The sequence below is a fragment of the Vibrio sp. A2-1 genome (genome assembly GCF_021728355.1).
Classification (GTDB): Bacteria; Pseudomonadota; Gammaproteobacteria; order Enterobacterales; family Vibrionaceae; genus Vibrio; species Vibrio splendidus_K.
In genome coordinates, this window is the sequence record NZ_JAKKCO010000002.1 from 575,955 (window position 1) to 691,297 (window position 115,343).

113 protein-coding genes (2 of these 113 cut by a window edge) are annotated in these 115,343 nt (G+C 44.5%); 44 read left to right on the top strand and 69 right to left on the bottom strand.

Going from position 1 to position 115,343, the window contains the following annotated elements; genetic code table 11:
- On the top strand, positions 1 to 25 hold the 3' end of the coding sequence (locus L3V33_RS10190; RefSeq protein ID WP_017079434.1) for a DUF2897 family protein. The gene continues 185 nt to the left of window position 1, outside the view; only the last 25 of its 210 coding nucleotides appear in the window; the start codon falls outside the window, past its left edge; its stop codon occupies positions 23 to 25.
- 166 nt (positions 26 to 191) lie between these two features.
- Here L3V33_RS10190 and bamC read toward each other — a convergent pair whose 3' ends face one another.
- Positions 192 to 1,238, bottom strand: a complete 1,047-nt coding sequence (gene bamC / locus L3V33_RS10195; protein WP_054547618.1) for an outer membrane protein assembly factor BamC — start codon at positions 1,236 to 1,238, stop codon at positions 192 to 194.
- A 49-nt stretch (positions 1,239 to 1,287) separates the two neighbouring features.
- Positions 1,288 to 2,166: a 4-hydroxy-tetrahydrodipicolinate synthase gene (gene dapA / locus L3V33_RS10200; protein WP_004734279.1), complete on the bottom strand. Its 879-nt coding sequence runs from the start codon at positions 2,164 to 2,166 to the stop codon at positions 1,288 to 1,290.
- A 375-nt stretch (positions 2,167 to 2,541) separates the two neighbouring features.
- Here dapA and L3V33_RS10205 point away from each other — a divergent pair, with 375 nt between their 5' ends.
- Both L3V33_RS10205 and bcp read left to right on the top strand, forming a co-directional pair.
- Positions 2,542 to 3,084, top strand: a complete 543-nt coding sequence (locus tag L3V33_RS10205; RefSeq protein WP_017079431.1) for a glycine cleavage system protein R — start codon at positions 2,542 to 2,544, stop codon at positions 3,082 to 3,084.
- A gap of 12 nt (positions 3,085 to 3,096) precedes the next feature.
- Positions 3,097 to 3,567 carry a thioredoxin-dependent thiol peroxidase gene (bcp, locus tag L3V33_RS10210; RefSeq protein WP_017079430.1) on the top strand — a complete coding sequence of 157 codons (471 nt, stop codon included), beginning with the start codon at positions 3,097 to 3,099 and terminating at the stop codon, positions 3,565 to 3,567.
- Between the two features lie 138 nt (positions 3,568 to 3,705).
- Here bcp and L3V33_RS10215 read toward each other — a convergent pair whose 3' ends face one another.
- Positions 3,706 to 4,782, bottom strand: coding sequence for an AI-2E family transporter (locus L3V33_RS10215; protein ID WP_054547617.1), 1,077 nt, complete (start codon positions 4,780 to 4,782; stop codon positions 3,706 to 3,708).
- Entirely contained in the window at positions 4,775 to 5,014 is a 240-nt protein-coding gene (locus tag L3V33_RS10220; RefSeq protein WP_017107216.1) for a sulfurtransferase TusA family protein, read from the bottom strand. Before L3V33_RS10220 ends, L3V33_RS10215 begins: the two co-directional genes overlap by 8 nt.
- A gap of 178 nt (positions 5,015 to 5,192) precedes the next feature.
- Here L3V33_RS10220 and L3V33_RS10225 point away from each other — a divergent pair, with 178 nt between their 5' ends.
- From L3V33_RS10225 to L3V33_RS10240, 4 genes are all read left to right on the top strand, one after another.
- Entirely contained in the window at positions 5,193 to 6,647 is a 1,455-nt protein-coding gene (locus L3V33_RS10225) for a M48 family metallopeptidase (RefSeq protein ID WP_054547616.1), read from the top strand.
- Between the two features lie 123 nt (positions 6,648 to 6,770).
- A complete protein-coding gene (gene arsC, locus L3V33_RS10230; RefSeq protein ID WP_017086244.1) occupies positions 6,771 to 7,121 on the top strand; it encodes an arsenate reductase (glutaredoxin) in 351 nt (116 codons plus the stop codon).
- A gap of 6 nt (positions 7,122 to 7,127) precedes the next feature.
- The gene (gene wrbA / locus L3V33_RS10235; RefSeq protein ID WP_237290334.1) at positions 7,128 to 7,721 is read left to right on the top strand and encodes an NAD(P)H:quinone oxidoreductase; all 594 of its coding nucleotides are present in this window, start codon (positions 7,128 to 7,130) and stop codon (positions 7,719 to 7,721) included.
- Complete coding sequence (locus L3V33_RS10240; RefSeq protein WP_004734315.1) at positions 7,718 to 8,155, top strand: DUF2069 domain-containing protein; 438 nt, start codon at positions 7,718 to 7,720, stop codon at positions 8,153 to 8,155. The genes wrbA and L3V33_RS10240 overlap by 4 nt, the downstream gene beginning before the upstream one ends.
- A 128-nt stretch (positions 8,156 to 8,283) precedes the next feature.
- Here the strand turns inward: L3V33_RS10240 and L3V33_RS10245 are convergent, their stop codons facing one another.
- Positions 8,284 to 9,585 (bottom strand): DUF2066 domain-containing protein, encoded by a 1,302-nt coding sequence (locus tag L3V33_RS10245; RefSeq protein ID WP_237290335.1) that lies wholly within the window; start codon positions 9,583 to 9,585, stop codon positions 8,284 to 8,286.
- Between the two features lie 278 nt (positions 9,586 to 9,863).
- Here L3V33_RS10245 and L3V33_RS10250 point away from each other — a divergent pair, with 278 nt between their 5' ends.
- Positions 9,864 to 11,102, top strand: coding sequence for a uracil-xanthine permease family protein (locus L3V33_RS10250; protein WP_017100802.1), 1,239 nt, complete (start codon positions 9,864 to 9,866; stop codon positions 11,100 to 11,102).
- A 149-nt stretch (positions 11,103 to 11,251) separates the two neighbouring features.
- Here the strand turns inward: L3V33_RS10250 and upp are convergent, their stop codons facing one another.
- Positions 11,252 to 11,878 carry a uracil phosphoribosyltransferase gene (upp, locus tag L3V33_RS10255; RefSeq protein ID WP_004734318.1) on the bottom strand — a complete coding sequence of 209 codons (627 nt, stop codon included), beginning with the start codon at positions 11,876 to 11,878 and terminating at the stop codon, positions 11,252 to 11,254.
- A gap of 169 nt (positions 11,879 to 12,047) precedes the next feature.
- On the opposite strand from upp, the gene purM reads away from it, so the two are divergent.
- Together purM and purN are read left to right on the top strand one after the other, a co-directional pair.
- Entirely contained in the window at positions 12,048 to 13,088 is a 1,041-nt protein-coding gene (gene purM / locus L3V33_RS10260) for a phosphoribosylformylglycinamidine cyclo-ligase (RefSeq protein ID WP_114633890.1), read from the top strand.
- Positions 13,089 to 13,208: 120 nt separating this feature from the next.
- The gene (gene purN, locus L3V33_RS10265; RefSeq protein ID WP_114633891.1) at positions 13,209 to 13,895 is read left to right on the top strand and encodes a phosphoribosylglycinamide formyltransferase; all 687 of its coding nucleotides are present in this window, start codon (positions 13,209 to 13,211) and stop codon (positions 13,893 to 13,895) included.
- A 141-nt stretch (positions 13,896 to 14,036) separates the two neighbouring features.
- Here the strand turns inward: purN and L3V33_RS10270 are convergent, their stop codons facing one another.
- Both L3V33_RS10270 and lpcA read right to left on the bottom strand, forming a co-directional pair.
- A complete protein-coding gene (locus tag L3V33_RS10270) occupies positions 14,037 to 14,882 on the bottom strand; it encodes a class II glutamine amidotransferase (protein ID WP_017079424.1) in 846 nt (281 codons plus the stop codon).
- A gap of 65 nt (positions 14,883 to 14,947) precedes the next feature.
- Entirely contained in the window at positions 14,948 to 15,523 is a 576-nt protein-coding gene (gene lpcA, locus L3V33_RS10275) for a D-sedoheptulose 7-phosphate isomerase (protein ID WP_004734322.1), read from the bottom strand.
- A 327-nt stretch (positions 15,524 to 15,850) separates the two neighbouring features.
- On the opposite strand from lpcA, the gene fadE reads away from it, so the two are divergent.
- Positions 15,851 to 18,316 carry an acyl-CoA dehydrogenase FadE gene (fadE, locus tag L3V33_RS10280; protein ID WP_237290336.1) on the top strand — a complete coding sequence of 822 codons (2,466 nt, stop codon included), beginning with the start codon at positions 15,851 to 15,853 and terminating at the stop codon, positions 18,314 to 18,316.
- Between the two features lie 162 nt (positions 18,317 to 18,478).
- Here fadE and L3V33_RS10285 read toward each other — a convergent pair whose 3' ends face one another.
- Both L3V33_RS10285 and dnaQ read right to left on the bottom strand, forming a co-directional pair.
- Positions 18,479 to 19,726, bottom strand: a complete 1,248-nt coding sequence (locus tag L3V33_RS10285) for a TIGR03503 family protein (RefSeq protein ID WP_237290337.1) — start codon at positions 19,724 to 19,726, stop codon at positions 18,479 to 18,481.
- Positions 19,727 to 19,735: 9 nt separating this feature from the next.
- Positions 19,736 to 20,503: a DNA polymerase III subunit epsilon gene (dnaQ, locus tag L3V33_RS10290; RefSeq protein ID WP_017084141.1), complete on the bottom strand. Its 768-nt coding sequence runs from the start codon at positions 20,501 to 20,503 to the stop codon at positions 19,736 to 19,738.
- Between the two features lie 56 nt (positions 20,504 to 20,559).
- Here dnaQ and rnhA point away from each other — a divergent pair, with 56 nt between their 5' ends.
- Positions 20,560 to 21,024 carry a ribonuclease HI gene (rnhA, locus tag L3V33_RS10295; protein WP_004734327.1) on the top strand — a complete coding sequence of 155 codons (465 nt, stop codon included), beginning with the start codon at positions 20,560 to 20,562 and terminating at the stop codon, positions 21,022 to 21,024.
- A 78-nt stretch (positions 21,025 to 21,102) separates the two neighbouring features.
- Here rnhA and L3V33_RS10300 read toward each other — a convergent pair whose 3' ends face one another.
- Positions 21,103 to 21,885 (bottom strand): class I SAM-dependent methyltransferase, encoded by a 783-nt coding sequence (locus L3V33_RS10300; RefSeq protein WP_237290338.1) that lies wholly within the window; start codon positions 21,883 to 21,885, stop codon positions 21,103 to 21,105.
- Positions 21,886 to 21,938: 53 nt separating this feature from the next.
- Here L3V33_RS10300 and gloB point away from each other — a divergent pair, with 53 nt between their 5' ends.
- The 3 genes from gloB to L3V33_RS10315 all read left to right on the top strand — a co-directional run bounded on the left by gloB (position 21,939) and on the right by L3V33_RS10315 (position 25,025).
- Complete coding sequence (gloB, locus tag L3V33_RS10305; RefSeq protein WP_171312532.1) at positions 21,939 to 22,697, top strand: hydroxyacylglutathione hydrolase; 759 nt, start codon at positions 21,939 to 21,941, stop codon at positions 22,695 to 22,697.
- Positions 22,698 to 22,767: 70 nt separating this feature from the next.
- Positions 22,768 to 24,342 carry a LysM peptidoglycan-binding domain-containing protein gene (locus L3V33_RS10310; RefSeq protein WP_065205026.1) on the top strand — a complete coding sequence of 525 codons (1,575 nt, stop codon included), beginning with the start codon at positions 22,768 to 22,770 and terminating at the stop codon, positions 24,340 to 24,342.
- A complete protein-coding gene (locus L3V33_RS10315) occupies positions 24,339 to 25,025 on the top strand; it encodes a YIP1 family protein (RefSeq protein WP_004734331.1) in 687 nt (228 codons plus the stop codon). Before L3V33_RS10310 ends, L3V33_RS10315 begins: the two co-directional genes overlap by 4 nt.
- A 115-nt stretch (positions 25,026 to 25,140) precedes the next feature.
- On the opposite strand, the gene L3V33_RS10320 is transcribed toward L3V33_RS10315, so the two are convergent.
- The 21 genes from L3V33_RS10320 to rpsB all read right to left on the bottom strand — a co-directional run bounded on the left by L3V33_RS10320 (position 25,141) and on the right by rpsB (position 47,936).
- Complete coding sequence (locus L3V33_RS10320) at positions 25,141 to 25,983, bottom strand: endonuclease/exonuclease/phosphatase family protein (RefSeq protein WP_237290339.1); 843 nt, start codon at positions 25,981 to 25,983, stop codon at positions 25,141 to 25,143.
- Positions 25,984 to 26,043: 60 nt separating this feature from the next.
- Entirely contained in the window at positions 26,044 to 26,382 is a 339-nt protein-coding gene (glnB, locus tag L3V33_RS10325; protein WP_004738609.1) for a nitrogen regulatory protein P-II, read from the bottom strand.
- Positions 26,383 to 26,512: 130 nt separating this feature from the next.
- Positions 26,513 to 26,824 carry a cytochrome c gene (locus L3V33_RS10330; protein ID WP_029222103.1) on the bottom strand — a complete coding sequence of 104 codons (312 nt, stop codon included), beginning with the start codon at positions 26,822 to 26,824 and terminating at the stop codon, positions 26,513 to 26,515.
- A gap of 58 nt (positions 26,825 to 26,882) precedes the next feature.
- Positions 26,883 to 28,217, bottom strand: a complete 1,335-nt coding sequence (gene tilS / locus L3V33_RS10335) for a tRNA lysidine(34) synthetase TilS (RefSeq protein WP_237290340.1) — start codon at positions 28,215 to 28,217, stop codon at positions 26,883 to 26,885.
- Between the two features lie 124 nt (positions 28,218 to 28,341).
- On the bottom strand, positions 28,342 to 29,301 hold the full coding sequence (gene accA, locus L3V33_RS10340) for an acetyl-CoA carboxylase carboxyl transferase subunit alpha (RefSeq protein ID WP_171329180.1): 960 nt from the start codon (positions 29,299 to 29,301) through the stop codon (positions 28,342 to 28,344).
- Positions 29,302 to 29,346: 45 nt separating this feature from the next.
- Positions 29,347 to 32,826: a DNA polymerase III subunit alpha gene (gene dnaE / locus L3V33_RS10345; RefSeq protein ID WP_237290341.1), complete on the bottom strand. Its 3,480-nt coding sequence runs from the start codon at positions 32,824 to 32,826 to the stop codon at positions 29,347 to 29,349.
- 193 nt (positions 32,827 to 33,019) lie between these two features.
- On the bottom strand, positions 33,020 to 33,640 hold the full coding sequence (gene rnhB, locus L3V33_RS10350) for a ribonuclease HII (RefSeq protein ID WP_017084147.1): 621 nt from the start codon (positions 33,638 to 33,640) through the stop codon (positions 33,020 to 33,022).
- Positions 33,641 to 33,673: 33 nt separating this feature from the next.
- Positions 33,674 to 34,870 carry a lipid-A-disaccharide synthase gene (gene lpxB / locus L3V33_RS10355; RefSeq protein WP_004734339.1) on the bottom strand — a complete coding sequence of 399 codons (1,197 nt, stop codon included), beginning with the start codon at positions 34,868 to 34,870 and terminating at the stop codon, positions 33,674 to 33,676.
- 129 nt (positions 34,871 to 34,999) lie between these two features.
- The gene (gene lpxA, locus L3V33_RS10360; RefSeq protein WP_171329178.1) at positions 35,000 to 35,788 is read right to left on the bottom strand and encodes an acyl-ACP--UDP-N-acetylglucosamine O-acyltransferase; all 789 of its coding nucleotides are present in this window, start codon (positions 35,786 to 35,788) and stop codon (positions 35,000 to 35,002) included.
- Position 35,789: 1 nt separating this feature from the next.
- Positions 35,790 to 36,242: a 3-hydroxyacyl-ACP dehydratase FabZ gene (fabZ, locus tag L3V33_RS10365; protein ID WP_004734341.1), complete on the bottom strand. Its 453-nt coding sequence runs from the start codon at positions 36,240 to 36,242 to the stop codon at positions 35,790 to 35,792.
- Positions 36,243 to 36,335: 93 nt separating this feature from the next.
- Positions 36,336 to 37,367: a UDP-3-O-(3-hydroxymyristoyl)glucosamine N-acyltransferase gene (gene lpxD / locus L3V33_RS10370; protein ID WP_017079409.1), complete on the bottom strand. Its 1,032-nt coding sequence runs from the start codon at positions 37,365 to 37,367 to the stop codon at positions 36,336 to 36,338.
- Between the two features lie 4 nt (positions 37,368 to 37,371).
- Complete coding sequence (locus L3V33_RS10375) at positions 37,372 to 37,872, bottom strand: OmpH family outer membrane protein (RefSeq protein WP_004734343.1); 501 nt, start codon at positions 37,870 to 37,872, stop codon at positions 37,372 to 37,374.
- A gap of 27 nt (positions 37,873 to 37,899) precedes the next feature.
- The gene (gene bamA / locus L3V33_RS10380; protein WP_004734344.1) at positions 37,900 to 40,305 is read right to left on the bottom strand and encodes an outer membrane protein assembly factor BamA; all 2,406 of its coding nucleotides are present in this window, start codon (positions 40,303 to 40,305) and stop codon (positions 37,900 to 37,902) included.
- A gap of 48 nt (positions 40,306 to 40,353) precedes the next feature.
- Positions 40,354 to 41,712, bottom strand: a complete 1,359-nt coding sequence (gene rseP, locus L3V33_RS10385) for a sigma E protease regulator RseP (RefSeq protein ID WP_171312522.1) — start codon at positions 41,710 to 41,712, stop codon at positions 40,354 to 40,356.
- Entirely contained in the window at positions 41,709 to 42,917 is a 1,209-nt protein-coding gene (gene ispC, locus L3V33_RS10390; RefSeq protein WP_065205031.1) for a 1-deoxy-D-xylulose-5-phosphate reductoisomerase, read from the bottom strand. The genes rseP and ispC overlap by 4 nt, the downstream gene beginning before the upstream one ends.
- 51 nt (positions 42,918 to 42,968) lie before the next feature.
- The gene (locus L3V33_RS10395) at positions 42,969 to 43,811 is read right to left on the bottom strand and encodes a phosphatidate cytidylyltransferase (protein WP_017084153.1); all 843 of its coding nucleotides are present in this window, start codon (positions 43,809 to 43,811) and stop codon (positions 42,969 to 42,971) included.
- 15 nt (positions 43,812 to 43,826) lie between these two features.
- Positions 43,827 to 44,579: an isoprenyl transferase gene (locus tag L3V33_RS10400; protein WP_029222668.1), complete on the bottom strand. Its 753-nt coding sequence runs from the start codon at positions 44,577 to 44,579 to the stop codon at positions 43,827 to 43,829.
- Positions 44,580 to 44,677: 98 nt separating this feature from the next.
- Positions 44,678 to 45,235 carry a ribosome recycling factor gene (frr, locus tag L3V33_RS10405; protein ID WP_004734349.1) on the bottom strand — a complete coding sequence of 186 codons (558 nt, stop codon included), beginning with the start codon at positions 45,233 to 45,235 and terminating at the stop codon, positions 44,678 to 44,680.
- A gap of 98 nt (positions 45,236 to 45,333) precedes the next feature.
- Positions 45,334 to 46,065, bottom strand: coding sequence for a UMP kinase (gene pyrH / locus L3V33_RS10410; protein WP_017072669.1), 732 nt, complete (start codon positions 46,063 to 46,065; stop codon positions 45,334 to 45,336).
- A 156-nt stretch (positions 46,066 to 46,221) separates the two neighbouring features.
- Positions 46,222 to 47,067 (bottom strand): translation elongation factor Ts, encoded by an 846-nt coding sequence (gene tsf, locus L3V33_RS10415; protein ID WP_237290342.1) that lies wholly within the window; start codon positions 47,065 to 47,067, stop codon positions 46,222 to 46,224.
- A 137-nt stretch (positions 47,068 to 47,204) separates the two neighbouring features.
- A complete protein-coding gene (gene rpsB / locus L3V33_RS10420; protein ID WP_032500394.1) occupies positions 47,205 to 47,936 on the bottom strand; it encodes a 30S ribosomal protein S2 in 732 nt (243 codons plus the stop codon).
- 458 nt (positions 47,937 to 48,394) lie between these two features.
- Between rpsB and map the strand changes: the two genes are divergently transcribed.
- The 3 genes from map to L3V33_RS10435 all read left to right on the top strand — a co-directional run bounded on the left by map (position 48,395) and on the right by L3V33_RS10435 (position 52,635).
- Positions 48,395 to 49,273 (top strand): type I methionyl aminopeptidase, encoded by an 879-nt coding sequence (gene map, locus L3V33_RS10425; RefSeq protein WP_004734352.1) that lies wholly within the window; start codon positions 48,395 to 48,397, stop codon positions 49,271 to 49,273.
- Between the two features lie 138 nt (positions 49,274 to 49,411).
- A complete protein-coding gene (glnD, locus tag L3V33_RS10430; RefSeq protein WP_065205032.1) occupies positions 49,412 to 52,033 on the top strand; it encodes a bifunctional uridylyltransferase/uridylyl-removing protein GlnD in 2,622 nt (873 codons plus the stop codon).
- Positions 52,034 to 52,251: 218 nt separating this feature from the next.
- Positions 52,252 to 52,635 (top strand): DUF3461 family protein, encoded by a 384-nt coding sequence (locus tag L3V33_RS10435; protein WP_004734354.1) that lies wholly within the window; start codon positions 52,252 to 52,254, stop codon positions 52,633 to 52,635.
- Between the two features lie 125 nt (positions 52,636 to 52,760).
- On the opposite strand, the gene truC is transcribed toward L3V33_RS10435, so the two are convergent.
- Positions 52,761 to 53,510 carry a tRNA pseudouridine(65) synthase TruC gene (gene truC / locus L3V33_RS10440; protein WP_029406022.1) on the bottom strand — a complete coding sequence of 250 codons (750 nt, stop codon included), beginning with the start codon at positions 53,508 to 53,510 and terminating at the stop codon, positions 52,761 to 52,763.
- Complete coding sequence (locus L3V33_RS10445; protein WP_054547595.1) at positions 53,510 to 53,824, bottom strand: YqcC family protein; 315 nt, start codon at positions 53,822 to 53,824, stop codon at positions 53,510 to 53,512. Before L3V33_RS10445 ends, truC begins: the two co-directional genes overlap by 1 nt.
- Before the next feature lie 87 nt (positions 53,825 to 53,911).
- Between L3V33_RS10445 and L3V33_RS10450 the strand changes: the two genes are divergently transcribed.
- Together L3V33_RS10450 and L3V33_RS10455 are read left to right on the top strand one after the other, a co-directional pair.
- Complete coding sequence (locus L3V33_RS10450) at positions 53,912 to 54,952, top strand: DUF3549 family protein (RefSeq protein WP_146457442.1); 1,041 nt, start codon at positions 53,912 to 53,914, stop codon at positions 54,950 to 54,952.
- Positions 54,953 to 55,049: 97 nt separating this feature from the next.
- Positions 55,050 to 55,358, top strand: a complete 309-nt coding sequence (locus L3V33_RS10455; protein WP_004734358.1) for a DUF3301 domain-containing protein — start codon at positions 55,050 to 55,052, stop codon at positions 55,356 to 55,358.
- On the opposite strand, the gene L3V33_RS10460 is transcribed toward L3V33_RS10455, so the two are convergent.
- Positions 55,324 to 55,842, bottom strand: coding sequence for a GNAT family N-acetyltransferase (locus tag L3V33_RS10460; RefSeq protein ID WP_054547594.1), 519 nt, complete (start codon positions 55,840 to 55,842; stop codon positions 55,324 to 55,326). The genes L3V33_RS10455 and L3V33_RS10460 overlap by 35 nt on opposite strands.
- A gap of 767 nt (positions 55,843 to 56,609) precedes the next feature.
- Between L3V33_RS10460 and L3V33_RS10465 the strand changes: the two genes are divergently transcribed.
- The 3 genes from L3V33_RS10465 to L3V33_RS10475 all read left to right on the top strand — a co-directional run bounded on the left by L3V33_RS10465 (position 56,610) and on the right by L3V33_RS10475 (position 58,301).
- Positions 56,610 to 56,894: a hypothetical protein gene (locus L3V33_RS10465; protein ID WP_016800689.1), complete on the top strand. Its 285-nt coding sequence runs from the start codon at positions 56,610 to 56,612 to the stop codon at positions 56,892 to 56,894.
- An 89-nt stretch (positions 56,895 to 56,983) separates the two neighbouring features.
- Positions 56,984 to 57,427: a YaiI/YqxD family protein gene (locus tag L3V33_RS10470; RefSeq protein ID WP_004734361.1), complete on the top strand. Its 444-nt coding sequence runs from the start codon at positions 56,984 to 56,986 to the stop codon at positions 57,425 to 57,427.
- Positions 57,428 to 57,545: 118 nt separating this feature from the next.
- The gene (locus L3V33_RS10475) at positions 57,546 to 58,301 is read left to right on the top strand and encodes a MipA/OmpV family protein (protein ID WP_237290343.1); all 756 of its coding nucleotides are present in this window, start codon (positions 57,546 to 57,548) and stop codon (positions 58,299 to 58,301) included.
- Positions 58,302 to 58,406: 105 nt separating this feature from the next.
- Here L3V33_RS10475 and L3V33_RS10480 read toward each other — a convergent pair whose 3' ends face one another.
- The 3 genes from L3V33_RS10480 to L3V33_RS10490 form a co-directional block, all read right to left on the bottom strand.
- Positions 58,407 to 59,993, bottom strand: a complete 1,587-nt coding sequence (locus L3V33_RS10480; protein ID WP_016800687.1) for an AbgT family transporter — start codon at positions 59,991 to 59,993, stop codon at positions 58,407 to 58,409.
- A 388-nt stretch (positions 59,994 to 60,381) separates the two neighbouring features.
- On the bottom strand, positions 60,382 to 60,507 hold the full coding sequence (gene ykgO, locus L3V33_RS10485; protein ID WP_010436457.1) for a type B 50S ribosomal protein L36: 126 nt from the start codon (positions 60,505 to 60,507) through the stop codon (positions 60,382 to 60,384).
- Positions 60,507 to 60,767 carry a type B 50S ribosomal protein L31 gene (locus tag L3V33_RS10490; RefSeq protein WP_016800686.1) on the bottom strand — a complete coding sequence of 87 codons (261 nt, stop codon included), beginning with the start codon at positions 60,765 to 60,767 and terminating at the stop codon, positions 60,507 to 60,509. Before L3V33_RS10490 ends, ykgO begins: the two co-directional genes overlap by 1 nt.
- 123 nt (positions 60,768 to 60,890) lie before the next feature.
- On the opposite strand from L3V33_RS10490, the gene tsaA reads away from it, so the two are divergent.
- The 6 genes from tsaA to L3V33_RS10520 all read left to right on the top strand — a co-directional run bounded on the left by tsaA (position 60,891) and on the right by L3V33_RS10520 (position 65,454).
- Positions 60,891 to 61,586 (top strand): tRNA (N6-threonylcarbamoyladenosine(37)-N6)-methyltransferase TrmO, encoded by a 696-nt coding sequence (gene tsaA / locus L3V33_RS10495; protein ID WP_171308078.1) that lies wholly within the window; start codon positions 60,891 to 60,893, stop codon positions 61,584 to 61,586.
- Between the two features lie 101 nt (positions 61,587 to 61,687).
- On the top strand, positions 61,688 to 63,406 hold the full coding sequence (locus L3V33_RS10500; RefSeq protein WP_237290344.1) for a proline--tRNA ligase: 1,719 nt from the start codon (positions 61,688 to 61,690) through the stop codon (positions 63,404 to 63,406).
- Positions 63,407 to 63,605: 199 nt separating this feature from the next.
- Positions 63,606 to 64,295, top strand: coding sequence for a tellurite resistance TerB family protein (locus L3V33_RS10505; protein ID WP_237290345.1), 690 nt, complete (start codon positions 63,606 to 63,608; stop codon positions 64,293 to 64,295).
- Between the two features lie 204 nt (positions 64,296 to 64,499).
- Entirely contained in the window at positions 64,500 to 64,703 is a 204-nt protein-coding gene (locus L3V33_RS10510; protein ID WP_009847436.1) for a YaeP family protein, read from the top strand.
- A 1-nt stretch (position 64,704) separates the two neighbouring features.
- The gene (locus tag L3V33_RS10515; protein ID WP_102467014.1) at positions 64,705 to 64,896 is read left to right on the top strand and encodes a DUF4250 domain-containing protein; all 192 of its coding nucleotides are present in this window, start codon (positions 64,705 to 64,707) and stop codon (positions 64,894 to 64,896) included.
- A gap of 231 nt (positions 64,897 to 65,127) precedes the next feature.
- Positions 65,128 to 65,454: a hypothetical protein gene (locus L3V33_RS10520; protein WP_004736794.1), complete on the top strand. Its 327-nt coding sequence runs from the start codon at positions 65,128 to 65,130 to the stop codon at positions 65,452 to 65,454.
- Positions 65,455 to 65,684: 230 nt separating this feature from the next.
- Here L3V33_RS10520 and glyA read toward each other — a convergent pair whose 3' ends face one another.
- On the bottom strand, positions 65,685 to 66,935 hold the full coding sequence (gene glyA / locus L3V33_RS10525) for a serine hydroxymethyltransferase (RefSeq protein WP_017084166.1): 1,251 nt from the start codon (positions 66,933 to 66,935) through the stop codon (positions 65,685 to 65,687).
- A gap of 347 nt (positions 66,936 to 67,282) precedes the next feature.
- Here glyA and L3V33_RS10530 point away from each other — a divergent pair, with 347 nt between their 5' ends.
- From L3V33_RS10530 to L3V33_RS10540, 3 genes are all read left to right on the top strand, one after another.
- Complete coding sequence (locus L3V33_RS10530) at positions 67,283 to 67,885, top strand: YitT family protein (protein WP_016784986.1); 603 nt, start codon at positions 67,283 to 67,285, stop codon at positions 67,883 to 67,885.
- Positions 67,886 to 67,974: 89 nt separating this feature from the next.
- Positions 67,975 to 69,483 carry a winged helix-turn-helix domain-containing protein gene (locus tag L3V33_RS10535; protein WP_237290346.1) on the top strand — a complete coding sequence of 503 codons (1,509 nt, stop codon included), beginning with the start codon at positions 67,975 to 67,977 and terminating at the stop codon, positions 69,481 to 69,483.
- 145 nt (positions 69,484 to 69,628) lie between these two features.
- Positions 69,629 to 70,558, top strand: a complete 930-nt coding sequence (locus tag L3V33_RS10540; protein ID WP_171312514.1) for a hypothetical protein — start codon at positions 69,629 to 69,631, stop codon at positions 70,556 to 70,558.
- A gap of 98 nt (positions 70,559 to 70,656) precedes the next feature.
- Here L3V33_RS10540 and treC read toward each other — a convergent pair whose 3' ends face one another.
- The 5 genes from treC to gmhB all read right to left on the bottom strand — a co-directional run bounded on the left by treC (position 70,657) and on the right by gmhB (position 76,084).
- Positions 70,657 to 72,342 (bottom strand): alpha,alpha-phosphotrehalase, encoded by a 1,686-nt coding sequence (gene treC, locus L3V33_RS10545; RefSeq protein ID WP_237290347.1) that lies wholly within the window; start codon positions 72,340 to 72,342, stop codon positions 70,657 to 70,659.
- 120 nt (positions 72,343 to 72,462) lie between these two features.
- Entirely contained in the window at positions 72,463 to 73,887 is a 1,425-nt protein-coding gene (treB, locus tag L3V33_RS10550) for a PTS trehalose transporter subunit IIBC (RefSeq protein WP_237290348.1), read from the bottom strand.
- Positions 73,888 to 74,091: 204 nt separating this feature from the next.
- Positions 74,092 to 75,036 carry a trehalose operon repressor TreR gene (gene treR / locus L3V33_RS10555; RefSeq protein WP_237290349.1) on the bottom strand — a complete coding sequence of 315 codons (945 nt, stop codon included), beginning with the start codon at positions 75,034 to 75,036 and terminating at the stop codon, positions 74,092 to 74,094.
- A gap of 89 nt (positions 75,037 to 75,125) precedes the next feature.
- The gene (locus tag L3V33_RS10560) at positions 75,126 to 75,467 is read right to left on the bottom strand and encodes an MliC family protein (RefSeq protein ID WP_145564146.1); all 342 of its coding nucleotides are present in this window, start codon (positions 75,465 to 75,467) and stop codon (positions 75,126 to 75,128) included.
- Positions 75,468 to 75,532: 65 nt separating this feature from the next.
- Entirely contained in the window at positions 75,533 to 76,084 is a 552-nt protein-coding gene (gene gmhB, locus L3V33_RS10565; RefSeq protein WP_004734374.1) for a D-glycero-beta-D-manno-heptose 1,7-bisphosphate 7-phosphatase, read from the bottom strand.
- 240 nt (positions 76,085 to 76,324) lie between these two features.
- On the opposite strand from gmhB, the gene metN reads away from it, so the two are divergent.
- The 3 genes from metN to L3V33_RS10580 all read left to right on the top strand — a co-directional run bounded on the left by metN (position 76,325) and on the right by L3V33_RS10580 (position 78,908).
- Complete coding sequence (metN, locus tag L3V33_RS10570) at positions 76,325 to 77,359, top strand: methionine ABC transporter ATP-binding protein MetN (protein WP_237290350.1); 1,035 nt, start codon at positions 76,325 to 76,327, stop codon at positions 77,357 to 77,359.
- On the top strand, positions 77,349 to 78,032 hold the full coding sequence (locus tag L3V33_RS10575) for a methionine ABC transporter permease (protein ID WP_004734372.1): 684 nt from the start codon (positions 77,349 to 77,351) through the stop codon (positions 78,030 to 78,032). Before metN ends, L3V33_RS10575 begins: the two co-directional genes overlap by 11 nt.
- A 66-nt stretch (positions 78,033 to 78,098) precedes the next feature.
- Complete coding sequence (locus tag L3V33_RS10580) at positions 78,099 to 78,908, top strand: MetQ/NlpA family lipoprotein (protein WP_017106288.1); 810 nt, start codon at positions 78,099 to 78,101, stop codon at positions 78,906 to 78,908.
- A 91-nt stretch (positions 78,909 to 78,999) separates the two neighbouring features.
- Here L3V33_RS10580 and L3V33_RS10585 read toward each other — a convergent pair whose 3' ends face one another.
- From L3V33_RS10585 to syd, 3 genes are all read right to left on the bottom strand, one after another.
- Entirely contained in the window at positions 79,000 to 80,205 is a 1,206-nt protein-coding gene (locus tag L3V33_RS10585; protein ID WP_237290351.1) for a carbohydrate porin, read from the bottom strand.
- 405 nt (positions 80,206 to 80,610) lie between these two features.
- Positions 80,611 to 81,387 (bottom strand): Zn-ribbon-containing protein, encoded by a 777-nt coding sequence (locus L3V33_RS10590; RefSeq protein ID WP_102553655.1) that lies wholly within the window; start codon positions 81,385 to 81,387, stop codon positions 80,611 to 80,613.
- A gap of 4 nt (positions 81,388 to 81,391) precedes the next feature.
- Complete coding sequence (syd, locus tag L3V33_RS10595) at positions 81,392 to 81,937, bottom strand: SecY-interacting protein (protein WP_017089736.1); 546 nt, start codon at positions 81,935 to 81,937, stop codon at positions 81,392 to 81,394.
- A gap of 131 nt (positions 81,938 to 82,068) precedes the next feature.
- On the opposite strand from syd, the gene queF reads away from it, so the two are divergent.
- The 5 genes from queF to xni all read left to right on the top strand — a co-directional run bounded on the left by queF (position 82,069) and on the right by xni (position 89,574).
- Positions 82,069 to 82,914: an NADPH-dependent 7-cyano-7-deazaguanine reductase QueF gene (gene queF, locus L3V33_RS10600; protein ID WP_017087479.1), complete on the top strand. Its 846-nt coding sequence runs from the start codon at positions 82,069 to 82,071 to the stop codon at positions 82,912 to 82,914.
- Between the two features lie 58 nt (positions 82,915 to 82,972).
- Positions 82,973 to 85,231: a tetratricopeptide repeat protein gene (locus L3V33_RS10605; protein ID WP_054547576.1), complete on the top strand. Its 2,259-nt coding sequence runs from the start codon at positions 82,973 to 82,975 to the stop codon at positions 85,229 to 85,231.
- A 118-nt stretch (positions 85,232 to 85,349) separates the two neighbouring features.
- Positions 85,350 to 86,915, top strand: a complete 1,566-nt coding sequence (locus tag L3V33_RS10610) for a GGDEF domain-containing protein (protein ID WP_237290352.1) — start codon at positions 85,350 to 85,352, stop codon at positions 86,913 to 86,915.
- Positions 86,916 to 87,291: 376 nt separating this feature from the next.
- On the top strand, positions 87,292 to 88,659 hold the full coding sequence (gene ppnN, locus L3V33_RS10615; RefSeq protein ID WP_004734386.1) for a nucleotide 5'-monophosphate nucleosidase PpnN: 1,368 nt from the start codon (positions 87,292 to 87,294) through the stop codon (positions 88,657 to 88,659).
- Between the two features lie 141 nt (positions 88,660 to 88,800).
- Positions 88,801 to 89,574, top strand: a complete 774-nt coding sequence (xni, locus tag L3V33_RS10620; protein WP_237290353.1) for a flap endonuclease Xni — start codon at positions 88,801 to 88,803, stop codon at positions 89,572 to 89,574.
- Positions 89,575 to 89,667: 93 nt separating this feature from the next.
- On the opposite strand, the gene rlmM is transcribed toward xni, so the two are convergent.
- The 7 genes from rlmM to pomA all read right to left on the bottom strand — a co-directional run bounded on the left by rlmM (position 89,668) and on the right by pomA (position 96,844).
- Entirely contained in the window at positions 89,668 to 90,759 is a 1,092-nt protein-coding gene (gene rlmM, locus L3V33_RS10625) for a 23S rRNA (cytidine(2498)-2'-O)-methyltransferase RlmM (protein WP_029225208.1), read from the bottom strand.
- Positions 90,756 to 91,154, bottom strand: a complete 399-nt coding sequence (locus tag L3V33_RS10630; protein ID WP_004734382.1) for a DUF423 domain-containing protein — start codon at positions 91,152 to 91,154, stop codon at positions 90,756 to 90,758. Before L3V33_RS10630 ends, rlmM begins: the two co-directional genes overlap by 4 nt.
- Complete coding sequence (locus L3V33_RS10635; protein ID WP_237290354.1) at positions 91,144 to 91,767, bottom strand: alpha/beta fold hydrolase; 624 nt, start codon at positions 91,765 to 91,767, stop codon at positions 91,144 to 91,146. The genes L3V33_RS10630 and L3V33_RS10635 overlap by 11 nt, the downstream gene beginning before the upstream one ends.
- Entirely contained in the window at positions 91,760 to 92,668 is a 909-nt protein-coding gene (locus tag L3V33_RS10640) for a transcriptional regulator GcvA (RefSeq protein ID WP_171308090.1), read from the bottom strand. Before L3V33_RS10640 ends, L3V33_RS10635 begins: the two co-directional genes overlap by 8 nt.
- A gap of 663 nt (positions 92,669 to 93,331) precedes the next feature.
- Entirely contained in the window at positions 93,332 to 94,780 is a 1,449-nt protein-coding gene (thiI, locus tag L3V33_RS10645) for a tRNA uracil 4-sulfurtransferase ThiI (protein WP_102447355.1), read from the bottom strand.
- 339 nt (positions 94,781 to 95,119) lie between these two features.
- Positions 95,120 to 96,067, bottom strand: coding sequence for a flagellar motor protein MotB (locus L3V33_RS10650; protein ID WP_004734407.1), 948 nt, complete (start codon positions 96,065 to 96,067; stop codon positions 95,120 to 95,122).
- Between the two features lie 12 nt (positions 96,068 to 96,079).
- On the bottom strand, positions 96,080 to 96,844 hold the full coding sequence (gene pomA / locus L3V33_RS10655) for a flagellar motor protein PomA (protein WP_004734406.1): 765 nt from the start codon (positions 96,842 to 96,844) through the stop codon (positions 96,080 to 96,082).
- Between the two features lie 298 nt (positions 96,845 to 97,142).
- On the opposite strand from pomA, the gene xseB reads away from it, so the two are divergent.
- Genes xseB through dxs form a run of 3 tightly spaced genes read left to right on the top strand, consistent with a single transcriptional unit; the run spans position 97,143 to position 100,195 of the window.
- On the top strand, positions 97,143 to 97,385 hold the full coding sequence (gene xseB, locus L3V33_RS10660) for an exodeoxyribonuclease VII small subunit (RefSeq protein WP_004734405.1): 243 nt from the start codon (positions 97,143 to 97,145) through the stop codon (positions 97,383 to 97,385).
- A gap of 20 nt (positions 97,386 to 97,405) precedes the next feature.
- On the top strand, positions 97,406 to 98,290 hold the full coding sequence (gene ispA / locus L3V33_RS10665) for a (2E,6E)-farnesyl diphosphate synthase (protein WP_004734404.1): 885 nt from the start codon (positions 97,406 to 97,408) through the stop codon (positions 98,288 to 98,290).
- A gap of 21 nt (positions 98,291 to 98,311) precedes the next feature.
- Positions 98,312 to 100,195 carry a 1-deoxy-D-xylulose-5-phosphate synthase gene (gene dxs, locus L3V33_RS10670; RefSeq protein WP_237290355.1) on the top strand — a complete coding sequence of 628 codons (1,884 nt, stop codon included), beginning with the start codon at positions 98,312 to 98,314 and terminating at the stop codon, positions 100,193 to 100,195.
- Positions 100,196 to 100,320: 125 nt separating this feature from the next.
- Here the strand turns inward: dxs and L3V33_RS10675 are convergent, their stop codons facing one another.
- The 15 genes from L3V33_RS10675 to L3V33_RS10745 all read right to left on the bottom strand — a co-directional run bounded on the left by L3V33_RS10675 (position 100,321) and on the right by L3V33_RS10745 (position 113,574).
- The gene (locus L3V33_RS10675) at positions 100,321 to 100,680 is read right to left on the bottom strand and encodes a putative quinol monooxygenase (protein WP_004734402.1); all 360 of its coding nucleotides are present in this window, start codon (positions 100,678 to 100,680) and stop codon (positions 100,321 to 100,323) included.
- 50 nt (positions 100,681 to 100,730) lie between these two features.
- Entirely contained in the window at positions 100,731 to 101,237 is a 507-nt protein-coding gene (pgpA, locus tag L3V33_RS10680; protein WP_029222303.1) for a phosphatidylglycerophosphatase A, read from the bottom strand.
- Positions 101,237 to 102,211 (bottom strand): thiamine-phosphate kinase, encoded by a 975-nt coding sequence (gene thiL, locus L3V33_RS10685; RefSeq protein ID WP_076645934.1) that lies wholly within the window; start codon positions 102,209 to 102,211, stop codon positions 101,237 to 101,239. The genes pgpA and thiL overlap by 1 nt, the downstream gene beginning before the upstream one ends.
- Positions 102,212 to 102,326: 115 nt before the next feature.
- Positions 102,327 to 102,794: a transcription antitermination factor NusB gene (gene nusB, locus L3V33_RS10690; RefSeq protein WP_004734399.1), complete on the bottom strand. Its 468-nt coding sequence runs from the start codon at positions 102,792 to 102,794 to the stop codon at positions 102,327 to 102,329.
- On the bottom strand, positions 102,794 to 103,264 hold the full coding sequence (ribE, locus tag L3V33_RS10695) for a 6,7-dimethyl-8-ribityllumazine synthase (protein WP_004734398.1): 471 nt from the start codon (positions 103,262 to 103,264) through the stop codon (positions 102,794 to 102,796). Before ribE ends, nusB begins: the two co-directional genes overlap by 1 nt.
- A 280-nt stretch (positions 103,265 to 103,544) precedes the next feature.
- On the bottom strand, positions 103,545 to 104,654 hold the full coding sequence (gene ribBA / locus L3V33_RS10700; protein ID WP_004734397.1) for a bifunctional 3,4-dihydroxy-2-butanone-4-phosphate synthase/GTP cyclohydrolase II: 1,110 nt from the start codon (positions 104,652 to 104,654) through the stop codon (positions 103,545 to 103,547).
- A 108-nt stretch (positions 104,655 to 104,762) separates the two neighbouring features.
- The gene (locus tag L3V33_RS10705; RefSeq protein ID WP_102291179.1) at positions 104,763 to 105,419 is read right to left on the bottom strand and encodes a riboflavin synthase; all 657 of its coding nucleotides are present in this window, start codon (positions 105,417 to 105,419) and stop codon (positions 104,763 to 104,765) included.
- An 83-nt stretch (positions 105,420 to 105,502) separates the two neighbouring features.
- Positions 105,503 to 106,627, bottom strand: a complete 1,125-nt coding sequence (gene ribD, locus L3V33_RS10710) for a bifunctional diaminohydroxyphosphoribosylaminopyrimidine deaminase/5-amino-6-(5-phosphoribosylamino)uracil reductase RibD (protein WP_237290356.1) — start codon at positions 106,625 to 106,627, stop codon at positions 105,503 to 105,505.
- Positions 106,628 to 106,667: 40 nt separating this feature from the next.
- Positions 106,668 to 107,117, bottom strand: a complete 450-nt coding sequence (gene nrdR / locus L3V33_RS10715) for a transcriptional regulator NrdR (protein WP_004734394.1) — start codon at positions 107,115 to 107,117, stop codon at positions 106,668 to 106,670.
- A 156-nt stretch (positions 107,118 to 107,273) separates the two neighbouring features.
- Positions 107,274 to 108,524 (bottom strand): glutamate-5-semialdehyde dehydrogenase, encoded by a 1,251-nt coding sequence (locus tag L3V33_RS10720; protein ID WP_237290357.1) that lies wholly within the window; start codon positions 108,522 to 108,524, stop codon positions 107,274 to 107,276.
- A 74-nt stretch (positions 108,525 to 108,598) separates the two neighbouring features.
- The gene (gene proB, locus L3V33_RS10725) at positions 108,599 to 109,738 is read right to left on the bottom strand and encodes a glutamate 5-kinase (RefSeq protein ID WP_032498927.1); all 1,140 of its coding nucleotides are present in this window, start codon (positions 109,736 to 109,738) and stop codon (positions 108,599 to 108,601) included.
- Between the two features lie 121 nt (positions 109,739 to 109,859).
- Complete coding sequence (gene crl, locus L3V33_RS10730; protein ID WP_004734391.1) at positions 109,860 to 110,249, bottom strand: sigma factor-binding protein Crl; 390 nt, start codon at positions 110,247 to 110,249, stop codon at positions 109,860 to 109,862.
- Between the two features lie 143 nt (positions 110,250 to 110,392).
- Entirely contained in the window at positions 110,393 to 111,646 is a 1,254-nt protein-coding gene (gene frsA / locus L3V33_RS10735) for an esterase FrsA (protein ID WP_026012376.1), read from the bottom strand.
- An 89-nt stretch (positions 111,647 to 111,735) separates the two neighbouring features.
- On the bottom strand, positions 111,736 to 112,200 hold the full coding sequence (gene tet(34) / locus L3V33_RS10740; protein ID WP_017076234.1) for an oxytetracycline resistance phosphoribosyltransferase domain-containing protein Tet(34): 465 nt from the start codon (positions 112,198 to 112,200) through the stop codon (positions 111,736 to 111,738).
- A gap of 84 nt (positions 112,201 to 112,284) precedes the next feature.
- A complete protein-coding gene (locus L3V33_RS10745; RefSeq protein WP_004734411.1) occupies positions 112,285 to 113,574 on the bottom strand; it encodes an NCS2 family permease in 1,290 nt (429 codons plus the stop codon).
- A gap of 1,063 nt (positions 113,575 to 114,637) precedes the next feature.
- Here L3V33_RS10745 and L3V33_RS10750 point away from each other — a divergent pair.
- Positions 114,638 to 115,343, top strand: the beginning of a protein-coding gene (locus L3V33_RS10750) for an aminoacyl-histidine dipeptidase (RefSeq protein ID WP_237290358.1). 767 nt of this gene lie beyond the right edge of the window; only the first 706 of its 1,473 coding nucleotides appear in the window; the start codon lies at positions 114,638 to 114,640; its stop codon lies beyond the right edge, outside the window.

Below are 115,343 nucleotides of genomic sequence, written 5' to 3' on the forward strand. Positions count from 1 at the left end.
GTCTACGGACAACAAAGACGCTTAATTTTGTAGCTCTAAGGAGCCAATCTAATTTGCTAATAATCCGCTGACGACTAATCAACGAATACAAAAAAGAGGACACAATGTGTCCTCTTTTTTATTGGCTTTAGCTAACCACAGGGCTGATATGACTAACTCTGTGGTTTTCCAGCTATGCTCACTCAGTTTACTTACTCTGCATCAGCTTCTTTGTCATCTTTGGTTTGGTCAGCAACATGTGCTAATACCGGTACCATAGACTTAAGTAACGCTTCTTCTACTGGTTTACCTGATGCATCCGTTACGTTAATTGACGTACGGTTACCAAGATCACCAAACAAGAAGGTGTAAGTGCCTGGAGCCAAATCAATGGGTTGTAGGCCAATTGTTTCCCAGAATTCATCATCTGGTGCAGCATACTTAGCTTTTACAGTACCTTGAGACTGGTTACGCTCTTCAAGCTCAAAGCCCATCGTCGGTAGCAAAGTAGGCAAGCGCTGCCACAATACATTGTATGGAGTACGAGCAATGATCACAGGGAAGCCACTGCGGTCAGCACCCATTGAGATTGGAATGCGTTTAACCAACTCTTGTGCTTTCAACGCCGCTTCAGCACGAAGGTTCTCATCGTACTTAGCCATCACGAGGTTCGTTAAGAACGCGTTGTAACGCTCCTTATTGGTTGCCGATACAGGCTTCTCTTCAGAGCCTTCACGCCAATCGATAAGGTTGATCTTGAAGCCATGGCGGTTGTTCGCTTGGAAACGAGAGATAGAGTAGCGACTGCCGATCTCTACTTCTTCATCTTCAGAAACCCAAGTAACCCAATCGGTCTCAATATCGTTTTCTGACTGTTCACGAATACCAATGCCACGTTGTGCCAGCATATCTACAGCCGTTTGCCACACGCGGTCAGCCTCTTCAGCACGAAGAAGCCATAGTGTCACTTCACCATTCTGACGTTCAGCTCGAGCACCAGGGATCAGCTCAAGAACCTGTTGCGGCGGACGAATATCCACTTCACGGCCTGTACCACCACTGAACTCACCGCTTGGGATGTCAAAATTTGGATAGAACTGAGGTTGAGCATCTTCAGGCAGCTGCCATTGTGAAAACTCAGGTGTTTCTAAGTATTCGAAATCATCTTTGGCTTGGCGACGTTGAGTCGGGCTGCCAGAACATGCTGTAAGAACGAAAACAGCCAGTGATCCAATCACTAGCTGGTGAGAATACTTCATTTATACTCCTAAATGCCGAAGGTTCGCTTCGGCATCACTTCATACGTTTTTAGTAAATGCACGCTTCAGTCATTGCTTGAGCAACAACGGGTTGAGCTGGCTTTGACAATTCAGTCAACGGTAGACGTAAGCCACCTTCAGCAATCAGACCCATTTTATGAACCGCCCATTTTACGGGAATAGGGTTGGACTCAACGAACAAATTCTTATGTAGAGGCATCAAACGCTCATTGATCGCTTCTGCTTCTTCAAACTTGCCTTCTTTCGCTAACTTGAACATGGTTGCCATATCAGCGGCTGCAACATTGTTTGTTACAGAGATCACGCCATCGCCACCACGCTTAACAAATTCTAGACCTGTTAAGTCATCACCACTTAGTAAGATAAAATCTTCGCCACAAAGTTCACGGTGAATTGCAATTCTGTCGAGATCACCCGTCGCATCTTTAAGTGCAACGATGTTTTCGATCTCAGCAAGGCGAGCAACCGTTTCAGGTAACAAGTCTACAGCAGTACGACCCGGTACATTGTATAGGATTTGTGGAACGTCACTGACTTCAGCAATCGCTTTGTAGTGTTGGTACAAACCTTCTTGAGTCGGTTTGTTGTAGTAAGGCGTTACGCTCAGGCAACCAGCAATACCAGAACCATTCAGCAAACGGCTGAATAGAACAGATTCGTGAGTTGCATTTGCACCTGTACCAGCGATAACGGGAATACGACCATCAGCAAATTCAACGATCTTATTGACGACTTTGACATGCTCTTCAATAGTGAGTGTTGAAGACTCACCTGTTGTGCCAACCGCAACCAGACCATCACTACCTGCAGCAACATGGTGCTCAACTAACTTTTTAAGGCTGTCGAAATCCACTTCACCATCTGTATTAAATGGCGTAACTAGCGCAACGATACTTCCTGAAAACATGTCTATCTCCCTTAATTTATTCTTTTTGCATGTTACTGTAAGCCAATCAATAAACACAAGACATTAAAGTGGCTTACCGGCAACATCTGCATTAAATATTGTCGTATGTTTGAGGTAAAACGACTTCTAACGGCGTTCTACCGAGAATTTGGGTAACCTGCGCTCAATCTAGCGGATAGCACAGCACTGGATGTCAGTAACAAGTAAGCTGTGCTCTCACCGCTCAATCTCATTTTTTAACGCTCTCAATATTCTTATCATTGGTTGCATGTTAGAAGCAAGGTGCCTCATAAAAAGCCCCGTACGCACGCTTATTCCACAAGCTAACTGTGCTAACATGCATGAATCAATGGAATATAAAGAGACGTGATTTTTATGACTCAACATCTAGTAATCACAGCTGTGGGCACAGATCGCCCAGGTGTATGCAACCAAGTGGTTCATTTAGTCACCCAATCAGGCTGTAACATTATTGATAGCCGTATCGCTCTATTTGGCGAAGAATTTACGCTTATCATGCTGCTGTCTGGAAAGGCAAACAACATCACCCGCGTTGAAACCACCCTGCCCTTGCTTGGACAAGAGCACGACTTGATTACGATTATGAAGCGAACCTCAACTCATGATGTTATTGAGAACTCTTACACCGTAGAGGTGTTCGTTGAGTCAGACGATAAAATCGGCCTTACCGAGCAGTTTACCCAGTTCTTCGCAGACCGAAACATCGGCCTCGATTCGTTAAGTGCGCGAACCATCAATAAATCTAAAGTTCAGCTCGATAACGACCAATTCCATATCTCTATTACCGCTTCTGTGCAATCAGAATGTAATTTGATGCAGCTACAAGAAGAATTTGACGCGCTGTGTCAGAGCCTATCCGTACAAGGCTCGCTCAACTTTATCAAAAACAGTTTTTAAAAAGGAAATATCATGAATACGCTAACGGCTGGTGTTCCAGCACCTGCTTTTTCTCTTCCTGATCAAGATGGTAATATCGTATCTCTTGGTGACTTCAAAGGTAAAAAAGTCCTGTTCTATTTTTACCCAAAAGCAATGACTCCAGGTTGTATTGTGCAAGCTGAAGGCCTGCGTGATATCAAAGCACAACTTGATGACCTAAATGTGGTTGTTCTAGGTGTGAGTGTTGATCCAGTAAAACGCCTACCAAATTTCGTCGAGAAGAAATCTCTAAACTTCACACTGCTATCTGATGAAGACCACAGCGTTGCTGAACAGTTTGGCGTTTGGGGCGAGAAGAAATTTATGGGTAAAGTGTACGACGGTCTGCACCGTATTAGCTTCCTAATTGATGAAGAAGGCCAGATTGAACACGTCTTCAACAAGTTCAAGACTAAAACTCACCACGAAGTGGTTCTAGACTACTTCAATCCAGAAGCTTAATGTTGTTTCTAGTGAATTAATGACCTAATTTCATACCTAGATGATCTAAGTTCACAATTGACTAAGCCAAATACAAAAAGGCCGAATATCATGGATACTCGGCCTTTTTAATACTTACTCAACTGTATTGATCTTCAATTACGATTGATGCTCAGGGTCATCGTCGAGAGCATGACTCGGTAAAGCATTCCAAACCGCTTTCACCAGCGTAGCAAGCGGGATAGCAAAGAACACGCCCCAGAATCCCCACAATCCGCCAAACACCAATACCGCTACAATAATCGCTACTGGGTGTAGGTTCACGGCTTCAGAGAACAGAACAGGAACGAGCACGTTGCCATCTAGTGCTTGGATAATACCGTAAGCAAGAAGCAGCCAGTAAAATTGAGGCTCTAATCCCCACTGGAACAAGCCAACAATCGCAACTGGAACGGTCACAGCTGCCGCACCGATATAAGGAATCAGTACCGAGAAGCCGACCGCGACAGCCAACAGAGCTGAATAACGCAAATCTAGAATCGCAAAGGTCACATAGCTGACACCACCGACGATCAAGATCTCAAGCACCTTGCCGCGAATATAGTTCGAGATTTGTTGGTTCATCTCAACCCAAACCTTGGTCGCTAGACGACGATTTTTCGGTAGCACGCCACTCGCCATGCTGATCATCTCTTCTTTATCTTTTAGTAAGAAGAAGATAAGCAGCGGCACAAGAATCAAGTAAACCGCAAGCGTAGCCAAGCTCACAAGAGAAGCTAAAGAACCTTTAACAACACTTTCACCAAAGCCCAATGCTTTATTTTTCGCGTTAGACACAATCGATTCAACGATCTGCAAGTTTGCTAATTCAGGATAGCGCTCAGGAATCGTCGCGATGAACTTCTGTAAGCCGCCATACATGCTTGGAATATCATTGATGAGATTACCCACTTGCTCCCAAATGGTCGGTACCAAACCAAATATCGCCAATAGCATCACGCTAAAGAACATTAAGATCACCAACATCACTGAAGGGGTTCTTGGAACACCGAGTCTTTGAAGTTGGGTAACCGGCCACTCAAGTAAGTAAGCCAACACAATAGCCACCAACAATGGCGCGATGAGATGACCAAAGAAGTAGATCGTAATAAAGCCGAATAGAATGATGGCAACCAAACTGACAGCATGGGGATCAGAGAAACGTCGTTTATACCAACGATTGACCATTTCAAGCATCTGACTGCAATTCCTTTTTAGTGACGAGGATATGATGGTAATTAGAGCAAACCTCAGCGATGACGTCATAGGCTTGCTTAGACAAAAAAGTAACAATATCTTTCATCGAGCTGTTATCAGAGACATAAATTGACAATGACTGTCCTACTTCTAACTTTACACTGTGACGCTTGGCTAATAATAAAGCCATTGGACATCGCTCTTGGCGTAAATCTAGAATATTAGGTGTCATTCTTGGGCTCGATGCTTATTATAAGGGTCGTATTGTAATCTGTTTTTGAAAACGCGCCATCATTCATTCATCTTCCTTAATGATAGCGCACGCACTTAGTAAAGGTTAAATCAGATAAAGAACCAATTTGCATTGCTCTTGTCTTACTGTCAGAAGAAACGGAGTATTACTGACTAATATGTTTAAACGCGCTCGTTCAATTGCTTGCTTATGCATCGCAGCCACATTAAGCACCCCAACTTTGGCAAATACCAATGGTTTGGAGCTACCGGATATCGGCACCGCTGCTGGCGGCACCCTCACTATCGACCAAGAACTTATCTATGGTGATGCCTACATGCGCATCATCAGAAGCAGCCAGCCCATCGTCAACGACCCTGTTCTAAACCAATATATCGATACGCTCGGCCATCGCCTTGTCGCGAACGCGAATGATGTAAAGACCCCTTTTCAGTTCTTTATGATCCGTGACCGCAACATCAACGCCTTTGCATTCTTTGGTGGTTATGTTGCTTTGCACTCAGGTCTGTTCCTGCATGCACAATCTGAAAGTGAGTTGGCTTCAGTATTGGCGCACGAAATCGCGCACGTTACCCAACGTCACTTAGCGCGTAGTATGGAAGATCAAGCGCGTCGTTCTCCAGCAACCATCGCAGCGCTAGCAGCCTCTGTATTATTGGCCATTGCAGCACCTGAAGCAGGTATCGCAGCTCTAACTGCCACAACCGCTGGTAACATGCAGAGCCAGATCAACTACACCCGTAGTAATGAAAAAGAAGCTGACCGCTTTGGTATCAATACACTGGCGAAAGCAGGGTTCGATGTGAATGCGATGCCGCGTTTCTTCGGTCGTTTGGCTGATGAATACCGCTATGCAAGCACACCACCCCCAATGCTGCTGACTCACCCATTACCAGAAGATCGAATCACCGATTCACGCGCTCGCGCTCGCAGCTATCCGCCACTAAAACTGGCCCCATCACTGGATTACCATCTAGCAAGAGCCCGCATTGTCGCGCGCTATGCGGGCATTAATAATGATGCCGCTCTAGATTGGTTTGAACGTAAGCTGAAAAAAGCACCTAAAGCCTTGGTTCCATCATTAGAGTATGGCCAAGCACTGGTTTACCTAGATTCTAAAAAATTAGACAAAGCGGAGCCGATTCTGACCAAGCTCATCAACAGTGACCCAACCAACCTGTTTTATCTAGATGCTATTTCAGACCTCCATATTGAACAGAAAAAGCCTGAGATTGCGATTAAAGAACTCGAATCAGCGCTGGTTCGCCAACCAAACAACCCGGTTCTAACCATTAACTACGCCAATGCGCTGATTGAAAATGAAGACCTACAGGAAGCCGTTCGCGTATTGCAACGTTACACGCACGATAACCCGAACGACACCAATGGCTGGCACCTACTTTCAAAAGTAAATACAAGCCTGGGTAATAGCGACGAAGAACTGGCTGCTCGTGCAGAGATCTTGGCACTTCAAGCCAACTGGAACAAAGCGATTCAATACTATACGCAGGCTAGCCAAATCGCAGAGCTCGGCAGCCTAAAACAAGCACGTTACGACGCCCGAATTGATCAACTAATGATTCAGCGTGAACGCTTCTTGTCGTTACAGTAAGTGTATTTATTGGCAGCGGTTAGTTGTCAGAAGAAAAAGAAAGCTCAACGTTACATAGTTAAAGAAGCCACTCAAGTGGCTTCAACTGAACAATTAAATCAAAAATAATAATGAGGAAGAACCATGTCCGTCGTGATTTATCATAACCCACGCTGCTCAAAGAGCCGTCAAACTCTCGAACTGCTTGAAGCAAACGGCGTACAGCCAGAAGTTATCAAATACCTAGATACGCCTTTAACCATCGAGCAACTTAAAGTGCTTTTCACGCAGCTTGGTTTTGACAGTGTTCGCGAAATGATGCGCACCAAAGAAGCGGATTACAAAGAGGCTAATCTTGGCGATGCATCGGTTACCGATGAAGATCTATTCTCAGCAATGGCGACAAATCCAAAACTGTTTGAGCGCCCTGTTGTTGTTGCGAACAACAAAGCAAAGATTGGTCGTCCACCAGAGCAAGTGCTAGAGATTCTGTAAGCCGATATGAGCATCAACATTCTTGTTCTCTACTACAGCCGCCACGGCAACACACGAGCGCTAGCAAGGCAAATTGCACGAGGGGTTGAATCTATCCCTAACTGCGAAGCCATGTTAAGAACCGTGAACGAAGTATACACAGCAGAAGAGCAGCCTGATTCGCGTTATCAGCCAACCGATCCTATCGCGACATTGCAAGAGCTCCGTTCTTGCGATGGTTTAGCACTAGGCAGTCCGGTTTGGTTTGGCAACATGGCTGGACCTATGAAGCACTTTTGGGACAGCACAACATCACTGTGGATAAATGGCGATCTGATCGATAAACCAGCTTGCGTGTTTACCTCTTCTTCATCATTGCATGGCGGGCAAGAGACCACACAACAAAGTATGATGTTGCCACTGCTTCACCATGGCATGTTAGTGGTGGGCATCCCCTACTCAGAACCTGCGCTGCATACCACTCAAACTGGTGGCACACCCTATGGTGCGAGTAGTACCGGAGAGAGCGCTTCATTAAGCAAAGATGAAATTGAGTTGGCGCAAAACCTAGGCAAACGCCTAGCGCGCATCGCAATAAACCAGAAGGGAATTTCTCTATGATGTATATGCCAGAGAAGGCGATGTCTCCCACAACCAAGCTATTCCGCTACCTTGCTCTAGCGGGCAACTTGTCGCTTTTATTCTGGGTGATTGCTTGGCAGATGACACTTTCGCCGCATCCTCATCTAAGTAATGTAACGCTTGCTATCGCTTGGGCTATACCGCTGTTACTCCCATTACCGGGCATTCTAGCAGGTAAACCTTATACGCATGCTTGGGCGAACTTTGTCTTAATGCTCTACTTCCTACACGCATTAACTATTTTGTATGTAGACGGTGGCGAGCGCTTATTAGCTGCTGTAGAACTGCTTCTGACGACTTTAGGCTTCGCGGGCAATATCTTATTTACTCGCTTTCGAGCCAAAGAATTAGGCATCAAACTTAAGCGCCTTTCTGAAGTAGAAAAGACCGAGAAAGCTAAGTTCGAGCAGTAACCTGGATTAGGTTGTCCAGACCTAGTATCAATAGAAAAAAGTGACAACAAACAAAAAGCCCTGCGAGATTTCTCTTGCAGGGCTTTTTTCATGAATTCATTTCAATCGGTCATGTCAGAAGACAATCACTAGCGAACCCATTCGTATACTAGGCTTGGCTTAGCATGTACTGCCGCAACAACTGTTAGCTCTTCCGAGCCAGACGTATTCGTTAGCTCAGCATCCGCTTCAGTTGATAACTCACTACCTTTGATGACTTGAACACTTGGGTCTGCTTCGTAAGCCGTCGCTTCTGCGCCATCGTTCAGGGTCGTATCAGTAACAGCTGCTGAATCATCGTTCAGGGTCGTATCAGTAACAGCTGCTGAATCATCGCCTACAGACATGGTGTTGTCTTGCGTTTCAAATTCAGGGCTCACTTCAGGTTCAATGTAAGATTCTTCAACCTTTGCGACTTGGCGAATGCTTTCTACTTCTTGCTCAAACTCTTTTTGAGTCGACAATAAGTGAATTCGAAAAGTTACTTCGTTATTCTGAATTTTCAGAATATCTAAGCTTGCCACCGAGTTTAAACGCTTAAGTGCATTCTCCAATTGGAAGAAGTCTTGTGCGTTATTCAGGCTAATAAATTGCGTTAAAATCGACTCTGATGATTCACTTGCTACTGTAACCGCACTTTTACCTGCGTAGTAGCTACTGATTTGGTCGACAAGTTTCTTAGAAGTCGTCGCGCTGTTGCCCGATAGCGAACCACTGACTGGCGATTTTGGTGCGCTCTTCAATTGGTTTGGTTTTTGATCGTATAGAGTCCAACGTAGACCTGAAGATTGAGCCTTTATCACCAGAACAGCATCAACTGGGTAACGCTGACTCGCTTTACTGATTGGTGTAACAAAGCTACCCCAAAGATCAGAAGTCGCAATACCCGTAATGTCATCAAAATCACCCACAGGTAGCGTTAGAGGCAAACCGCGCTCTTTTGCGTTGGCTTGTAAACCTGCCGCTAATTGTGAGTTGGAGTGTTCCCACACAATATTCTTGTCGTAGTTCTGTTCTTCCACCAGCCAAACAAGGATGTTTGAACGCGTGTCAGGCCAGTACGGCAACTGTGCTTGCGTCAATAGAGAACGGATTTGAGCACCGTTAAAACGCATACGCAATGTTGATTGGTCATTGCTTTCGCCAAAACTCATTTGAGACATGTACTGCGAACTTTTACGCATCGCCTTTTGAATCGTCTCATTCGAAGCGACATCGGTTTGGCCAGTCGCACGTATCAATACCTGCTCCATACCTGTATTTCTTGCCACCTGTTCTGGCTGTTTGTTTTCAGCGTTAATCGCAACTTCAGCACTAAAAATATCTACTTGAGTTAAGGCATAACTCGGAGAGGCTAATAGTCCCATCAACAACAATGCTATGTAGCGCATACTGATCCTAATATTCAAATCTTGTGCCTAGATGATAAGCAACTATGGATTGAGGGGCAAGGTCGATAGCGCCCACTGTGTTTAATAACCTTAAAATATCACCTGGCCATGATAAATCGCTCACTTATAAACTGAGTTTTTCGGGCGAGGATGGATATAAAATATCACTAAGATAAATAAATTTGATCTATTTGGTGTGGCAATCGATTGCTAAGTGATAGAATCCCGCGAATTTTATTTTTCGCTTTTCATATAACGACCATTTTTAAGGACATAACATGAAAAATGCTCTGCAAGGTGCGCAAATGCTGTTTGTAGCGTTTGGTGCGCTTGTACTGGTGCCGCTACTAACAGGACTTGATCCCAACGTTGCACTCTTTGGCGCAGGTATCGGTACCCTTTTATTCCAACTTATTACACGCCGTTCAGTGCCAATCTTCTTAGCATCTTCTTTTGCATTCATCGCCCCTATCATGTTTGGTATTCAAACTTGGGGTGTTGGCGCAACCATGGGCGGCCTAATGGCAGCCGGTGTTGTGTATGTATTAATGGGTGCGTTGATTAAAGTGCGTGGTGTAGCCTTCATCCATAAGCTGCTTCCACCCGTCGTGGTTGGCCCTGTGATCATGGTGATCGGTTTAGGTCTTGCGCCTGTTGCGGTAAACATGGCGCTAGGTAAAACAGGCGATGGTGCGGTTCAGCTTATCGATGCAGACGCAGCATTGTGGATTTCATCTATTTCATTGCTCGTGACGATTGTCATCAGTGTGTTCTCGAAAGGCTTCCTTAAACTGCTGCCTATCTTTGGTGGCATTGTCGCGGGTTACATCACAAGCTTGGTTTACGGTGTCGTTGATTTCACTCCAGTTGCTCAAGCTGCTTGGTTAGCTCTACCTAACTTCACCGCGCCAGAGTTCAACATCAACGCGATCTTCTTTATGGTGTTTGTTGCGATTGCACCTGCTGTTGAGCACGTGGGCGACATGCTTGCTATCTCGAACGTTACCGGCAAAGACTACCTTAAGAAGCCAGGTTTACACCGCACTATTACTGGTGACGGTGTGGCAACAATTGCCGCTTCAATGCTGGGCGCTCCACCAAACACTACGTACAGTGAAGTAACAGGTGCAGTAATGCTGACCAAAGCATTCAACCCAGTGATCATGACTTGGGCTGCGGTAACAGCGATTGTTCTTGCATTGGTCGGTAAGCTAGGCGCGCTACTTCAAACGATTCCTGTTCCTGTGATGGGCGGCATCATGATTCTACTGTTTGGTTCAATCGCGACGGTAGGCTTGAATACTCTAATTCAGAATAAAGTAGACCTACATAAATCACGCAACCTTGTGATTGTGGGTATTACGTTAGTCTTCGGTATTGGCGGCATGGCATTTGGCATCGGTGACTTTAGCCTACAGGGCGTAAGCTTATGTGGCATAGTGGCAATCCTACTTAACCTAGTCCTTCCAGAAGAATTAGGCGACAACACCGTAGTAGACAAAGCTCAAATCGATTAATTTATCGGTAAGGCTGGATTCAAAAAAATCACAACCTAACAAGATCAAAAAAGGGAGAGCATCGAATGCTCTCCCTTTTATTTATACGGCTAATTAAGCAGGTTCAGTTAAATTTAAAACTCTTTGAATTAATTTAAACCGAAACTGAATTACTTAGTACCGAAGATCTTATCACCAGCATCGCCAAGACCAGGAACAATGTAGCCCTTGTCGTTTAGCTTCTCATCGATTGCAGCCGTGTACAGCTCAACATCTGGGTGCGCTTTTTCTAGAGCAGCGATACCTTCAGGAGCAGCAACAAGCACAAGAATCTTAAAGTGCTTACAACCTTTCTCTTTCATAAGGTCGATAGTCGCGATCATAGAACCACCTGTCGCAAGCATTGGATCTACCACTAGAGCAATACGCTCATCGATGTTAGATGCAAGCTTGTTAAAGTATGGTACTGGCTCAAGCGTTTCTTCGTCACGGTAGATACCAACAACGCTGATACGTGCACTTGGGATGTGCTCAAGAACGCCGTCCATCATGCCTAGACCAGCACGTAGAATTGGCACTACCGTTACTTTTTTACCTTTAATTTGGTCAACTTCTACTGGACCGTTCCAACCGTTAATCGTCACACGCTCAGTTTCAAAATCTGATGTCGCTTCGTATGTTAGAAGGCTACCCACTTCTGTCGCTAGCTCACGAAAACGCTTAGTGCTAATGTCACCTTCACGCATCAGGCCAATTTTATGTTTTACTAGCGGGTGTTTCACTTCAACAACTTTCATTTCCAACTCCGGCAATATTTAAACAAACCTGTAGATTATACACGAACTGTGGGGTTATTTCAGAATCTTTATTCTAATAAAAAAAACCGCGCAAACGTTTGCTCTTGGTAATCAAGCCCTGTTAGAATAGCGCCGTTTTCACATCCAACTTAAGTTCGAGGACTATCCCGTGAGTGGTAATACTTCTTCTCTAAGCTACAAAGACGCTGGTGTTGATATCGACGCAGGTAATGCACTAGTAGACCGTATCAAAGGTGCTGTTAAACGCACTCGTCGCCCTGAAGTAATGGGCGGTATTGGTGGCTTTGGCGCCCTATGTGAACTTCCAACGAAATACAAAGAGCCGGTACTTGTTTCAGGTACTGATGGTGTTGGTACTAAACTTCGCCTTGCTTTGGATCTGAAAAAACACGACACCATTGGTATCGATCTAGTGGCAATGTGTGTGAACGACTTAATCGTTCAAGGTGGTGAGCCGTTATTCTTCCTAGACTACTACGCAACAGGTAAGCTAGATGTAGATACAGCTGCAGACGTTGTTTCTGGTATCGCTGAAGGTTGTGTTCAAGCTGGCTGTGCACTAATCGGTGGTGAAACGGCTGAAATGCCTGGCATGTACGAAGGCGATGACTACGATGTTGCTGGCTTCTGTGTTGGTGTCGTAGAAAAAGCTGACATCATCGATGGCACTAAAGTAGCTGCAGGCGACGCACTTATCGCTGTTGGTTCAAGTGGTCCACACTCAAACGGTTACTCTTTAATTCGTAAAGTTCTAGAAGTTTCTGGTGCTGATAAGAGTGAAGAACTAGAAGGTCGCACTATTGGTGAGCACCTACTAGAACCGACTAAGATTTACATCAAATCGGCACTTAAGATGATTGCTGAGCATGACATTCATGCTATCTCGCACATCACAGGTGGTGGTTTCTGGGAAAACATCCCACGCGTACTTCCTGAAGGCACTAAAGCAGTGATTGATGGCAAGAGCTGGGAATGGCCTGCTATCTTCAGCTGGCTACAAGAGAAAGGCAACGTGGAAACATTTGAAATGTACCGCACTTTCAACTGTGGTGTTGGCCTTGTTGTTGCTCTACCTAAAGGTCAAGCAGACGCTGCTGTTGAACTGCTGAAAGCTGAAGGCGAAAACGCTTGGGTTATCGGTGAAATTGCTAACGCTGAAACTGGCGAAGAGCAAGTTGAAATCAAATAAGTGATGCGTTCGCTTACTTAGTTAATCAATGAGGACCTTATGGTCCTCATTTTGCTATTTAGCCCGCAGAAAACCTTAGTTTATGTAAGTACATTGTAAATACTTCAGTTAACCAATCGCATGACCCACTCTATGAAGAACAGCCATTCTATGAATAACAGTCACTCGAAGAAAAACATCGTCGTTTTAATCTCAGGAAGCGGAAGTAACTTGCAGGCAATTTTGGATGCCTGTGACAGCCACACGATTGACGCCTCTGTTAAGGCCGTCTTCTCAAATAAAGCGGATGCTTTTGGTCTAGAGCGTGCAAAATCAGCAGGTGTTGACGCTCACTCGGTGAATCCAAAAGAATTTAACTCGCGTGAAGAGTTTGATCATGAATTGATGGTTCAGATCGATGCTTACCAACCCGACCTGATTGTACTCGCTGGCTACATGCGCATTCTGAGTTCAGAGTTTGTTCGTCATTACGCGGGGAAAATGATCAATATCCACCCTTCTCTATTACCTAAGTATCCTGGGCTCCACACCCACCAGCGTGCTATTGATGCAAAGGACAAAGAGCATGGCACCAGCGTCCACTTTGTTACCGAAGAGCTCGATGGTGGCCCAGTGATCTTACAGGCTAAGGTGCCAGTATTTAAAGATGATGATGCTGACATATTAGCAAGCCGAGTGCTCACCCAAGAACACTGCATTTACCCTATGGTCTGTAAATGGTTTGCCGAAGATCGTTTATCGATGGTAAACGGGCAAGCCGTCTTAGACGGTAAAATATTAGGCAAACACGGTTACGCAGAAGAGTAATTCGTATAGCTATTCTCGCAAAGTAAATCACTAAAGAGCAAGCCCTTAAAAATCAGAAAATAAAAAGGCCGCTTATTGACTTATTGGTTCAGTAAGCGGCCTTTCTTATGTTCGGATCAAAAATGATACTATTCGGAACGTTTAGCTCAATGGCTCAGTTGGTGCTTGGCTTGCAACCTTTTTAGGTGCATAAGCAACATCTTCCAAGGCTTTATGGTTATTGCCGATCAGCTCACCAAAATGAAACAACGCATATTCGCCCGGCTTCATTCTAAACCACTCTTCATTGCATGTTAGAGGCTGAGTTGCTACCACCGTGACCACATCATTCGGCGTGGTCTCTTCTTGGAAGTTTATCTCAACATCTTCATCAATCAGGCTCGCATTGCCAAAAGGCGCGCGTCTTGTTATCCAGTACAAATGATTCGTACAGTAGGTCATCACGTACTCACCATCACTGAGTAACATGTTGAAGACGCCTTTCTCTCTTAGCTGATCACAACACTCAGCGACAAAGCGAAACATACCTTCCATGTCTTGTGGTGGTTCAGGAAAACGATCTTCTAATTGTTTCACTAACCAACAGAAAGAAAGTTCACTGTCCGTCTCACCGACCGGTCTGAAACGACCACTAACCAGATCATCGTAATCCGTTAATTGGCCATTATGGGCGAAGGTCCAGTATCGTCCCCAAAGCTCACGGGTAAATGGGTGAGTATTTTCTAGATTAACGCCACCACGATTAGCTTGACGGATATGACTGACAACAGCTTGACTTTTAATTGGGTAGTTTTGAACCAACTCAGCGATCTTGGATTCACAACTAGGGTTAGGATCTTTAAACGTACGGAAACCCTTTCCTTCATAGAAAGTAATACCCCAGCCATCGCGGTGCGGGCCGGTATTGCCTCCACGCTGCATAAGACCAGTAAAGCTAAAACAAATATCAGTTGGCACATTCGCGCTCATACCGAGCAATTCACACATGGTTTAATCTACTCCCTATCAAAACCAATGGAGCCTAAGTTGGGCCCCAAATGTCTTTAAAACTATTATTCCATTTCTTTTTCAACAAGCTGAATCACAATGTGGATGATCTTAATGTGAATCTCTTGGATGCGGTCAGCGTAACCAAAATGTGGAACTCGAATTTCGATATCGGCACAACCTGCCATTTTACCGCCATCTTTACCGGTTAGCGCAATGGTTTTCATGCCTTTAGCTTGAGCAGCTTCAATCGCTTTTAAAATGTTGGCAGAGTTACCAGAAGTCGATAAACCAAACAACACGTCACCCTTACGGCCTACCGCTTCTACATAACGAGAAAATACGTGGTCGTAGCCAAAGTCGTTACTTACACAAGATAAATGGCTAGGATCTGAAATCGCAATACCAGCGTAACCTGGACGATTTTCACGGTATCGGCCAGTAAGCTCTTCCGCGAAGTGCATCGCATCACAGTGTGAGCCACCGTTACCACAAGAAAGTACTTTACCCTCTTGCTTAAATGAATCTGCAATCAGTTTTGCGGCAGCTTCAATTTGGGCAATGTTATGGTCATCACTCAAGAACTTGTTAAGAACGTCAGCAGCTTCGTTCAATTCACTTTTGATTAGGTCATGGTACATAAGGCTTATCTCTTATTTTTTTGACGCAACTTAAAGTGCGCGAAATGAGAACTGGGGGTTTCCCCCTCTTTATCACTGAGTTTACCCACAAACATGAAATAGTGTCGACACTTAAGCCCAAAGATTGCCACCTTTATTAGCCTGTCGCTGCCGATCCGCCCAAATATTCGCCACCAACCTCTCACAATTAGAACTTTAACTCTATTGAGATCACTTTTTATCCACTTTAGAGTTTTACAAATATTTAATATTTTGTTTACACTTGACTGGTTAGACCTCTTACCTAAACTTAATAACAATAAGTGATCTCTGAAAAGGAAATCGATCATGAACATATTGCTCTCCCTACTCGGCATGACAGCAGTCTTAAGCGTCTGTCTTTACCATAGAGTTAGCCTAGTACGCGCATTAATCGTATTAACCGGCACAATGGTAGCATTAACACTGTTTGGCGGCGTAGCTGTCACTGGCTGGCTTTGTTATCTCTTAGCCATTGCGATTTTTGCTGTACCGGCAATTCGTCAGACCATCATCAGTCAAAAAGCGCTTTCTTTGTTTAAAAAAGTACTGCCTGCAATGTCTCAGACAGAAAAGGAAGCATTAGAAGCGGGTACTGTGTGGTGGGAAGCAGAGCTGTTCAAAGGCAAGCCTGAATGGAAGAAACTTCAAAACATCGCTGACCCGAAGCTGTCTGAAGCTGAGCAAGCATTTTTAGATGGTCCAGTAAATACAGTGTGTGAAATGGTCAATGATTACCAAGTAACGCATGAGCTGGCTGATTTGCCACCAGAAGTATGGCAATACCTGAAAGACCATAAATTCTTCGCAATGATCATCAAGAAAAAATATGGCGGTTTAGAGTTCTCGGCTTACGCTCAGTCTTTAGTACTACAGAAGCTAACAGGCGTTTCTAGCGTATTGTCATCAACCGTTGGCGTACCTAACTCGTTAGGCCCCGGTGAGCTATTGCAGCACTACGGTACAGAAGAACAAAGAAACCACTACCTACCCCGTTTAGCGGAAGGTAAAGAGATCCCTTGTTTTGCCCTAACTAGCCCGGAAGCTGGCTCAGATGCAGGCTCAATCCCTGATTACGGCATTGTATGTAAAGGCGAATGGCAAGGCGAAGAAGTCTTAGGCATGCGCCTCACTTGGAACAAGCGCTACATTACCCTTGCACCTGTCGCAACAGTATTGGGACTTGCGTTTAAATTACGAGATCCAGACGGCCTACTTGGTGACAAGCAAGAGCTCGGTATCACTTGCGCGCTTATCCCTACAGATTTAAAAGGCGTGAAGATTGGTAATCGTCACTCCCCACTTAACGTACCGTTCCAAAATGGCCCAACCCAAGGTGATGATCTCTTCGTTCCTATCGATTTCATCATTGGTGGCCAGAAGATGGCCGGACAAGGCTGGCGTATGCTGGTTGAGTGTCTATCTGTTGGTCGTGGTATCACACTGCCTTCAAACTCAACGGGCGGCATTAAATCGGCTGCGCTGGCAACCGGTGCTTACGCTCGTATTCGTCGCCAGTTCAAACAACCTATTGGTCGTATGGAAGGAGTTGAAGAGCCGCTTGCACGCCTAGCAGGTAATGCCTACGTAATGGATGCGGCAAGTAACCTAACGGTTGCAGGTATCGATCTTGGCGAAAAGCCTTCGGTTATCTCAGCAATTGTGAAGTACCACTGTACTCACCGTGGCCAACGCAGCATCATCGATGCGATGGATATCGTCGGTGGTAAAGGCATTTGCTTAGGTCCATCAAACTTCTTAGCTCGTAGCTACCAAGGCGCGCCAATCGCGATAACCGTGGAAGGTGCCAACATCCTAACTCGTTCGATGATCATCTATGGTCAAGGTGCAATTCGTTGTCATCCTTACGTACTGAATGAAATGGAAGCCGCTTATTCTGAAAGTAGCGATGCACTGGATAAGTTTGATTCAGCGTTAGCAGGACACGTTAGCTTTACGATGAGCAACCTAGTCCGCAGTTTGTGGTTTGGTTTAACTGATGGTCGAGGCTCAGACACGCCAACACCATCTAATAAAGCGGACAAACAGACTCAACGCTACTACCAAAAATTGAACCGCTACAGTGCCAACTTAGCGCTACTTTCTGACATTTCAATGGCCGTTTTGGGTGGTTCACTGAAACGCAGAGAGCGCCTATCAGCAAGATTAGGCGATATCCTAAGCCAACTGTACCTAGGTTCAGCAACACTTAAGCGCTTCGAAAGTGAAGGCAGCCACGCTGAAGATTTACCGTTAGTACATTGGGGTATGCAAGATAGTTTACGTCAGACTGAAGTTGCGATTGATGAGTTCCTAGCGAACTTCCCTAATCCTGTGATTGGTCGCTTACTTCGTGTTGTGTTGATGCCATTCGGTCGCATTCGTCGTGCGCCAAACGACAAACTGGACAGCCAAGTCGCGCACATTCTACAAACGCCAAGCGAAACACGTTCTCGTATCGGCCGCGGCCAATACTTGGAAGCGACTGAATACAACCCAGTGGGTAAGATTGAAAAAGCACTAGAAGTCATTCTTCAAGCAGAACCTCTATTCGACAAAGTCTGCAAAGAGACACATCAAAAACGTGCCTTCTTACGTCTTGATCTTGTCGCTCAATTGGGACTTGAGAAAGGTATCTTAACGGAGAAAGAAGCTGCGTTGCTTGTCAGTGCAGAGGAACATAGACTGTACACGATTAACGTTGACGACTTCTCTCCAGAGGAGCTTGCAGCAAAGTCTCAGTACCCAGACCAATCGATTGATAACGTCGCTTAAGGTCAGAAAAAGAAACAACAACGGGACTCCTATGAGTCCCGTTTTTTTTGGTCATGACATCGTTGTCACAAATTTTAATGCTGACATTCTCGAAGCTTACTTTCTCGAGATTTGTTCTCTCGAAGTTTGCTCTCTCAAGACAACTCCAATGATATAGACAAGTTACTTTGGTGCCTTAAGCTGCATCTCTGGTTGAGCTTTTTTCTTCGCCTTTACCCGACGAACCACAAACCAAATCAATAAACCTAATAGAATCGCGACCACATTACCCACCGCAATAATGATCATACTGCGCTGCCTGTCATCTTCACGCTTCTGAAGTATCATCAACTCTGCTGCGATACGCTTTTGCTCAGCAAGCGCTTGTTCTTGCAGGCGTCGTGACTCCGCTAAATCGATATCTTCAACAACGCTGTACGAGTGCTCGGTAATGGGAAAGATCAGTGGACGTTGGCTTGAGGCATCAGTGGCGTAAACCATCCCCGACCAGTTATAAATCCCCAAATCGCCATTATAAGGCAGCTCTAAAGCGACTTTCATTGCATCGACCTCAGCTTGGCCCTGCTTATACATTTCGTATTCATCCGGAGCTTTGTGTTCAACATGAACCGCTAACGAACTAGGCGCAATCATGCCCGGCTCCCCTGAAACGACAATCGTATGAGGCTGCCCCTCTTTTCGAGACTGAATGAAGGTTGTAGTGATCGGTGTTGGGTACACCAAAACTTCTTGCTCTTGTGCTCGCAGGAACACACCATTGCCAGAAGTAATACGCGCGCGGTATTTACCTGGCTCAATATCAATCGGCAACGACACAGTGAAAACGCCATCTCCGGCTTTTTCATCAAGACCACTGCCATCGTCGGCAAACTCGCCCATCACAACCGGAATTGGGCGCGCCTCTCTCACTAAAGACTCTTCATTTTCAACGAACTTAGTAAAAGTGACCTTAAGTTTCACGCGATCTAAAAAATCACGCAGCACAAGAGGCTTGCCGTCAGAGGTCAAACGAGCCGTAAATTTAATGTGTTCGGTTTGATACAGTTTGTCTGGGAAGTCATTGGCATCCAAAACAAGATGAGATAGTAATTTGATATTGTTCTTAGGTGAGACCTTCCCAACCGCTTGCCAAGGTCCTGGCATCGGTTTGTCGATAGATATGATGTCCATGGACGATTCTTCGTACCAACGGACATTATCAGCATTACGCCAAGCGTAGTATTTCTTGCCATCCGGACGAACCAAAACGACAGGTTTAGAGTTATCGGCTCGATAAATCACAAAGGTGACTTGTTCAATACTGGGATCAACTCGAAAACGGTTGTCCAATAAACTCATTACGGATTCTGTTGCCGCATGTAAGCTAAAGCTTAACAGCAATAAGTAACCGGTAGCCAATACCCTTAACATAGTTTCTCCCTACTGACGCCAGAGGCAGCTTCCGCTTTTCTCGACGAGATCTAAACGACTTTGATGCGCTTCTACTTCATCGGCCGTAGCTCGTAAAACCTTTAGGGATTTTCGACCACTTTCTGCTCTTCGTATACTTTCACCTTCACCTTCCTTTTGGCCTGCGTTAAATTGCAGCGAAGTTTGCCCACCCGTCATCAATAAATAGACGTCGGCTAGGATCTCCGCATCGAGCAATGCGCCGTGGAGAGTACGGTGCGAGTTATCAATACCGTAACGATCACATAAGATATCTAGGTTGTTTCTTTTGCCTGGAAATATCTTCTTCGCCATGGCCAAGGTATCGGTAACTTTACAGTAGTCATCCGTTTTACCTATCGCAGGGTTGAGCTTCTCAAATTCATAGTCCATAAAGCCCGTATCGAAGGGCGCGTTATGAGCTACCAGCTCAGCACCTTTGATAAAGTCGAGAAACTCTTTATGTATGTCTTGGTATTCTGGCTTATCAATCAAGAATTCATCGGTAATACCGTGAACGCCAATCGCCTCTTCTTGAATCGCACGATCGGGCTTTATATAGACGTGGAAGTGACGCCCGGTCAGCCTACGGTTGATGATCTCTACCGCACCAATTTCAACGATGCGATGCCCCATATAGTGAGGGCCACCTTCTGTATTCATACCGGTGGTTTCGGTATCGAGTACAATGATGCGCTTATTTTCGTCCGAACTGTTTTTTTCGTTCGTGTTTTGTTCTGGAGTGCTACTGGTATTCATAAGGATAACTGTGTCAGACTATGCCGATAATGTGCTTGAGGTAATAGTATCAAATCATGACGAAACAAGTTGAAATTTTCACTGACGGTTCTTGTTTAGGCAACCCAGGTCCTGGTGGCTATGGCATCGTACTTCGCTATAAAAAAGTAGAAAAGACACTAGCCGAAGGCTTTACACTAACGACCAACAACCGTATGGAAATGCTCGCAGCTGTCATCGCCCTCCAAGCACTCAAGGAACCTTGCTCTGTGATTCTGACCACGGATAGCCAATACGTTCGCCAAGGCATCACACAGTGGATCCACAACTGGAAAAAGCGTGACTGGAAAACCGCCGACAAGAAACCGGTTAAAAACGCAGACCTGTGGCAAAGGCTCGATAAAGAAACTGCTCGTCATAGTGTTGATTGGCGCTGGGTTAAAGGACACGCCGGGCACCGAGAAAATGAAATGTGTGATGATTTAGCAAGAAACGCAGCGGAAAATCCGACTCAAGAAGATACGGGCTATCAGCCAAGCTAACCGCTTTTTAAATTAGACGCACATTTCAGAAAGCGATTTATAATTTCTCAACCGAATTAGCAGATCAAAAGCCGACAACTAATCGGCTTTTTCTGTTTTCAACGGATATGAAGCTTTAGTTGAATCCATGGTACGACGCGTATTGGTTCTAAAGCTTGCTCCAACCGGAGAGAAACGTCGCTTAAGGTGCCAATGTGGCTTGATAGGCTTAAGTGGGTAAGTTCGTTTACGAGCAACAATAAAGTATTGGCTACCAGCAAAGGAAGCACAGCCGCCCAAGCTGTTCTCTAACCACGTCCACATCGCCTGATACTTACTCATCGGAAATAGTGCATAGGTATCGCAGTGAATCACTTCGTAGTTCAATACACCTAACCAGTCTTTAATTCGGTTTGGCGTGTACATACGTCCACTCCAAGGCAAGCTGTTCTTTCGCCAAGGCAGTAAACTTGCTAGTCCGGTAATACTAAACGGATTGAAGCCAGTAATAATGATATAACCATCGTCCATCATCACTCGGTCGACTTCTCTCAATAATCGATGCGGGTCATTGCTATAATCTAACTGATGACTCAGCACCACAACATCAAAGCTTTTCTCCAAAAAGGGTAAATTATAGACATCCGCTATCACATTATGTAATGGGTTCTGGATATCTAGGTTTACTTGATGTTGAATGTTGCATGTGCAGCTAGAAATCTCACTACTGAGACCGCCAAGCTTGAGCATATGGTAACCAAATAGCTTTGGGCACCACTCATCGAGTCGAGTTTGAATAGATTCTCTCAACCAGTCCCCATTGTGCAATTGTGCCCAAGTGTAAGGACGCTCAAACTTCTTTCTGCTACGTGCTGGCTTCATCAATAACCTGTCTCACTTATTCTGTCTCACTAAAAGTGACTGGAGAATCAATAATGTTACATATCAAAAGCATACCTGCATTTAACGACAATTACATCTGGCTGATTCAAAATAGCGATCGCCGTTGTGCTGTCGTCGACCCTGGTGATGCGGCTCCAGTATTAGAGTACTTAGCACATCATGAGCTAACTTTAGATGCAATCTTGATTACACACCACCACCATGATCACATTGGTGGCGTTCCAGAACTAGTCAGACAGTTTCCAAGCATCGATGTTGTGGGTCCAAGGAATGAACCAATCCCGACCTTAACTCACCCCGTTGATGATGGTGATCAATTAGAATTGTTTGGTGAAGTCTTTTTAGTACTCGGGCTCAGTGGCCACACAGCTGGTCACATTGGTTATGTAGGCGATGCCAAACTATTTTGTGGCGATGTGATGTTTTCAGCAGGTTGCGGTCGAATCATGGAAGGCACGCCACAGCAAATGTTTGATGCACTGAACAAGATCACAGCACTTCCTCAAGAAACCGAGGTTTACTGTGCTCATGAATACACCGCCGCGAACATCGCTTTCGCATTAGCGGTTGAGCCTGACAACCAACATTTGCAGCAATATCGCGACCAAGTAAACCGACTGCGAGCTCAGAATAAGTCGACCATCCCCACAAATTTGAGACAAGAGAAGTTTGTGAACCCTTTCTTGCGCTATACCGAGCCAAGTGTAGTGAAATCAGTATCTAATCGTACTGAGCAGACCGATCCTTTATCGGTATTTACCGCTTTACGTGCGTGGAAGAACGAATTTTAACAAATACAGACTTGTCACTCATAGGGGGTGGCAAGTATTATCACCGGCCGTTAATTAAAAAGGCTGTAACATGCGAGTTAAGTACAGCTGGGCTTTGGTATTACTACTTTCTGGTTGCCAATTAACTCAGTCAGAGAATCCAGACCAAGCTTCCGAGCAAACCAACACACCTCCTACTAAAGAAGTTTCTCAAGCGAACGTTTCATCAGAAGCAGCAGCCAAAGAAGATCAAAAAGTTGAAGCACCTGTCGTTACTCCACAAACACAAGAAGATGTTTGGAAACGTATTGCGATGCAACTAGAAATGGAAGTACCCGACCAAAAGAAGGTTGATTACTACCGAACTTGGTATTTAAAACACCCTAGTCATCTAAAAACCGTCTCACAACGTGCTGAACCTTTCCTTTATCTGATCACCACTAAGATTGAAGAAAAAGGCTTACCACTAGAATTGGCACTATTACCCGTTGTAGAAAGTTCTTTCGATGCATTTGCCTACTCTCATGGCAGCGCAGCAGGTCTATGGCAATTCATTTCTGGCACAGGCAAAGACTACGGACTTGAACAGAACTTCTGGTACGACGGTCGTCGTGATGTCGCTGCCTCTACTGACGCCGCATTGGATTTCCTCTCAGACCTTAACCGACGTTTCGATGGCGATTGGAACCATGCCATTGCTGCCTATAATAGTGGCGGCGGTCGTGTAAACAGTGCTATCCGCAAGAACAAGAAGTTGGGTAAGCCAATCGACTTCTTCTCTTTGGACTTGCCAAAAGAGACCAGCAGCTACGTACCTAAACTCCTTGCGCTAGCTGATGTGATTGCCAACCAAGAAAAGTATGGCATCGATATCCCTGCGATTCCAAACAAGCCAGTACTGACCCTGGTTAACCCAAACGAACAGCTTGATTTAGCGATTGCTGCAAGCTACGCAGGTATTCCAGTCAAAGAACTGCAAGGCTACAACCCCGCTTATAACCAATGGGCGACCGCACCTGAAAAACATCAGCAATTATTGCTTCCCCTAAGCTCTGTTGAAAAGTTCAACAAAGAAGTGGCGGCCAATAAAGGCAAAGGCATGAAGTTGGTGCGTTACAAGGTTCAGTCTGGTGACAGCATTAGCGTACTAGCAAGTAAATATAACACCACCAGCAAAGTGATCCGCTCTGCAAACGGTTTGAGCAACAACAATATTCGTATTGGACAGCACTTACTTATCCCAACATCCACCAAAGACGACAAGACATACGCACTAAGCGCTTCAAATCGCCTAGCAAGCACACAGTCGAAGAGTCGTGGTCAATATAAGCTTAGTCATACCGTAAAAAGTGGTGACAGCCTATGGACGATTGCACGCGCAAATAAGGTATCTCACCAATCACTGGCTAAGTGGAATGGTATGGGGCCACGCGACACGCTTCGAATTGGTCAAGAACTGGTCATTTGGAAGAATAGTTCCGACGGTGCCATCATCCGAACTGTCTTTTATAACGTAAGATCAGGTGACACAGTCAGCGGTATTGCATCAAAGTTCAAAGTAAAAAGCGCAGATGTTGTAAAATGGAACGCTTTGCAGAACAAGAAATACCTACAGCCAGGACAAAAACTGAAGCTGTATGTTGATGTAACTAAGGTAAGTGTATGAACCCGTCAAGTAACCCACTCGTCATGCTGTTGGATATATTCCGTTCACCAACAGCTTGTTTCTTAGCGCTTTATCAGCGAAGTGCTTGGGGATGGCAACCCTACGTCGTATTAATGCTCAGCCCGTTTTTATTCTGGGGTGCTTATTTTTCGAATGTAGATTTTGCATGGTTAAGTGCAGAATTGTCACAACAACTGGCTCAAACGAACCCTGACCAATTGGCGTTACTTGACAGTAATACCTTACTCGCGAGTGAAATCATCAGCGATGTGTTTGGCCGTACGTTAACCATCATTCTGTTGGCATTCTGGTTTAACCTAGCAACCAAACCAAGCCAGCATCAACATAGCTTTTGGCGATGGTTTGCAGCGGCATCGGTTGTGATATTCCCGGCTGTTTTAGGTGATGTAGCAAGCTATGCAAGCCTGATACTCAAGCATGGACAAGTGATGAGCTACGCTGCTGACTTGAACAGCTTAAACGGCTTAATCAAGTTACCACTAACCAATGATTGGTCGCAGTTTGCCAGCTCTTTACCACTGTTATTACCATGGTATATCGTGTTGGGTTACGCCGCGGTATTAACGTGGACTGAGTTTGAGCGTGGTCAAGCATTGGTCATCTCTGGCTTGCCATGGGTTGGCTACTACCTAATCTGGGCGCTCTACATTTTAATCTTTTAAGTTGAAGAGGTAAGGCTAGCGAAAACTCTCTAGCTTATTACCCAAAGTAACCACAGTGTGAACGGTGAATGGCAAATAGCTAAGATCCAATGACTAATAAGCTAATAACTTCTTACTATTTAGCCTTAAAGGTCACTCGCATAGGGTTATGATCAGAAGCGTCCGTAATGGGCGCTTTTGCATTTTCTACCTCTAACCCTCGATAGAACACATGGTCGAGCACCAATCCTGTCATAAACTGAGTACGGTTATCCGGTTCAAAGGCAACTTCCGTCAAACCGACCTGTTCCAACGCATCTTTCAATACAGCAAAGCGAGCCTCACTCCAGCTATTAAAATCCCCAGCAAAAATAACAGGCCCACGATACTGTTGCAGATTGTCAGTTAAGCTCTTGAGCTGAGCCTTGTAATCTTCCGTGCCAAAGGTAAAGTTCACGGCATGGATATTAATCACAGCCAACTCTTCGCCATTGCTTAGTTGGTAACGCGACCAAAGCGCCGATTTAGGCAATTGAAGCCAAGGTTCTTCATGAGTATACGCACAAGCTTCGATCGGTAAATGCGTCGCTAAGTTAAGTACGCCAGCACTTTGTTCAAAGGCTTCAAACGCATTCACACGAGTGCTTCCCCACTGGCCGCTTGTCACCCATTGGCGAAGCTCTACTGTCATACTCGCTTCTTGCAGCAATACAAGATCGCTTCCTGCCGTCAATTTGTTCAGTTCACTCTGCCAATTACTGCGATTTTGCTTGTAGATATTCCACACGGTAATGCTTAGTCCATCAGACACATCAATCGCTTTCGGTGCGGAGTTTTGGTAGCAACTGTAGATGTCGTTACTGGTACTTTGAGAGGAAGTGATCAGGTTGGGTTTATTCGGGATCACGAAGATAAAATGAAAACTAACGACAGCAAGCGTTATCAATACGGCGATAACAATGATGGTTTTCTTAAACATACAGCACCCTACCAGAAATGAAAAAGGAGCGATAAACGCTCCTTTTAGGGTAATAGTTTTTTATACGGCGTCTTCGTCTTCTTCGCCAGTACGAATACGTACCACACGTTCAACGTCAGTAATGAAGATCTTACCGTCGCCGATTTTACCGGTTTGAGCCGTTTCGATAATGGTATCAACACACTGGTCAGCCACTTCGTCGGTCACAACGATTTCCAATTTCACTTTAGGTAAAAAGTCGACCATGTACTCTGCGCCGCGATATAGCTCAGTATGACCTTTCTGACGTCCAAAGCCTTTAACTTCAGATACTGTCATACCCGTAATACCCACTTCTGCAAGTGCTTCACGTACATCATCAAGTTTGAATGGCTTGATAATGGCTTCAATCTTTTTCATGTTCATCCCTTAAACTGTGCGAATAGCTCATTATCGGTTAGCTATAGTAAACATTCAATGAAAAAAGCCAGAGCTTTAAAGCTCTGGCTCGAAATTTATCATCTTGTTTAATCAGCGCTTTGAGAAGGTTTTACTTAAGGCTTGCGTAGTAAGCGGCTAGATTCGCGATATCTTCATCACTCAGCATAGAAGCTTGAGCCTGCATCACAGCGGCCAAGCCACCATTACGCTGTTTTGTTTTGTAAGCGTTGATCGATGAAACGATGTACTGCTCATTTTGTCCTTTCAGGTTTGGGTAACCTGGAATCATAGCGATACCATCGGCGCCATGACAAGCCGCACAGATTGCTGCTTTAGCTTGACCCGCAGCAACATCACCCGCCAGAGCGTTACCACTCAATAGTCCAAGTCCGAGAACTAATCCTAGTGTAATTTTCTTCATTGCATATTCCATTAATTATTTTTATTAAAGTGACGGTGAATTGTGACACAAACTTTTTCTACTTGCTCCAAAGCGCTTCACAATCTTGACCTTCGTAGTTTTTATCTACGAATAAGCCTAAAACAGCGATCACTCGATCGCCATCCATTAATATCGGCGTTCTGCGTCTTAACCAACTGGGTACTTGGTATTCCTGAAACAGCTTCTTGAGTTTTCTACTATGCCCGCGCCCAACAGGGTGAGCCGAAAGTCCTTCAGGGTTAAAGATCACTCTTAGTGTTGCGCTTGTATCCGGCAAACTAAAGCTTTGCACATCGCGGTTGTTCGATGCGCCATCACTCAGTGCTGAATTTAAGCGTAGCTCCCCTAAGCCATCGGGTAGCGTCACACTCTCTCCCATTAAAAGATGGCTTTGCCAGTCGGATAGGTCTTTAGTCTCTCTCACTAAATAGAGCTGATGATTAAAACGTCGAACTTCGGCATCATTCAACACCAGCTTAGGGTTGGCGTCCGCCTGAGCGCATGCGACTTCATCCCAAATAAGCTTGAGCTGCTTTTGACTCGGCATCGGTTGATTACAATGACTCAACCACATTCTTAGCAAGCGTGCTCGTAACAAGTCTGAATGTTGAGATAACGCCTCAATGCTTAAGTTTTGGCTATCCCCTAAAGCTTGCTGAAAGTGTGATTCAAGCAACTCATCCAACAGTAACTCTTGCTCTGCACATAGCTGAGCACTACGACTGACCGCCTCTCGGAAACTAGGCCAGCGCTCAGTCAGTGCCGGAGTGACTTGATGACGAATAAAATTGCGGTCAAAGCGAACGTCTTGATTACTCTCATCTTCGACCCAAGTTAAACCCATGTAGTGCGCCGACGCTTCAATGTCTGATCGAGTCACTGAAAGTAGCGGTCGAACGATAAACGCTTCGCCAAACGGCATCACCTTCGCCATTGAAGAGAGCCCTTTCGGACCACTGCCACGCTTCAACGCCAACAAGAAAGTCTCCAGTTGATCGTCGATGTGTTGACCCGTAATGAGAACATCACCAAAACTCAGGTGCTTCTGAAACGCATTATAGCGAGCATCTCGAGCCAGCTTTTCTACGCTCTCACCACTGTCGATATCCAGCGAGACTCGTTCTACAGCTAACGAAACCGACAAAGCATCACACCATGTTTGGCACTGCTCAGCCCAGTGATCAGCATTGTTGCTTAAACCGTGGTGAACGTGCACCGCGCAGCACTCAATGCCATGCGTTTGCGCGTACTGCGCTGCTAACTCTAACAAGACTCGAGAATCAACACCGCCACTGAAAGCCACGACCAACCTACTAGGCTTGAGTGCGCTTTGATTAAGTACAGATGTGAAGGTTTCGATTAAGTGAGTCATGAGCGAGTGAACCATGAGAGTAGGTTTGAAGGGAGAATATTTTAATAATAAAAAAGGGTTGGCACTGAGTCCAACCCTTTCATCATCTTGTTACTTGAAGCTGCCTCATTTCAAGGCACGCTTATCAGCAGTAACCGTAGCTCATTAGGCGTTGGTAACGACGCTCAAGCAGTGCTTCGTTATCAAACTGCTCTAGCTCTTCTAGCTGTTTAACTAGCATGTCTTTCATGTTCTGAGCCGTTTGTACTGGATCGCGGTGCGCGCCACCTAGAGGCTCAGGAATGATTTCATCGATAAGCTCAAGCTCTTTAAGACGAGGAGCAACTAGGCCCATCGCTTCAGCAGCTTGTGGCGCTTTATCTGAATCACGCCATAAGATTGAAGCACAACCTTCTGGAGAGATTACTGCATACGTAGAGTACTGAAGCATGTTCACGTAGTCACCAACACCAATCGCCAGTGCACCACCAGAACCGCCTTCACCCACAACGTTACAAATAACCGGAACTGAAAGGCCAGCCATAACTTTTAGGTTTTTAGCGATAGCTTCAGATTGACCACGCTCTTCTGCACCAACACCTGGGTAAGCACCCGCTGTGTCGATAAAAGTAATAATTGGCATGTTGAAACGCTCAGCCGTTTCCATTAGGCGGAGTGCCTTACGGTAACCTTCTGGCTTTGGCATACCAAAGTTACGGATCACTTTCTCTTTAGTCTCACGACCTTTCTGGTGACCAATAACCATAACAGGACGACCATTTAGACGAGCCATACCACCCACAATAGCTTTGTCGTCAGCGTAAGCGCGATCGCCCGCCATCTCTTCAAATTCTGTGAAGGCATGCTCCAGGTAATCTTTGGTGTAAGGACGTTGAGGGTGGCGAGCAAGTTGAGCTACCTGCCATGCACCTAAGTCACTAAAGATTTTCTGTTTAAGCTCTAAGCTTTTTTTCTCTAGTTGTTCGATTTCTTTGTCTAGATCTACCGCTGTGTCACCACCGTGACGCGAAACGTCACGTAGCGCTTCGATTTTTGCTTCAAGTTCAGCGATAGGCTTTTCAAATTCTAGAAAGTTCAGGCTCATCTATGAATCCTTGTTGATTCAGCTCCGCATTCACGAAGCTAAATTTTAGTTAAATTCGAGTTCTACTTGGCTATTTCCAAGCAGCTGTTTTAATTCGTCTAGTAATGTATCACTTGGCGTCACACGCCATTCTGTGCCCAATGTTAACCGCGCTCTAGCGTCGGCACGCTGGTAGTATACATTGACTGGGACCGTTCCGGCTCTATAAGGTTCTAAGATTTGACTAAAGCGTTCAAAAAATTGACCGTTAATTTGGGATTGATCGATAGATATCGATACCCCACGAGCATATTTCTCACGGGCGCTTCCTAAGTCCATGACCTCGCGCGCGGACATTTTAAGCCCACCATTGAAATCATCAAAGCTGACCTGTCCAGAAACGACCACAATTTTGTCTTTTTCGAGTAATTCAGCGTAGCGATCGAGCGCATCCGAGAACAACATCACTTCCATTCGCCCCGATCGGTCGTCGAGGGTCATCAAACCAATTCGAGTTCCGCGCTTCGTGGTCATTACCCTAGCAGCAATGACCAAACCTGCAATCGTTAAAGACTGATCACGACGCGTCGGCGTCGCATCTTTCAAGCGACAGCTGGTGTATTTCGCGAGCTCTTTAATGTACGCATTAACCGGGTGACCCGTTAAATACAAACCTAACGTCTCACGCTCACCTTCAAGCCAAACTTTTTCAGGCCATTTAGGTACTTGGGTATACTTGTGTTCAACTTCTTCCGGAGCATCGGTTAACACACCGAACATATCCGACTGACCAAACGACTCGGCATGGTGATGTTGACTCGCCGCCTTCACCGCATCTTTCAATGATGCCATCATCGCCGCTCGGTGAGGACCTAATCTATCTAACGCGCCTGATAGAATCAACTTTTCAATAACACGTTTGTTGACCTTCTTCAGATCAAGACGTGCACAAAAGTCGAATAAATCTTTAAAGTAACCGCCTTTATTTCGCGCTTCAATGATGGCTTCAATAGGGCCTTCACCTACCCCTTTAATCGCACCAATGCCATAAACAATCGCGCCGTCTTCATCGACATTGAAGCGGTATAGACCCGAGTTGATATCGGGTGGAAGTAGCTTGAGCTTCATACGGAAACACTCATCGACAAGGCCAATAACCTTTTCGGTGTTATCCATATCTGCGGTCATTACCGCTGCCATAAACTCCGCCGGGTAGTGGGTTTTCAGCCACAGCGTTTGATAAGAAACCAGTGCGTATGCCGCAGAGTGAGATTTGTTGAAGCCGTAGCCCGCAAACTTCTCTACCAAGTCAAAGATCTTCATGGACAGTTCCCCATCAACACCATTGGCTTCAGCACCTTCTTTAAAGGTACCGCGCTGTTTTGCCATCTCTTCAGGCTTTTTCTTACCCATCGCACGACGCAACATATCCGCTCCACCAAGCGTATAACCCGCAAGGATCTGAGCGATTTGCATTACCTGCTCTTGATACAGGATGATGCCGTAAGTTGGTTCTAGTGTTTCTTTTAACGATTCGTGTTGCCACGTTTCATCAGGGTAAGATACAGCCTCTCGGCCGTGTTTACGGTCGATAAAGTTATCTACCATGCCTGATTGCAGAGGGCCCGGACGGAACAAAGCTACCAATGCGATGATATCTTCAAAAGAGTCGGGTTGTAGACGCTTGATCAGATCTTTCATACCGCGTGATTCCAGTTGGAATACCGCCGTCGTTTCAGAATTTTGTAATAGGTTAAATGACGCTTGGTCATCTAGAGGAATCGATTCAATACGAACCGGCTCTTTACCTTCTTTCTTCAAGCGTGGGTTTACGAGGCCTAACGCCCAATCGATGATAGTCAGGGTACGTAGACCCAAGAAGTCGAATTTAACCAAACCGGCGGTTTCAACGTCATTCTTATCGAATTGCGTTACCGGGAAGTTGCCTTCCGCATCTGCATAAATAGGTGCAAAGTCAGTAATCGTGGTGGGTGAGATAACAACACCACCCGCGTGCTTACCGGCATTTCGCGTACACCCCTCAAGAATACGACACTTATCAATCAGTTCGCGTACTTCTTCATCACCGTCGTAGAGTTCTGGCAATGCTGGCTCAGCAAGGAAGGCCTTCTCTAGCGTCATGCCCGGATCAGGTGGAACCAGCTTAGAAATACGGTCAACGAAACCAAACGGGTGGCCCAATACTCGGCCAACGTCACGAATTACCGCTTTTGCCGCCATAGTACCAAAGGTGATGATCTGAGAAACGGCATCACGACCGTACATCTCTGCTACGTGATCAATAACTTGGTCGCGTTTATCCATGCAGAAGTCGATATCGAAATCGGGCATAGATACACGTTCTGGGTTCAAGAAACGTTCGAACAGCAAGTCATATTCAAGTGGATCAAGATCGGTGATATCCAATGCGTAAGCCACCAAAGAACCGGCACCAGAACCACGACCCGGGCCTACTGGTACGTCGTTATCTTTTGACCACTGGATGAACTCCATTACGATCAAGAAGTAACCCGGGAACCCCATGTTGTTGACAACTTCAAGTTCAATCTTAAGTCGCTCATCGTATTCAGGTCTGCGTTCAGCTCGAACTTTCTCATCAGGGAATAGAAACGCTAAACGACGCTCAAGGCCTTCTTCTGATTTTTTAATCAAGAAGTCTTCAATCGCCAAACCTTCCGTTGGGAAGTTAGGTAAGAAGTATTCGCCCAGTCGAACAGTTACGTTACAACGCTTAGCAATCTCGACACTGTTTTCCAGTGCTTCAGGGATGTCAGAGAACAACTCACACATCTCTTCTTCACTACGCAAGTATTGTTGTGAGCTGTAGTTTTTCGGTCGACGCGGATCAACCATTGTAAAACCGTCGTGAATCGCCACACGAATTTCATGGGCGTCAAACAAGTCTTCAGAGATGAAAACCACTTCGTTGGTCGCGACAACAGGCAGGTCTTCTTGTTCAGCAAGCTCTAGTGCAAAGTGCAGATAAGACTCTTCGTCCGGGCGCCCAGTACGAATTAGCTCCAGATAAAAACGGTCTGCGAAATGTGTTTTGTAAAACTCAACGCTGCTTGCAACCAACTCTCGATTGCCTTTCAGCAGCGCCTTACCAATCTCACCCTCTTTTGCTCCCGATAGAAGAATCAGGCCTTCGGCATGTTCAATCAGCCACTCTTTATCAATAACAGGCTGATGTTGTACATGACCACGAAGGTAAGCTTTTGAAATCAATAATGTTAGGTTGTTGTAACCTTTATTATTCGTTGCAATAACAGTGAGTTTGGTCAATTCATCGCCAAAATCCGGAGACTGCATCAAGAAGTCAGCACCAATAATAGGTTTAACCCCACACCCATGGGCAGTACCGTAAAATTTCACCAAGCCACATAGGTTAGTAAAGTCGGTCAATGCTAGAGCGGGCATACCCATTTCAGCGACTTTCTTAACTAATGGTAGCACCTTAGATAGGCCATCCACCATCGAAAAATCACTGTGTACGCGTAGGTGAACAAATTTTGGATCTGACATTATTTTTCCTGAGTTCTAGGTTTAGGCCTAGGATTACAACTGTGTGTATTCTATTTTTTTCTACCGCAAACAAGCAACTTTATTCGATGCCTTGCTCCGGTCAACATGAGTCTAAGCAATATAAAGCTCTAATCAATATAAAGCTCTAACCAATACTAAGCACTAATCAATATACAGCCTTAGTCGACGAGTTTTAGTCGAGACCTAAAATGCGCTTTACTGGCTTAAAGCTTTTGCGGTAATGCTCGGTGACACCGTGTTTTTCAATCGCCTCGAAATGCGCTTTGGTCGGATAACCTTTATGTTTAGCAAAACCAAACTCTGGATGAAGTTTATCAAGTTCTTCCATCTCTTGGTCACGAACAACTTTAGCGATGATAGATGCCGCACTGATTTCAGCAACTCGCAAGTCCCCTTTTACAATAGCAAGACCATCCATCGGCAGTTCAGGAACGCGGTTTCCATCGATTAGTGCCATATCCGGTTGAACGCTTAGCCCTGCGATAGCTCGCTGCATAGCAACCATGGTCGCTTGCAGAATATTCCACTCATCAATTTCTTGCGGGGAACAACGACCAACAGACCAAGCCAAGGCTTTCTCTTTGATTTCAGGAAACAGAGCCAGACGCTTCTTCTCAGACAGTTTCTTTGAGTCGTTCAAACCTTCGATTGGATTATTAGGGTCGAGGATAACCGCAGCTGTAACAACATCGCCAACTAACGGCCCGCGCCCTACCTCATCAACACCAGCAAATAACTGGTAGCCTTGAGGATACTCAAAAGGAGGAAGCTCTTTTTTCTCTTTTACTGCCATAATTCTTCTCTTAATGTTCTGTAAACAAGCACTTTATGACTCAACACATGGTCGATCTATCAATTTCAATACCGCATTAGCGGCTTGTTTATCCGCGTCTTTACGAATCCAATGATGCATCTCGGTAAAGCGTTCGATTAATGCGCTGTTATCAGCGGATAGCATCTTATCGACAGACGGAAACAAGAAGTCTGGGTGACACTCTTCAAGAATATGCTCTTTCACAATCTCTTCGCCAGCCAAAATGTTCGGCAACGATACGAATTCAGTAATCGATAATTTCTTAACAATATAACCCGTCAGTTTATTTACTTTGTAGCCAACGACCATCGGGCGTTTCAGCAACATGCATTCGAGAGCAACAGTACCCGAAGCTAACAGAACAGAATCAGCAGCGGTAATCACGTTGGTGGCGGTATCTTCTACCAACGTAAATTCAAGTTCAGGTGCCGTTGATTGCCAAATTTCAGTGAACTGCTTTTTACGCTGCTCATTAACGAGCGCAACAACAAAATTGATATCAGGGTATTTTTGCTTAATACGCTGGCAAGTTTCAATAAAGGGTTGAGCAATCAAACTCATCTCACCACCGCGACTACCCGGTAATACGGCTAACCAAGGCTTATCTTGATCTAAACCTAAAAGCTCGCGAGCTTCTTTTTTATTCGGTTCTAGTGGAATGGTGTCTGCCAATGTATGGCCAACAAATTCACAAGCAACATTATATTTATCGTAGAATGCCTTTTCGAACGGCAAGAAAGCCAGTACCAAGTCGGTTGCTTTGTCGATTTTAAAGATACGCTTTGGACGCCATGCCCATACTGAAGGGCTGACATAATGAACGGTCTTAATACCCGCGTTCTTAAGATCCAATTCAAGTCTTAGGTTGAAGTCTGGCGCATCGATACCAACGAAGACATCTGGCGGGTTTTGAGTGAAATACTTAACCAGTTCCGCTTTCACTTTTAACAAACGAGGTAAACGACCAAGCACTTCTACAAGCCCCATCACGGCAAGCTCTTCCATTTCGAAAAGAGACTCACAACCAAGCGCTTTCATTTTTGGTCCGCCAATACCCACGAATTCAGCATTCGGATATTGTGATTTGACCGCTTTAATAAAACCCTCGCCAAGCGTGTCACCCGAGAGTTCTCCGACGACGATACCTACGCGTAGAGGTTCATTCGAAACAAAGTCCGAGCTATTGGTTGCTGCTTCTTGCTGTGCCATAGTTTTCCAATTCCCTTCTTGCCTAAAACAAAAAAGACCGCCCAATGAGTAGCGATCTTTTTGTTATACCAATCTGATTAAGTCATTATTGTCGTACTTGATATGATTGGTAAACAATCATATCAAGTATTAACGAATAATACCGCGCTCAGAGTTCTCTAGCATTTCTAGCATAGGAGTAACCGAAGTAAACTCTTTCGCCATTTCAACTAAAGCCGCTTTCGCTTCTTCAAGTGTTTTACCTGAACGGTATAACTCTTTGTACGCTTTCTGTAGTGCACGAATTTCTGGTTTCCCAAATCCGTTACGCTTCAAGCCCACTAGGTTAAGGCCAAATGGAGCCGCATGGTTACCCTGTGCAAGCACGTACGGCAGTACATCTTGAACAACAGCAGAACAGCCGCCAATGTAGGCGTAAGCACCTATTGAACAGAACGGGTGAATCGCAGATAGCGCCATTACACCAGCGTAGTCACCCACTGTTACGTGACCGCCAAGAATAGCGTTGTTACCAATGTGAGTATGGTTACCAACAATAACATCGTGTGCTACGTGAGCATTAACACAAAGTAAGTTGTCATCACCGATCACTGTGGTTGCTTTGTCTTGAGTTGTACCACGGTGGATTTGAACCGCCTCACGAATCACGTTGCGATCACCGATCACAACTGTTGTCTCTTCGCCACCGTACTTCTTATCTTGGTTCTCTTCACCGATAACAGCGTGTGGGAAGATGCGGTTTTCTTTACCAATGGTTGTGTGACCTTTGATCACCACATGCGACATCACTTCAGTGTCGTCACCAATTGTCACGTTACCAGCAATGTAAGTGAAAGGCCCAACCGTCACGTTAGCACCGATAGTTACATCACCTTCGATTACTGCTGCCGGGTGAATTTTCGCTGTTTCATGAATCATATTAAAACTCTCTACGAGCACATTTAAGTTCAGCTGAACATACAACTACGCCGTCAACTTTAGCAACGCCGTTAAACGATGCAATACCACGACGCTCTTTTAAGAATTCAACTTCGATAATCAGTTGGTCACCTGGCACTACAGGCTTGCGGAATTTAGCTTTATCTACACTTGCAAAGTAGTAAAGCTCGTTACCAGAAGGGGCACCAAATGATTTAAATGCTAGAAGACCAGTTGCTTGCGCCATTGCTTCTAAGATCAACACGCCTGGGAATACAGGAAGTTGAGGGAAGTGGCCTGTGAACTGAGGTTCGTTAACAGAGACATTCTTAATCGCAGTCAGCGTTTTTTCTTTTTCAAAGCTAGTCACACGATCAACCATTAAGAATGGGTAGCGATGAGGTAATAGTTCCTGAATTTCAGTAATGTTCATCGTTGTCTGTTCAGTAGTCAAAGTCGTATTCCTATGTATATTCTTTATTTAATTAGAAGGATTATAAACGAAAAAGACTCGCTGTACGCGAGCCTTTTATTAGAAATGCTGGAATTATGATTCCGCGCTCTTCTCGATAAGTTTTTCAACGGTTTTCAAACGCTTGTTCATTTCATCAATACGATGTACACGCGTTGCTGTTTTACGCCAATCTTTGTTTGGCTGTAAAGGAATACCCGAAGAGTACATGCCTTTCTCAGTGATACTGCGCATTACCATCCCCATACCGGTGATTGTAACGCCGCCAACGATTTCAATATGACCATTAATCACACAACCGCCACCAATAATACAGTACTTACCTATCGTCGTGCTGCCTGCGATAATAGTACCACCTGCAATAGCAGAACCATATCCGATGTGAACATTGTGAGCAATTTGAAGCTGGTTATCTAAGATAACGTTATCTTCAATGATTGTGTCATCTAATGCGCCACGGTCGATGGTTGTACACGCGCCAATTTCTACACGGTTACCAATGCGAACTGAACCGACTTGTGGAATCTTAACCCACTCACCTTTCTCGTTCGCATAACCAAAGCCATCAGAGCCAATGACAGTGCTTGATTGAATCAAACACGCGTCACCAATCACGACTTCGTGGTAAACACTTACATTAGCCCATAGCTTAGTGCCTGTGCCAATATTTGCATTTTTACCAATAAAACAACCAGCTCCGATGATCACATCATCACCAAGTACCACACCAGACTCAATCACAGCGTTCGCACCGATAGACACATTTTGTCCAATGGTTGCATCGCTTGAAATTGAAGCAGAATCAGCGATAGCCGCTGCGGGTGCAGGAGTAGTATCAAGCGCTTGAGCAACTTTAGCAAAAGCAACGTAAGGGTCGCTGACCACAATCACGTTGGTCTTACACAGTTCGCGCTCACTCTCTTTAACCATAATAGCGGATGCTTTACAGTCACCAAGGTGCTTGCTGTACTTCACGTTCGAAAGGAACGTAATGTTCCCTTCTTGCGCTTTATCCATAGGAGCAACTGCTGAAACGGTAACCGTACCGTCTCCGTGTAGCTCTCCCCCGGTAATCGTTGCCAATTCGGCTAAAGTCAGGTTCTTCATAAACTTATTTCAGTGATTTAATTACTTGCTCAGAGATGTTGTATTCCGGCTTGCCGTACTGCAGAGCTTGAATATCAACAATCATGTCGTAGCCTTCTTTCTCTGCAACTTTAGTTACAGCATCTTGAATCACTTTGAATAGCTTCTGCTTCTCTTGTGCTTCACGACGTTGGCTTGCTTTTTCTAGTGCTTGAGCTTTGATTTTGTACTTACTGTCTAGTTGACCGACTTCGATACGAAGCTTCTCAACTTCGTCAGGACCTAGTAGTTCACCATCACGCTTAAGCTTTTCAATCTTAGTTTTTGCTTCTGCTTGAATGCTCTGCAGCTCAGCTGCTTTATCTTTGAACTCTTCCTGCATTTTTTGAAGAACAACTTCGCGTTGAGGTAGAGCCTGGAATACTTGTGCAGTGTTTACATAACCCACTTTTTGCGCAGCTTCAGCAGCTGTTGCAAAGAAAGAAGAGCTAAGAACTACAAGGCCTAAACCTGCTGCTTTAATCATATTTTTCAAAATATTGTCCTTTAAATATTAGAAAGTTCTACCAATGGTAAATGTGAAGAATTCCTCATCATCACCTTCGTAAATTTTAACGGGTTTCGCTAGAGAGAAAACCAATGGGCCCATCGGCGACATCCATTGAAGGGCTGCACCATAAGATGAACGGTAATTTGTTGGATCAGAGTAATCGTAGTAATACTGGCTGCCACTGTTAGGTGCACCACGGTCTACGAACTCGGTATCCCATACACTTGCCATGTCGAAGAAGACACTGGTTCGAATCTGGCTACGTGCTTCGTCAGAAGCAAACGGCGTAGGTACAATTAACTCTAAACTTGCCAAGGCAACCGCATTACCACCAACCGAATCATCGGTTGCAGAGCTGTACGTAGGGTTGTTACCCGTACTGCTCCCGTAAACGGCTTTTGGACCCGCTGAGTTAGAGCCAAAGCCACGCAACGTTGTAAAGCCACCTGCGTAGTAGTTCTCGTAGAATGGGAACAAGTTATCATTACCATCCGTTTGACCGTAACCATTACCATAGCCTAATCGGCCACGCATCAAAAGTGTGAACTCATGCTTTTTGGTCAGCGGGATGTAATGTTTTACATCGTACTGAGCTTTGAAGTACTTAGCGTCAGAGCCTGGTACAGTCATTTTGGCGAAAGCACGTTGGTGGTTACCCTCGGTTGGGAAGAAACCACGGTTAAGGTTGTTACGAGTCCAAGAGATATTGATATCGAAGTCATCGGTTAAGATGTTTTCGTCACCATATTGGTCAATACTTCTCGCGAACTGTTCCACTTGGATATAAGTCGGAACGTTACCGATCTTGTTGTGCGTATAGCCAACACCAAATTCGATACGGTTCAGTTCATCCATAGGGAAGCCCCATGTCAGGCTGGTGCCGTAACTTTGGTTGGTATAGTCGACAATACCCGCTTCAGAGGCTTCGAATTCGTTATAGAAGATCTTACCGCCTAAGCTCACACCATCAAGGTTCCAGTATGGGTCTCGGTAGTCTAAGCTCACGTTCTTTTGGTAATCGTTCATCATGGCACTTACGCCAACACGGTTACCTGAACCCGCAAAGTTATCTTGTTGCAAACCGACTTGGAAGCTGACACCTGATTCGGTACCGTAACCAACACCAAAGTTGATGCTGCCTGAGTTCGCTTCCTTAACGTTGTAAACCAAGTCAACTTGGTCTTCACTGCCAGGAACACGCACTGTTTGTACATCAACCGTTTCAAAGAAACCTAAACGGTTAAGGCGGCTCTTACCGGTGTCAATTGACTTAGAGTTAAGCCAGCTGCCTTCCATTTGACGCATTTCACGACGTAGTACTTCATCTTTGGTCGAGTTATTACCCGTAAATCGAATATCACGAACGTAGATACGGCTGCCCGCTTCTACATTAATAACCAATGACACTTCTTTGGTCTCATCGTCAAATTCAGGAATAGTACGTACTTGTGGGTACGCATAACCAGACTCACCAAGAATACGCTTTACGCCCTCTTCTAGTGATGTCACAGAAGAGCCGTTGTACGTATCGCCGTCTTCAAATGGTACTAATGCTTCAAAATCAGCCTCACGACCAATCAGCTCACCGCGAAACGCGACATCTTTAACGGTGTAGGCTTCGCCTTCATCAATACCAAGCGTGATGTAAACGCCTTTCTTATCTGGAGAGATCGCTACTTGTGTAGAATCCACCTTAAATTTAAGGTAACCACGGTCAAGGTAGTACGATTTCAACGCTTCGATATCACCCGCTAATACTTGCTTCTGGTATTTTTCATCCGCAAGGAAATTCCACCATGCAACATCAACATTCAGGTTGAAACGGCTCAGTAGCTCAGCATCAGAGAAGACTTCATTACCAATAAAGTTGATTTGCTGAATCTTAGCGGATACGCCTTCAGTAAATACAAACTTAAGGTCAGAACGGTTACGAGGCAAAGGTGTCACAACCGCTTTTACTGTCGCGTTGTATTTACCAACACTGTAGTAAAAATCTTCAAGGCCTTTCTCGATGTTACTCAGCGTTGTGCGGTCAAGCGCTTCACCTTCACGAACACCAGATGCATCTAGGTTCTGTTGAAGTTGCTCTTCTTTGATCGCTTTGTTCCCTGAAAATGAAATGCTTGCGATGGTCGGTCGTTCTTTTACTTGAACAACTAAAACACCTTCATCGCGAAGGACCTTAACATCCTCAAAGTTACCTGAAGCATACAGTGCACGAATGATCTCAGATACATCGCCTTCATCCACTTCATCGCCAATACGCACTGGCATTTTCAGTAGAGCTGCACCAAGTGCAACACGCTGTAAACCTTCGATCTTGATATCTTGAACTACAAAGTTTTGTGCTCCGTTCGCTGCCACACTAGTGGCCAATAGACTTGCGAACAGAATTTGCTTAATCGCCATATTTATTCTAATTATTCCTTGCTACTACCAATGCCTGTGAGAAACTATTCACAGACGAGTAAAATCATTAAATATTGCCAGAGCCATCAAAGAGAAGAGGATTGCACCTCCCACTCTGTATCCCATTTCCTGAATTTTTTCAGGGACAGGTTTACGAGTAATGGCCTCAATAGCGAAAAAGAGCAAATGTCCGCCATCAAGCATAGGCAGCGGAACCAAATTAATAATACCCAAATTGACACTAATCAGAGCCAAAAAGCCTAAGAAGTAAACCAAACCGTAATCGGCGGTTGTACCTGCGCCTTTAGCAATTGAAATCGGGCCACTCAAGTTGTTTAAGCCGACATCGCCAACGATGAGCTTCTTGAGCATTGTCAGCGTCAAACCAATGATTTGACCTGTTTTATCAAATGCTTTTCCTACAGACTCAATTACACCAAATTGTAACTCAAAGCGATAATCTTCTGGCCATTCTGCGACTTCTGGAGCAATACCCGCATAGCCGATTATTGAACCATCAGAAAGCTCTCGACTTTTTGGCGTCATAGACAACGACTGTTCAAAACCATTACGCAGTACAATAAGGTTCATGGATTTCATCGGGTTCGAGCGAATCAACTCAACAACCGACTGCCACTGTTCAATTGGCTGCCCATTAATTTCAACAATTTTGTCACCAGCTTCTAGCCCCGCAGAGTCTGCAGCACCATCATCAATAACTTGAGCAAGCACTGTTGATATCTCTGGAGAGTACGGTCTAAAACCAAGCGTTGTCATTGCAGACTCAGTTTCTGGGTCGAAAGACCAGTCTGAAATATCCAATGTCATCTGTTGCTCAAAGCCAATATCGTCTTGAGAAGAAACCGTTACTGTCATGGATTGGTCACCAATATGAGATATCAAACCCATATTGACTGATTCCCAATCTGCGGTTTTGATTCCTGAAATAGATTTAAGTTCCATTCCAGTTTCAATTCCGGCTTGTGCAACAATAGATTGCGGGGTGACCTCACCGATCACCGGTTTAACCGCAGGCACGCCAATCAAAAATACCAGCCAATACGCAAACACAGCAAAGATAAAGTTAAATGCTGGGCCTGCACCGACTATGGCCGTGCGTTTCCACAATGGCTTCTTGTCAAAAGCGTATTGCTGCTCTTCTTCAGAAAGGTCGTCAACACGCCCATCGAGCATCTTAACGTAGCCGCCCAGCGGAATCACTGACAAGCTGTATTCAGTACCATCACGGCCGATCTTGCTCCAGATTGATTTACCAAAACCAATCGAGAATTTTTCTACTTTCACACCACAACGACGAGCAACCCAGAAGTGTCCAAACTCATGAACAGCAACCAGAATACCAAGCGCTACAATAAAAGATGCGAAGTTCCACAGAATTCCACTCATGCTAGCTGCTCTTTAATAAATTGAATGGCTATTTGACGAGACATATTATCTAGCTCAAGAAGGCTTTCCAAGCTATCTAAGCCCTCAGAGCTATATTGTTCACATACTTTGCTCATAACATGCTCGTTAATGACAGCAATATCGGTAAACTTAACCCGATTGTTCAAAAAGGCATCGACTGCAATTTCATTGGCAGCATTAATTGCTGTTGTTGCATGCTGCCCTAGGTAACACGCTTCAATTGCTAATCTTAAACATGGGTAACGGCTAAAATCGGGTTCTAGAAAAGTAAGCTCGCCCACTTTGGTGAAATCCAGAGGCTTAACGCCAGCTTCTGTACGCTCAGGATAAGACATCGTCAAAGCGATTGGCGTCGCCATATCGGGTTCACCCATTTGAGCAAGTACCGAGCCATCCTTGTACTGGACCATTGAATGAATCACAGACTGAGGATGAATAATGACTTTTAATTGTTCTTGAGAAGCATTAAATAGCCACTTAGCTTCAATGTACTCAAGACCTTTATTCATCATGGTCGCAGAGTCAACAGAGATCTTAGGGCCCATAGACCAGTTAGGGTGTGCAATAGCGCGAGCCGGTGTTACCGATTCTAACTCAGCAACATCCGTATAGCGGAAAGGACCACCAGAACCCGTCAAGAGAATATGGTTGATACCGTTCTCTTCCAGATTACAACGACCTAGATGGGTTTGTACATTTTGCGGTAGACATTGGAAGATAGCATTATGCTCACTGTCTACAGGAAGTAGTTCAGCACCGTACTTTTCCACGGCGTCTATAAACAACTGCCCTGACATCACTAAAGCTTCTTTATTAGCAAGCAAAATACGCTTACCAGCCTTAACCGATGCCATCGTAGGAAGCAAGCCTGCTGCTCCCACAATCGCAGCCATTACCGTGTCCACTTCCTCTAGAGAAGCAACCTGACACATGCCTTCTGGGCCTGAAAGTACTGTAACGTTAGGATAATTAGCGGACAGCATTTCAGTCAGCTGAGATGCTGCATCTGGGCAAGCCATAGCAATATAGCTTGGTTGCCACTTTTCAACTAACGCCAACATCTTTTCGACATTCGACCCGGCAGCCAGTGCCACGACCGAATAGAGATCTGGGTTTTGTTCAACGACTTTTAGTGTACTTGCACCAATTGAGCCGGTAGCGCCAAGGATAGTTAGATTTCGCATCACATATGACCGTAGAAATGAAATAAAGGGCAGAATCACTGCCCTTTATTATTAGAATGCTAAATAAAGCAGAGCAAAGACAGGGAATGCAGCCGTTAAGCTATCTATTCTATCAAGTATACCACCATGACCAGGAATCAGATTACTGCTGTCTTTCACCCCGGAAACACGCTTAAACATGCTTTCAACAAGGTCACCAAGAACAGAGATAACGACAGTCACAAGGGTAATTACAATCATGTGAAGAGGACTTGTGAATTGGATATCAAACAAGTCAGCAAAAATCCAAGCTATGATCACCGCTGTAATAATACCACCAATAAGACCTTCAATCGTCTTATTAGGACTTACCGCCGGTGCCATTTTACGCTTACCAAAACTCTTTCCTGAAAAATAAGCACCGCTGTCAGCAGCCCAAACGAGCAAACAAACAAACATCACCAATTTTGCGCCGTGGTAAGGATCAACATCGATACCGTTAGCGCGCAGAATAACCACACTCCAGAAAAATGGCAGCAGAGTCAGCACGCCAAATGCGTGACGAAGGAGAGAAGAATCTTTCCATGCGGGCATAGACTTAGGATAAGTCACTGCCATACCACTCGCTATTACCCACCAAATAGAGCCAATCGTTAGAATGGTGTAGTGAGCGCTAGATAAATGATTAAGGCTAAATGCATCAAAAGGGATAAAAGCAAAACTTGCAGCACTGACTACAACCGTTGGAATCAGCGCTAAATAACGCGATTTGCTTTCGACAAACTGAGTCCACTCCCAAAAGCCCAATAGCGAGATTACTGCTAGTGAAAGAATAAACGTGGGAAGTGATAACTCGAAAATACCTAGAATAACTAGGGGAGCTAAAATCAACGCCGTAATAATTCGTTGTTTCAAACCAAAAAATCCTTATTAACTGTCCATCAGAGCTTTAATTTGCTCACCAGTGCATCCAAAACGACGCTCGCGGTTTACAAACCAAGTCACAGCTTCTACTAAGCTGTCTTCATTAAAGTCTGGCCAGAATTGTTCAGTGAAATACATTTCGGCGTAAGCCAATTGCCAAAGCATAAAGTTACTAATGCGGCACTCGCCACTGGTGCGGATAAGTAGGTCAACTTCAGGAATATCTGCCATAGTCAGGTGCTGTGTAATCATAGCTTCATCAATGTCATCTACATTAATATCGCCAGACTTTACCTGTTGAGCAATTGAGGTCATTGCCTGCTGGATATCCCACTTGCCGCCATAGTTAGCAGCAATATTAATAACCATACCCGTATTGGTGCTAGTCAAAGCTTCTGCTTCTTCTATCTTCTTTTGTAGTCGATCATTGAAACGACTTTTATCACCAATAACACGCAATTGTAGATTATTTTTATGAAGTTTTTTCACTTCACTCGACAGCACTGAAATAAACAGTTCCATCAAGATACCGACTTCTTCTTCAGGACGACGCCAGTTCTCGCTACTAAACGCAAAAAGTGTAACGGCCTTAATGCCAAGTCTGGCAGATGAAGAGATGGTTTTACGAACGGCTTGAACACCGTTTTTATGACCAAAGACGCGAGGCTTGCCCTGAGCTTTTGCCCAGCGGCCATTACCATCCATAATGATAGCAATGTGTTTAGGAAGAGAGTCTGTGAACGCTTGAGAATTATGCATAAAAGAGTGAATCAAATTCTAATAGTCGAACAGAGTAGCATAAAAAAACGCTGAACCGTGAGTACAGCGTTTTTCCGGAAAGAAAAGAATATGGAAAATTAAACTTCCATCAACTCTTTTTCTTTAGTTGCTAGAACTTCATCTACGTTCTTAACCGCAATGTCAGTTAGCTTTTGAATTTCGTCTTGTGCTCTACGATCTTCATCTTCAGAGATTTCTTTGTCTTTCAGAAGTGCTTTTAGATCGCCATTCGCGTCACGACGGATATTACGGATAGCAACACGGCCACCTTCAGCTTCACCACGAACGATTTTAACGAGGTCTTTACGACGCTCTTCCGTCAACGCTGGAAGTGGTACACGAATAACCGTGCCAGCAGACATAGGGTTTAGACCTAGGTCAGATGTCAGGATTGCTTTTTCAACTAAAGGAGTCAGTGTTTTATCAAACACTGTAATTGCTAGTGTGCGTGCATCTTCTGCAATAACGTTAGCAACTTGAGCCAAAGGCGTTGGTGCACCGTAGTACTCTACAGTAAGACCAGACAGTAGGCTTGGGTGAGCACGGCCTGTACGAATCTTTTGCAGGCTGTTTTTAAGTGCGTCTACACTTTTATCCATACGCTCTTGAGCGTCTTTTTTGATTTCGTTAATCACAATTTCACCTTGATTATGTTCTTTCTTCAAGAAAGCTTTTTATTTGGAGTGATAAGGATAAGCTTACCAAAGCATAACACCTCAGTAAGCCCGAAAAATTAGTCAGCGTCGCTGATTAATGTACCTTCAGTTTCACCCATAACCACGCGACGTAATGCGCCTGGTTTATTCATGTTAAATACACGGATTGGCATTTTGTGATCACGTGCTAGCGTAAATGCAGCCAAATCCATCACTTTAAGTTCTTTTTCAAGAATAGTGTTGTAAGACAACGTATCATACAGCTCTGCGTCTGGGTTTGCTACTGGGTCAGCAGTAAATACGCCATCTACCTTTGTCGCTTTTAGAACTACGTCAGCTTCAATTTCGATACCACGTAGACACGCAGCAGAATCTGTAGTGAAGAATGGGTTACCAGTACCCGCTGAGAAGATCACAACACGACCTTGACGTAGTTGGCTGATTGCATCTGCCCAGTTGTAGTCGTCACACACACCTTTAAGAGGGATAGCTGACATTACACGTGCATTTACGTAAGCACGGTGCAGAGCGTCACGCATTGCAAGGCCGTTCATTACCGTTGCTAGCATACCCATGTGGTCACCAACAACGCGGTTCATACCTGCTTCAGCAAGGCCTGCACCACGGAAAAGGTTACCGCCACCGATAACAACGCCTACTTGAACACCTAGTTCAACCAATTCTTTTACTTCTTGAGCCATACGATCAAGGACCGTCGCGTCAATACCAAAACCTTCTTCGCCTTGTAGTGCTTCGCCGCTAAGTTTTAACAGAATACGTTGATACGCCGGTTTAGGGTTCGTAGTCATGGAGTTTACCTTCCAAAGAGTTGATGATTAACAGTCATGGATAAAAACTGAAGAGCTCAGTTTGCATTCATAACAGCTAACAGCCAAAAAATAATTCATTATTCATAAAAAGACCGCAGCATTTGCCACGGTCTTTTTCAATCAATACACTAAGGATTAACCTTGTTGTACCGCTGCAACTTCGTCTGCGAAGCTCATTTCAGCCGCTTTCTCGATACCTTCACCAACTTCTAAACGAACGAAGGTAGTAACTGATGCGCCTTTCTCTTTAAGAATGTCAGCAACAGTTTTCTTAGGTTCCATGATGAAAGCTTGACCAGTAAGAGATACTTCGCCCGTGAATTTCTTCATACGGCCGATAACCATTTTCTCAGCGATCTCTTGTGGTTTGCCTTCGTTCATAGCGATTTCAACTTGAACAGCTTTTTCTTTTTCTACTACGTCTGCAGGTACATCAGATGGGTTAACGTACTCAGGCTTAGAAGCAGCAACGTGCATAGCGATGTGCTTAAGCGTTTCAGCTTCGCCTTCACCAGCAACAACAACACCGATTCTCTCACCGTGACGGTAAGAAGCTAGTGCAACACCTTCAACAAGCTCAACGCGACGGATGCTGATGTTCTCACCGATCTTAGTTACTAGAGCGATACGTGCGTCTTCAAATTTAGCTTGAAGTGCAACGATGTCTAGACGTTCAGCTAGAGCAGCTTCAGCAACTTCGTTAGCGAATGCAAGGAAACCTGCATCTTTAGCTACGAAATCAGTTTGGCAGTTCACTTCAAGAAGAGCAGCAACGCCAGCGTCTTCTTTAATGATGATTGTGCCTTCAGCAGCAACGTTACCAGCTTTTTTAGCTGCTTTCGCTGCGCCAGACTTACGCATGTTTTCAATTGCTAGCTCGATGTCGCCTTCAGCAGCAACAAGCGCTTTTTTACATTCCATCATGCCCGCAGCTGTGCGTTCACGAAGTTCTTTAACTAGAGCTGCAGTTACAGTTGCCATTCTCTATTCCTCAGTAAATTCTAAAAAAGATAAAAAACAGGGGCCTAATTAATTGGCCCCTGATATTGACTGTATTCAGTTCTTAAGCCATCGATTATGACCGCTTAATGTGAACTAAATATGGCTCAGAGCCGCTATTATTCAGCTTCTACAAAACCGTCTTTTTCAGCAGCTACAGCAGCAACATCTTTGTTACGACCTTCTTTAACCGCGTCTGCAGCAGCGTTTAGGTAAAGCTGTACTGCACGGATTGCATCATCGTTACCAGGGATAACGAAGTCAACACCGTCTGGGTTAGAGTTAGTATCAACTACAGCGTAAACTGGGATACCTAGGTTGTTTGCTTCTTTAACTGCGATGTGTTCGTGATCAGCATCGATAACGAATAGAGCGTCTGGAAGGCCGCCCATGTTCTTGATACCACCAAGAGATTTCTCTAGCTTCTCCATTTCACGAGTACGCATTAGAGCTTCTTTCTTAGTAAGCTTGTCGAAAGTACCGTCTTGAGCTTGCGCTTCAAGTTCTTTCAGACGCTTGATAGACTGACGAACAGTTTTGTAGTTCGTTAGCATACCGCCTAACCAGCGGTTGTTAACGTAGAACTGGTTGCTGTTGATAGCAGCTTCTTTAACAGCTTCAGATGCAGCACGCTTAGTACCAACAAAAAGAACTTTACCTTTCTTCTCGCCAACTTTAGCAATTTCAGCTAGAGCTTCGTTGAACATTGGTACAGTTTTTTCTAAGTTGATGATATGAACTTTGCTACGAGCACCAAAGATGAATGGCTTCATTTTTGGGTTCCAGTAACGAGTTTGGTGACCGAAGTGAACACCAGCTTTAAGCATATCGCGCATTGATACAGTTGCCATTTTAAAATCCTCTATGGGGTTAGGCCTCCACACTCCCCATGAATCCGACCCCTAACAACTAACCACTTTTCAGCCGTTATCTGTGTTGTTGAGGCACCCCGGAACATGTGTCGGAATGTGTGTGATTTAAAGAAATAAGTTAGTGGACACAAAGCTTGTTTCGCCAAATGGAGAAAACAGTCCTGATGTCCGGCGCGCTTTATACCATATTTTGTCTATCTATGGCTAGAAAAAAATCTAAAAATGGCGACTGCTATACTGATCCCTAGCGGTGAATTTTCTCTATAAAATAGTGTCCTATTCAAATCGCGTCTGCGTCATTAAACCGAACATTATCTACTCAGACTGAGCAGTATCCATCAACATTGTGCGGACATGGGAATGTTGCGCTAAAATGCTGCACTGATAGAATAGCCCCAATATGCACACTTAGGTGCTACCAAATTAAGAGATATGCAATGGCTGTAAAAATTAAAACTGCTGAAGAAATTGAAAAAATGCGCGTTGCCGGCAAGCTGGCTTCAGAAATTCTAGAGATGATTGAACCTCACATCCAAGTGGGTACAACGACAGAAGAGCTAAACCAAATCTGTCATGAGTACGCTCTAGAAAGAGGCGCATACTCAGCACCACTTGATTACCACGGTTTCCCTAAGTCAATCTGTACGTCTATCAACCACATCGTGTGTCACGGTATTCCAGCATCACAAGATGAGACGGGTAGCACAGGTCAATTCAAACCTGCAGTATTAAAAGATGGCGACATTCTCAACGTTGATATCACTGTGATTGTTCCTGATGACGAAAATGCTGATCTAAGTGTTCGTCCACAAGGCTACCACGGTGACACATCTAAGATGTTCCTTGTGGGTGAAGTTTCTCCAGCAAACAAACGTCTGTGTATGGTTGCTCAAGAAGCACTTTACGAAGGCATGCGTCAGGTTAAACCAGGTGTTCAACTTGGCCAAATCGGTACTGCTATTGAGAAGTACATCAAAACAAACAACAAGAACAACCCACGCGCTAAATTCTCTATTGTAAAAGATTACTGTGGCCACGGTATTGGTTCTGAGTTCCACGAAGATCCACAAGTCGTTCACTACAAAAACAGTGACCGTACCGTACTGAAAGCAGGCATGTGTTTCACAATCGAGCCAATGATCAATGCGGGTAAGTTTGGCTGTCGTCTAGATGACGAAGATAGCTGGACAGTGTACACAGCAGACAGCAAGAACTCCGCTCAGTGGGAACACACTCTAGTTGTGACCGATACTGGTTGTGAGGTACTAACACTACGCAGCGACGATACGATCCCACGTATCATGAAGAACGCTTAGTTCAACAAGCTGAATACCTAAGACTTTTAAAAATGTCCTCGCCTGTCGAGGATATTTTTTTATCCCCTCAATTTCGATTTTCCACCAGCTTCTGTTAAATTGTTTACTATTCTCATTTGCTTGCACGGATAGCAGACTATGCCTTATCAATGTCCCCTTACGTTCAATGACGAACAAATTGAAATCTGCGAAATAAAAAATCAGCTCGAAATCTTCACGCAGTATCAAAAAAATGAATTTCTGAATCATCATCCAGTCACCGATTTGGTGCTGCTTCGTTCCGAATACATGGATTTGCTTCTCAATCGTTTATGGGAGCATTTTGGATTCAACAAACTGCCTCATATTTCACTTGTTGCGGTGGGAGGCTATGGCCGTGGTGAACTACACCCTTTGTCTGATATTGATATCCTCATCGTCTCGCAAAAAACACTGCCACCCGCACTGGGTGAAAAAGTCAGTCAATTCATTACCCTACTCTGGGACTTGAAACTCGAAGTCGGCCACGCGGTGCGTACCATTGCAGAGTGTCTTGATATCGGCACCGATGATTTAACCGTTGCCACTAACCTGCAAGAGTCACGCTTACTGTGTGGCAGCGAAGACACCTTTCAAGAACTTAAGCTAAAGATTCATTCTGATTCATTTTGGCCAAGTGAGACCTTCTACAAGGCTAAGATTCAAGAACAGAGAGAGCGTCATGCTCGCTACCACGACACCACCTATAATCTAGAACCGGACATCAAATCGACTCCGGGAGGGCTCAGAGACATCCACACCCTGAGCTGGGTTGCGCGTCGACATTTTGGTGCAACGTCTTTATTGGAGATGAGCAAATACGGCTTTCTAACCGATGCTGAATATCGTGAGTTGGTCGAGTGCCAAGATTTCTTATGGCGTGTTCGCTTTGCACTGCACATTGAACTGCGCCGTTACGACAACCGTCTCACGTTTGCCCATCAAGCTCAGGTAGCGGAACATCTGGGTTACAGTGGTGAAGGCAACCGTGGCGTCGAGATGATGATGAAAGAGTTCTATCGAACACTTCGTCGCGTAGCCGAACTCAATAAGATGCTGCTTAAGCTGTTCGATCAAGCGATCATCAATGGCGGTCAAACACAGGAAGCCGAGATTCTCGACAACGACTTCCAACGTCGAGGTTCATTAATCGAAGCGCGTAAGCCGGCTCTATTCCAAGCAAGACCAGAAACGATTCTCGATATGTTTATCCATATCGCGAATGACTCTTCTATCGAAGGGGTAAGCCCACCAACATTGCGCCAACTGCGAACTGCACGTCGCCGATTGAATCGCTTCTTGCATACCATTCCTGAAGCTCGTGACAAGTTCATGGATTTGGTTCGCCACCCAAATGCACTGCACAAAGCCTTTAGTTTGATGCACAAATTGGGCGTGCTATCGGCCTATTTGCCACAGTGGAGCCAAATTGTTGGTCAAATGCAGTTTGATCTATTTCACGTTTACACCGTGGATGAACACAGTATTCGCCTACTCAAACACATCAACCGTTTTGGCCAAATCGAGAACCACGATAAACACCCTATCTGTTGTGAAGTGTATCCGCGAGTTCAAAAGAAAGAGCTGTTGATTCTGGCGGCTATCTTCCACGACATCGGTAAAGGCCGCGGCGGAGACCACTCAGAAATTGGCGCTGTTGAAGCTTACTCTTTCTGTATTGAGCACGGGCTATCAAAACCAGAAGCCAAACAAGTCGCGTGGTTAGTACAAAACCACCTGTTAATGTCAGTGACCGCTCAACGCCGTGATATCTACGATCCAGACGTAATCACAGAGTTCGCCAAGAAAGTTCGCGACGAAGAATCATTAGAGCTACTGGTGTGCTTAACCGTCGCTGATATCTGCGCGACTAACCCTGAGTTGTGGAACAGCTGGAAACGCACCCTGTTAGCCGAGCTATTCCACTCTACGCAGAGAGCACTACGTCGTGGCTTAGAAAACCCAGTCGATGTCAGAGACCGTATTCGTCATAACCAGCAAATGGCATCTGCACTGCTGCGTAAAGAAGGCTTCACGGCTCGTGAGATTGAGGTGTTGTGGCAGCGTTTCAAAGCTGACTATTTCTTGCGTCATACACACACTCAAATCGCATGGCACTGTGAACACTTACTTCGCTTAGAAGATCCGAGTCAACCTTTAGTGCTTATCAGCCAAAAAGCGACACGTGGCGGCACAGAGGTATTCGTTTACTGTAAAGACCAAGCTGCACTTTTTGCGACTGTGGTTGCCGAGCTCGATAGACGCAACTTTAACGTTCACGACGCACAAGTCATGGTCAGTAAAGATGGCCACGTTTTGGATACCTTTATCGTACTGGATCAGCACGGTGAAGCGATTGATGAAGCAAGACACAAAGCCGTCGCAAAGCATCTAACTCATGTTCTGGCTGATGGCCGCCCAACTAAGATTAAGACTCGTCGTACGCCACGTAACTTGCAGCATTTCAAGGTAAAAACCTTAGTTGAGTTCCTACCAACCAAAAGTAAGAAACGCACCTTGATGGAGTTAAGAGCTCTTGATACGCCGGGGTTGTTGGCTCAAGTCGGTGCAACCTTTGCTGAATTAGACATCAACTTGCACGGTGCTAAAATCACCACCATAGGTGAGAGAGCTGAAGATTTGTTTATTCTGACCAGCGACGCGGGAGGAAGACTATCTGAAGAACAGGAACAAGCACTAAGAGAAAGGTTAACTGAGCATGTTTCAGAACTCGCACCTTAGAAAGCTAATTTAGTGCTAGAAGTAAGTTATGACTAGGAAACAAGTTTAGCTCTAGGAACAGCTTTAATAGCCAAATAAGTGTGGGCAAAGATAGAGAGCGATCTTGCCCACAACTTACAATCAATTCACAGATATCAACTATCTAGCTCGTCGTTAGGCTGCTACATTGATCAAGTCAATTACATAAAAGTATTACATTCATAACCTAGAGGTCGCTTATGTATCCAAACCTCACTGGCTTAGGTATCCACGAACCTAAACAGATTGAACGTTACTCCCTTCGCCAAGAAGCTCATAAAGATATCCTGAAGATTTACTTTCGTAAGCAAAAAGGTGAACTGTTCGCGAAAAGCGTTAAGTTTAAGTACCCACGACAAGTAAAAAGTGTGCTTGTTAGCGGCGGCAATAATCAATACAAAGAAGTGACAGAGATTAACCGCAACCTCACTCTTGTGATTGATGAACTCAACAAGATCACCAAACCTACGCCAACCGCTGAGGTCGATGTGAAGCAGAAGATCCTTACCGACTTACGCCACTTAGAGAAGGTTGTATCAAGTAAGATCGCAGAGATCGAAGCCGATCTAGAAAAGCTAAAATGATCCTGCGATGAGCGACTAACTAACATTAGTTTTACCGCAAAGATTGCATAGACACAAAAAGGGCTGATATCACTATCAGCCCTTTATTTTTATTCTATTTTCTATGTTTACTAGACGCCTGGTCTTTACTTAGACGACCGTGCTTCAGCATTCACCAAGCTGGTATCCCACTCAAAGGTTTCAAACAACCTTAACCACGTTTCATCTAGGCTGGCCTTCATTACTAATTCTTTCTTTGTAAAAGGATGAATGAAACGCAACTCAGAAGCGTGCAACAACAAACGGTGCGAATCTAAATCATCGCGGAACAGTCGGTTGTGCTTACCATCACCATGTGAAGTATCACCAACGATTGGATGTCTTAGATGAGCCATGTGACGACGCAGCTGATGTTTACGTCCTGTCTTCGGCATCATCTCAACTAAGCAATAACGACTGGTAGGAAAACGACCTGTTGAATACGGCACTTCGACTTTCGCTAACGGCTCGTAAACGGTGACAGCTTCTTGTGGTTCTTTATCTTCTTTTGCAAACTTGTCTGCGATCTTATCCAGCTCAACTTTGAGTGCATAATCGAGCGTGTCGCCCTCTTCTATCCAACCACGAACAATCGCATGATAGGTTTTTTGCATCTCATGGTTAGCGAACATCGGCATCACCTGTGAAGCAACCTCGCTCGACAACGCAAACACCAACACACCCGATGTAGGTCTGTCTAAGCGATGCAGTGGAAATACGTGCTGACCAATTTGATCTCGCAGTGTTTGCATCACAAATTGTGTCTCATGTTTATCCAACCACGAGCGGTGCACCAGCATGCCCGCAGGCTTATTCACCGCGACAAAGTACTCATCTTGATAAATGATCTCTAACATTACGCACATACCTCATCAATGCTCTGAATCGTCACTAGCAGTTCAGCTTTGTCTGCCTCATTTTTCCATACTTCACCAAAATAAGGATGAATCGCAAAGCCTTTCGGTAGGCTCATTTGGGCATTCATCATTGCGTTGATCTTTACGATAAAGATCCACTGTAACCACTCTTCTGGCTGTAGCGAGTCAATCGCAAAAGGCTCAACGCTCGCCAGAGCTTTATCCGAAGGCGAAACATCGCTCCATAGGGAACATTGGCGCATTTGTTGTTCTAATTGTTGAAGTAAAAGAGGTAACTTTGTGGCAGCTGTCATTTTTCACCAAGTTATTTATCTAGTGACCTTGAAATTGGGGCATAGAGTACCATCTATTTAGGAAAGAAAGTTAGGAGCTTTATTACTATGGAAACGATTCACACGCTCACTCAGTTGCTAAAGAATAGCGGTTGCCAATACGATATCTACGACCTCGGTCGTCGTATCCAGAAGATCGACAACACCCTATTCTCTGATGTTGAGCAGGGGAAACAGCCATACCCGTTTCCACTTCAAAAACAAGCTCACTTAGCGATTAGCTACTGGAACGAACACAAGCAACCTTGGATCTGGTTTCTAAAATTCAAACTAGACGAAAGAGGCCTATTACATCAAGGCGATGTGGGTAATTTTCTTAAGTTTGTTATCGAAGCAATGGGTACGCGTTTGAACGGCGATATCAGCGAAGAGCAACAACAAAAGCTGTCAAACAACCCTTATACTTTCAAACCTTCTGAAGACAAAATGGCCGTATTCCATAGTCAAGTAAGAGCAGGTTTAGACCTTGCGACGAGCCAATATTACGAGCACGCTCAGCATTACTTCACGGGTGAGCTTGGTTGGGATAACTGGAAAACGGTTGGACTACAAGGCATCACTGATATGTGTGCGCGTTTAGGCAGCCAACAAAACGGTGTCTCTATTCGCAAAGCCATCAATAAGCTGCCATCAGAACCGCTATACGCGACGTTAGGTGCGCTTGAGCACACACAAATCAATGACAAACTCGCGCAACGCTTACAAGAGCTTGCAGAGAATGAGATCGCTAGTAAAGAGCCTGATTTGTTCTTACTTTCAGCTTTGGTTCGTGCCCTTTCCGGTGCAGAACAAGGGATCGCGAATAACATCATTAACCAAGTTCTCGCTAGTCCACGCTTGAGCCACCAAGAAGTGTTGATTGGTTTAGCTGGTCGCAGTTGGCACGCACTACAAGACCCTGCTATTGCTGAGCAATTCTTGCTGCGTCTCGCACAAACGGGCAATCAAAACCTGTTCAATCAGTTATTTGCAGATTTAGTGATGATTCCGACACTAAGAATGGTATTTTTACCCTTGTTGAATTCGAACCCATCACCTGATCTCGCCAACGCATTGATTGAGTTACAACAAGCGGCTAAGTCTCAATAACGGACTGACGACTAATTCAAGAGCGGGCTTGCTCTATAGCTCGTTGAAATACGCTGTAATGACAATTGGAATAGAGATAAAAGGAAGTATGGATTAAATGATAGATAACTTATTGGCTATTTTGATGCTGTGCTTCTTTTGCTTTTTCTTTTGGCAGCAGCGCAGGCAATCAGAGCTTGCGAAAACTGCCATTGCGAGAAAATGTAAAGAGCTAGACTTGCAGCTATTAAGCGTTGCCTTCAGTGGTCATAAATTTAAGATGCGCCATGAGCTAACCACCATTTGGCGCTGGCATACTGTGTACCAATTTGAGTTTTCGGCATTAGGTGATGACCTGTACCAAGGAAAACTGACGATGGTCGGCTTCCGCTCTATGCGGTTTGAGCTACAGCCTCATAGAATGTAACGTCGCAAAACTCGGTATAACGATATTCATGATAAGGGCCAAACTGATCTTGTTTGGTCTCTTTAAATGCAAAGCCTAACTTTTCGAGTAACTTAATCGATGGGTTATGACCGACATTAACGGTCGCAACAACATTCGTTAGGTGCTCTTCAAAACACACCAAACTGAAGAAAGGTTTTAGCACTTCGCTAGCAAGACCTTGATTCCAAAATTCTTTATCCAAAATAAAGCCAAGCTCATGCTGACCCTCTTCTGATGAAACAAAGACATGTCCAAGATATTCACGGGTTTGGTTATGGATAATCGCGCGGCAGAAGCCGGCGTTGTCTTGCAGTATCTCTTGAAATAAGAGCTTCGCAGAGGCAATAGAGTGCGGCCCATTCATTTCAGCACGATTAATGGGGCAGCAATTCAACTTGATAAAGTCGTGTTGTAGCTGTTCGGTATAAGGTACCAACAGCGTTCTTGAGGTTGCTATCGTCATAAAACACTCCTTGTGTTGACTATTAGCAGAAAAGCAGATGTCGCGCTCTTAGATAAAAGCTCCTGAATTAAAAAGAGCCCTAGATAGAGAAAAGCCTCAGATAAAGAAAAGCCCCGACACCGAAGTGTCAGGGCTAGGGTCTTACTCGCAGCAGTCCGGCTACTAATAAATGCTCCATGCATCATCCATAATAGTGGCTGTAATCCTTCAGCTCTTTCCTTTACTTCGCCGTCCTAGCGGTGTCCAATCATCCTGAAAGCTAACAATCCTAGTTAGCGCACATCACTTGTTCCGTGAGCGGTGTCCTTTACATCGTCCTGATGCTAATCCAACCCTTTAAATCCTAAAGGTGTCCATTGTCATTCCGTTGCAGCTAACTTCCTGTTAACTGGCTGTATCCCTACAATGTCCTTACGCTCCATGCTTGACTACTCAATCCTAAGTAACCAAATCTTCATCCTGAAGATAACCAAATCCTTGGTGCTTTCCTGTTCCGTGTCAGAATCCTTCCGACAAGGTTTAATTTACGCGATTTAGGATTTTGGACAATAGATTTGCATCACACTTTCAATTCAATAAAGTTGTTAATTATATAAAACAATTAAAATTCAGCAGCTTAACCATATGCACTTAAATCTCTCTAGTGATGTATTCGTGTTATCTCACAGCCTTTGTAAGAGATCTCTCACAAGCTATGGGCGGTTTTATGATTCGCTATCATTCACCGGAGCGAGTAAAATGACCAAAGACTAAAAATGGAGGTCAACATGCTGACAAAAGATGTGTCTGAAGAGTTGAAATCAGTGCTTGAAGGACTGCAAGCACAAGGGAAAGAGCCGACAGTTGCTTTAGTTAAAGCTCGTATGAGCACATCCGTTCCGATGCCAGCTTTAATCATGACTATCAAAAGCTGGAAAAGCGCCAATCGCGTCCCTAAAGTGGAAGTCGCGACACAAGAAGAGCCGACACTTGATCGTGTTAGCCAACTGGAAAAGCAAATCCTTGAACTTACCGCTCGTGTTGCCACGCTTGAAGCCAAATTAACTGAGTAATAAGTTAACTGAACAATAAGCTAACTGGCCAATAAGGCAACTGAGCAATAAGTTGACCGATAAATAAGCTAACAGAGAAATAGAACACTATGAAGATATGGGTTGATGCGGACGCTTGTCCTAAGGTTATCCGAGAAACAATCGTACGCGCAGCTGAACGCACAGGGGTGGAATGTACCTTTGTCGCGAACCATTTGGTTCCCGTTCCCAAGCGTAATAACATTCACTCAATTCAAGTTCCAAGCGGATTTGATATTGCAGATGATGAAATAGTAAAGCGCACTGAACCCGGCGATCTCGTGATTACCTCCGATATCCCTCTCGCTGATGAAGTGATCACCAAAGGTGCGCTTGCTTTAAGCTCTCGCGGCGAGCTTTACACCAAAGAGACCATTAAAGCGCGTCTCAACATTCGTGACTTTATGGATACTATGCGTTCAAGCGGTATCCAAACTGGCGGACCAAGCACTCTTTCTCAAACCGACCGTCGTGAGTTCGCAAACCACCTCGATCGCCTACTAGCTAAACGCTAACCGCAGTCTTTCTAATGACGACAACTTTAGAAATCGTCACTTAGTCGATACAGCCCCGATGAAATTTTAATCGACATACTCCGTTCTTAATATTTATTACAATAACGGAGTATTGCTTATGATTCGTCGAATCGCCCTCTCACTATCCATTGTTTTTGGCAGCACCCAACTTTCTTTTGCTGATGAAGACTTTGCCGATGAACACTTTGCTGATCAAGAATACGGAATCATCGGAGGCAGTATCACCTATGGTGAAAGTGTTTTCTCCACTAAAAGTGCCCCTCAATTTGGCGCGACACCCAACCTATTCTATTCAGGTCCAAAAGGTTTCATCGATGGCAGCCTGGCCAATTGGCAACTGCTACCTTATGTGGGGTTATCTGGAAACTGGCGCTTTGCAGAGGTGTCAAACACTTTTGTAGACCTACCTAACGGCATTCAAGACAGAGATGGTAATGGAGAACTGGGGATAACTTTAGGAACGGTAGGGGCACGCCTCACCTACTTACACGATGTGACTTCAGAACATGACGGCTACGAAGTTCAGCTTCACTTAGGCAGAACATTAGAAACCTGGACGCAACCATTTACTATTACGCCTTACATAGAAATCGACTATCGAGACAAAAAGCTCTCAAATCATCTTTACAGTATTTCCAGCGCCGAATCTTCTTCCTCAGGATTGAGTCAGTTTGATTCTGGGTCAACCTTTGTCTATCAAGCCGGATTCATCGGACTCTACGAGTTTACGCCAACTTGGATTGGTATCGCGAGAGCAGACCTTATTCATCATGATAGCGACAGTACTTTAATCCAACGAGATTTGGGCTGGTCATTGGAGTTTGGCGTCACCTATCGGTTTGCAGGATTGTAAGTTTACTGGCTCATACAAAAAGAGCCTGCATCAATGCAGGCTCTTGGGTATACCATCTTTTATTCAGTTAATAAGCGAATCGAAATGTTCGCCCATCACTGTTAACTAAGGCGTGTAGAAAGTTGCAGCACCTGGACCTACTGGTAGACCGAATACGAACACCCATAAGTAGAACAAGATACTCCAACCGAACATGAATACCATTGAGTAAGGTAGCATTGTCGCAATCAGTGTACCAATACCTAGGTTCTTCATGTAACGAGTCGCTACTGCAAGGATAAGACCGAAATAGCTCATCATTGGTGTAATGATGTTCGTTGTTGAATCACCGATACGGTAAGCCGCTTGAATCGTTTCTGGTGCATAGCCTACTAGCATTAGCATTGGAACGAAGATTGGTGCTGTTACTGCCCACTGTGCAGACGCTGAACCGATCATCAGGTTAATGAAGCCACACATTAAGATAAACGCGAAGAACAACATTGGACCCGTTAAGCCAATATCTTGTAAGAAGCTAGCGCCACCTACAGCAACGACTTGACCAAAGTTCGTCCACTTAAAGAAAGCAACAAACTGTGCAGCAAAGAAGACAAGAACAATGTACATGCCCATTGAAGACATAGACGTCGCCATTGCATTGATCACATCACGGTCATTCTTCATTGAACCGGTAACTTTACCGTAAACAAAACCAGGAATAGCAAAGAATACAAAGATAAACGCGACGATACTTTTCAGGAATGGAGAGCCTGAAATCGTGCCCGCCTCTGAACGTAGAACACCATCAGCAGGAACAACAGTCCAAGCTAAAAGCGCACTGACGATTAATACTGCAACACCCGCAAACTTAAGGCCTTTCTTCTCAGTATCATTGAGCTTACCCATTGAGTCATTTGAAAGGTCTTCAGACGCGTCTTCGTCGTTGTATTTACCCAGCTTAGGTTCAACAATCTTCTCTGTTACAAATGCACCGGCAATCGAGATAAAGAAGGTCGAAACAAACATGAAGTACCAGTTTGATTCAGGGCCAACAGAGTAAGAAGGATCAAGCATTTGTGCCGCTGTTTCTGTGATACCAGAAAGCAGTGGATCAACCGTACCGATAAGTAGGTTGGCAGAATAACCACCAGAGACACCAGCAAATGCAGCCGCTAAACCTGCAAGAGGGTGACGACCTAAAGAGTGGAAAAGCATCGCTGCAAGTGGGATAAGAACTACATAACCAAGCTCAGATGCAGTATTCGAAATAATACCTGCAAAGACGACAGTTACTGTCACCATGCGCTGAGAGGCACCCATTACCATGCCGCGCATTGCAGCAGATAAAAGACCAGAATGTTCAGCAATGGCTACACCTAACATGGCAACAAGCACGGTGCCTAAAGGAGCAAAGCCAACAAAATTTGTAACGAGATTTGTAACGATAAGTTGTAGGCCTTCTGCATTAAGCAGGCTTACAACGTGGATCATACCATCAGCAGCACGACCACTAGCACCTTCGGGACGAGGGTCCATTACAGATACTTCAAAGTAACCAGCAATACCTGAAGAAACTAGGATTGCGACACAGAAGATTGCAAAAAGAGTGATTGGGTGGGGTAAAAGGTTCCCCAAATATTCAACGCTGTCTAAAAAGCGAGTGAAAATAGGTTTCTTTGGTGCGTTGTTTTTTATTGAAGCAGATGAACTCATCTGTTCCCTCCTTGTGTAGTGATTCCTGTGCAATTGTGACAAAGATGTTCAAATTGCCAGCGAAGGGTACGCGACAAAATTATCAATTAGAAATTCAAAATGTTACAAGATGTGTAACAAACGACTACTTTTAACTCCATTTGAACAATTAATTAGCAAATAAATCTACATTAAATACAAAAACTAGATTTATAATTCACAACTACACATTCACTACAGATATAACTGATGATATAACTCATTGATTCATTTAAAAACAAAGCACAGCGTACTTTAAATAAGCACTCAATATTCAGCAAGGTTCCTCTCGAAGGAAAAGAAAAACAGACAAATGAATGAAGTTTGACTTTCCCCTCGTTTTTACACACGTGTCACATCATATTGACGGTTATTTTTGAACCGCTTTAAATCTTGGATTGGATTTACAGATCACATAGTGACGCCCTCTACGCTTAACTATCTGGCAATCAGGGTGACGGCTTTTCGCACTTTTAAGTGATTTAACAACTTTCATTATTTAGATCCCTTACCTAATTGACCAAAGCGACGAGTAAAGTTAGCAACACGTCCCTCTTTATGTAGCACTCTCTGTTTACCCGTATAGAAAGGATGCGATTTTGCAGACACTTCAATCGTGAAATAAGGGTAAGTATTGCCATCTTCCCATTCTATAGTACGTTCTGTTTTCAACGTTGAGCCAATCAAGAAGTACTCATCAACACTGGTGTCGTGGAACACCACTGTGCGGTAGTCAGGGTGGATATTCGGTTTCATTGTATTTCCCTAAATATTAAATTGATACGTTATAACATATCAAATGATAATTATTATCAAAAGAAAAACAAGCGATTTTATGATATTTTTCCGCCATAGATCGTAATTAGAGAACGTCCACTCATGTACTCCATTGAACCTATTGGCTTTATAGAGTCTCCCTATAAAGAGAAGTTCGCGGTACCCAGGCAGCCTAGATTGGTGCCAACATCCACCTCAAGAGTCAAGTTGGTTGACGCAGCAAACTGCCTTGAGTCTGTGCGAGATATTGAGCAATTTAGCCATGTGTGGTTGTTGTTTTTGTTCGATAAGAACCTTGAAGCAGGCTGGAAACCAACAGTGAGACCACCTCGCCTTGGCGGGAATGAACGTATTGGTGTCTTCGCGTCTCGTGCCACATTCAGACCGAATGGAATAGGCATGTCTGCAGTTGAACTCAAAGGGGTATCTCAAGAAAAGGGACAAACTTGGTTGGACTTAGGCAGTGTTGATCTCGTTGACGGCACACCTATCATAGACATCAAGCCTTATATCCCCTACTCGGATTCGATTCCCGATGCACTAGGAGGGTTTGCCGCCGATGAACCTGAAGTGTTAGATGTGAGCTTCTCGCAGCAAGCCCAAAGTAAGCTGTCTGGTCACCCACAGGCGCGCCATATCATTCAGGTGATCAAAGAAGTGTTAGGCCAAGATCCACGACCCGCCTATAAGAAAGGCAAGCCAGACAGTAAAGAATATGCGGTAAATTTGTTCGATCTTAACGTGAAATTCGTTGTTGAAACGCTTTTCATCAATGTTACCGACATTGAACGCTTTTGAGATCCCAAATAGGCTGATATTATATACGGCTATATCAGATTTGCTGTCGTCACTAACTGCAGCAAGTTTTCTTTTATCAATGATGAAACGGATACCATAGAATGCGTACCAGTAACTACCTTCTTTCTACTCTGAAAGAGACTCCAAACGACGCAGAAGTTATCAGCCACCAGCTGATGCTACGTGCAGGTATGATCCGTAAGCTAGCTTCAGGTTTATATACTTGGCTACCTACTGGTCTACGTGTACTGCGTAAAGTCGAAAATATCGTTCGCCAAGAGATCGATAATGCAGGTGCCGTTGAAATCTTGATGCCCGTAGTTCAACCGTTTGAGCTTTGGGAAGAGACTGGCCGTTCTGAAAAGATGGGTCCTGAGCTACTTCGTTTCACAGACCGTCATTCTCGTCCGTTTGTTCTTAGCCCAACAGCAGAAGAAGTGGTAACGAGCCTAGTACGTAACGAGATCAGCTCTTATAAACAGCTTCCTCTAAATCTGTACCAAATCCAGACTAAATTCCGCGATGAACGCCGCCCTCGTTTTGGCGTAATGCGTGCACGTGAATTCTCGATGATGGATGCGTACAGCTTTGATATCGACAAAGAAGGCTTAGAAAAGTCTTACCAAGCGATGCACGATGCTTACTGTAAAGCATTCGACCGCATGGGCCTTGAGTACCGTCCAGTATTGGCAGACTCTGGCGCAATCGGCGGCAGCGGCTCTCAAGAGTTCCACGTTCTTGCTGAAAGCGGCGAAGACCTAATCGCATTCTCTTCTGAGTCTGATTACGCAGCGAACATCGAGAAAGCAGAAGCACTAGCTCCTACTGAAGAAGTTGCAGCGCCTACTCAAGAGATGGAACTGGTTGATACGCCAAACGCAAAAACAATCGCAGAGCTTGTAGAGCAGCACGGTCTAGCAATCGAGAGGACAGTTAAGACTCTATTCGTTAAAGCTTCTGATGAAGTAGATGCAGATATCATTGCACTGATCATCCGTGGTGATCACGAACTGAACGAAGTGAAAGCTGAAAATCTTCCACAAGTTGCTTCTCCGCTAGAGATGGCTTCTGAAGAAGAAATCCGAGCACTTGTTGGGGCAGGCCCTGGTTCACTAGGTCCTGTTGGCCTAGAGCTACCATTCATCGTTGACCGCTCTGTAGCAGTAATGAGTGACTTCGGCGCTGGCGCAAACGTAGACGGTAAGCACTACTTCGGTATTAACTGGGGTCGTGACGTTGAGCTTGCTCAAGTTGAAGACCTACGTAACGTTATTGAAGGCGACCTAAGCCCATGTGGTCAAGGTACTATCCAGCTTAAGCGCGGTATCGAAGTTGGTCACATATTCCAACTAGGTAACACTTACTCTAAAGCAATGAACTGTAACGTGCTTGGTCCTGATGGTAAGAGCGTAATCCTAGAAATGGGTTGTTACGGTATCGGTGTTTCACGTGTTGTTGCATCGGCTATCGAGCAAAATCACGATAAATTCGGTATCACTTGGCCAGACGCACTAGCACCGTTCCAAGTTGCTATCGTACCAATGAACATGCACAAATCTGAGCGCGTTAAAGAAGCAGCTGAGAAGCTATACGCTGAATTAACAGCTATGGGTATCGAAGTACTATTCGATGACCGTAAAGAGCGCCCAGGTGTTATGTTTAAAGATATCGAGCTAGTGGGTATCCCTCACACTATCGTTATCGGCGATCGCAGCATGGACGAAGGTAACTTCGAATACAAAAACCGTCGTACTGGTGATAAAGAAGCTATCGCTATGGACACGGTTATCGAGCACCTTAAGGCTCAACTAGCTAAGTAATCCTATTTGCTAGCTAATAAATATTTAGTTAGATATTGAAAGGCTGCCATTAGGTGGCCTTTTTTGTGCCTGTCGTTTCTCTTTAAACTCCCTTCTATTTATCACTAGAGTAAATAACGTAAGTTAATCCCCTGTTCATCTTCAAATCCGTATATTGGTGTCATCAACTTTTTGGACATGCTCACCATTGGAGGTATCGATGGATATCAAAAGCTTACTGAACCAAGCACTTAAATCAGATCTCGTAAAACAAGGCACTCATAAACTTTCACAAGGGTCTTCAAGTTTAAGTGGCCTTACTAAAGGCAGCAATGGCAAGAGTAGCAGTAAAAGTACACTCGGAGCCTTCGGTGCAGGCGCAGTTGGCGGAGGACTCTTAGGTGCGTTAATGGGCTCTAAGAAAACCAAGAAAATGGGTAAGAAAGCCGCTGGTATTGGTGGTGCAGCGGCACTTGGCGCACTCGCTTACAAGGTCTATAACGACTATCAATCTAAACAAGGCCAAACACCGAATGTGGAACAAGCTCAATTTGATGAGAACGACTCAAACCATAGTGTGCTGATTCTAAGATCTATGATTGCTGCGTCCAAAGCCGATGGTCATGTCGATGAGGAGGAAATGGCCAAGATCGAGCAAGCGGTCGAAAATATGGGTGCGGACTATCAACTGACTAAATTGGTCTCTGAAGAACTTCACAAGCCACTCGACCCAAGCGAAATCGCTCAACTGGCAACGTCGCCTCAACAAGCGAGTGAAATTTATTTAGCCTCTTTGATTGTAGCGGATGAGCAAAACTTCATGGAGAAGGCTTACCTCAAAGAACTAGCTAAGCAACTCAACCTTGCTGATGAAGTTACTTATCAACTTGAACAACAAATATCCGGCTAATCATTAGATACTAAGCGACTCAATAAATACCAGCGAATCGTAAAGAACGACTCAAATGGCAAGCTAGCAAAGTAATACATTGAGCATTAACAGAATGAGATATTGAGCAAGAACAAACTAACTCTGAACTTAATCAGATCCACTTTGTTTTTGCTTATCTCTATGTGTATATTGAGATCAGTTATCATTTGGTTAGGTATAAAAATGAAAGTATACGATTGTTGTGATTTGGTGCGTGAACTGTATTCTCAAATTGGCAGTGGCGACCAAGGCTATATCCCTAAAGCGATCACCTGCGCAGTAAAAACATTGAATGACCTTGCTGCAGATGAATCTCTTCCCAAAGAAGCAAGAGATCGCGCTGCATTTGCCGCAGCCAATCTGCTGATCTCAGATTTCGAGGACTAATATGAACCTCGCTAACTTTGAAAAGATGGACTCTGTGATGTTGATGAGCATCGTCAACATGAAGCTCCGTGACGACTTCGGCGGTGATTTGGATCGAGTAGTCAACTTCTACGAAATCGACAAAGCAGCCTTGATCGCAAAACTTGCGTCTGCCGGTTTTGAGTATCTTCCAGAAGCAAAACAGTTTCGATAGTCATTTAAAACAAGCTTTATTTTGAAAGACCAACCTCCGTGTTGGTCTTTTTTGTTTGAGGTACGTGATAGGCCAAGACCAATAAACCTATTATAAATTATCTGTTTGCACCTATACTTTTATATCTTAGAGTGAACCAACGCTCCTTGAACCAAAGCGTATTGTTGTATAGGCTACCTCAAATAGCATATAAAACTCATCACCCAATCTGATGATAGCGAAGGATTAACAATGAAAAGACTCGGACTTTTGGCAGTTTTCGCTGCAACACTGACTGCAGGTTGCGCTTCAAATACACAGCAAGACAACTTTCGTGAAGCCTCTTTTGAGCTGTGTAATACCGAAGTAGATATCTACTCAGTAAGCCATGATGAGCGAATTCGTATCGTCTGTTCTGATGGTTCTAAATTCGCTTTGAACAGCGAAGATACACTAGAAGTAATGCGTGATATCAACATCGACTATTGTGATGGCGAAGGCTTAGGCAAATTCAACGAGAGCCGCAGCTACTACTCGTTTAGATGTAAGTCAGGTACTTTACTGAGCATCAAAAAGTAAAACCTATACCAACAAACAGCAAAGGGTTGATGTGCAAACATCAGCCCTTTTTAGTACCTGCTCCTTATTACTCAGACAGCTGATCTTCAAACGTAAAAAAGGCTCCTATCGAGGAGCCTTTCAAATCGTACATTTCAAAGTAGTCGTTTGAAATTTTAGGAGAGCACGCGGAGCTTACGGATGTAAGTGAGCATGCTCGACAACGAAGTTCAAATTACTACGAAGAAAAATTAAGCGTAAACCGGTAGACGCTTACAGATCTCTAGTACTTTTGCTTTAGTTGCTTCGATAACAGACTCATCACCCATGTTATCTAGGATGTCACACATCCAACCTGCTAGCTCTTTCGCATCGGCTTCTGAGAAACCACGACGAGTGATAGAAGGAGAACCGATACGGATACCTGAAGTAACGAACGGGCTACGTGGATCGTTTGGTACTGAGTTCTTGTTCACTGTGATGTTAGCTGAACCTAGTGCTGCATCTGCTTCTTTACCTGTGATGTCTTTGTCGATTAGGTCAACTAGGAACAGGTGGTTCTCTGTAGAACCTGAAACGATGTTGTAACCGCGTGCTAGGAATTCAGCAACCATTGCTTTTGCATTAGCAACTACGCGAGCTTGGTATTCTTTGAATTCTGGCTCTAGAGCTTCTTTGAACGCTACTGCTTTACCAGCGATAACGTGCATTAGAGGACCGCCTTGGCCGCCAGGGAATACTGCTGAGTTTAGCTTTTTGTAAAGATCTTCACCTTCGTTAGAAAGGATAAGACCACCACGAGGACCAGCAAGCGTTTTGTGCGTTGTAGTTGTTACAACGTGAGCGTGTGGAACTGGGTTCGGGTAAACGCCTGCAGCGATTAGACCGGCAACGTGAGCCATATCTACGAAGAAGTAAGCACCTACTTTGTCAGCAATTTCACGCATGCGCGCCCAATCACAAACTTGAGAGTAAGCTGAGAAACCACCAATGATCATCTTAGGTTTGTGCTCGATAGCTAGCGCTTCCATCTCTTCGTAATCGATTTGACCTGCTTCATCGATACCGTAAGGGATGATGTTGTAAAGCTTACCAGAGAAGTTTACCGGAGAACCGTGAGTTAGGTGACCACCGTGGGCTAGGCTCATACCTAGAACAGTATCGCCAGCATTCAGTAGTGCCATGTATACAGCGTTGTTTGCTTGAGAACCTGAGTGAGGTTGTACGTTCGCGTATTGAGCGCCAAACAGTTCACATGCACGTTCGATTGCTAGAGTTTCAACTTTATCTACGAACTCACAACCACCGTAGTAACGCTTACCAGGGTAGCCTTCAGCGTATTTGTTTGTAAGTTGAGAACCTTGAGCTTCCATTACACGTGGGCTTGTGTAGTTTTCTGAAGCGATAAGTTCGATGTGCTCTTCCTGACGAAGAGTTTCTTCTTGGATAGCTGCGAATAGGTCCGCATCGTAATCAGCAATGTTCATGTCACGCTTAAGCATCTGTATCTCCTGACTCAGATTGTACTGAAAGTTTCAAAAAAACCACACAACGACCGAAAGCAAACGTTTCCGTCACCGTTTTGATGTGACGCATTCTACATAATTTGATCTAGGTCATAAAGAGCTAATTGCAATTTTATCATGCAGTTTTTTCATAATCACATATAAGATTCATCATGGTTATTAAGCTTATCCAACCAAAGATGACGCTTACTGTCAATTTTACGCTTTACACCCTGTAAAACGCAGATTACATAGGTTTACCTTAATTTTACCCCTCAAGCTACCGAAAGCTAAGGTTTTTCTCTACTATGCACGCCTTTATTGGTTAGGTAATTATTAAAACGATGGAAAAACACTCACGTAAAGAAGATTGGGTAGCTATTCTCACTGGCACGTTTTTAGTGGCGTTAGGCGTCTTCTTTTTACAGTCAGCGAACCTGCTTACCGGTGGTACTACTGGCTTGGCTCTGCTTTTGAGTCAATTCTTACCTGTAACCTTCGGTATTTTGTACTTTGTGGCCAACTGTCCATTCTATTTATTAGCGTGGAAACGATTTGGCCGTAGCTTTGCCATTAGCAGTGCAATTGCTGGTGCGTTAGTTTCTGTGTTTGCCGATCATTTATACCTCGTTATCTCACTAGAAGTTCATAACGAGATCTACTGTGCTGTTGCCGGTGGCTTATTAATGGGCTTAGGTATGTTAATCCTATTCCGTCATCGCTCCAGCTTGGGTGGCTTCAACGTATTATGTTTGTTCATCCAAGACCGCTACGGCATCTCTGTAGGTAAAACTCAGATGGGCATTGATGCCTGTATTCTGTTTGCTTCTTGCTTCTTCGTATCGCCTTGGGTAATTGCCGTTTCGGTATTGGGCACCGCAGTATTGAACATCGTATTGGCAATGAACCACAAGCCTACTCGTTATTCGGTCAACTACGCGTCTTAATTCCAGTTATCCAATCAATGAATTACTAGCTGTTTTTCATAACAAAAACAGCTAGTATTTAGCTTTTATAAGCTACCCTCTCTTTTCTTATGCAAGATTACCTCTCTAACGCCAAAGACACTCAAACCTCGATCTCTATTGAAGGTTTAGAATTCAACCCAGTCACACGTGTCTTGAGTAGCAACGAGCAGGTCATCGATTTAGAACCTCGTTCTATTGAATTACTCGAACTGTTTCTTACTAGCGTGGGTGAGCCTATCGCAGCTGAGCAGATCATCGAATCAGTTTGGCAAAGTAACTTCATTTCAAAGAATGTTCTCACTAATAGAATCAGTACATTGCGTTCTGTATTGCAAAAGCACCTACCAGAAAGCGATGCTACTAAGATCTTGGTGACCTATCCACGCAAAGGATACTTTCTCAATCCGAGCTCAGTGAGTCTGGCCGATACAGCAGTCGAAATTACAGAAGTAACCGAGCCACCTCAGGCCAGCCAAAAGACGTCGCCGCTTAACCTCTTATTACTGTCATTCTCTGTTGTGTTGCTGATAAGCACCGCGACTCTAGGTTATATGTTTTGGCACTCGTCAAACCAAGCCTCCGAGCTAGAACGCACACAGAGGCTGATTCCTAAGGTCGAACTATTACTGAACCGCATCGATGCCATTGGTGATAATGCGAGAACGCGCCGAAAATCCGTTAAAGCGCTACTGCTCCAACAGCAAATTGAATACGCTTATACCGATTTAGCCAACCAAGATGCTCCGAGTTACTTCGTTGACCCAATAGACAGTACTCCTTTCTTTCCGGGCGCAAAAAACATGCGTACCAGTGACTACCTGCTCAATATTCAATTAAAGGATCAGGAGGTCGATACACGTCTTGCAGCTAAAGTCAGCCTTATTTATCCAAGCTCGGGCAAGCTTGCCTTTCGTGGGGTCTACTCAATAGAGTTAGATAACCTCAATGAAGACTTGATGGAGATAAATAGAGAGCTGGCAAACTACTTTGCTCTACCTGCTCCGCTATCACCAGAATGGTCTGTCAGCGATAAAGAACTAAACCATTTGCTTAATGAACAAACGCTAAAGCTGGATAGCGTGCCACTCAACGTGATGACTGCAACATTGATTGCACGACAAATGGCGCTCTTTGAGACTGACCACCAGCGACTGATCAGTTTCACTAGCCTTGTGCAAACACGCTTTAAGTTGATTCCCGATGAGCTCAAACTCTGGCTTGGGATTATCCACTTCAAGTTAAGAGACCTGCAAACTGCCAAAGAGTTTCTGACCAATACGGCGGGTAACTCGACCATCGAGAACGCACTGGTCTATATGATGATTTCCCATATTGCCTACAAGCAAGGGGATATGGATAAGTTTCGCCTCAACTACATGGAATCCTTGGTCGCGTTACTGCGAGTGGTTCCTTCAGAAGAGTTGTTTGCTCGCTTATCCAAACCTGAGTCGAAATCGACCTGTCTCCAGCCTTGGAAAAATCTAAAATTGAGCATCAATGAGCCACTGATCATCAAGCAATGGGAAAACCTAATGCTTAACTACTGCACGAATGTCGGCCATCAATTTTCCGAATGAATAAATACAAATCACTTAAAAACAATAAGTTAAACATAAATTAAGATCTTATGTATCTTCGTTTTTTGCCCTATTAACCCTCTCAACAATAGCATTCCTAAAAACAACAGGCCGCTCTAGGCCAACTATATTAGGAATGCTCAACATGAATAAATCTATGACGCTGCTTGCGACTTCTCTCTTTGCTTTATATGGCTGTGGAGGTGGCTCTTCTTCATCAGGCTCAACTGGTACAACTCAGTTCGATTACCCGATCAACAACTCTCAGTTTGCACCGAAGAACATCACACTATTATCGTACCTAGTATCAGAAGATGGTGAAGAGAACACAGTGTTGGATCTTGCATACCGAGACATCAGTTCTGAACTGATGTTGGCCAATATTCAGTTGGAATTGGATAAGCTAGCTATCTCTAACACTACTAAAGGTGTTGCTGAACTAGAGAAGCTAAAGGCAACGGTAGAGAGCATGGTAAACAGCGGTATCAACGACTTCTATGCTGCAGATGTGACGGTGCAAAGTGAGACAGACAGTGAGCTGTTTTACAAAGGCAGTGATGGCTTTGTTAACTCAGTTGATGCCAATATAGAATTGAGCAACGGTGAGACTGTCGACTTTTTAGTGACCAACCCAGTATTCAAATCCTCAGGCAGTACAGTAAAAGAAAAAAGCCCAAATATTAGCCACAGCAGTAGTTCAGTCGGGCTTTCGTTTGAGGTTACTACTGGCCAACTAGAAGCCTTGCTTGATGATTTTTATGAAGGTGATATTGATGATTTAGGACCGTCAGACACACAATGTGAATTCCATTGGCAGCAACAAGTTTCTGAAAATGGTCAGCGCTCAACGGTAACGGTTAAAGGTAAGAAAATTGAAACGGCGTACCTGAAAGTTGAAAACACTTACAACGTTGTTTGTGATGGATATGATTCAGCTGAATTTCAAAGCAATACCGAGACATGGTTTAACCCAAACTTTGGCGTTGTGAAAATGATGGACTGGGATGAAAAGAATGGCACGCAACTGAGCGAAACAGTGTGGGTTCTCGATTCATTTACGGTCAATAAAGGCTAAGCAATCGAACAAGACGTCAATGTTAAATTAGAAGAAAGCTTTGAGCCTGACATTTAGAATTCAGGCTCAAAGCTTATACTCGCATAGGGGAACGAGTATTATTGCTCTATCAAGAGAATTCTTGTTTCATACGGTCGCAAGATCATCGTATTTACAGAAACTGGCGACGGATCTTCAGGGTAATTCCCCAATAGCAATTGCGCTTCATCCAGATCAAGTTCATTAGGCAACTCAACCTGACACGCTTCACCATAATAGCTGTTAATGCACAGCAGAGTTTGTCCTTCACTCTCACGAGAGTACGCAAATACCGACGGGTGCTCAGGCAATAAATCTTGATAGCTGCCATGAGTAATCACGGACACTTCTTTACGTAACTCAATCAAACTCTTATAGAAATAGAATACCGAGTCTTTATCTTCAAGCGCTTGCTCAGCGTTGATCTCAGTGTAGTTATTCGCAACATCTAACCATGGCTGTGATAGCGAAAAGCCAGCGTACGTCTCACTGTTCCATTGCATTGGTGTACGAGAATTATCACGTGATTTCTGCGCTAAAATAGCCATCATATCTTGATGAGCCACACCATCACGGTTCACCATGATGTCGTACATATTGGTACTCTCTACATCACGATACTGGCTGATCTCGGTGTAACCCGGGTTGGTCATACCAATCTCTTCACCTTGATAGATATACGGTGTGCCTTGCATCATGTGGACTGACGCAGCAAGCATCTTGGCTGATTCAACGCGATATTGCTGGTCGTTACCCAAGCGGCTCACGACTCTTGGTTGGTCGTGGTTACACCAGAATAGTGCGCCCCAACCTTTGCCGTTCAAACCGGTTTGCCAGTGATTGAAGATCGACTTGAGCTGTAAGAAATCAAACGGTGCATTAGTCCACTTCTCACCATTGGTGTAATCGACCTTAAGGTGGTGGAAGTTAAACACCATTGATAGCTCGCTGTTATCAACATTTGAATATTGCTGACAATGTTCCAACGTGGTTGAAGACATCTCACCAACCGTCACGCTACCGTACTTCTGGAATACCGCTTCACTGATCTCTTTCAAATATTCATGCACACGTGGGCCATCGGTATAGAAACGGCGACCATCACCAATATCATCATTCGGGAAATCTTGCTGCTTTGAAATCAGGTTAATCACATCTAAACGGAAACCATCGACGCCCTTCTCAGCCCAGAAGCTGATAACGTCTTTTACTTCTTCGCGTACAACCGGGTTCTCCCAGTTGAGGTCGGCCTGTTCTTTGGCGAATAAGTGTAGGAAGTATTGCCCTGTAGCCTCATCGAGTTCCCACGCATTACCACCGAACTTAGACTGCCAGTTAGTTGGTGCTTGGCCATCTACGGGATCTTTCCAGATATAGTAATCGCGATACGGGCTGTTTTTATCGCCCAAAGCAGATTGAAACCATGCATGCTCTGTCGAGGTATGGTTTACCACGATATCCATCACGATGCGGATACCACGTTGATGCGCTTCAGACAGCAGTAGGTCGAAGTCTTCCATGGTGCCGAATTGGGGGTTAATCGCATAATAGTCTGAGATATCGTAACCATTATCGATCATGGGTGACGCGTAAACTGGGGTTAGCCAAATCGCATCCACGCTCAAATGTTTGAGGTAATCCAGTTTCGAAATGATCCCTTTGATATCGCCAGTACCTTTATTGCCGCTGTCACAAAAGCTCTTTGGGTAGATTTGATAGATGGTTGCGGTTTTCCACCAACTTTCATCATGCTGAGTCATCGCCATCTCTAACACTCACTTACCAGAAAATATAAATAAAAAATCACCATGCTTACATGGTCGAATAGGAGTCATTCCTAAGAGAAAAAGCGATGACTCACTTGAAGTCATCGCTTGCTAAATGCATTACGCGTTGGCGGTTTCTAGTTCGCCTTTCATCTGTGCTCGTTTATAGAAGAACAATGTCAGCGTTATCGGCAGTACAACCGCCACCAGCATCGCGACTAAGTAAATCGACCAATATTGCGGTTGAATCGATAAGATACCCGGCAAGCCACCAACACCGATACCATTCGCCATCACACCTGCACTACCACAGATTGCAGCCGCTGCGGCACTGCCGATCATTGCGCTCAACATAGGGAATTTGTATTTAAGGTTGATGCCGTACATCGCAGGTTCCGTTACACCTAGGTAAGCAGAGATTGCTGCTGGTACCGAGATGTCTCGTTCACCTTCACGTTTACTCAAAATAATGATGCCGACAACCGCTGAAGCTTGTGCAATGTTTGATAGTGCAATCAAAGGCCAGATTGGTGTGCCACCTAAGTCTTGCATCAATTGCAAATCCACAGCGTTGGTTGTGTGGTGAATACCCGTGATAACTAAAGGTGCGTATAAGAAACCAAAGACTACTGAACCAAGAATCGCAAAGTCACCGGTCATTGCAGCTTTAGCCGCGAATGCCACACCATCGCCTAACATACGACCGAATGGGCCAATAAAGGCGTGAGCTAGAATCACTGACAATATAATCGATACAAACGGTACAATCACAAGGTACAAGTAAGCAGGCACAATGCGCTTGAGGTTAGTCTCGATGAACGCCAGAGCCACACCCGCTAGCATCGCAGGGATCACTTGTGCCTGATAACCGACTTTCTCAATAACGAACAGACCAAAGTCCCACACTTCAGGTACCGATTTACCTATCATGTATGCGTTCATGAGTTGTGGTGAAACCAAGGTCACACCAAGTGTGATACCCAGAATAGGCGTTCCGCCGAGTTTCTTAACCGTTGCCCAACAAACGCCAACCGGTAGGAAGAAGAAAATAGCCTCACCAATCAGCCACAAGAATGAGTGAACGGTTGCCCAAAATTGGCTGATTTCAACCAAGGTTTTGCCGTCGAACATGCGAATGTCGCCAATCACATTACGGAAACCAAGGATCAAACCACCAGTAATAATGGCAGGCAGCAGTGGTACGAAAATTTCGGCTAAATGGGAGATACCACGTTCAAGAAAGTTCATGTTCTGGCGAGCTGCAAGTTTAGCCTCATCTTTTGACGATGAATCTTTGCCAGTTTGCTCAATCAGAAGTGCGTACACCTCATCAACCTCGGTGCCAATCACAACTTGGAATTGACCTGCGTTAGTAAAGCAACCTTTTACTAGCTTCAGCTTTTCTAGTTCTGCTTTGTTCGCCAGTTCCGTATCGTTCAATACAAAACGCAGTCGAGTCAGACAATGGCTGACACTCGCAATATTCTCTTTGCCACCGACTAACTCGATAAGACGCGCAACGTCTTGCTTCGCTATCTTACTCATACTACCCCACCCTGGTTTCATTCAATTATTCATCTAAACCATGCGGCTATAACCACTCAGATTTAGATTTATGGGAACATTCCCAATCACGGTTATTATAATGCCCGCATGAATGATAAATTAAAATGGGAACAGTCCCATTAATTGAAAGAGATCACACTCTAATTTTAATCTAAGCGGTTCTATTTCGCTTGATTGAGTGAATTATAGAATAGGTGATTGAGTGTGATGAGAGATCTCTGCATTGCCTAAAAGCTGAGAGATCAATAGATTGGCGGCCAATTTACCTGCAGATTGATACCCAGGATCAATACTAAAGACACGAGGAAACAAAAAAGAGAGCAGAGTGTTGCCACCAACGCCAGTAACAACCACATCTTCACGTTGTAGCTCTTGAAGACGCTTGATCACGCCGAGAGCTAGCGTGTCACTGGCACACACAATAGCTTGAGTTGTTGGTGTTAATACATCATCTACTAACTGATAAGCACTTTCATGGTGGAGCTCTCCAGTTCGATAGTTTGCAATCGAACTGGTATTTTCACACCACTCTAGATAAGCCTTCAAACGCAGTTCACCGGTTGATTTATCGCTAGGATCAACACCAATAAACCCAACATCAGAGATCCCTTGATCGGATAAATGCGCTAAAGCACGATCAATGACCTGCTGGTTATCATAGTTAATAGATGTCACGTTCTCGGTATCTAGAGCAATAACTACGGCTTTATGCTCCCAAGCTTCGATCGCAGGAATATCGCAGTCAGTAAAGCCAAACACGATTATGCCGTCTACATTACGACGCTTGAGAACCTGAAGGTGCTCATTGGCTTTTTCTCTATCAAGCTGACTTTCCATGATCACGACATCGTAATTCGCTCGATACAACTCGGCCAGCATTGTGCTAACAGCTTTATTTTCAGAGGGAGAGTCCAAACGAGAAATGATTACACCGATGACTTTTTGACTACCACCACGCATCGACTGCGCAGACTTAGACGGCGTATACCCAGATTCTTGAATTACTCTTTCCACCCTTTCACGGGTTTCAGGTTTCACTTTTGGATCGTTGGTCAGAACGCGAGATACGGTTGACTTACCAACACCGGACAGTTTAGCAATATCGAGAATAGTGAGTTTTTTGCTCATAAAAAGTCTAACGTTAAAGGGAAGAGAAGAAAAAGTGAGGGCATAATCCCTCACTTAACTGTTTGTAAATATTAGAAGTTAACTATGACCTACTTTCGGCAATTTTTATAGACGACACGATCAAGTTCTAGACGAGCATTGTCACCTTTAGTGCGTAAAGTTACGCTGTTAACCACCTCAGATGTACCATCATCTAGGATGTATTTCGTTCCTGAACCTGCCGCTATTTGAATCAGGCGATATTCATTATCAGGCAAACGTAATACTGCTTTTTCATTATCAAGGTAAGCCACTTCAAACGAAACGTCAGACTCACATTGATAAGTCACGAATTGATTATCCGATGTTGCGCTCTCAGTCTCAGGAGCTGCTGATTTAGAGCACCCGACTAATGCAACCGTACATAGAGATGCTATCAACAATGCTTTCATACTGCGTTCCTCATCTTAATATAGTGAACGACACTTATATCTAAAGTGAAAGGTATCTTAGTGTCTTAACCTTTTAAGAATGCTGGTACGTCTTTAATACTGTCAAGCACGACACTTGCTAGAGCCTCGCCTTTTTCAGTCACAGGCTTGCCCGTTCTTACCAAGACTCTGGTACCAACACCAGCGGCTTCTGCTGCCATCATGTCTTCAGCTTTATCGCCGATCATGACAGAGTTCGCCATATCAATTTTCAGAAAGTCACGAGCAGAAATGAACATGCCTGGTTTAGGCTTGCGACATTCACAATCTTGTTTGTAGTCGCCAATGCCGTGTTCAGGATGATGAGGACAGTAATAGATACCATCTAACTCAACGCCATTATCGACAAAGTTCCAATCCATCCACTGCGTCAAAGAAAGAAAACGATCTTCGCTAAACTTGCCACGAGCAATACCAGATTGGTTGGTCACAAGTACCAATAAATAGCCCATATCTTTAAACGCTTTCGCCGCTTCAAACACACCATCGATGTATTCAAAGTCATGCTCATCATGTACGTAGCCGTGATCAACATTAATCACACCATCACGATCTAAAAAAACAGCAGGTTTAGACAAAATTCAGTTCTCTATCAACTCTCTATTAATCATTAATTATTACACGCTTTATTTGCTTCATCACTATCTATTTAGTTTTGCGTTCGTTAACGATTTGTTTCTACCTCAGCAACACCATCGACGTTTAGCCGTCTAGACGTAAAAATATCTATTGACTTAGATCATAGAACACCATAGCATCATCTGTAAATCGAGCGAGCTATCGATATATTATTCTGTTTTACCTGCACGAGTTTCCCTATGATTAAAGTGAATCAAGTCAACAAGGTTTTTTATCAAGGCACCAAAGAAATCAATGCCTTAATTGATATCAACCTCCACATTCCTCAAGGTCAAATCTTTGGAGTCATCGGCTCTTCAGGTGCAGGCAAAAGTACCCTTATCCGCTGTGTAAACATGTTGGAAGCTCCAACGTCTGGTGAAGTGATTGTTGACGGTATTGACCTAACAAAACTTAGCAAATCAGAACTTAGCGAAGCGCGTCGTAACATCGGCATGATATTCCAGCACTTCAATCTTCTGTCTTCTCGTACTGTATTTAACAATATCGCACTGCCTTTAGAGCTTGCAGGTAAAGATAAAGCGGTTATTGAAGCGAAAGTCAGTGAGTTACTTAAGCTTGTTGGCCTAGCAGACAAGCGTGACACCTACCCTGCGAATTTAAGTGGTGGTCAAAAGCAGCGTGTTGCGATTGCTCGCGCACTGGCCTCTGACCCGAAAGTTTTGTTATGTGATGAAGCGACCAGTGCACTCGATCCTGCGACTACTCAATCTATTCTTGAGCTACTGCGTGAAATCAACCGCAAGCTGAACATCACTATCCTGCTTATTACTCATGAAATGGATGTAGTGAAAAGCATTTGTCACGAAGTGGCGATCATTGGCGGTGGTGAATTAGTAGAGAAAGGGACTGTCGGTGACATCTTTGCACATCCTAAGACTGAACTGGCACATCAATTTATTCGCTCAACCTTGGATCTAACGATTCCTGAAGATTACCAAGCACGCTTGCAAGAGACCCGCGTAAACAGCAGCTACCCGCTGGTACGCCTTGAGTTTACTGGCGCAACGGTCGATGCTCCGCTGATGACGCAAATCGCACGTAAGTTCAACATCGATGTCAGTATCTTAAGCTCAGACCTGGATTACGCCGGCGGCGTTAAATTCGGCATGATGGTTGCTGAACTGTTCGGTAATGAAGCCGATGATAATGCTGCTATTCAATTCCTACGCGACAACAATGTAAAAGTAGAGGTACTTGGCTATGTCCTTTAGTTTCAACGAGATTGCTGACTGGATCAGCCTTAACGGTAACCTTCTATTAGGCGCAACTGGCGAAACCCTTTACATGGTTGCTGTAGCAGGCATTGTTGGCTTCGCTGTCGGTATCCCATTAGGCGTGATTCTACATACGACTAAAAAAGGTGGTCTGTTAGAGAACACCAAGCTAAACAAAATTCTCGGTGCGGTTGTGAACGTGGGCCGTTCAGTGCCTTTCTTAGTATTGATGGTTGCTATTATCCCATTGACTAAGATGCTGATTGGTACCTTCATAGGTACAACCGCCGCGATTGTTCCGCTGACGATTGGCGCTATCCCATTCGTGGCTCGACTCATTGAAAGTGCGCTACTTGAAGTACCAACAGGTCTAGTGGAAGCAGCTCAATCAATGGGCGCAACACCAACACAAATCATCAATAAGGTTCTGCTTCCTGAAGCACTACCGACTATCATCAACTCAGTAACGATTACATTAGTAACGCTGGTGAGCTACTCAGCAATGGCAGGAACTGTTGGTGGCGGCGGCTTAGGTGATGTCGCGATTCGTTACGGATTCCACCGTTATGATGTGACTATCATGGCTGTGACGGTAGTGATGTTGATTGTGCTGGTACAAATTATTCAATCAATCGGTGATTCATTAGTTCGCCGAGTTGACCACAGATAACGACTTACAGACCAAACTCAAAGTCGTCTGAACCAAATTAAATAGATTTATTAAAAGGAGATTATTATGAAATTTAACCTTAAAGGTTTACTTACTATCGCAGCAGCGGCATCAGCGCTAGTACTAGCAGGTTGTGGTGACAAAGAAGTCGACACTTCTAAAGTAAAAGTTGGCGTAATGGCAGGTGCTGAAGCACAAGTTGCTGAAGTTGCAGCTAAAGTAGCAAAAGAGCAGTACGGCCTAGATGTTGAACTAGTGACTTTCACAGATTACGTAACACCAAACGCAGCACTGGATGACGGCTCTATCGACATCAACGCATTCCAACACGCACCGTACCTAGATCAGCAAGTGGCTGACCGTGGTTACAAGCTAACTATTGCTGGCAACACGTTTGTTTACCCAATTGCGGGTTACTCTAAAGAAGTGAAATCTGTAGACGAAATCCAAGACGGTGCTCGTATTGCGGTACCAAACGATCCAACAAACCTAGGTCGTTCTCTACTTCTTCTTGAGCAACAAGGTCTTCTTGAGCTTCGTGAAGGTGCAGGTCTTCTAGCAACCGTTCGTGACATCGTTAAGAATCCTAAGAACCTAACAATTGTTGAACTAGACGCTGCGCAACTTCCTCGTTCTCTAGATGATGTAGCACTGTCTATCATCAACACAACTTACGCGAGCTCTATCAACCTGACTCCGCAAAAAGACGGTATCTTCGTTGAAGACAAAGATTCTCCATACGTAAACCTAATCGTTTCTCGTGAAGATAACCTAAACGCTGAAAACGTACAGAACTTCGTTAAAGCTTACCAAACTGAAGAAGTGTACAAAGCAGCTTCTGATATCTTCCAAGGTGGCGTAGTTAAAGGTTGGTAATCAACTAAACTACAGCAATCTATAGATACCCGAAGGGGCTGACATAACGTCAGCCCCTTTTTATTGGTTAGGATTTACAAGAAAGTTCGACTTACCACCAAGCTTCCACTTGCATACCAACACTCATTTCACTGTTTTTACCTTCACCGAAGGCATTGTCATTTTCAGCATCGTTTAGGTAAGTCGCAAAGATACGGAATTCAGGACGCGACCAGAAACCCACTTGTGGAACCCAAGCCTGAGCGATTGTGAATTTACCACCCGCCCCATCTTTGTTATCGATAGTTTCAACAAAGCCACCAATTTCAAGAATGGTACGCATACGCTTGTCCCACTTGTAAAGCGGACGAATGACCGCACTGAACGAATCATCATCGCTATTATTCGCACCAACACCCGTCGACATTGCATAACGAACAGTGTGGCCAAACTCGATGTTCTCACCAACAGCAAGCACACCCCAGTTAATCAATCGAAAGCCTTCAGCGTCATTATTGTTTGCATCACGTACGATGCCTTTACCGGTACCAAAGGTTGTCATCTGCTCGGCATAGCCAGAGTTAGCCACTTGGAGAATCGTTTTGTTGAAGCCACCTGACAGATTTTGATTTAAGCTTGCCGTTAGCATCACGCTATCATCCGCATCGACCGTTTGACCTTGTTTTTCATTGGCAAAGTTCATATCAATACCGACCTCAAGATCCGCATTTTTCCACAGTGGAATCCCGGCATAACGCGCGTCTGCAATCATGGCTGTAGTTTCTTCCCCATCAAAAACATCGCCCGTAACGGTGTCTTGAATCAAAGCTACCGATAATTTACCTGGGCCCATATTGATGTGTTCAACACCAGCACCAATACCACTGACATCCCAGTAGTAGTTGTCAACGATGTGTACATCATGACGCTGGTAGTAACGTTCACCCGCCCAAATTCCAATGTCCTTATCTTCAAAAAGCCCCACCGCCTGAACATTCAATTGCACCACATCAACGCTTTTATCCGCCGCGTTTTCATCTTGGCCTTGCCAGTACGACAACATGGAATCAACTAAAAATGAAACGTCGTCCTCTGCATACACCTCTTTCTTAAAACCAAACTCACCATACAGGTCATTTTCGTTGCCGAGTCGGCCAACTTTACTCACCTCCCACTTGCTGTTTGAGCCGCCTTCATTACTCAGGCCAACGCCTCCGCGCATGTAACCATTGAACTCCAATGGCGTGGTTTCATCGGCGTATAAATTAGGGGCAAGTAAAGCAGTAGAGAGTGCAGCAGCAATAGGTAACAGTTTCATCGTCCATTCCTTTCAGATCTAGAATCAGGTTATTTTTATAAATGGGAACATTCCCATGGGATCGATCCCATTCATATTGAGAAGAATATAAATTGAAAGAGAACTGATTGATTATTGTGATCAGGCTAACTATTGAGTTAACTAAAAATTGATGGGTGTTGGATTATTTCTATGAATACGTTGGAGCTGCAGAAAGAGGGGAATATCACGTTCTGTACCTACTTGGGGGGAACAGTAGCGAACAATTGGAGAGTAATAAAGATTGGGAAAAGATAGCTTGTGAGTCGCGAAATCGAGTAATAAAACAAGATAGTAAACGATTAATATAAAAGGGAAAATCGATATCGGAGCACTTAAGTAATACTCCGACATCTAAAATATGACGTTTAAATAACCACCGAAGGGTTACTTCAGGTGATCCCAAGAGATGTTTGACACCAATCGGCAGTCATCACACTTGAAATAGAAAATATCGTGAATAGGCGCATCAAGCAGCCATTCGCCACCACATTGTGGGCATTTACGCTCTTTTTCAGCTTTTAAGCTAATGCCGCCCACACGGTATAAGTAGTAATACGTTGGGATCTTAGTGAGGTACTCAATGCGCCCTCTCAAGCCCCAGCCGCGTTTGAACAATACGCTTTTGGTATCGCTAATCTCGGTCAGCGTTGCATGTTCAGCACGGCAACCCCCGCCCATTTGTACTTCATCACAGGCTTGCCATTCAGTCTGCCATTTCAACACGGCTTTATGGTCACCATTGAAGGTTGGCGGGTTGCGGTACAAAGGGATCGGCAACAGGCTCTCGCCACTACGCAGCGGCGAACAGGTATGCACGAATGTCGTGTATAACACCTGCCAACTTGGCGTTTCATCTTCTGCCACTTCTTCGGAATTAAGATCTCGACCAAGCAGACGCATCTTAGGCGCTAATAAACTCGCAGCTGATAAGCGTTCAAAACAGACCTTTACGAAATCTGAATGATTACGTGGGTGTAAACTGTCTTGCTCTGGGCACACAACGCGAACATAGAATTCGCCGTCGCCCATCACAATTGGAAACTCACGACCTAACACTTGTCCGTTGTAACGAAGTGCATCCATTAAGCCATTAACTGCCTTATCGACAGCGCTGACCGTTGTGTTATCAAAACACTCAAATTGAAGCTCTAGTACGTACATCTATTTATACCGCTGGTTGTAGCTTTTCTAAAAATTCTGCCAATGTCTCGGCTAGTACATCACGATTTTTGGTGCCTAAGCGCTCTAGGATCACGTTACCCGTCAGATTACAGATAGAGATAACATCAAGCTCTGCATCGGTCGCGGCAATGAAAACCGTTGGTTTTAGCTTTAAACGACGCTGAGTGACTAAGTGACCTAAAATGTTTTCTTGCAGACATTCGAAGTCTTCATCACTCCAAATCTGTAACAGAGTCAACTCGTTACCATCGAAGGTCGCGTTCATATCTGCGCTGAATTGTGCACCGTAGAAAGTCTTAATGTCTTCATGTAGAGTCAACTCAATACCGGTTTCAACGTTGGTGAAATCCGCAAATTGCTCACGTGGATAGTGCTTCCACAACACAGCATCGCCACTCTTTTCTTCTACGCATGGCGATACGATGTCCACCAATTCCTCATTACGAGGTAAGCTTTGATGTTGCTGCTGCCACGCGTCAACGTATCGCTGACTAAAAGAAAGTAGTGCGTCTTGAGCACGTTGAGTCATGAAAATCTCCTAAACACAAAATAATAAATAGAATCCGAGCCCTTTCAGCACCGATTAAGCGATGACTTAATGACAGGGTAATGGGGATTCAGTAAAATCGACCCCATTCTAATCGAATTTGAAACGAAAGTATGAGCAAATATTCTGACGCAAAAGAGCTAGCGGGTTTAACCCTTGGCCAAAAAACTGAGTACTCTAACCAATACGATGCAAGTTTATTGCAGCCAGTACCTCGTAGCCTTAATCGCGATGATCTTGCGCTAAACGGCGAGCTGCCTTTTGTTGGTCATGATATTTGGACGATGTACGAGCTTTCGTGGCTAAATACCAACGGCCTACCACAAGTAGCGGTGGGCGAAGTTTTCATCCCAGCCACCAGCCAAAATTTAATTGAATCAAAATCTTTCAAGCTGTACCTAAACAGCTATAACCAGACTCAATTTGAAAACTGGGCTCAAGTCACTGAGCGCCTGACCCAAGATTTGTCTGCATGTGCAGGCGAACCTGTGATTGTGAATGTAAACTCAGTAACCGACTACACTAACCAACCAATCGTGACGATGGAAGGTGACTGTATCGACAATCAAGACATCCAAATCACCAGCTACGATTTTGAAGCGTCACTGCTCGAAGGTGCTGCTGGCGAGCAAGAAGTAGAAGAAACTCTGCATAGCCACTTATTGAAGTCGAACTGCTTGATCACCAACCAACCGGATTGGGGCAGCGTTGAGATCGCATATTCAGGCAAGCAAATTGACCGTGAAGCTCTGCTACGCTATTTAGTTTCTTTCCGTGAGCACAATGAATTCCACGAACAATGTGTTGAGCGTATCTTCACTGATATCATGAAATACTGTGCGCCATCGAAGCTAACCGTGTTTGCACGTTACACGCGTCGTGGTGGTCTGGATATCAATCCATACCGTTCAACAGAGCAAGATAGACCAAGCCACAATAAGCGTATGGCTCGCCAATAATCAGGCGTGAACCCACCCACACTTATTTGAACCTACCAATCTTTAAAGGGACATTGAAATGCGTTGGTTATACGTTGTTAGTCTATTTATTTTAAGCTTAAGCACATCGGTCAATGCGTCGGTTTATTCGTCGGCGCTACTCAATGAAGCCAATAACTTGGTTGAAATCGAGCCAAGCCAAGCAAAACAAATGGCCAACAGTTACCTAACGCTTCGTGTCCTTTCTGATCAACGTGAGAAAAGCCCTTCAGCGATTTCTCGCGAAGAGACAGACTCTTCAATTAGAACACCAAACAGCAGTATCGATGCGTATAAGATCTTAGCCAAAGCGGAATACAACCTAGGCAACATTCGTATTGCGATTAAAAACATCGACAAAGCCTCTGAGCTCGCAAAAACCTATAAGCTTAATTACTTAAAGCTGGATCTTCAGATCCTAAAAGTTCGCTTACTTTGGCTGAGTGACAGAAAGTCAGCCACAGCAACAGCAGAGCTGACAAGTATTGAAGCAAACCTAGAATCGGTGAATAAAACCTTACGTTTAACAGAGGGTATTACCTATCGTTTGATCATGCTGAAAGCTGATATCGCCTCTTATGACAATAAGGTCGACGAAGCTGAAAAGTTCTACCAAGAAGCGAAAACCTACCTCGATCAGCGTTACTCAGAAAAAGTTACCATCGACTACCACATCACGGTCGGTGAATTTTATCTGACTCACAAAGAGTACAATCACGCGTTATCTGAGTTACTGTATGGCTATTGGAAATCAGTAGAAGGCAATCTGAGTTCACGCTTAGCTAAGGTAAACCGCCTACTTGCGCAACTTTTCTTTGAGCGCCAAGTGTTAGATAAAGCATTAGAGCACCTCTCTCAAGCCGCTGATTTTTATGATAACTTTGAAAACTCCCCCATATTAGCTCAAGTACTTAAAAAGATGGGTGATGTGTACTTCTATCAAGGAAAATATAACCTTGCCCTAGTGCACTTTTTCAACGTTCTTGATCACGAAAGTACCGACAGAGATATACACCAAGTCATCGATATTCGTCTAAGTCTATCGGCAACTTACTTACGCCTCTATAATTACCCTCTAGCTGAGCAGTACTTAACCCGGGCCCTTGAACTACTAGAGTACACCGACATTCCAAAACTGGAAGGTCGTGCAGCGCTATTATCAGCAGGATTGGCTTACCACCTGCAAGAGAGCGAAGATGTGATCAAGCATGCGACACGTGCACTTGAGATATCGCGTCAAGTAGAAAATATGCGTCTGTCGCAACGCTCATACTATTTACTTTCTTTGGGTTATGAACAGGCAGGTCGTCCACAGCAAGCATTGGCAAATCTCAAGCAATACAACAGCCTTGTCTCTTTAGAGCAGCAAAAACTCAACCGTGTTGGGGAAGACGCATTCCGCCAACAAAAAGAGTTTGCCGAACAAACCCTGCACTATGCAGGCCAAGAACAAGAGCTAGAGAAATACAAACTAGAACATCGTAAATTCCAAAAGATTTCGTTTGCCCTATTCTTGTTCAGCATTGTCTTATTCTTCTTTGTGCTGCGCCGAGGCTACCTCATTCAAACCTTAGCCAAAGAGGTCGATTCACTACGTACCGACCTCTTTACGCATTCCCGTTCTAAGCTTCCTAATCTAAGAATGCTGAATGCGAAACTCTCAAATTCATTGGAACAAACCAGCCAAACCTTTGAGCAGTGGCAGCTTGGTGAACTGATTCATGAACCGCTCAACGACCGTTTACGCTTCGTGATGATTGACTTACCTTTCCTACGTAATATGTACACGCAGAACGGTTACAAAGCGGGTCTAGAACTCGAAGATGCTTTTGGCGAATTCCTCAAATCTAAGCTTGAAGGCCCAGCTCGTGTCTACCATTTCTCGGATGCGAACCTGCTTTATATCGAGCCCAACGCTGACCGTGATTTATCACCTGAGGCCCTGTTCAGAAAGATTCAATCTTGGGTTAATAACTTCGAACCCGAGCGAAACATCAACCGAACAGTCCGTATGGGCATCGCTGACTACCCGTTCCTGCCACGTGCTTACACTGCAATTAACGACCAAGAACTGCTCGATGTGTTATTGATGTCGACCAATCTAGCGCGTGAGATCAGTCTCAAAGAGCGCAGCAGTCAATGGGTATACTTAAAGGCTATCGATAATGCGCCCGCAGCGAGCCTTGCAACGGGTAACATAAGAGAAGCGTGTAAACATGCGATTAATCAAGGGTTAATAAAGATACAATCGTCATACCAGAATGAGGACAACATCAAAAAAATGCTAAAAGATGACTGATTTGCGAGCGGTTAAGAGCGGCAAGCCGTGACCTTATTTTTAGTTTTGTTATTATCGATGCAACGGAATTTCATCAAAATGATCGAGCTCGGTCTACGCGGCGCTAATTAATACATCTATGGGCATTCTTGAAAAAGACATTCAGGCGCAACTCCACCAGCTGAAACTTCAGTTGGAACAGGTCCGTTTGACGCAAAGAGACACCTCGTTCAAATTTATTAGAGAACAAAAAGTTCTAAAGCGTATCGTCACATCTTTGAGTGACGCATGTGTTGGCAGTAACAGTCATTTAGATGAAAACCTCATTGCCCTTCGGGAAGAGCTAGAAAAGCAAAAAGACATTAGCTCGATGATCCCAAAGCTGGCAGTATTAGAAAGGATGCTTAAGCAGAAAACGTTGGCTATGGATAAACAGAACGGATATCTGGACGATAGCATTAAGCACAGTGGGGAAACGCTGCAACGCATAACAGGCCTTCCAGCGCAGCTTAAACGCGACCTACGAAACTTACTTAGCTTCTCCGAATGCAATGGCAGTCAGAAAGTCGACCATGCCATGAAACTTCTCGGTATTTATGAGCGTGCCATTAAGATTATGGCGAATAACTCACGCACTCATTTTGCCGACGTTACGCATTCTCCGGAACAAGAACTCCTTTCCGACCTATCAAACGAATTACAACATCTGATCACTGAACTCGATTTCGAGGGTGAGTCGGGTGATTTGCTTACCGATATTCGAGCGAAACTACTACTGGGTGTTTCCACACAAAATCTGCTTGAGCTGACACTTCAGATCCTCAAACTGGTAATTGAAGGCACCAACTTAGAGCGTAAGAAGTCTGAACAATTTATCGATCAGCTAAACTCCTCGCTGGCCTCCAGTATCAAAACGGCAGACCAAAATGCCGATCAGAGCCAAAGTTACTTTGAGCACCGCCAAGGCCTTAACTCTGAGTTAAGTGAACTTGTCATTAAGAGCCAGAGCTCTGTAGAGAAAGCGAAGGAAATTGATAGTTTAAAGCGAACGATTAATCCGCTACTCACTGAAATCGCCTCTCTTTCAGAAAGACTGAATCACGCAGAACAGAAAGAACAAGCTCTAATAGAGAGAATGAGTTATGGAAAGACTCAGTTAGATTCACTCTATGAAGTCACCCAAGATTACCGCAAGCGCTTAGAAGATCAGGCTCAGCGTATGCTACTTGACCCGCTCACTAAAGTTTACAATCGCACCGCCTTTACTGATCGCTTAGAGCTTGAGTATCGCCGTTGGATTCGTGCACAACACTCACTGCGCGTAGTGCTGCTCGACATCGACAACTTCAAAGCCATCAACGACAGCTTTGGTTATACCGCGGGTGATAAGGCACTTAAAATCATCGCGAGAACTATTACTAAAGAAGCAGGCACAACCGATACCGTGGCTCGCTTTTCTGGTGAAGAGTTTGTCTTGCTGTTGCCAGAACAAACCGATGAATATTGCCACCAGGTGATTCAAAACATCCAAGCTCAAGTAAGCCGCCTACCCTTTAAGTTCCGTGACCAACAAATCACGATTACCTTGTGTGCGGCAAGTACTCAGTTTAAAGAGTCTGATACGCCTGAAGAAGTATTAGAGAGACTTAATAAGACGCTAAACAAAGCAAAGCAACGCGGTACCAACCAACTTGTTTGGAACTAAGTCAGCCTTAGATATAATTTATTTCATTTTTTCAAATACTTATCACATACCATTTCCCTCAATGTTTGCTAAGCTAATGATTAACATTCGCTTAACAAGCATTCTTGGCAAGCAATGCTGTATATACGCTCTTAATTTATTTGATATTAGCTCTTAAGCACCTATACATCTGCTATTAAGCACCCATGTATATACTGTTAAGCACCTGCATATAGACTGTTAAGCAAGATTATATAATCCATTAAGCAACGCTGTCGTAACCGTTTCGTCTGGTTAACTCTCTCCCTTTTAACCAAACACTTTCAACGTTTGCTTCTCACTCTCGAGTCAGAGGGTCACTTCAACGTCCCCCTGCTCTTTTCAACAAGGAGGCACTATGATCACTCATATCAGCCCTGCCGGTAGCATGGATTTACTCTCTCAACTTGAAGTTGAGCGTCTTAAGAAAACCGCGTCTAGTGATCTGTACCAACTGTATCGTAACTGTACGTTAGCGGTACTTAACTCGGGAAGCCACACCGACAATTCCAAAGAGTTGCTCGACAAGTATCAATCGTTTGATGTTGAAGTCGTGCGACGTGAGCGTGGTATCAAGCTCGAACTAAGCAACCCACCAGAGCATGCCTTTGTCGATGGTGAAATCATCAAGGGTATCCAAGAGCACCTATTCTCAGTGCTGCGTGACATTGTCTACGTCAACATGCATCTTGCAGACAACCAAAGACTCAACCTGACTAATGCCACTCATATTACCAACCTCGTATTTGGTATTTTGAGAAATGCAGGCGCACTTACGCCGGGCATCGAACCTAACCTGATCGTGTGTTGGGGTGGCCACTCAATTAATGCCACTGAATACCAATATACTCGTGAAGTAGGTAATGAACTTGGCCTACGTGAACTCAACATCTGTACGGGTTGTGGACCAGGTGCAATGGAAGGGCCAATGAAAGGCGCGGCGATTGGTCACGCTAAGCAGCGCTATACTGATCATCGTTACTTGGGGCTTACCGAGCCTTCAATCATTGCTGCTGAGCCGCCAAACCCGATAGTGAACGAACTGGTGATAATGCCAGATATCGAGAAGCGTCTTGAGGCATTCGTTCGTATGGCGCATGGCATCATTATTTTCCCTGGTGGCCCCGGTACGGCTGAAGAGTTGCTGTATATCTTAGGGATCATGATGCACCCAAATAACGTCGACCAACCCATGCCGATTGTATTAACGGGTTCAAAAGAGAGTGAAGCTTACTTCCGCTCTATCGATAAGTTCATCGGGGAAACCCTCGGGGAAGAGGCTCAGAAACACTACGAAATCGTGATTGATGATCCAGCACGCGCAGCGAAAATCATGAAACAAGCGATGCCAGATGTACGCTCTCACCGTAAAGAGACCGGCGATGCATACAGCTATAACTGGTCACTGCATATTGAGCCTGAGTTCCAACTGCCCTTCGATCCGACACATGAGTCTATGGCGGCGCTTGATCTTCATATGGACCAGAAAACAGAAAGCCTTGCGGCTAATTTACGCAAAGCGTTTTCTGGCATTGTGGCCGGTAACGTCAAAGCCGAAGGTATTCTAGAGATAGAGAAACACGGCCCATTCCTGATTGATGGCGACAAAGAGCTGATGACCAAAATGGATCAACTGCTGAATGACTTTGTTGAACAACATCGCATGAAACTGCCGGGTGGCACTGACTATGTTCCTTGCTATAAAATTATGCCTAGCAGCGAATAACGACAAGTGACTGATAACAGGCCACAAGCATAAAGCTAAACAAGTCATGACGTTTACGTCGCCAACGTTTCAACTCACCAAGTGATACGTTACTATAAGGGGCTAGCAGCCCCTTATTTATTGCCTATTTAGTGGAAACTTATGTCTATCCATCTTGTTATTATCGATGCTTTGAATCTCATCCGACGCGTTCACTCTGTTCAGCCGGACCCAACCGATATTGCAAGAACCATCACCACTACTGCTCGTACTCTTAATCGCATCCTAAAAGAATCAAAGCCAACCCATATCATTGCGGTATTTGATCATCACTTACAAGATCGAGGCTGGCGTGCTGAAGTCCTTCCTGCCTACAAGCAAAACCGTAAGCCGATGCCTGAACCATTAATGAAAGGCCTTGATGCTATCCAACAAGCTTGGTGGGAATTAGGGATTGATTCACTGCTATCTGATGGTGATGAAGCGGATGACCTAGTCGCTACGCTCGCTAAGAAAGTGGCCGATCACGGAGAAACGGTCACCATCATCTCGACGGATAAGGGCTACTGCCAACTGTTGTCACCAACGCTACAGATCCGTGATTACTTCCAACACCGTTGGTTAGATAAACCCTTTATCGAAGCGGAATTTGGCGTAAAACCTGAACAGCTCGCAGATTACTGGGGATTAACGGGCGTCAGCTCAAGCCAAGTGCCGGGGATTCCTGGAGTTGGACCAAAAGCGGCCAAAGAGATATTAACAACGTATCCAGATATAGAAACGGCATTCCTAGCTGAAGACTTACCGAAAAAGTATCGTAAGAAATTCGATGAGCATATTGAATCGGCTCGAGTATGTAAGCTCGTTTCAGCACTCAAAACCGACATCGATTTGGGCTTCAACCTTCAAGATATTCGCTACGAAGCTCATTCTTAACTCCTGATAATGGATGAGCAGATACAAAAAATGCCCCTTAAAGGAGCATTTTATTTGTCACTGGCAGTACTAAATTTTCACTTAAGTGAATAATTAGTACGGCGAGATATTCGAAAGCGACTGAATATGCACCGTGATCTCTTCGCGATCATGGTATAGGTGCTTCGCCTGCATCTTGAATTTAACTTTGTTATCAATCAGGAACTGTTTCAGGTTCTCGATATCCTGCAGTACTTCATCGTAACGGCCTTTCATTGGCAGTTTAAGGTTGAACAATGCTTCTTTCGCCCAGCCTTTGATGATCCACTCACCCATTAAGTGAGCAACACGAGCTGGCTTCTCAACCATGTCACAGATAATCCAAGTCACATTCTTACGGTCAGGTTCAAATTTAAAGCCATCTACCATATGGTGCTTGATTTGACCCGTTTCCATTAGGCTGTCCGCCATCATGCCGTTGTCAACACAGTGAACGAACATTGAGCGCTTAACCAGTTGGTAAGTCCAACCACCTGGACACGCACCCAAATCAACACCCCACATACCTGGAGCCAAGCGCTCATCCCATTCATCACGAGGGATGAATACGTGGAATGCTTCTTCTAGCTTCAATGTAGAACGGCTTGGTGCATCTGATGGGAACTTCAAACGAGGAATGCCCATAAAAAACTGTGAGTTGTTGGTTGGGTAAGAGTAACCCACCAAGCAGTGACCCGGAGCGATAAAACATAAGTGAAGCACAGGCTTCTTAACATTGTCTTTCGCTGTCATCAGACCTTTACCACGCATAGCTTGACGCATTGGCACGGTAAACTTACGGCAGAACTTCAAAAGCTCTTTCGCTTCATTGGTGTCTGGCGTTTCAATACGGATATCGCCACAACGTGGGAAACCTTCTTTCTCAGAAAGCGCCTCAAGAATTGGAGAGATACGATCATCAGTCGGCAGATCTTTGATTTCAACCGCTACCGCGATCATTTGACGAGCAAAGATCAGCGATTGGAAGTCGATCTCTTTAACCAGTTTATCGGCTTCGCCTGCTTGATAACATTCAAACAATACAAAGCCTGTATTGTTCTTTAAGCGAGGAAAACCAAACACTTCCAGTTGTGTTGCCTTGTCTTGAATTTCGCCAGCACATTCTTTTTCAAAACCAGAGCGACAATAAAGTAGTACGTGTTTCACTGAGTTACCTCTTTTATATTCAAAGCAGCGAAGGAGAAGACTCCCCAACCAATGATAAATAGTAGACCACCAAACGGAGTGATAGGGCCAAACCATTTTATTCCTGTCAGTGCCAAGCCATAAAGGCTGCCACTAAAACAAAGGATGCCGATGATAAAGCAAATTGCCGCAATGAAAAAATATTTTTGTGATTTAGCGCCAAGTTTCATCTGTAACAGAGCACCACATGCCAATATCGCTAGAGTATGAATAAACTGATACTGAACACCCGTCTCAAACACACCCAAAAGATACTCAGGCAAGATCGCTTTTAAGCCATGAGCGGCGAATGCACCAAGCATCACAGCAATCGCGCCAGAGATACCTGCAAACGTGAGTAAATACTTACTTCTCATCGAGTACCCCTTTGATAAACGCCGATAGCTTCTCAACGGTTAAGGCAATATTCTGCTGCTCTGTGTAACCAGAGCTCTTACGAGGCTTAAAGCTGTGATCACCGTCTGGGATAAATTCAACACGAATAGAATCCGACAGGTCGAAATCAGTAAACTCTTCACGCTTACCAAAGGTATCGCGTTCACCCTGCAGAATAAGACATGGCTTTTGTAACTCAGCTAAGTGCTCACCTTTGTACTTCTCTGGCTTACTAGGAGGGTGGAAAGGAAAGCCTAAACACGCCATCGCTGCCACCTTATCAACTTCAGACAAATGGCTCGCCATACGCCCTCCCATCGATTTACCGCCAATCACAAGCTTATCGGCATCGCACTGCTCAATGATGTCTTGGTAAGCTTCAAGCAGCTTAGGGGCTCTGTCAGGTGGACGACGCTTGCCATCTTCAGCACGTTTAATCATGTAAGGGAAATTAAAACGAATCACTCGTATCCCTTTAAAGGCTAACCCTTTTGCCACCGACTGCATGAATTCATGATCCATACCTGCGCCAGCACCATGTGCAAAGATAAAGGTGATTGGATTGTCTTCACCGTCAATGATGACGCTATTCATCGAGTAAATCCTCTTGTTCACTTTGCGCTTTCGCCAGCATCCAATCGCGGAAGGTGGCGATACGGCCCATATCGGCTTGTTTCTCATGACAAACCACATAGAAGGCATTCTTGCTCACCAACACTTCGTCAAAAGGCGCAATCAAACGACCCGCTTCGATTTCAGGTTGCGCCAACACGTTGTTACCCAGTGCAATACCTTGGCCGTGAGCTGCTGCCTGCAACACCATGGTTGAGTGACTAAAGATAGGACCGTGATTGACGTTTACCCCATCGATGCCATTTTGCTTAGCGAACTGCTTCCAATCCTTTCGAGAAGTATCGTGTAATAGCGTATGGCATGCTAAATCGCTTAGAGATTCTAATGGTTTGATACCAAGCAACACTGAAGGTGAGCAAAGAGGGATCAAGTATTCTTGATAAAGCTTATCGGCTCTAAGCCCCGACCAATTACCTCGACCATAATAAATAGCTACGTCTACATCATCGGTCAACGAGCCTTCATCCATATCAACGGCTTTAATTCGTACGTCGATATCAGGTTCTTGCTGATTAAAGTCTGCAAGCCTTGGCACCAACCATTGAATCGCAAAACTTGGCGGTAAACTGATGGTCAATGCGCCCTTCTCACTTCGCTCAAGCACTTTGTCTGTCGCTTCTGCCAGTGATGTGAAAATATCTTTGATATCCAAGAAGTAGCTTTGACCTTCTTCCGTCAGCAACAAAGAGCGGTTTCTTCGACGAAACAGCTTCAAAGACAAGAATTCTTCAAGCGCTTTAATCTGATGACTGACTGCAGCTTGAGTAACAAACAACTCTTCTGCAGCGCGCGTAAAACTCAAGTGTCGAGCAGCGGCTTCAAACACTCTTAGCGAGTTTAATGGGGGTAATCGACGAGACATAGGTACTCTCTAAATAAGCATTAGTTTTTTTTATCTGAAACATTATAATTTGTCCATTGCCTAGCGGCCAGAGAAATTCTATATTTCATCCCGCAGCAGCTAGCCTGAACGGCTTGATTCTCTCTAGAATCAATTGGTTTAGCTCCTGCGATGTTGTGTTTGCAAACTCGTTCTTTTCGAGTTGGGTAGAGTTCTACCAAATGTTTTGTTGCAGTTCTATACTGAAACGAGACATGTACTTCCTGTATTTATTTTGACCTGTCTGTCAAATTTGTTTACACCGCCTTATGGGCGGTGTTTTTTTATGTGCAAAGAAAAATAACAACAAGTTTATCAATAGCTATACTAATTAATCTTTGTTATTTTTCATCGTTAATCACAGAATCAGACACCCACTCAAATAATCAACTGAACACATACAAATAGAACCATTGAATAGCACTAAAAAGTAACAGAGTTCCTCAGATACTCACACTTCTTCGGTCACCTACAAGCCAACTAAAACCCCATCATTTCAATCTCAGAATCTCAAGACAGAGCATGATGATAACTCGACAAACTCGCGCCTCTTACTGCCTACTGTAAAACAATCACAATAGAAAATAAAAAAGCCGCTTACTTTTCAGTAAACGGCTTTGCAAAATATTCGGCTACTCTATACCACTATGGGCGGTAAACCTTCACGTTATGGAAGCCTTGCTCTTTTAGATAAAGTGCCTGTAGACGGCTCATTACACCACGGTCACAGTACAGCAAGTACTCTTTTGCTTGATCCAAGTCGCCAAACTGAGTCGAAAGCTTGAAGAACGGGATATGTTTAATTTCAACACCATCGATCTCTAGTGGGCTTTCGTCTTCTTCGTCTGGGCTACGGATATCGAGAACGATAGCGTGCTCAGCGACAGCTTGAACTTGTTCAACTTCAGGCGCTTGCTCTTGGCTCTCTTTCTCTATGTCACGGATATCCATAACTCGAGCGTTCTCGATCACTTGCTCCAGCACTTCAAAGTTAAACTTAGCTTCTTCTGCTTCTAATTTGCCTTTCTTCGCTTTCACTGTTGGCTTCTTAGAAATAACACCACAGTACTCAGGCATTACTTTCGCAAAGTCTTCAGTGCCAATCTTACGAGACAGGTCGATGATGTCTTCTTTGTCCCAGTTAATAAGCGGACGAAGGATCAAAGTATCGGTCACGTTGTCAATGTGGCGAAGGTTAGTTAGCGTTTGGCTAGAAACCTGACCTAATGCTTCACCGGTTACTAGGGCTTCGATACCGAAACGCTCTGCAACCATACCACCAGCACGCATGAACATACGCTTAAGAACAACGCCCATTTGGCCGTCTTCAACGTTCTCAAGGATCTCTGCAACTACAGGTTCAAAATCGATAGAGATAAACTTCACCTTTGCAGATGAACCGTATTTATCCCATAGATAGTGAGAAACTTGCTTAACACCAATCTCGTGAGCAGGGCCACCAAGATTGAAGAAGCAGTAATGCACTTTAGAACCACGTTTGATGTGTAAGTAGCTTGAAACACCAGAATCAAAGCCACCAGAGATCAAGCTAAGCAGATCTTCTTGAGTACCAAGAGGGAAACCACCTAGGCCTTTATGACGTTCAATAACTTGGTTTAGCTTCTCGTTCTCGACTTCAACTTTAACGGTAATATCTGGATTTTTCAGTTTTACTTTTGCTGATTCAACCGCTTGGTTTAAACCACCACCTACGTAGCGTTCTAGCTCAATAGAGGTAAAGTCATGTTTACCACGACGCTTAGCACGTACAGAGAAAGTCTTACCTTCAATAAGAGCACCGCTTCGCTCAAGAACTTGCTCGTAAATATGATGCAGGTCTTTAAACTCTGATTGCTGAACTTCAAGGGAGTGATGAATACCCGGAGTTTGCGTCAATACTTCGAGTGTTTCTTTAAAGTATTTGTCGCTCTCAGACGTCACTTCGATGTAGTCACGACGGTTGAAGACAGCCACAGACTCAGTACGACGCTGAAGAATAGTACGAATATTACGTTCTAGAATCTTTGTGAAGCGCTTACGCACCGATTCACTTTTAATAAAAATTTCCGGATGAGGCTTAACAATAAATTTCATAGTACTTTCACGCCAATAAGGTTCACAAATTTTAGTAGGTTCATCACCACGTAAAAGGTCATTTCACATAGTTATTGAAGCAATAATAGATCAATATTAAATCTAAGGGCGCGAATTATACATGAGAAAGTGAAGCAAGGAAAAGAGTGCTTGCTTGAACCCGATAATTAAACTGCCTGTTATTAAAAGTAGCAGATTTCAAAACGACATAAATACAACTGAGAGCATCATTGAAGACCACAAAACAAAAAGCCCAACCTCATCATAAGGTTGGGCTTTCGATGCTATCTGCTGACTAACGTATGTGTACCTGAAGACTAATCGCTGTCTCTCTGCCTACTACTGACCAATAACAGGCACTTCATCACTATAAAGCGGCTCACCCTGCATTATGCTGATTTCAACACGGCGGTTGAGGCTACGCTGCCATTCAGTATCATTGGGTTCAACAGGCTCTGTATCGGCCATACCGCGCACTCTCAAGCGTTGATGAGAGAAGCCACGTACCTTTTCCATCTCTTGAGCCACAGACACCGCACGCTGCGATGATAAGTCCCAATTAGAACGATAAAGCTCTGAATCCAGTCGCTGGTTATCCGTGTGCCCAGAGATACGGACAATGCCCGGTACATCTTTTACCAATTCAGCCACCTGTCTAACCAATGGTCGAAACTTAGGTTGTAAGAAAGCGGAACCCGATGGGAACGCGCCTTTCTCACGAATTCGAATGACAATCTGCTGGCCAAGATTTTCAACCTCAATCGCGCCTTGGTCGATCTCTCGCTCCAACGCTTTCTTGATACTCTCCATCAAGGTTTCCATCTCTTGCGATTGAGCTTCGGCTTGCTGTTGCTGTTGGTCTGACTCAGAGTTTTGATTGTCATGAGTAGAGACCTCTGGCGACTTGCCTCCCGTCATCTTGCCTTGGTCACGCATTGTGCCGCCAGCACGCTCAGATTCACCTTCATGAAACTCAAGCGTTTGCTGCGTAATATCAATGGTCTGCTGCATGATCACATCGATAGGAGTCGGCTCTGGGCGACCAGGGCGAAACTCTTGCGCAATGATGCTAGTCCCTTTAGGAATATCTTTCACTTCCAAGCGGTTTTGTACACCAAACGCAAATTTCATCGATCCAGCGATCTGTTTGAACTTCAGTACGTCCATCTCAGAGAATGAGAGCAGCAGTACGAAGAAACACATCAGCAGTGACATCAAGTCAGCAAATGTCCCCATCCATTGAGGTAACCCCGGAGGAGGACATTTACATGGATTTTCTTCATCCATCTTCAACTCCTCTTACGCGGGTTCACCATCAATCGTGCGCTTACCTTCATTGAGGTAGCTCTTGAGGTAACCATCGATAACTCGTGGGTTCTGACCATCTTGAATCGCTAATACACCATCCATCACCAGACGACGGTTTAGTGTCTCTTGATCACGACGCAGCGCAAGCTTGTCCGCAATTGGGAAGAACACCATGTTCGAAAGGATTGCACCGTAAAGCGTAGTCAAGAGTGCAACCGCCATCGCAGGGCCGATCGCTTTTGGGTCATCCATGTTAGAAAGCATGGCAACCAAGCCAACCAAGGTACCAATCATACCCATCGCAGGTGCAACATCACCAAATGCAGAGAACACTTTCGCGCCCTGCTCATGACGCTCTGTGGTTAATGCGATGTCTTTTTGCAGTGCAGCACGCACCACATCACCATCATGGCCATCTACCAATAGGTCGATGCCCTTTTGCATGAAACTGTTGCTGATTTCCATTTCTTCAAGTGCCAAGAAGCCACCTTTACGTGCTGCATCCGCCATCTCTACCACTTTAGCGATAAGATCTTCAGGCTCATCGGCCTTAAACATAAATGCTTTGCCAGCGATTTTGGTTGCTCCAAAGAATTGTCCCATGGTGAACTTCATTAGAACAACAAACGTTGAACCACCCACCACGATCAAAATGGATGTCGTGTCATAGAACATCCCGAGGCTTCCACCTAGGATCATTGCCATGATTACAAAGGCAAATCCACCAATCAAACCTATTAGGGTTGCTAAATCCACTGAGCACTCCTCATGCTTTTTTGTAGCTCTACGTCGACGATAATCTTTTTATCGGCCAGACTGTAAGATCTTTTAGTAAATTCTTGGCCTAAATATCACACTTTTCGTTTTTGAATCACAATTATTGGCTTACTTTGCTCTTATCCTTAGCGCATAAACTCGATAAAGCTAAGGTTATTCAACCAAAGTGAGTTCAAGCCCCTTAAAAACGAACTTTCTAGCAAAATTTCTTGGTTACATTTGACCATCTCAGCGGCCTAGGGTAACGTTCGTTCATATTTCCAAACGCAGATTTATTATGGCTACTAAGAAACCTGAAAATATGAGCTTTGAAGCGGCTATCGAAGAGCTTGATGGCTTGGTTGATCAACTAGAAAATGGTGATCTAGCTTTAGATGATGCGCTGAAAAAGTTCGAACGAGGCATCTCCCTCGCTCGTGCTGGTCAAAGTAAACTAAACGATGCTGAACAGCGTGTTAGCATCTTACTGCAAAATGATGAAAATGCAGAACTTAGTGACTTTAACCCACAACCAGAATAACGAATTGTATGAGATCCCCTATGATCGAGACTTTATTGTCTTATCAAGCACGTAATAACGAGCAGCTGAACCTTTGGCTTGATCGCCTGCCACACCAAAATCAGAACCTTATCAACGCGATGCGTTATGGGTTACTTTTAGGCGGCAAACGCGCACGTCCATTTCTTGTCTACATTACAGGGGAAATGCTCGGCTGTACCGCTGAAGAACTCGACACTCCAGCTTCTGCAATCGAATGTATTCATGCCTATTCTCTGATTCACGACGACCTTCCAGCAATGGACGACGATGAACTTCGTCGTGGCCATCAGACTTGTCACATCAAATACGATGAAGCAACGGCAATTTTAACTGGCGATGCCCTACAAACTCTCGCGTTTACTATACTTGCGGAAGGCACATTAAGTGCTGACGGGGAAAGCAATCGCGTTCGAATGATTCAACGCCTAGCTGAAGCGTCTGGTGCACAAGGTATGTGCATTGGACAAGCGCTTGATATTGAAGCTGAAAACCGCTCTGTCACGCTAGAAGAGTTAGAAGAAGTTCACCGTAACAAGACTGGCGCTCTAATGAAGAGTGCGATTCGTTTAGGTGCTCTGGCTGCTGGCGAAAAAGCGTTTGAAGTGATGCCTCAATTAGATAAATACGCCGATGCAATCGGGTTAGCCTTCCAAGTTCAGGATGATATTTTAGATATCATTAGCGATACCGAAACTTTGGGTAAACCACAGGGCTCTGACCAAGATTTGAACAAAAGCACCTACCCTTCTTTGTTAGGTTTAGAGGGCGCTCAAGAAAAAGCGCAAACTCTGCTACAGGAAGCGCTTCAAGCTTTGGCTGCAATCCCATACAATACCCAGTCACTCGAAGAGTTCGCCCGATACGTCATCGAGCGCAAGAACTAAGACAATAAGCGCGCATTACCTATGACTCTTGATATATCAAAGTACCCAACTCTTGCTTTGGCTGATAAGCCAGAGGATTTGCGTCTACTTCCAAAAGAGACGCTTACACAGCTTTGTGATGAATTACGTACCTATCTTCTTAACTCGGTGAGCCAGTCAAGTGGTCACTTAGCGTCAGGCTTAGGTACAGTAGAGCTAACCGTTGCTCTGCACTATGTGTACAACACGCCTTTTGACCAATTGGTTTGGGATGTTGGCCACCAAGCCTATCCACACAAGATTCTTACGGGTCGTCGCGACCGCTTGTCGACTATCCGTCAAAAAGATGGACTGCACCCATTCCCATGGCGTCAAGAGAGCGAATACGACACCCTATCTGTTGGTCACTCTTCAACATCGATCAGCGCCGGACTCGGTATGGCGATCAGTGCGAAGAAAGAAGGTAAGAACCGTAAAGTCGTGAGTGTGATTGGTGATGGCGCAATTACCGCAGGTATGGCCTTCGAAGCCATGAACCACGCGGGCGATATTCACAATGACATGCTGGTTATCCTTAACGATAACGAGATGTCGATCTCTGAAAACGTCGGTGCTCTAAACAACCACCTAGCTCAAGTTCTTTCTGGCAGTCTTTACACGTCTATTCGTGAGGGTGGCAAGAAAGTGCTATCAGGCGTTCCGCCGATTAAAGAGCTCGTTCGTCGTACAGAAGAACATCTAAAAGGCATGGTTGTCCCTGGCACCATGTTCGAAGAGTTAGGCTTCAACTACATTGGTCCAATTGATGGTCACGATGTGAATGAGCTGATTAAAACGCTCAAGAACATGAGAGATCTCAAAGGTCCTCAGTTCCTGCATATCATGACGAAGAAAGGCAAAGGCTACGAGCCAGCTGAGAAAGATCCAATTGGCTACCATGGCGTACCTAAATTCGATCCGGCACATTCAAGTCTGCCTAAGAGCACCAGCTCTAAACCAACTTTCTCTAAGATTTTTGGCGACTTCCTATGTGATATGGCCGCTCAAGATCCTAAGCTAATGGCGATCACGCCTGCAATGCGTGAAGGTTCTGGTATGGTTCGTTTCTCGAAAGAGTACCCAGAACAGTACTTTGATGTAGCGATTGCTGAGCAGCACGCTGTGACGCTAGCCACCGGTATGGCGATTGCGGGTGATAAGCCGATTGTCGCTATTTACTCGACTTTCTTGCAACGTGGCTATGATCAACTGATCCACGATGTGGCAATCATGGATCTACCGGTTATGTTCGCTATTGACCGTGCAGGTCTTGTCGGTGCCGATGGTCAAACACACCAAGGTGCGTTCGACTTAAGCTTTATGCGCTGTATTCCAAACATGGTGATCATGGCGCCAAGCGACGAAAACGAATGTCGCCAAATGCTATACACTGGCCACCAGCACACCGGTCCAAGTGCCGTTCGTTACCCTCGTGGTAATGGCATGGGTACAGAGATTCAAAGTGAGTTTACTGCGCTAGAGATTGGTAAAGGCCGTATCGTTCGCGAAAGCGAAAAAGCAAAAGATGGCTCGAAAGTCGCGATCCTAAGCTTCGGTACTTTCCTTGAGAGTGCACTTCAAACCGCAGACGCTATCGATGCGACAGTTGCAGACATGCGTTTTGTGAAACCGCTAGATGAAGCTCTGATCAAACAACTTGCTGCTGACCACGATGTACTAGTGACTATCGAAGAGAACGCAATTGCAGGTGGTGCAGGCTCTGGGGTGGTTGAATTCTTGATGAAAGAGAAACTACTGATGCCCGTATTAAACCTTGGCTTACCAGACAAATTTATTGCTCAAGGTACTCAAGGTGAGCTGCATGAAGAGCTTGGCTTAGATGCGAAAGGTATTGAGAAGTCTATCTCCGACTACCTTGCCAAATAGCTTTCACAAGCAAACAGCATAAGCTACAAAACAAAAAAGGTTGGCCCTAGGGTCAACCTTTTTAGTATCTGCTAACTGATAAACTATTCGTTGTTTAGCTGTTAGTTATTAGCAATTAAGCCTGCTTAGCAACAAGGCTTAAGTACTGGTGCGTCATAGTTCTCTGGTTCGTCAGAGTAGATAGCAACGTTGAAGTTCTCAACCAAGCCTGTCTCTTCAACACACTGCTCTTGGAAGAACTGTTGAATCTCACGACGTTGACAGTGTGCTTCGAATGCTTCGTTGTCCGCCCAGATCTCATTGAATGCAATAGGGAAACTCTCACCCTCTGCAAATGGGCTCTGAATGTGACGAGTCACTGTATATTGGATACAACCGTCTTCACGCATTGTGTTTGGCTCTAGTGATTTCAGAACTTCAAACAACTCGTTCAATTTGCCTTCTTTTGGCTGAAATTGAGCAACACAGTAAACCTTCTTAGACATTGTAATTCCTTGTTTTTATCTATTATTGTTCGTTCTTTGGATATTGATTCTTAAACGAGCCAACCTGAAAAATGAGCCACTGCATACAGCGAAATCGCCGCCATAATACCCGCCACGATATCATCAATCATGATACCTAAGCCGCCGTGAACTCGCTTGTCTAACCAACCAATTGGCCAAGGCTTTACCATATCGAAAAAACGAAACAGCACGAAGCCAGCAAATAGCCATTTCCAATCATTAACAGGAATACCCAACAACGGCACTAGGCCCATGGTGATCCAAAAGCCCGCAAACTCATCCCATACAATAGAGCCGTGATCGTGCACGCCCATGTCATCAGACGTCACTTGGCATATTTTGATACCAATAATGCAGCTCACAACCACAAGAATGACATAAATAGGGAAAGGTAACTGAACCAGCAATAGATAAAATGGGATCGACGCAAGCGTGCCCATGGTGCCGGGAATAATCGGCGATAAGCCACTACCAAAACCCGTTGCCAATAAGTGCCAAGGATTTTTAAGAGAGATTGCAGAAAGTGGGTTTGTCATCAATTAACCTTAAAGTGATCGTAACCAGTTAAGTTCCAACTCAGTGGTTCACCATTATTGTGTAATTCAAAATATTCTACAGGTCTTATCTGGCCAATGCAGGTGACTTTTGTTCCAGTGTGTGACAAAGCACTTTCCAATGAGCCTTTATTCTCTTCCGGCACAGTAAAGCACAGTTCGTACTCTTCACCACTGGTCAACGCATACTGTTGAGCCGAAGCAATATCAGATGCGAACTGACGTAGTTCTGGAGAAATTGGCAACGTACTCACATCAATGCTCGCACCAACCTGAGAACGCTTAAGGATATGTTTTAAATCAGCAATAACACCGTCAGAGATATCAATAGCAGACGAAGCAAGGTTCACTAGCGCTTGACCAGCCAATACTCGAGGAACGCTCAGATAGTGCCTTTCTTCAAGTTCAAGAGCATAAGGTCTGACTTTATTCTGTTCTGGCTCAAGTAATACTTCTAGGCCTGCTTTGCTATCACCTAGGTTACCCGTTACGTAAATCCAGTCGCCCACTTTAGCGCCATCTCTACGCAGTGCTCGACCTTCTGGCACAAAACCTTGTACAGTCAATGTCAGACTTAGTGGCCCTTTGGTTGTGTCACCACCAATTAACTGAATACCAAAGTAGTCAGCGAGCTTGAAAAAGGAATCACAGAAGGGAGCAAGCCATTCTTCATCGACTTCTGGCATAGTTAACGCAAATGAAACCCAAGCAGGCGTCGCCCCCATCGCAGCAAGGTCGCTAATGTTCGAAGCTAACGCTTTATGCGCCACCCATGCAGGATTCGCTTCGGCTAAAAAGTGCGTACCTGCAACTAAAGTGTCGGTGCTGATCGCTATCTCAACATTGCCCGGCGCTTTGACCAAAGCACAGTCATCGCCGGCAGCCAGATGTACGTCTTTACGTTGTGGTTGTCGATTTACAAAATATTTTTCAATCAGGTTAAATTCGCCAGACATCACATGCCCTATCTTTAGTCTTCATACAAATCACCGTAATTATTGAGATTACAGAAATTTAGTTACAAAAAAGGCCAGCATAAAAGCTGACCTTTAGATTCAATATACGAACGTCTTATTTCTTACGAACGTGTGGTGCAGCTTTATCAAGCACACCGTTAACAAACTTATGGCTGTCTTCTGCTGCAAATACTTTTGCAAGCTCGATAGCTTCGTTGATAACCACTTTGTATGGTACATCTTCGCGACGAGTCATCTCGTACATAGCTAAACGTAGAAGCGCTAGTTCCATCAAATCCAGATCTTGCATAGGGCGAGATACGAATGGACGAAGCTTGCTATCAAGTTCCATGTGGCTAAGAGCAACACCAGTTAGTAAGTCGCGGAAGTATGCAACGTCTGTTTCTGGCATAGCTAGAGCAGGTTCTGCGGCATGATGCTCTTCTTCATCATACTTACCACCAGATAAGAACTGTTCTTCAACGGTAGCAATATTTTCTTTAGTAATTTGCCAAGAATAAATTGCTTGTAGAGCAAATTGACGTGCGTTACGACGTGCGGCTGGTTTCACACTGGCCCCCATTAGGAATCGATTTCAGAAAGAACGTTGATCATCTCAAGTGCGCTAAGTGCGGCTTCTGCACCCTTATTACCAGCCTTGGTTCCTGCGCGTTCAATAGCTTGATCGATCGTATCAACAGTAAGAACACCAAACGCAACTGGAAGTGAAAATTCCAGAGACACTTGTGCCAAACCTTTATTACATTCACTACAAACATAGTCAAAGTGAGGTGTACCGCCACGGATTACTGTACCAAGAGATACAATCGCATCGAACTTACCTGTTTTTGCAACGCGTTGCGCTACAAGTGGAAGCTCTACTGCACCAGGGCAACGAACAACAGTGATGTTGTCTTCGCTTACTTGTCCATGACGCTTTAAAGTATCGATTGCACCAGAAAGTAAACTTTCGTTAATAAAACTGTTGAAACGAGCAATAACGATAGCAATTTTTGCATTTGGCGCTGGGAAGCCACCCTCGATCACTTTCATAAGCCTTCCTTTAACTATTTTCATCAAGTGAGAATCGCCGGATTCTAGCACAAAACTGTGAGCAATATCTAATGCTAATTTAGAAGAACAGACACCGGAGATGTAAAGATGATAACGCAGCACGGCTCTCAACCATATAGGAGCAACCAGTAGTCAAGCTCGTGTATTTAACACGTTTTGAATCGGGCTTAACTACTTTACTCTTTTGGCAAAACTAATCACCAAAAGAGCCACTGGAATCATCGGTAAATTATGTTGCTATAAACAGAGATATGTCGACTTACTCGCAAACATACTCAACAACGTTAAGACCAAAACCACCCAATGCGTGGTAACGCTTAGTGCTTGAAGAAAGCAGACGCATATCGTGAACACCTAGGTCTTGTAGAATCTGAGAACCGACACCAACACGACGCGAGGTACCTTGCTTCTTAGCCATGGTTGGCTGCTCGTTCTTATCTTGAGCTTCGAATGTCTTCACTTTGTGAATCAAAGAATCAGACGACTCTTCGTTGCCAAGAATAACCAACACACCGCCTTCGTCGCCAATGCGCTTCATCGCTTTATCTAGTGACCAGCTACGCTCTGTACCACGGTCTGAGTGAAGTAGATCGGTAAACGTGTCATGCAGGTGAACACGCACTAAAGGAGCGCCTACAGACAGGTCACCTTTTTGCATCGCGTAGTGGATCTGGTTATCAATCGTGTCACGGTAAGTCACAAGCTCAAAGTCACCAAACTCTGTTGGCAAATGACATTGTGCTACACGTTCAATCGTCGTTTCTGTGTTGTTGCGGTATTCAATCAAGTCAGCAATGGTGCCTAATTTGATATCGTGTTTTTCAGCGAAGACTTCAAGATCAGGGCGACGTGCCATGGTGCCGTCGTCATTTAGGATCTCAACGATAACAGATGCTGGCTCACAGCCTGCTAGACGAGCTAAATCACAGCCTGCTTCAGTGTGGCCTGCGCGTGTTAGAACACCACCTTCTTGAGCTGTCAGTGGGAAGATATGACCAGGTTGAACTAAGTCAGCCGCTTTCGCATCTTTTGCCACAGCCGCTTGAACGGTAACAGCGCGGTCTGACGCAGAAATACCCGTTGTTACGCCCTCAGCAGCTTCAATTGAAACCGTAAAGTTCGTCGTGTATTGAGCATTGTTGTCTTGAACCATAGGCGCTAGACCCATGCGATTTGAACGCTCTTTCGTCAACGTTAGGCAAATTAAGCCACGGCCATACATCGCCATGAAGTTAATCGCTTCTGGCGTGACATGTTCTGCTGCCATGATCAGATCGCCTTCATTCTCGCGATCTTCATCATCCATCAGGATAACCATTTTTCCTAGGCGAATGTCTTCAATAATTTCTTGAGGAGTACTAATTGGCATTGTTCTATATCCTTTGAAATGGTTCTGCTTCCTAGAACCGACACTATTTAAACCTGATGATATTGCTCGCTTTTACAAAGTGATGTTTCGTGCACTTTGTACCAACGGTTAGGCAAAACCATTCTGCTGTAAGAATTCCATCGTTAATCGAGATTCAGGCTCAGACTCTTGCTGCTGGCCTTGCAGTAGACGCTCCATATAACGCGCTAATACATCGACTTCTAGATTCACTTTACGACCAACATTGAATTGATCAATGGTGGTTTCTGAAGAGGTGTGAGGAACGATAGTCAACTTAAAGGCATTCTTGCGTAAATCGTTCACCGTCAGGCTAATACCATCAACAGTGACTGAACCTTTTTGAGCTACGTACTTTGAGATCTCTGCAGGCATTTCTACCCAGAACTCAATCGCACGACCGACTTGGTTACGCTCAACAATCTCACCCACGCCATCAACGTGACCCGATACAATATGACCACCGAAACGCGTAGTCGGTAGCATTGCTTTCTCTAGGTTGACCTTATCGCCAGCTTGGTAATCCACAAAACCCGTTTTTTTCAGGGTCTCAAGCGAAAGGTCTGCACTGTAGCTGTGGTCATTGAACTCAACGACCGTCAAACACACACCATTGGTTGCGATACTGTCGCCTAACTTAACGTCAGCCATATCAAGATTACCAACATTAACCGTTACGGTGATGTCTTCTCCGCGGGGAGTGATTGCACTCAATGTACCTACGGCTTCTACAATTCCTGTAAACATTTTAAAACTCTTTTGTTGTCAACGACACGTATGCAGTTGGAGTAACTATTTCTACTGTGGTTTCGTCACGATTTATTTCGCGACTATTGGTTAGCCGCAATTGGTTTCGCGACAGTAGGTTTCGTAACAATTGATTTCGCAATAATAGGTTTCGCGACGATGCGAATATCCACACCAACCTGTCGAACATCTTTAATTTCTAGGTCAATAACGTCAGACATTGAAGTGAGCCCTAATGCGCCCATCAAACCTCGTCCGTCACTGCCCATAAGTTTAGGTGCTAAATAGAGGATTAGCTCATCCACCAGCTGTTCTTCAATCAAGCTCTTGGCCAATGTCGCGCCCGCTTCGACCCAAATATGATCAATATGGTTCGCTGGCAATTGACGCATCAGATCGCGTAAATCGAGCTGACCTGCCTCTGTGGTTCCGACTTCAATATCAGCAGACGCTTCAGCGACTCTCAATACCGATGTTGGAGTTTGAAATAACTTGAGCTCAGGACGCAGTTGATTTTGACGATCAAGAATCACGCGAATCGGCTGACGCAGCTCGTCTTCAGCGTAATGATCTTTGATACTGCTTGGCAACTCTGCCCAGCGAACATTCAACGACGCGTTGTCTTCAATCACCGTCTGGCTAGTTGATAGCACAGCGCCTGATTTTGCTCGGTAGTTCTGGACATCACGACGCGCTTCTGGCGATGTGATCCACTGGCTTTGACCATTTTCCAATGCCGTTTGCCCATCAAGGCTAGCGGCCATCTTTAACTGAACGAATGGCATGCCCGTTTGCATACGCTTGATAAACGCAGGGTTCAAGTCGAGAGCATCTTGCTCTAATAAACCGATTTCAACCTCAATACCCGCATCGCGTAGCATTTTGATACCACGACCTGCAACTTTTGGGTTTGGGTCCTGCATGGCACAAATCACTTTGGCTACTTGAGCTTTAATCAAACCTTCCGCACAAGGTGGCGTTCGACCATAGTGCGAGCAAGGCTCTAGCGTGACATAAGCAGTCGCGCCTTTTGCCTTATCGCCAGCCATTCGCATGGCATGTACTTCAGCATGAGGTTCACCGGCTTTGGCGTGAAAACCTTCACCAACGATCTGACCGTCACTTTGTACGATAACACAGCCAACATTAGGGTTCGGGGCAGTGGTGTAAATGCCGCGTTTTGCTAACTGAATAGCACGCGACATCATTTGAAAATCTAGGGGAGTAAAGTTTGACATGATTGAGGAGTTAATCCTCTAATTTAGCGATTTCTTCGCCAAACTCTCGGATGTCTTCAAAGCTGCGGTAAACAGAGGCAAAACGAATATACGCCACTTTATCCAATTCTTTCAATTGGCCCATCACAAGGTTACCAATCATCTCGCTTGGTACTTCACGCTCACCAGTTGCACGGAGTTGTGACTTAATCGTACTGATAGCAAGTTCAATCGCATCAGCACTCACTGGGCGTTTTTCTAGGGCGCGCTGTACACCACCCACCATTTTATCTTCATTAAATGGTTCGCGGTTTCCATTCGACTTTATGACTTTAGGCATCACAAGTTCTGCCGATTCGAAAGTCGTAAAACGTTCACTACATGCAAGGCATTGACGGCGACGACGAACCTGATGGCCATCGGCTACCAGTCTTGAATCGATTACTTTAGTGTCGTTCTCTGAACAAAAAGGACAATGCATATCACCTCCAAATAATTGAATATCAGTGTAACGGAATTGCCAAACGTTAGGAAAGAAAAAGGGCCAATTAAGGCCCTTTTGTGTGGTGATTCATTGATTATTGCTACTCGATCGCCATTTCAAAAATGAGCTGAGGAGTAAAATTAACGACCAGCGTTAACCGCGAATCAAATAGTTCGCTTTACCTACCCATTTGTAGCTTGTCAGTTCTTCTAAACCCATTGGGCCGCGAGCGTGCAGCTTCTGGGTTGATACTGCGACTTCAGCGCCTAAACCAAACTGTGCGCCATCAGTGAAACGTGTTGATGCATTCACATAAACCGCCGCAGAACCAACAGAGTTAATGAAACGCTCTGAGCTCTCTAGACTATTAGTCATGATCGCATCTGAGTGACTCGCGTTGTGTACGCGCATGTGGTCAATCGCTTCTGCCACATCCGCTACCACTTTCACGCCTAACGTGTAGCTTAGCCATTCAGTGTCAAAGTCACCTTCAACCGCATCACGTTGGTCTTCAAAACCCGCTATCAGAGATTTTGCGCTAGTGTCAGCAACTAAGGTAACCTTGCCTGCTAAACGCTGTGTCAGCTTAGCAAGGAAAGCCTCAGCAACCGCTTCATGCACTAGCAATGTATCTAGCGAGTTACATGCAGATGGGCGTTGAACTTTTGAGTTTTCAACAACATCTACCGACTTTTCAAGGTCCGCACTTTCATCAACAAAGATGTGGCTGATACCAAAGCCGCCGATGATCACTGGGATGGTGCTGTTCTCTTTACACATCTTGTGTAAGCCAGCGCCGCCACGAGGAATAATCATATCCACATAGTCATCCAGTTTAAGCAGTTGAGAGACAAGTTCACGATCTGGCTTCTCGATGTACTGCACAGAAGCGGCAGGAAGCTCAGCTTTCTCTAATGCAGACTGGATAACTTTAACCAGTTCCATGTTCGAGAAGAACGTCTCTTTACCACCACGTAGAATGCTTGCGTTACCAGTTTTCAGACACAGTGCTGCAATATCGATAGTTACGTTTGGACGCGCTTCATAAATAACACCAACCACACCAAGTGGCACACGGCGGCGAGACAGTGACATACCGTTTTCCAGTACCTTGCTGTCAATCTCGCTGCCCACAGGGTCGTTAAGGCTAATTACGTTACGCACATCGTTAGCGATGCCGGTTAAGCGCTCTTCATTAAGAAGTAGACGATCAAGCAGTGCATCAGTTAGACCGGCTTCACGGCCTAATTCGATATCTTTTGCATTCGCTTCTAGAATCGTTGCAGCGTTTGCTTCTAGCTCATCAGCGATAATCGCCAATGCTTTATTCTTTTGCGCCGTTGATGCGGTCGCCAGGTGAAAAGCAGCGTCTTTTGCTGCGATACCCATGTTAGTTAAATCCACGTTTAACTCTCCCTAAATTCTGTCTGTCTTTGGATGTAAAAAGGCGATTCGCCTTATCATCACGAGATCACGAACTACTCTTGAATCACAACCAGGTCGTCACGGTGAATGACTTCTGACCCATAATCGTATCCAAGAATGTCGCCAATATCTTTACTGTGCTTGCCTGCAATTTTTGCTAGGTCTTGGCTTGAATAACTGGCGATACCACGCGCAATTACTTTGCCTTTACTGTCTGTGACTTGGGTGACTTCACCACGAGAGAATTCGCCTTTAACTCGAACAACCCCTTTGGCCAACAAGCTACTGCCTTTAGTGTTAACTGCGTTTACCGCTCCATCGTCGACTACGATGTCACCAGCAGAAGCCGGGCCTGCTAGAATCCAACGTTTACGGTTTTCAAGCGCTTCAGCTAAAGGCAAGAAACGTGTGCCTTGTGGGTTGTCACTCAATGAATCAAACACCACATTTTCAGCACTGCCTGCTGCAATAATCACTTCGATACCCGCACGACGAGCAATATCAGCCGCCTGCAGTTTTGTCGCCATGCCGCCGGTACCTAACGTAGTACCACTGCCACCTGCGATCTTACGCAGTGTGTCATCAATGGTTTTTACTTCTTTGATGAGCTCAGCATTTGGGTCTTTACGAGGGTCTGCCGTAAACAGGCCTTTTTGGTCGGTTAATAGCAAAAGCTTATCAGCGCCGCATAAAATACCAACCAGTGCCGACAAGTTATCGTTGTCACCCACTTTAATTTCATTGGTGGCTACTGCATCGTTTTCGTTTACTACCGGAATAATATCGTGCTCAACGAGCGCGTTGATCGTGTCACGTGCATTCAGAAAACGCTCGCGATCATCGAGATCAGCACGAGTCAGTAGCATCTGGCCAATTTTAAGGCCATAGATAGCAAACAAAGACTCCCAAACTTGAATCAACTGACTTTGCCCAACTGCCGCAAGCAATTGTTTGCTCGCCATCGAGTTGGGAAGTGCGGGGTAACCAAGGTGCTCACGTCCGGCTGCAATTGCACCAGACGAAACCATAACCACAGAGTGGCCTTGTTTTTTTAATTCAGCACATTGACGAACCAGCTCAACCATGTGAGCGCGGTCTAATGCCAATGTTCCACCAGTTAAGACACTGGTACCCAGTTTAACAACGACAGTTTTACTCTGTGTTGTTGTCCCGCTTTGATGATTTGTTGTCATGAAGTCTTTTATGAATAAAACAAATAAGAGGTGATGTTTTAGCAATCAACAAGAGAATTCACAAGTAGAAAAGGTGCGAAATCGCACCTTTTTGCTTTATAGAGAAGAGTAACCTTTAAAATCAGACGAATTCGACAGACTCTTCGTCTAACTGAACGCCGATTTCAAATTTCTTTTGAAGTTCGTCAACCAGCTTTTGGTGAAAGGCTTCTTGAGTTCGAGACACCTCAGCGACCGCCTTTTTAGGTAATGGCAAAGGATCCCAGTTACCATCGATGTTGTATTTACCCGTGTTGTACTTCGCCGAAAATCCTTCTTCCGACTTATCCAACTCTAGCCACCATCCCCAGAATTCACGCTCTTCTGGTGACTTTTTATCGTTCACACACACAGACAAGCAATCAAAAATGTAATGACCATCTTCTGATTGCGGTTCCCTCAAGTAAGGCCCAATAGCCTTTAAAACGTTTAACAAGCGATAATGCGTAGGTTGTTGTGTCACTTCTGACATATTGAATCTCCATTTCAATGTTAAGAATGACGTTACTCAGACTGCAATACGTAGAAAACACGCAGTTGGATTTTATAAATTTTCTCTGAGTATCAGGTACTTACTTTGTACACTTTTCATGCTTAACTAATTTCGGAGAAATGTCATCTAAATAATTCATCCTCAAGCCACTTTATCGCTAATTCGAGGGATTGCTCATACCCCTGTGTAATTGATTTGGTTTTGATTTTCTTCGCTTTGCCGTAATCACTGTAAATAGCAACCAGTTGATTATCCAGATGCGGTGAAACAGGGTCACCTTCCAAAGCCAATGCCAAAATAGGAACACTGGTTTTACTGTTAGCCAGCAAGCCTTGCACCTTCAATGACCAAGCCATCAGTTGCCCAGAAAGGCTATTGATATCCACTGCTCCTTTACCAAGACGCGAAGCCAATACGTCCAAGTGCATCTTAGGCATCTGCTTAAGTTTGTCCGCATGAACAAAGATATCGTGGATCGGTGCGCCAAGAGAGATACAGGCTTTGAGTTTGTGCTGCTCAAGGAAGGATAACCTCACCATCGCGTTACCACCGAATCGGAACCCAAACAGACCGACTTTATGATGGTCCACCCATGGAATGTTAGGCAGTTCATTCAGCACGGCTTGATGCAGGCAAGAAGAATCTTCCGTCAAAGGCCAATGCGAACTGTGCCCTATCGACGGCATATCAATCGTTAGCATCGCAATGTTTTTCGGTGCTAGGTAATCTCTAAACAAACGCCACATGTCAGTTTGCAGGCTATCTAAACCTGCACTCACGATCACGACAGGTTGTGGTTTATCTGTTTTGGTTAGATGTAAGTTCGCCTTAATCTTTTTGTTTTGATACGGCACTTCGATTTGTTTGACGATCAATTTAGTGTGTTTGATCGCTTCAGAATACGCCGCATTCGCTAATACCTGTGCTTGAGCAGCAAGGTTATCGTTCTTTAGATGTGGGTAGCCCGCAATGCTGAAACACAGCGATGCTGAAAATAACTCTTCAGCCATTTCTTCGCCGTTCTTTTCATTAGAACGATTCTGATGCTGCATACCTAGCTTGGTCCACTCGTATGCCCAGTTACCGCTGCGGTAACCCATCACGGTGTCTAGCCACTCATCAGTCGTGCGTGAATTGTCTGATGACGCAATGCGAGCCAATACCGCTTCTTGCTCAATTGGGTTAACGCCTTGCCATACCCACTGAAGACGTCTTAGGTTTCGATACCAAGATGAGTTCTGCTCTTCACGCTTTTTATCCAACAGTTCTTCTGAACTTGGCATGTAGCGAGTAAGCATTGAGGTCTCTTTGGCCTGCTTGTGCTTTACAAACAATGTTTCCGAAAGGTTCGAGCTCGTTTCTTCTGATTCAGACATTGGGATACTTAATAAGAAATGGTTGTTACTAATCATATAAAAAAAAATGACCCTATAAAGGGTCATTTCTCAAAAAACTAAGTTTACGCTTATTTTGACTTGCGATTTACTGGCTCAATGAAGCTTAAGCTAGTATCCCAAGGTTGCTCAATCCATGTGTCTTGAGCGATATCCACGATGTACTCGTCTAGTAAATGTGCACCAGATGGTTTTGCACAAACAGCAATCAGTTTCGCTTTAGGGTACATTTCGCGAAGCTTGCGTGCAGTGTCACCACTATCAACAAGATCTTCAACGATTAAGAAGCCTTCACCATCACCTTCAGGTGCTTTAACTACAGTCATATCGCGCTGGTGATCGTGGTCGTAGCTAGAAATACAAATCGTATCTACGTGACGAATACCTAGCTCACGAGCCAAGATTGCACCAGGAACCAAACCACCACGGCTTACCGCCCAGATGCCTTTCCACTGCTCTGCTGGCATTTGCTTTTCAGCAAGTTGACGGCAGTAAGTCTGCATGTTGTCCCAAGTGATAATGAATTTGTTGCTCATAGTATAAAACCTAATAATTTTGTCATGTTATTAGAGGCTATTTCAAACATAGCCTCTTCAGCGATTAAGCAGAAATCTAGACGATTAAGCGAAAATGTATTTAAGAATAAAGATAACGGACATTACCCATACCGCAGGTGAAACGTCGCGACCTTTACCACTTAGCAGCTTAATTGCAGCGTAAGCGATGAAACCTAGTGAGATACCCTCAGCGATAGAGTACGTCAGCGGCATAAGCAGACATGTTACCACGACTGGTGCGGCTTCCGTAAGATCACGCCAATCAATGCCAACTAGTCCAGACATCATCAGAATTGCTACATAGAAAAGTGCACCTGATGTTGCGTAAGCCGGAATCATACCTGCAAGTGGCGAGAAGAAAAGAGCCAGTAGGAATAAGATACCAACAACAACAGCAGTTAGACCTGTACGACCGCCTTCAGCAACACCCGCAACACTCTCAACATAAGAAGTTGTGTTTGATGTACCTAGCAATGCACCAATAGATGTTGCTGTAGAGTCAGCAAGCAGTGCTTTGTTCAAGCGCGGTAGTTTACCGTCTTCTTTGATTAGGTTTGCTTTCGTTGCAACACCAACCAGAGTACCCGCTGTATCGAACAAATCGACGAACAAGAATGCGAATACAACTGAAATCATACCGATTTCAAATACAGCAGAAAAATCAAGCTGCATGAATGTAGGTGCAAGGCTTGGTGGTGTCGACATGATGCCGCCGTATTGAACGTCACCGATCGCAATACCAATCGCTGTGATAGCGAGAATCGCGATCATTACTGCGCCTTTCACACCACGGTGAACAAGAGCAATAGTAATGAAGAAACCAAGCGCGCCTAAGATAGGAGCAATCGCGGTAATGTCACCCAGTGAAACTTTAGTCGCTGGGTTAGAAACAACGATGCCTGCATTGCTAAGCGCGATAAACGCTAGGAAAAGGCCGATACCAGCAGAGATACCAACACGCAGAGACATAGGGATCGAGTTGATAATCCATTCACGAATCTTAAAGATACTTAAGAAGATGAAGATCACGCCTGATACGAAAACCGCTGCTAGAGCAACTTGCCATGTATAACCCATACCCATTACAACAGCGTAGGTAAAGAATGCGTTCAAACCCATGCCTGGAGCTTGAGCAATTGGGTAGTTAGCAACAAAGCCCATGATGAAACAGCCAATAGCAGCCGCTAAACAGGTTGCTACAAATACAGCGCCATGGTCCATACCAGCATCAGCTAGAATCATTGGGTTTACAAAAATAATGTAAGCCATTGTTAGGAAGGTTGTTAGACCTGCGATGATTTCAGTGCGCACATTGGTGCCATTTTCACTGAGTTTGAATAGCTTTTCGAACATTATCGAATCCTATAAGGGTAAAAAGTAAACGGTTGCGTAAACGATTGGCTGTGGATTATAAAGTTATCAAATAACAAATTCCAGATAGAATTAAGGCTCTAATCGATATTTATCAGAATGCCGTATGAAACAAAGCGATTAAAAACGAGAAATAACAAAAATAATAATGATTAAAAACAATAGTTTAATCAAAATAAAGGCGATGAGATTACTTGGTTATTTTTTCAACCATCGGTTATTTCCATTGAGAATGTAGCCATCATATTCTCAATTTAAACCCACAAGAGTTGTGTATTTTTCAACAGGATCAGTAATAAGACGCAAATTGACATTTTGGCGTTTAAAAAACAACCACTCAGAACAGCAAAGAAAGTGACAAGCGAAAGCGGTTTGGAAAAGTAGCAGGCAAAAAAACGCCACTCAAAACTGAGTGGCGGTAGAATCTGTCAACCAAAAGGGCTGTAAAAGAATTCCAATATATAGGGGTGAACAAAACTGTTCGAGTTACATGCTTACGGTATTAGTAACCAAAGCTTGTAGGGTATGCAAAGTTGCTAGTGTAAACAGAGCTGTTAATCCAGAACATTGCAGATGGTAAACCTTTCATAACTATCACCTTAATAAATCAATAAAAAACGAATTTGATTTCTCGGTTCCTTGGAGGCGATAAAACGGACTCATCCTTTGAGCATTTACTCTTCATCTCAGAAGTTGGTTATTAATATACCCTAAAGAAAAAAGATTACAAGTATTTTTTGCTATACGTCACACTTTCGGCCAATTATGGTTATTTTTAAAACCTATTTCTGTAATTAAATTACAGAATAGAATTAAACAAACGTTTGCCTGCGCCATTTATAAGCATCAAGTCTCTTAATTATGATCAGGTGGACAAGATCGCTTTCAAAATTTGAGGTATTTGAGGTTTATAACCGCTACTCGTCAAAACGCTCAAGTGGTATGCTGTTGCCATCAAAACAGACCCATATTTTAGATTTTTATTCTAAGTTTTTACCTATAGAAATCCTAAATATATGGTTATCAAATAAAAAAGGAGTCATCCGTGTCTGAATTCCATTCTGAGATCAGTAAATTGTCCCCTGCCCCTATTTGGCAGTTTTTCGATAAAATTTGTTCAATCCCGCACCCTTCGAAACATGAAGAGGAGCTTGCTCAAAACATTATTGCGTGGGCAACAGAGCAAGGCCTAGATGTACGTCGCGACCCAACAGGCAACGTATTCATCAAAAAGCCAGCAACGCCGGGTATGGAAAACAAAAAAGGTGTCGTGCTACAAGCTCACATCGATATGGTTCCACAAAAGAACGAAGACACTGATCACGACTTTACAAAAGATCCAATCCAACCATACATCGATGGCGAATGGGTTACAGCAAAAGGCACAACGCTTGGTGCTGATAACGGCATGGGCATGGCTTCTTGCTTAGCAGTTCTTGCTTCGAACGAAATCCAACACGGTCCTATCGAAGTTCTACTCACTGTAGATGAAGAAGCAGGCATGACTGGTGCGTTCGGTCTTGAAGCCGGTTGGTTAGAAGGTGATATCCTTCTTAATACTGACTCAGAGCAAGAAGGCGAAGTGTACATGGGTTGTGCGGGCGGTATCGACGGCGCAATGACATTTGAAATTGCACGTAATGCGATTCCAGCTGACTTCGTAACACGCAAGCTAACGCTAAAAGGCCTAAAAGGCGGTCACTCTGGTTGTGACATCCACACCGGTCGTGCAAACGCAAACAAACTGATTG

Bases quoted from the DNA above. Each gene is read 5' to 3' on its own strand.
- purN (WP_114633891.1), top strand. From the start codon at position 13,209: ATGACCCACTCTATGAAGAACAGCCATTCTATGAATAACAGTCACTCG.
- L3V33_RS10435 (WP_004734354.1), top strand. From the start codon at position 52,252: ATGTATCCAAACCTCACTGGCTTAGGTATCCACGAACCTAAACAGATT.
- fadE (WP_237290336.1), top strand. From the start codon at position 15,851: ATGAACATATTGCTCTCCCTACTCGGCATGACAGCAGTCTTAAGCGTC.
- xseB (WP_004734405.1), top strand. From the start codon at position 97,143: ATGGCTACTAAGAAACCTGAAAATATGAGCTTTGAAGCGGCTATCGAA.
- L3V33_RS10745 (WP_004734411.1), bottom strand. From the start codon at position 113,574: ATGTTCGAAAAGCTATTCAAACTCAGTGAAAATGGCACCAATGTGCGC.
- ribBA (WP_004734397.1), bottom strand. From the start codon at position 104,654: ATGCCAATTAGTACTCCTCAAGAAATTATTGAAGACATTCGCCTAGGA.
- L3V33_RS10215 (WP_054547617.1), bottom strand. From the start codon at position 4,782: ATGCTTGAAATGGTCAATCGTTGGTATAAACGACGTTTCTCTGATCCC.
- dnaE (WP_237290341.1), bottom strand. From the start codon at position 32,826: ATGTCAGATCCAAAATTTGTTCACCTACGCGTACACAGTGATTTTTCG.
- treC (WP_237290347.1), bottom strand. From the start codon at position 72,342: ATGGCGATGACTCAGCATGATGAAAGTTGGTGGAAAACCGCAACCATC.
- L3V33_RS10520 (WP_004736794.1), top strand. From the start codon at position 65,128: ATGAAAAGACTCGGACTTTTGGCAGTTTTCGCTGCAACACTGACTGCA.
- L3V33_RS10470 (WP_004734361.1), top strand. From the start codon at position 56,984: ATGAAGATATGGGTTGATGCGGACGCTTGTCCTAAGGTTATCCGAGAA.
- L3V33_RS10540 (WP_171312514.1), top strand. From the start codon at position 69,629: ATGAATAAATCTATGACGCTGCTTGCGACTTCTCTCTTTGCTTTATAT.
- xni (WP_237290353.1), top strand. From the start codon at position 88,801: ATGTCTATCCATCTTGTTATTATCGATGCTTTGAATCTCATCCGACGC.
- L3V33_RS10285 (WP_237290337.1), bottom strand. From the start codon at position 19,726: ATGTTAAGGGTATTGGCTACCGGTTACTTATTGCTGTTAAGCTTTAGC.
- nrdR (WP_004734394.1), bottom strand. From the start codon at position 107,117: ATGCATTGTCCTTTTTGTTCAGAGAACGACACTAAAGTAATCGATTCA.
- L3V33_RS10460 (WP_054547594.1), bottom strand. From the start codon at position 55,842: ATGACGATAGCAACCTCAAGAACGCTGTTGGTACCTTATACCGAACAG.
- thiI (WP_102447355.1), bottom strand. From the start codon at position 94,780: ATGAAATTTATTGTTAAGCCTCATCCGGAAATTTTTATTAAAAGTGAA.
- dnaQ (WP_017084141.1), bottom strand. From the start codon at position 20,503: ATGAATACCAGTAGCACTCCAGAACAAAACACGAACGAAAAAAACAGT.
- gloB (WP_171312532.1), top strand. From the start codon at position 21,939: ATGTTACATATCAAAAGCATACCTGCATTTAACGACAATTACATCTGG.
- L3V33_RS10500 (WP_237290344.1), top strand. From the start codon at position 61,688: ATGCGTACCAGTAACTACCTTCTTTCTACTCTGAAAGAGACTCCAAAC.
- bamA (WP_004734344.1), bottom strand. From the start codon at position 40,305: ATGGCGATTAAGCAAATTCTGTTCGCAAGTCTATTGGCCACTAGTGTG.
- ribD (WP_237290356.1), bottom strand. From the start codon at position 106,627: ATGATGTCGCGTGCTATTCAGTTAGCAAAACGCGGCATTTACACCACT.
- thiL (WP_076645934.1), bottom strand. From the start codon at position 102,211: ATGTCTGGCGAATTTAACCTGATTGAAAAATATTTTGTAAATCGACAA.
- queF (WP_017087479.1), top strand. From the start codon at position 82,069: ATGAGCAAATATTCTGACGCAAAAGAGCTAGCGGGTTTAACCCTTGGC.
- syd (WP_017089736.1), bottom strand. From the start codon at position 81,937: ATGACTCAACGTGCTCAAGACGCACTACTTTCTTTTAGTCAGCGATAC.
- L3V33_RS10515 (WP_102467014.1), top strand. From the start codon at position 64,705: ATGAACCTCGCTAACTTTGAAAAGATGGACTCTGTGATGTTGATGAGC.
- L3V33_RS10650 (WP_004734407.1), bottom strand. From the start codon at position 96,067: ATGGATGAAGAAAATCCATGTAAATGTCCTCCTCCGGGGTTACCTCAA.
- L3V33_RS10225 (WP_054547616.1), top strand. From the start codon at position 5,193: ATGTTTAAACGCGCTCGTTCAATTGCTTGCTTATGCATCGCAGCCACA.
- wrbA (WP_237290334.1), top strand. From the start codon at position 7,128: ATGAGCATCAACATTCTTGTTCTCTACTACAGCCGCCACGGCAACACA.
- lpcA (WP_004734322.1), bottom strand. From the start codon at position 15,523: ATGTACCATGACCTAATCAAAAGTGAATTGAACGAAGCTGCTGACGTT.
- rnhA (WP_004734327.1), top strand. From the start codon at position 20,560: ATGACGAAACAAGTTGAAATTTTCACTGACGGTTCTTGTTTAGGCAAC.
- upp (WP_004734318.1), bottom strand. From the start codon at position 11,878: ATGAAAGTTGTTGAAGTGAAACACCCGCTAGTAAAACATAAAATTGGC.
- rseP (WP_171312522.1), bottom strand. From the start codon at position 41,712: ATGAGTGGAATTCTGTGGAACTTCGCATCTTTTATTGTAGCGCTTGGT.
- ribE (WP_004734398.1), bottom strand. From the start codon at position 103,264: ATGAAAGTGATCGAGGGTGGCTTCCCAGCGCCAAATGCAAAAATTGCT.
- L3V33_RS10640 (WP_171308090.1), bottom strand. From the start codon at position 92,668: ATGTCTCGTCGATTACCCCCATTAAACTCGCTAAGAGTGTTTGAAGCC.
- ppnN (WP_004734386.1), top strand. From the start codon at position 87,292: ATGATCACTCATATCAGCCCTGCCGGTAGCATGGATTTACTCTCTCAA.
- accA (WP_171329180.1), bottom strand. From the start codon at position 29,301: ATGAGCCTGAACTTTCTAGAATTTGAAAAGCCTATCGCTGAACTTGAA.
- L3V33_RS10630 (WP_004734382.1), bottom strand. From the start codon at position 91,154: ATGAGAAGTAAGTATTTACTCACGTTTGCAGGTATCTCTGGCGCGATT.
- pyrH (WP_017072669.1), bottom strand. From the start codon at position 46,065: ATGACTACGAACCCTAAACCGGCGTATCAACGTATTCTGTTAAAACTT.
- L3V33_RS10220 (WP_017107216.1), bottom strand. From the start codon at position 5,014: ATGACACCTAATATTCTAGATTTACGCCAAGAGCGATGTCCAATGGCT.
- L3V33_RS10205 (WP_017079431.1), top strand. From the start codon at position 2,542: ATGACTCAACATCTAGTAATCACAGCTGTGGGCACAGATCGCCCAGGT.
- L3V33_RS10245 (WP_237290335.1), bottom strand. From the start codon at position 9,585: ATGCGCTACATAGCATTGTTGTTGATGGGACTATTAGCCTCTCCGAGT.
- L3V33_RS10575 (WP_004734372.1), top strand. From the start codon at position 77,349: ATGTCCTTTAGTTTCAACGAGATTGCTGACTGGATCAGCCTTAACGGT.
- proB (WP_032498927.1), bottom strand. From the start codon at position 109,738: ATGACAACAAATCATCAAAGCGGGACAACAACACAGAGTAAAACTGTC.
- L3V33_RS10610 (WP_237290352.1), top strand. From the start codon at position 85,350: ATGGGCATTCTTGAAAAAGACATTCAGGCGCAACTCCACCAGCTGAAA.
- L3V33_RS10445 (WP_054547595.1), bottom strand. From the start codon at position 53,824: ATGACAGCTGCCACAAAGTTACCTCTTTTACTTCAACAATTAGAACAA.
- L3V33_RS10490 (WP_016800686.1), bottom strand. From the start codon at position 60,767: ATGAAACCGAATATCCACCCTGACTACCGCACAGTGGTGTTCCACGAC.
- lpxA (WP_171329178.1), bottom strand. From the start codon at position 35,788: ATGATTCATGAAACAGCGAAAATTCACCCGGCAGCAGTAATCGAAGGT.
- glnB (WP_004738609.1), bottom strand. From the start codon at position 26,382: ATGAAAAAGATTGAAGCCATTATCAAGCCATTCAAACTTGATGATGTA.
- ispC (WP_065205031.1), bottom strand. From the start codon at position 42,917: ATGCGAAATCTAACTATCCTTGGCGCTACCGGCTCAATTGGTGCAAGT.
- L3V33_RS10590 (WP_102553655.1), bottom strand. From the start codon at position 81,387: ATGTACGTACTAGAGCTTCAATTTGAGTGTTTTGATAACACAACGGTC.
- L3V33_RS10480 (WP_016800687.1), bottom strand. From the start codon at position 59,993: ATGAGTTCATCTGCTTCAATAAAAAACAACGCACCAAAGAAACCTATT.
- map (WP_004734352.1), top strand. From the start codon at position 48,395: ATGGCTGTAAAAATTAAAACTGCTGAAGAAATTGAAAAAATGCGCGTT.
- dxs (WP_237290355.1), top strand. From the start codon at position 98,312: ATGACTCTTGATATATCAAAGTACCCAACTCTTGCTTTGGCTGATAAG.
- bamC (WP_054547618.1), bottom strand. From the start codon at position 1,238: ATGAAGTATTCTCACCAGCTAGTGATTGGATCACTGGCTGTTTTCGTT.
- rnhB (WP_017084147.1), bottom strand. From the start codon at position 33,640: ATGGCAGTAAAAGAGAAAAAAGAGCTTCCTCCTTTTGAGTATCCTCAA.
- treR (WP_237290349.1), bottom strand. From the start codon at position 75,036: ATGAGCAAAAAACTCACTATTCTCGATATTGCTAAACTGTCCGGTGTT.
- L3V33_RS10465 (WP_016800689.1), top strand. From the start codon at position 56,610: ATGCTGACAAAAGATGTGTCTGAAGAGTTGAAATCAGTGCTTGAAGGA.
- L3V33_RS10270 (WP_017079424.1), bottom strand. From the start codon at position 14,882: ATGTGTGAATTGCTCGGTATGAGCGCGAATGTGCCAACTGATATTTGT.
- treB (WP_237290348.1), bottom strand. From the start codon at position 73,887: ATGAGTAAGATAGCGAAGCAAGACGTTGCGCGTCTTATCGAGTTAGTC.
- L3V33_RS10530 (WP_016784986.1), top strand. From the start codon at position 67,283: ATGGAAAAACACTCACGTAAAGAAGATTGGGTAGCTATTCTCACTGGC.
- L3V33_RS10240 (WP_004734315.1), top strand. From the start codon at position 7,718: ATGATGTATATGCCAGAGAAGGCGATGTCTCCCACAACCAAGCTATTC.
- L3V33_RS10585 (WP_237290351.1), bottom strand. From the start codon at position 80,205: ATGAAACTGTTACCTATTGCTGCTGCACTCTCTACTGCTTTACTTGCC.
- truC (WP_029406022.1), bottom strand. From the start codon at position 53,510: ATGTTAGAGATCATTTATCAAGATGAGTACTTTGTCGCGGTGAATAAG.
- L3V33_RS10400 (WP_029222668.1), bottom strand. From the start codon at position 44,579: ATGCATAATTCTCAAGCGTTCACAGACTCTCTTCCTAAACACATTGCT.
- ykgO (WP_010436457.1), bottom strand. From the start codon at position 60,507: ATGAAAGTTGTTAAATCACTTAAAAGTGCGAAAAGCCGTCACCCTGAT.
- L3V33_RS10535 (WP_237290346.1), top strand. From the start codon at position 67,975: ATGCAAGATTACCTCTCTAACGCCAAAGACACTCAAACCTCGATCTCT.
- L3V33_RS10375 (WP_004734343.1), bottom strand. From the start codon at position 37,872: ATGATTAAAGCAGCAGGTTTAGGCCTTGTAGTTCTTAGCTCTTCTTTC.
- ispA (WP_004734404.1), top strand. From the start codon at position 97,406: ATGATCGAGACTTTATTGTCTTATCAAGCACGTAATAACGAGCAGCTG.
- metN (WP_237290350.1), top strand. From the start codon at position 76,325: ATGATTAAAGTGAATCAAGTCAACAAGGTTTTTTATCAAGGCACCAAA.
- L3V33_RS10330 (WP_029222103.1), bottom strand. From the start codon at position 26,824: ATGAAGAAAATTACACTAGGATTAGTTCTCGGACTTGGACTATTGAGT.
- L3V33_RS10450 (WP_146457442.1), top strand. From the start codon at position 53,912: ATGGAAACGATTCACACGCTCACTCAGTTGCTAAAGAATAGCGGTTGC.
- L3V33_RS10580 (WP_017106288.1), top strand. From the start codon at position 78,099: ATGAAATTTAACCTTAAAGGTTTACTTACTATCGCAGCAGCGGCATCA.
- tsf (WP_237290342.1), bottom strand. From the start codon at position 47,067: ATGGCAACTGTAACTGCAGCTCTAGTTAAAGAACTTCGTGAACGCACA.
- L3V33_RS10510 (WP_009847436.1), top strand. From the start codon at position 64,500: ATGAAAGTATACGATTGTTGTGATTTGGTGCGTGAACTGTATTCTCAA.
- tilS (WP_237290340.1), bottom strand. From the start codon at position 28,217: ATGACTCACTTAATCGAAACCTTCACATCTGTACTTAATCAAAGCGCA.
- L3V33_RS10320 (WP_237290339.1), bottom strand. From the start codon at position 25,983: ATGTTTAAGAAAACCATCATTGTTATCGCCGTATTGATAACGCTTGCT.
- L3V33_RS10250 (WP_017100802.1), top strand. From the start codon at position 9,864: ATGAAAAATGCTCTGCAAGGTGCGCAAATGCTGTTTGTAGCGTTTGGT.
- lpxB (WP_004734339.1), bottom strand. From the start codon at position 34,870: ATGGCACAGCAAGAAGCAGCAACCAATAGCTCGGACTTTGTTTCGAAT.
- L3V33_RS10605 (WP_054547576.1), top strand. From the start codon at position 82,973: ATGCGTTGGTTATACGTTGTTAGTCTATTTATTTTAAGCTTAAGCACA.
- nusB (WP_004734399.1), bottom strand. From the start codon at position 102,794: ATGGGGGCCAGTGTGAAACCAGCCGCACGTCGTAACGCACGTCAATTT.
- L3V33_RS10310 (WP_065205026.1), top strand. From the start codon at position 22,768: ATGCGAGTTAAGTACAGCTGGGCTTTGGTATTACTACTTTCTGGTTGC.
- L3V33_RS10705 (WP_102291179.1), bottom strand. From the start codon at position 105,419: ATGTTTACAGGAATTGTAGAAGCCGTAGGTACATTGAGTGCAATCACT.
- L3V33_RS10475 (WP_237290343.1), top strand. From the start codon at position 57,546: ATGATTCGTCGAATCGCCCTCTCACTATCCATTGTTTTTGGCAGCACC.
- L3V33_RS10505 (WP_237290345.1), top strand. From the start codon at position 63,606: ATGGATATCAAAAGCTTACTGAACCAAGCACTTAAATCAGATCTCGTA.
- L3V33_RS10560 (WP_145564146.1), bottom strand. From the start codon at position 75,467: ATGAAAGCATTGTTGATAGCATCTCTATGTACGGTTGCATTAGTCGGG.
- glnD (WP_065205032.1), top strand. From the start codon at position 49,412: ATGCCTTATCAATGTCCCCTTACGTTCAATGACGAACAAATTGAAATC.
- L3V33_RS10315 (WP_004734331.1), top strand. From the start codon at position 24,339: ATGAACCCGTCAAGTAACCCACTCGTCATGCTGTTGGATATATTCCGT.
- arsC (WP_017086244.1), top strand. From the start codon at position 6,771: ATGTCCGTCGTGATTTATCATAACCCACGCTGCTCAAAGAGCCGTCAA.
- L3V33_RS10675 (WP_004734402.1), bottom strand. From the start codon at position 100,680: ATGTCTAAGAAGGTTTACTGTGTTGCTCAATTTCAGCCAAAAGAAGGC.
- pgpA (WP_029222303.1), bottom strand. From the start codon at position 101,237: ATGACAAACCCACTTTCTGCAATCTCTCTTAAAAATCCTTGGCACTTA.
- L3V33_RS10300 (WP_237290338.1), bottom strand. From the start codon at position 21,885: ATGAAGCCAGCACGTAGCAGAAAGAAGTTTGAGCGTCCTTACACTTGG.
- tsaA (WP_171308078.1), top strand. From the start codon at position 60,891: ATGTACTCCATTGAACCTATTGGCTTTATAGAGTCTCCCTATAAAGAG.
- bcp (WP_017079430.1), top strand. From the start codon at position 3,097: ATGAATACGCTAACGGCTGGTGTTCCAGCACCTGCTTTTTCTCTTCCT.
- L3V33_RS10635 (WP_237290354.1), bottom strand. From the start codon at position 91,767: ATGAATAGCGTCATCATTGACGGTGAAGACAATCCAATCACCTTTATC.
- L3V33_RS10455 (WP_004734358.1), top strand. From the start codon at position 55,050: ATGATAGATAACTTATTGGCTATTTTGATGCTGTGCTTCTTTTGCTTT.
- frsA (WP_026012376.1), bottom strand. From the start codon at position 111,646: ATGTCTGAATCAGAAGAAACGAGCTCGAACCTTTCGGAAACATTGTTT.
- crl (WP_004734391.1), bottom strand. From the start codon at position 110,249: ATGTCAGAAGTGACACAACAACCTACGCATTATCGCTTGTTAAACGTT.
- dapA (WP_004734279.1), bottom strand. From the start codon at position 2,166: ATGTTTTCAGGAAGTATCGTTGCGCTAGTTACGCCATTTAATACAGAT.
- rpsB (WP_032500394.1), bottom strand. From the start codon at position 47,936: ATGGCAACTGTATCAATGCGCGATATGCTTAAAGCTGGTGTTCACTTC.
- lpxD (WP_017079409.1), bottom strand. From the start codon at position 37,367: ATGAAGAACCTGACTTTAGCCGAATTGGCAACGATTACCGGGGGAGAG.
- glyA (WP_017084166.1), bottom strand. From the start codon at position 66,935: ATGCTTAAGCGTGACATGAACATTGCTGATTACGATGCGGACCTATTC.